Below are 109791 nucleotides of genomic sequence, written 5' to 3'. Positions count from 1 at the left end.
CCGACGTGGTCCGGCCGACTCCGGCCGGCAGCCCCTCCCGACCGCCCTATCGGTGCCCGCCGGCTCCTCCTGCCGCTCGGGTGACACCGGCGACGCCAGCCGGCACCCGGAGCCCGGGGCCGATGCCGGACATCTCCCTGGGCGCCACCACCCGACCTCCGACCGAGCAGGAACTGGCCGAGCAGTTCCACCGCAACGAGCAGGCCAACGAGGGGTTCCGGACCCGTGGCCGGCTCGGCGACGCGGCGGCCGCCGACGCGGCCGGCTGCGCGATCCGGGTACGCGCCGAACTGGACCGGCTACGCCGGCTGGGGCGGTACGACACGACTTCGCTCACCGAGGCGCTCGAGCGGACGCGCCTGAGCCAGGTCGAGGTCCGCCCACCCGGCCGACTCGACCCCGCGGGCGGGGCCGGGCTGCTCTTTGCCGGCTGGACCGGGCACGCCTGCGTCTTCGGCACCCACGGCCGACCGGCGTCCACGGTCGAGATCGGCACCCCGATCCAGGACGGCGGCTGCCTGCCCGCCCCGGACTGAGCCCACCGGCCGACCCGATACGGTTGCCCAGCTACCCCCGGGGGGTATATTCGTCCCGAGGGGGTGATCGGTCGTGCGTCACGACCACCAGCACCACGAGGAACAGCCCGGGCACGGCGGGCACGACAAACATGCCGGGCACGATCCGGAGGCGTTCCGCCGGAAGTTCTGGCTGAGCCTGGCGCTGACCGTGCCGATCGTGCTGACCAGCCACATGGTGATGGACTGGTTCGGCTACTCGCTCGACTTCCCCGGCATCTCGCTGGTCGGACCGGTACTCGGCTCGGTGGTCTTCCTCTACGGCGGCTGGCCGTTCCTGGCCGGCGGGCTGCACGAGCTGCGCGACCGTACGCCGGGAATGATGCTGCTGATCTCGATGGCGATCACCGTCGCGTACGTCGCCTCGCTCGCCACCAGCCTCGGCACCTTCGACCTCGACTTCTGGTGGGAACTGGCCGCCCTGGTCACCATCATGCTGCTCGGGCACTGGCAGGAGATGAAAGCCATCGGCCAGGCCCGGGGTGCGCTCGCCGCGCTCGCCGCACTGCTGCCGGACGAGGCCGAACGGGTGGCGGCCGACGGCGACGTACACCGGGTGTCCCTGGCCGAGCTGCGCGTCGGCGACGTGGTGCTGGTCCGCCCCGGCGCCCGGGTACCGGCCGACGGCCGGATCGCCGACGGCACCGCCGAGCTGGACGAGTCGATGATCACCGGCGAGTCCCGCCCGGTCTCCCGTACCGTCGACGACCGGGTGGTGGCCGGCACCGTGGCGACCGACTCCGCGATCCGGGTCCGGATCGACGCCGTCGGCGACGACACCGCGCTCGCCGGCATCCAGCGGCTGGTGGCCCAGGCCCAGCGGTCCAGCGGTCGCGCCCAGGTGCTCGCCGACCGCTTCGCCGCCTGGCTGTTCTACGTCGCCACCGCCACCGCGGTGATCACCTTCGTGGTGTGGTCCGCGCTGGGCGACGTCGACGAGGCGGTGGTGCGTACCGTGACGGTGTTGGTGATCGCCTGCCCGCACGCGCTCGGCCTGGCGATCCCGCTGGTGATCGCGCTCTCCACCGCCGTGGCCGCCAAGGCCGGCATCCTGGTCAAGGACCGGTTGGCGCTGGAGCGGATGCGCACCGTCGACACCGTGCTGTTCGACAAGACCGGCACCCTCACCCGAGGCGCCCACACCGTCACCGCCGTCGCCGCCGACCCGACCCTCGCCGCCGACCGTCGTCCTGGGGGCCACCTCGACCCGATCGGCGACGGGACGGCCGACCCGGGAACAGCGGGCGCCGAGGACGAGCTGCTCCGGCTGGCAGCCGCGGTCGAGTCGGACAGCGAGCATCCGCTCGCCCGGGCCATCGTCGCGGCCGCCGACGAACGCGGCGGCGCGGCCACCGCCACCGGCTTCCGCTCGCTGCCCGGCCGGGGTGTGCGGGCCACCGTCGAGGGGCGGGACCTCGCGGTCGGCGGGCCGGCGCTGCTGCGCGAGCTGGCCGCCCGGCCCGGCGCCGACCTCGGACGGGTCGCCGCCGGCTGGTCGGCGCGCGGTGCCGCCGTGCTCTACCTGGTACGCCTGGACGACGCCGGGCCGCGTGTGCTCGGCGCGCTGGCGCTGGAGGACGAGGTACGCCCGGAGGCCGCCGAGGCGCTCACCGAGCTGCGGGCCGAGGGGGTACGTCGGATCGCCATGATCACTGGTGACGCCCGGTCGGTCGCCGAGTCGGTCGCCGGGAAGCTCGGCTTCCGACCGGGGGTGGACGAGGTCTTCGCCGAGGTGCTGCCGGCGGAGAAGGACGACAAGGTGACCGACCTCCAGCGCCGGGGCGCGACGGTGGCGATGGTCGGCGACGGGGTCAACGACGCCCCGGCACTGGCCCGGGCCAGCGTCGGGATCGCGATCGGCGCCGGCACCGACGTGGCGATCGAGTCGGCCGGGGTGGTGCTCGCCTCGTCCGACCCGCGCGGCGTCACCGGCGTCATCCGGCTGTCCCGGGCCTCGTACCGGAAGATGATCCAGAACCTGGTCTGGGCCGCCGGCTACAACGTGGTGGCGCTGCCGCTCGCCGCCGGGGTGCTCGCCTGGGCCGGGATCGCGCTGAGTCCGGCGGTCGGCGCCGTACTGATGTCCGGCTCCACCATCGTCGTGGCGCTGAACGCCCAACTCCTCCGCCGGGTACGGCTGGCCCCGCCGGCACGCTGAGTCCCGGTTACGACACCTATATATATGGCGGCCGTACGGCGGGGGCGGGATCAGGCCCAGGCGCGCTCGAAGGCGATCCGTGCCTCCAGTTCGAGCAACTGGCGTTTGCGGGGCAGGCCACCGCCGAAGCCGACCAGTTTGCCGCCGGCACCGACGATCCGGTGGCAGGGCACGATCACCGGGATCGGGTTGCGGTTGCAGGCCACCCCGACCGCCCGGGCCGCCCCGGAGTCGCCGACCGCCGCCGCCACCTCGCCGTAGGTACGCGTCTCGCCGTACGGGATCTTCGACATCTCGGTCCAGACCGCCCGCTCGAACTCCGAGCCCCGGCGTACCGAGAGCGGCACGGCGAACTCCGTCAACGCCCCGGCGAAGTACGCCCGCAGCTCCGTCACCGCCATCGCCAGCCCGGCGGCGTCCGGGTCGGGTGCTCCGGGCAGGGCGGTGGCGGGTAGTGCCCCTTCCACCGGCCCGAAGTGCACGCCACAGACGCCGACGTCGTCGACCCCGACGGAAAGCTCCCCGATCGGGGAGTCGAGTACGGTCCAGCGCATCCCGCCATTCTCCACCCCGCCACCCGGCCCCCGGATTCCGTAATGCGACTCACATTCTGACCGATCGGTTAGTTACTGACCGATCGGTCAATGCACTCTGGGACGCGGAGGTGAGAGCGCATGGCACGCGGCAGGACCCGCGCCGAAATCCTGGCCGTGGCGGCCGAGCAGTTCGCGCACGCCGGATTCAAGGGCACGTCCCTACACGACATCGCGGTCGAGGTCGGCTGCTCGAAGGCCACCCTGCTCTACCACTTCGACAGCAAGGAGGCGATCCTCCTCGCCCTGGTCGCCCCGGCCGCCCGCGAGCTGGTCGAACTCGACGCCCGGCTCGGCGGGCTGGATGCCGACGCCGTGCGGGAAGCCGCCATCGACGGCTTCGTCGACCTGGTGGTGACGTACCGGCGGGAGGTCGCGCTCATCTACCACGACCTGCCGTACCTGCTCGAACATCCGGCCTTCGCCGGTCTGCAACCCGCGACTGCCCGGCTGGTCGCGGCCTTCGCCGGTCGATCGACCGATCCGGCCGACGAGATCGCCGCACAGGTGCTGCTCGCCGGGATCTCCGCGATCGTCATCGACCGGCCCGACGACGACGCGGTCGAACTCCGCTCCGCGCTGGTCCGGGTCGCCCGTCGGGCCCTCCACCCGGCACCGGCCCCGATCTCCACGGACCGCACCTGAGCCCGGACCGCACCTGAACCCCCGTTTGCCGGCCGCCTCGCACGGGCACGGACCGCCAACCCGGCAAGCACAACCGATCCGACGACCAAGGAAGCGAGCAACATGGCGACACTCCTCTACCGACTAGGCCGGGCATCCTTCCGGCGCCGCCGGCTCGTGGTGGTCCTCTGGCTCGTCCTGCTGGCCGCGCTCGGCGGGGCAGCGGTGGCGTTCATGGGCCCGACCTCGAGCAACTTCTCCATCCCCGGCACCGAGTCGCAGCGAGCGATCGACGCGCTGGAGCGGGAGTTCCCGGAGGCGAGCGGCGCGACCGGCACGATCGTGGTCGCCGCGCCCGAGGGCCAGCAACTCGGCACCCCGGACCGCCGGGCGGCAGTGGCCGAGCTGGTACGCGAGGCTGCCACCCTGCCCGGCGCGGTCGGCGCGCTCGACCCGTTCACCACCGGAGCGCTCTCCCAGGACGGCCGGTACGCGCTCGTGCAGGTCCAGTTCGCCGACCAGGCCGACGAGATCACCGAGGCGCAGCGCGAGGCGTACGAGCGCAGCGGCTCCGCCGCGACGGCGGCCGGGCTGCGGGTGGAACACGGCGGCGAGGCGATGTCCAGCGTGCCCGAGGTGGGCAGCACGGAGGCGATCGGCGTACTGGTCGCGCTGGTTGTACTGGTCGTGACGCTGGGCTCGCTGGTCGCGGCCGGGATGACGATGCTCAACGCGCTGATCGGGGTCGCCGCCGGAATGGCCGGCCTGTACGCGCTGAGCAACATCATCGAGCTGACCAGTACCGCTCCGATCCTCGCCCTGATGCTCGGCCTCGCGGTCGGGATCGACTACTCGCTCTTCATCACCTCCCGCTACCGGCAGAACCTGCTGGAGGGGTTGGAGCCGGAGGAGGCGGCGGGGCGGGCGATCGGCACGGCCGGTTCGGCGGTGCTCTTCGCCGGGGTAACCGTCGTCATCGCGCTCGCCGGGCTGGCCGTGGTCAACATTCCGTTCCTGACCATCATGGGGCTCGCCGCCGCCGGGACCGTCGCGGTCGCCGTACTCGTGGCCCTGACGCTGCTGCCCGCGCTGCTCGGCTTCGCCGGCCGCCGCGTGCTGCCGCGCCGGCTGCGTAACAGCACGACCGGTCCGGAGTCGGCCGCCGCAGCCGCCGAGGGATTCGGGTTCCGCTGGGCCCGGCTGGTCATCCGGCTCCGGATACCGCTGATCCTGGTCTCCGTGCTCGGGCTCGGCGCGCTCGCCCTGCCCGCCGCCGACATGCGGGTCGCGCTGCCGGACCACGGCACCAGCCCGCAGGGTACGCCGCAGCGCGAGGCCGCCGACCTGATCACCGAGGGGTTCGGGCCGGGCTTCAACAACCGGCTGGCGCTGGTGGTCTCCAGTGAGTCGCCCGAGCGGACCGCCACGGTCGCCCAGGAGGTGACCGCCGTACTCCAGGGCACCGAGAACCTTCTCGCGGTCAGCCCGCCCAACCTGAGCCAGGACCGGCTGACCGCCCTGCTGGCGGTGATCCCGACGACCGGTCCGACCGACCCGGCGACCGAGACCCTGGTGCACCAGATCCGGGAGAAGGTCGGCCCGATCGACGGGGTAGCCGGCACCGACGTGGCGTTGACCGGCCAGACGGCGGTCGGGATCGACGTCTCGGAGACCCTCGCCGACGCGATGCCCTGGTATCTGCTGCTCGTGGTGGGACTGTCGGTACTGCTGCTGATGCTGGTCTTCCGGTCGCTGCTGGTACCGCTGAAGGCGGCGCTGGGCTTCCTGCTCACCGTCGGGGCCACCTTCGGGCTCACCGTGCTCGTCTTCCAGCAGGGCCACCTCAGCGAGCTGGTCGGGCTGGACACCCCGGGGCCGCTGGTCAGCTTCCTGCCGATCCTGCTGATCGGCATCCTCTTCGGCCTGGCCATGGACTACGAGGTGTTCCTGGTCTCCCGGATGCGGGAGGACTTCGTGCACGGCGACACCCCGACCCAGGCCACCATCAACGGCATGGGGCACGGCGCCCGGGTGGTCACCGCCGCCGCGCTCATCATGACCTCGGTCTTCGCCGGCTTCGTCCTGCTCGACGACCCGGTGATCAAGTCGATGGGCTTCGCGCTGGCCATCGGGGTGGCGATCGACGCCTTCGTGGTCCGGATGACGATCGTGCCGGCGGTGATCTCGCTGCTCGGCCGGAGCGCCTGGTGGCTGCCGGGCTGGCTGTCGAAGCTGCTGCCCAACGTCGACATCGAGGGCGAACGCCTGCGCCGGCACCTCGCCCCGGACGCCGAGCCCGACCGCACCCCCGCCCGGGTCTGAGCACCGCCCGACCGTGGGCTGCCACCACCCCCGCCGGGGCGGTGGCAGCCCACGTTTTGCGAGCCAGGCAAACTTTTCCCCGTCCCCGGCGTCTGAGCAGGCGGGAGGTGTGTCTTGGGTCGGGCGTCCGAGCGGGAATTCACCGCATTCGTGCACGAGCGGGGCGACGTGCTGCTCCGCGTCGCCCAGGCGCTCGCCGGTGACCGCTACGCCGCCGAGGACCTGTTGCAGAACGCGCTGGCGAAGGCGTACGCCCGGTGGCCCCGGATCCGGGGCGACGCGGAGCCGTACGTCCGGCAGATCCTCTACCACGACCAGGTCTCGGCCTGGCGGCGGCGCGGACGGCGGGCCGAGGTACCGCACGCCGAGGTACCTGAACCACCCGCCGCCGACACCCAGCACGACCACGACACGGCGCTCCGGATGATGCTCCGGGACGCGCTGATGATGTTGCCACCCCGGCAGCGGGCGGTACTGGTGCTGCGCTATCTGGAGGACCAGACCGTGGAACAGACCGCCGCCGCGCTCGGCTGCCGCCCCGGCACGGTGGCCAGCCAGGCATCCCGGGCACTGAGCAAGCTCCGCGAACTCGTGCCGGAGTTCGCGGAGCTGACCGAGCGGGCGGAGGCACTGCGATGAGCGAACGCGCGGACCGGCTGCTGCGGGAGGCGGTACACGAGTTGGCCGGCAGCCCGCACCAGCCGCCCGATCTCGCGGCCGTCGCCGTCGCACGGGGACAGCGGATGCGCCGACGCCGGCAGACGATCGCGGCCGCGGCGGCGGTTGTCGCGGTCGCCGCCATCGCGGCACCGTACGTCTGGCTCCGGCCCGACCCGCGGCCACCGGCCCTGGCGGTCGGCGGCCCACCGGCGGCGACCACGCCGGTGGCGGTGCCGACGAGTTCGTCGACTCCCGCGCCGGAGCCGTCGGGCGACTGGCGCGCCGGACCGGTGCAGTTGCCCGGCGGTGCCCTGGTGCTCAGCGCGCGCCCGATCGGGCCGAAGGGCCCGACCTGGGCGTACGACACCGATCGGCGGCGCTACGTCAGCATCCCGGAGACCTACACCTCGGTCCGGGTGTCTCCGCGCCACCCGGTCGCCGCGGTACACAGCTCCAAGCGCCCCAGCGAGATCGGGCTGTACGACCTGGCCACCGGCAAGCCGCAGTGGTTCGAGACCCGCGCCACCGTCGCGGGCGTCGAGTGGTCGCCGGACGGACGACGGCTGCTCGCCACCCTCCAGAACAAGAAGGGGGTCTCGTCGATCGGGCTGTTCACCCTCGTGGAGGGAACGCTTGAGTTCCACCCGGTCAAGACGCGCCCGGTGAGCTGCGCCGGCCTGTGCCGCTTCACCTGGGTGCCGAACGGCCGGGAGGTGGCACTGTCGCAGGCCGACCCGGTCGTGAACCCTCCGGGGGCGGGCGCGACCTCCCGACCCGGCCTACAGCTCTTCGCGGCCGACGACGGCATGCCCACCCGGTCGCTGCCGGTGTACGGCGATGTCTCCAGCTCGGGGGCGTGGTCCCCGGACGGCTCGCTGGTGGTGGTCTCCGCCGGATCCGAACCCCCGGCACGGGGCAACCCGACGCCGTCGGGCGCCGGGAAGGAGACGACCGCAGAACTCGTCTCGGTGCAGACCGGCGAGGTGATAGGTCGGATGCGCAGCGCCGACGTCACCTGGCTCACCCCCGACCGACTGCTCTATCTGGACGGTACTGCCCGGTCCGGTCGGCTCACCGCCGTACTCGTCGACCCGACCGGCATGGAGCACGAACGGGCCGAACTCCCCGCCGAACTCGTCAGGAGCGCCGAGATCACGGTCGCGGTACGATGATCATCGGGTAACGATCCGGTACGTACACCCCGGATCGGGGAAGTTTCACCCCCATCCAGGACTGCGAACGGCTAATGTCGCACGGACGTCCGGCCGGGGTGGGTGCGGTGAACCAGGCCCCGATCCGCTGCCCACCGGCCGGCGTCCGAACCGCCCGCCGGAGGCTTGCCGCAGGCGCTCCGGCCCGCCCTCCGAGCCCGTCCGCTGTGGACTGTGTGCGCCCGGGTCTCGCGCTCAGCCGATTCCCAGGTTGCCTGGACCGGATACCTTGCAGTCGTGGCAGCGGGGACTCTGATCTTCCTCATCATCGGCGGCGCCGGAGTCGCGGTGCTGGTGCTCGCCCTGCTCGGTACGGAGTTGGCGCACATCGGCAACCCGGACATCGACGGCCCGGTCAGCCTGGAGGCGATCGCCGCGTTCGCCGGCGTACTCGGCTTCGGCGGAGCCATCGCCAACGAACTGCTCGGCGGTCGTACCCTCGCTCAGGTCGCCGCCGCGGGCGGCCTGGGCGCGCTGGCGGCGGTGCCGGCCGGTTGGCTCGCGACCCGGATCTCCCGGGCGGCCCGCAACATGCGGACCGACGGCACTCCCACCCGCAACGACCTGGTCGGGTCCCTGGGGGTGGTGGTCACCCCGATCCCCAGCGCCGGCTACGGCGAGGTGCGGGTCCGGGTGGGCGGCCAGCCGGTGAAACTCAACGCCAGGGCCGAGCGGCCGATCGCGCTCGGCGCGCAGATCTTCGTCGTCGAGGCGCTGACCGAGACCAGCGTCCTGGTCGAGACCTACTGAACCCGGGTCGTTCCGCGGGCCGCGTGCCGCTCGGACACCTGCACCACGCACCAGGCACACCCCATCCACCACCCACGAACGTCGGCAGTCAATCGCGCACGCCAACCCCCAATCCGAAATGGACGGTGCCATGCTGATCCTCATCGCCATCGGCGGAGCAGTGCTCCTGGCCCTCATCCTCGTCATGTTCGTGCTCTCCCGGATCAAGGTGGCCGGGCCGAACGAGGCATTCATCGTCACCGGCCGCAAGGGCCGTACGACGCAGAGCGCCGACGGGAGCCGCTCCACCGACATGTCCGGGCAGAAGGTCGTCCTCGGTGCCTCGGTCTTCGTCCTGCCGGTGGTGCAGAAGCTCCAGTCGCTCGACCTGTCCAGCCGGCGGATCGACGTCAGCATCAAGGGCGCGGTCAGCAAGCAGGGCATCCGGGCCGAGCTGCACGGCGTGGCGATCGTCAAGGTCGGCGGCACCGAGGACGCGATCCGCGCGGCGGCGCAGCGGTTCCTGCACCAGCAGGACGAGATCGAGAGCTTCACCCGGGAGGTGCTCGCCGGTGCACTCCGCTCGATCGTCGGCCGGCTCACCGTGGAGGAGGTCATCCGGGACCGGGCGGCGTTCGCCAGCGCGGTCGCCGAGGAGGCCGAGCACTCGATGACCAACCAGGGTCTGGTGCTGGACACCTTCCAGCTCCAGGACATCCTGGCCGAGGGCTCCTACCTCCAGGACCTGGGCCGGCCGGAGGCCGCCCGGGTGCTCAAGGACGCCGCCATCGCCGAGGCGCGGGCCCGGCAGATCGCCGAGACGGAGCGGCTGCTCGCCGAGGAGAAGATCGCCGAGGCGAACCGGAACCTGGCGCTGAAGCAGGCCGGCATCCAGGCCGAGATCGACGCCGCCAAGGCCAAGTCCGCCGCCGCCGGCCCACTGGCCCAGGCCGAGCGGGACCAGGCGATCCTCACCGAACAGCAGAAGGTCGCCGAGCGCAACGCCGAGCTGAAGCAGCGCCAGCTCGACACCGAGGTCCGCAAGCCGGCCGACGCGGCCCGGTACAAGGTGGAGCAGGAGGCCGAGGCGTCCCGCAACGCGGCGGTGCTGGCCGCCGACGCCGAGCGGCAGGCCACCATCGCCGCCGCCCAGGCCGCCGCCGAGCAGGCGCGGCTGACCGGTGAGGGCGAGCGGGCCCGCCGGGCGGCCCTGGCCGAGGCGAACGCCATCGAGGGCGCCAAGGAGGGTGAGGCCGAGCAGCGCCGGCGTACCGCCATCGCCGACGCGGTCGAGCGGGAGGGCCAGGCGGAGGCCGCGGCGATCCTCGCCCGGGGCCAGGCCGAGGCCGAGGCGATGTCGCGCAAGGCCGAGGCCTTCGCGTCGTACGGCGAGGCGGCCGTACTCGACCTGCTGGTCAAGGTGCTGCCGCAGGTGGTCGAGGCCGCGAGCGCCCCGGTCGGCGCGATCGACAAGATCACGGTCATCTCCACCGACGGCGCCTCCTCGCTGACAAAGTCGGTGGCGGCGAACGTGGCGCAGGGGCTCCAGCTCGGCACCGACCTGACCGGGGTCGACCTGGCCGGGATGCTCGCCCGGCTCGGCGCGACCCGGGGCGGTGCCGACCAGGTCGTCGACGGGACGCTGACCAACGGCGGCAAGGCGGTCGAGCCGAAGAGCTGACCCGAGGACGTTCCACCCGCGGCCCGGCCCGGAGTTGCCGCTCCGGTGCCGGGCCGCCTGCCGTCCCCCGACCGGCCCCCGCCGCACAGGCGGTGGCGACCGGACCGGGCGGCCTGGTCCGTCAGCGTGCCGGAACCGCTAACCCGAGCGGGTGTACAGGGTGGTGAAGGCCAGGGACCTCTGGGTCAGCAGGTCACCGGCACAGGTGTAGTCGGCCGGGGCGGTGGAGGCGGTGAAGGGCCGCCAGGCTCCGGGCGTACCGGCACCGACCCGCAGCCGCACCTCGGCGGCGGAGCGTACGTCCCGCAGCTCGATCCGGTTCCCGACCACGGCGTAGCGGTAGTCGACCCGGCCCCGCAGTTCGAGCACGACCTCCTGTCCGGCGTAACTGCCGGCGAAGGAGGTGCCGTCGCCGTAGTCGGCGATCCCGGTGCCCCCGGCGCCGAGCGAGAGCGTCGAGCCGGTGCCGCCGGTGAAGGCCAGCCGGCCCACCCCGGGCACGTCCACCTGCTCGTCGTGAGAGGTCACCCGCCAGATGCCGACCAGGCAGCCGGCCCCGTCGGCGACCGGTCCGCCGCTCGGGGTACTCCCGGCCGGTCGGCTGCCGCCGGTGGCGGGGCCGGGCTCCGTCGGGCCGGCGCCGGCCGCGTCCCGCGACCCGTCGTCGCGGAGTACGAGCACCAGCACGATCGCGACGACGAGGGCCAGCAAGGTCGACCCCAGCGCCACGATCGGCACCAGGAAGGAGCGTTCACCCGGCCGGCCCGAGACGGTCACGGTCACACCTCCCCGCCCGTCGACTGCCGGATAGCACGGTATCGCCAGCGAGCGCGGGGGTGAACCGTCCGTTCCGGCATTGACCAACCACTAACTCCGCGAACTCTCCGGCACGCTCACCGGGCCCGCGACAGCCGCGGCTGGCTCCGACGACCCGCTCGGCGCAGCGTCGACCACGAGGCCGGAGTTCAGTCGACGGCACCCTGTTCCCGGGCCCAGCGCCACAACTCGGCCTCGGCCTCGTCCCGGTCCAGCGGGCCCCGCTCCAGACGCACTTCCTTCAGGTGCCGCCAGGCCCGACCGACGATCGGCCCCGGTGGTATCCCGAGCAGTTCCATGATGGCGTTGCCGTCGAGGTCGGGGCGTACCCGGGCGAGGTCCTCCTCGTCCTGGAGGCGCGCGATCCGCTCCTCCAGCGCGTCGTAGTCGGCGGCGAGCGCGGCGGCCTTGCGGCGGTTCCGGGTGGTGCAGTCGGAGCGGGTCAGCTTGTGCAGCCGGGGCAGCAGGTCACCGGCGTCGGTGACGTACCGGCGCACCGCCGAGTCGGTCCACTCGCCCCGGCCGTACCCGTAGAACCGCAGGTGCAGCCCGACCAGCCCGACCACTTGGCCGATCACGTCCTTGGGGTAGCGCAGCGCCTTCATCCGCTGCTTGGTGAGCCGGGCGCCGACCACCTCGTGGTGATGGAAGCTGACCCGGCCGTCCGGCCCGACCGCCTTGGTGGCCGGCTTGCCGACGTCGTGCATCAGCGCGGCCATCCGGAGTACGAAGTCGCAACCGCCCTCCTCCAGCCGGACGGCGTTGCTGACGACGATCAGGGTGTGCTCGTAGACGTCCTTGTGCTGTGCGTGCTCGTCGATCTCCAGCTTCAGGCCGGACAGCTCCGGCAGGAACCGGTCGGCGAGGCCGGTGTCGACCAGCAGCCGCAGCCCGGTGATCGGGTCGGCACCGCAGAGCAGCTTGGTGAACTCGTCCCGGATCCGCTCGGCGGTGATCCGGTCGAGGTCGGCCGCCATCGCCCGCATCGCCACCCGGACCTCCGGCGAGACGGCGAAGCGTAGCTGCGCGGCGAACCGGGCCGCCCGGAGCATCCGCAGCGGGTCGTCCCCGAACGACTCGGCGGGGGTGCCCGGGGTCCGGATCACCTTGTCGGCGAGGTCGTCGAGCCCGCCGTACGGGTCGGTGAAGTCGTGCCCCGGCAGGCTGACCGCCATGGCGTTGATGGTGAAGTCGCGCCGCCGCAGGTCGTCGCCGAGGTTGGTGCCGTACCGGACGACCGGGTTCCGGCTCACCTGGTCGTAGGACTCGGCCCGGAAGGTGGTGATCTCCAGTCGCAGCCCGTCCCGCTGTGCGCCGATCGTGCCGAACTCGCGCCCGGTCTCCCAGGTCGCCTCGGCCCAGCCCTTCAGCAGCCGCAGCGTCTCGTCCGGGTGCGCGTCGGTGGCGAAGTCGAGATCCTCGCCGAGCCGGCCGAGCAGGGCGTCCCGGACCGAGCCGCCGACTAGGTGCAGCTCGTGACCGGCGCGGGCGAACCGGCGCCCCAGTTCGTCGGCAACCGGCGAGACCCGGAGCAGTTCCGTGACGGCGTTGCGCTGGGCAGCGCTCAGGGCCGACCGGCTGGCGGACGGCGTCGAGGGTGCGCTGTTCGGGGCGGATGTTTCGGACATGGGATCGCCAGCCTACTGAACCGTCCGGCACCGCCAAGCGCCGGGCACACGCCCGGCGTGCAAGGAAGGGCCCCTTCTTATCGCTTTTTGTATAAGAAGGGGCCCTTCCTTGCACGCTCGGCGGTGACGCGGCCGGGCGGGCGGATGACCGGGTTGACTAAGGTTCCAAGGTGCCGGCGGGTGCCCTGCCCGCCGTACCCCTTTGGGAGGCTGACATGGCTGGCGGGCTGTACCGCAGCGCGAACGCCATGCCCGACGGCGTCCCGCCGCCCCAGGACGGCGCCACGCTGATCTCCGCGTCGCCGGCCCTGGAGAGCACCTCGCCGCCGCCGGAGACCGCCGGCAGCGCCGCCGGGAACAGCGCGATCATGGCGATCGGCAGCCTGGTGAGCCGGGGTACGGGCTTCCTGCGCACCCTGATGGTGACGGCCGCGCTGGGCGCCTTCGCGGTCAACGACGCGTACGCGACCGCGCTGATCATCCCGCAGATGGTCTACGAGTTCCTGCTCGGCGGCATCCTGACCAGCGTGCTGGTGCCGGTGCTGGTACGCCGACGCCGGGTCGACCCCGACGGCGGTCAGGCGTACGCCCAGCGCCTGCTCACCCTCGCCGTGCTGGCCCTCGGCGTGGCCGCGCTGCTGGCGATCGCGGCCGCTCCGCTGCTGACCGCGATCTACGCGGGTGGTCGCGGCAGCGACTACCACTCGCTGGTCACCACGCTCTCCCGGCTGCTGCTGCCGATCATCTTCTTCTCCGGGCTGAGCGCGCTGGTCGCCGCGATCCTCAACACCCGTGGCCACTTCGCGGCGCCGATGTGGACACCGATCCTCAACAACCTCGTCATCATCGCCGCCTGCGCCCTCTACATCGCCATCTACGGCACCGAACTCATCGACCCAGCCGAGATGAGTCCGGGTCGGATCCTGCTGCTCGGCGGCGGCACCCTGCTCGGGATAGTCGTCCAGGCCATCGGCCTGCTGCCGGCGCTGCGCAGGGTCGGCTTCCGCTGGCGGTGGCGGTTCGACTTCCGGGCGCTGGGCCTGCGCGAGCTGGGCCGGCTCGGTGGCTGGATGTTCTGCTACGTGGCCGTCAACTCGATCGGCCTGATCGTGCTCTTCAACCTGCTCAACCAGGTCGAGGGCGAGTCGGCCGGACCGGCCATCTACAACAACGTCTTCCTGCTGCTGATGATGGCGCACGGCATCATCGCGGTCTCGATCATCACCGCGCTGATGCCCCGGATGAGCGCCGCCGCCGCCGACGGCCGGTTCGAGGACATGGCGGCCGACCTGTCCCGTACCGTCCGGACCGTCACCGCCGTGCTCGCACCGATCGCGGTCTGCTACGCCGTACTCGCCGATCCGATCGCGGTGAGCCTCTTCGACTACGGCGCGGCCCGGGGCGACGCGGGGGCGATCTCGCCGGTGCTGCTGGTCGCCGCGCTGGCGCTGATTCCGTTCGCGGTCAGCCAGGTCTTCACCTTCGCGTTCTGGGCGCTGCCCGACACCCGGATGCCGGCGCTGATCAACATCCCGGTGGTGCTGGTCCGGATCCTGGTGCAGATCCTCGCCTTCGCCGCCTTCTCCACCTCGGTGCTCGCCTCCGGGATGATGGTCGGCAACGCCGTCTCGTACGTCGCCGCGGCGGTGATCTCCGCCTGGCTGCTGCGACCCCGGATCGGCCGGATCGGTCTCGGCGACATGCTCAACACCTTCGGCCGGGTGCTCGTGGCCGCCCTCGGTGCGGCACTGGTCGGCCTGCTGGTGGTGACCCTGCTGCCCGGCCAGGCGACCGAGAACCGCTGGCTGGGCTTCCTGGAGGTGGCGATCGGCGGGGCGGCGATCGGTGCCACGTACCTCGGACTGGCGCTGCTGCTGCGGATCCGGGAGATAACCACGGTGGTCGGCATGCTCCGGCGCCGGCTCGGTCGGTGAGCCACCGGTAACCGGTCGGGGTAGGGGCTGGGGACGTACCTGTGGAAAACCCGGCGCGTCCCGCTTGGAACTCCACACACACCCTGTGGACGATGCCTGACCGACTGTCACGGTGCGGCGGCGTCGTACTGTCCGCGATGTGATCGACGTGACCGCCGTGGCACGCCGACCCGGATGCTCTCGACCTTGTGCATCCGGCATACTTCCGGCGCACAGGGGAAGGTGCCGGGTGCATGCCGACGTCCCGGACGACAAGGGTGCCGGGCGGGGGCGGCGGGCCGGCACACCGACCCCGTAGCAAACTGTTGAAATTAACCTATAGATTGCTAAATGCACGGGCCATCAAGGTGGCTGACAGCGGACGATCCAGCGCGCTTCCCGACACATCCGCCCAGCAGGTCGGCGCACGGCCGCAAGATGACGTGTCGGGGATCAGTCAGACCCGGGTAAGGTCGCTCTCGACGGGTGCGGCGAGCGCCTAGGCTAGGAGTGCCGGTGGCCGTCCGATTCCTTCGAAGGCGGAGCGGGAAGCCAGATGCCTAGCAGCACGGGTCCATCGATCGACACGATCACCGAGGGAGGACGGGTGACCCAGGTCGGCGAAGGTCAGGAGGCGGACGAGGCAGCTCCGTCCGTGATGACCTTCGGTGCCCCCGCCGTCGGTGAGATCCTGGCCGAGCGGTACGAGCTTGCCGAACACATCAACGACGACAGCGCGGGCCGGCAGGTCTGGCGCGGTGTCGACGTGGTGCTGCGCCGACCGGTCGCCGTGGTGCTGCGCTATCCCGGTGGCGACTCCGCGAAGGAGATGCTCCAGGCCGCGGTGGCGGCCAGCCGGGTGATCCACCCCAACCTGGTCGGCGTCTACGACGCGATCGACGAGGAGGACCGGGCGTACGTCGTCCGCGAGTGGGTGGACGGACACTCCCTGCGTGAACTCGTCGCCGAGGGGGTGCTCGACCCCGCCCGGGCCACCAGCATCGCGCACGCGGTCTCCGGAGCGATCTCCGCCATTCACGCCACCGGGATGGTGCACGGCAACCTGCACCCCGGCACCGTGATGGTCGGCGACGACGGCCGGGTGGTGCTGGCCGACGCGCGTACCGACGGCGCGGACACCCCCGAGACCGACGTACGGGCGGTCGGCGGCATCCTCTACTACGCGCTGACCGGCCACTGGCCGCACGCCGAGGCGTCCCTCACGGCCGGATCGACCCGGCGGTCCCGCTCTCCGCTGCCGGACGCGGTACGGGACGCGAGCGGCACCATCGCGGCCCCCCGGCAGGTCCGGGCCGGCGTACCCGCCTACCTCGACGACCTCACCATGGACCTGCTCGACTCGCAGCTCGCGGTGCCGTCCTCGGACGTCCTCGCCGCCGAGCTGGGCCGGCTCGACGCCGCCGCCGAGGAGCACTATCTCGACAGCGGGCCGCTCCGCTTCACCTCCGGTGACGACGGCGGCCCCGACCTGCCGACGCCGAGCAACCGCAGGATGCTGATCGGCATCGCCGCCCTGCTGGTGATCGCGCTGGTCGGGCTCTCGCTCGGCATCAACGCGCTGGTCGGCGACCGGGACCCGTCCGACGGCCAGGCCGGGCCGGCCCCGAGCACGGGGACCAGCACCGAGCCGGCGGTCGCCGGAGACCCGGAGCCACCCGCTGCCCCGCCGCGCAAGGTCAACCTCAAGGGCGACCAGGTGCGGGTGATCGACCCGGACGGCACCCGGAGTGAACTCGACGACGTGGAGAAGGCGGTCGACGGCGACCTCAACGAGGGTTGGGAGACCGAGACCTATCGGAACGGGTCGAAGTTCGGCAACAAGAAGGACGGGATGGGCATCCTGATCAACCTGGGCGAGCCCAGGGAGGTCACCAGCGTGCAGGTGGACTTCTCGGAGAGCGGTGTCGCCGCCGAGCTGCGCTCGGGCGCCAAGGACTTCCCGGCAACCGCCAGCGGCGACCGGGCTCTCGTCGAGGCGTACAGCACCCGGATCGGCAACGCGTACGAGAGGACCGACAGCACCAAGGTCCTGTTCAGCAACTTCGTACCGGGCCAGAAATACCAGTACCTGATGCTGTGGATCACCGACCTGCCGGAGACCGAGCCGGGTGCCGCCCGGTGGAAGATCGGCGTTCAGGAGATCACGGTCCAGAGCCGGTGAGTTGCCGGTCGTCCGCGCACGTGCGCGATTCGGCTATCGTGCGGCCATGACCGGCGGGTTGGGATCCGACGCTGCCGGCCGCGCCGGCTCGTCCCCCGTCCACCCCTGGGCGCCGACCGACCCGGCCCGGCCAGCGAGCCCGGCCGTGGGCGACGTCGAGCCCTCCGGGCCGCAGGTGGCGGGCCGGACCGACGGTACGGTGACCCGGCCGCCCGGCTCCGTCCGGCTCGACCCAACCGCCGAACTGTCCGGCGGTGACCTGTCCGGCGATCCGGAGCGCAGTGACGCCGAACTGCTCCGGGCACATGTCGACGGCGACCGGGACGCCTTCGCCACCCTCTTCCACCGGCACCGGGACCGGCTCTGGGCGGTGGCGCTGCGTACGGTCTCCGACCGGGAGGAGGCGGCGGACGCCCTCCAGGACGCCCTGCTCTCGGCGCACCGCTCGGCGGCCCGGTTCCGGGGCGAGGCCGCCGTCACCACCTGGCTGCACCGGATCGTGGTGAACGCCTGCCTCGACCGGATCCGCCGTCGCCAGGCCCACCCGACCGTGCCGCTGCCGGACAGCAGCCGCCCGCTCGACACCGCCCGCTGGCAGGGCGGCGTCGAGCCGGCCGCACCCCCCACCGACCACGACACCCGGCTCGTCGTACGCCAGGCGCTCGCGGAACTACCGGTCGAGCAGCGGGCCGCGCTCGTGCTGGTCGACCTACAGGGCTATTCGGTCGCCGAGGTGGCCGAGATGCTCGGTGTCGCCGAGGGCACCGTGAAGAGCCGGTGCTCCCGGGGACGGGCCCGGCTCGCCCTCCTGCTCGGCCACCTCCGACCGGCGGGTACCGGCCGCGACCCCGCGCCGAGTCCCAGGGTGCCGTCGGTCACCAGCGGGAACCTCGGCTCCGGCGGCGGCGTCCGATCGGAGTCGATCCGGCAGGGGCCGGAGAAGCAGGTGGCACCGGGCCGGCGTGGTGGCCGGACGGACCAGGACCAGGAGGAATCGTGACCGGGGGCCAGTTCCGGGAGGTCGATCTCGACCTGCTGGCCGACTATGTCGGTGGCGCGCTGCACGGCACCCCGGACGAGACCGAGATCGCCCGGCTGGTCGACCAGGACCCGGCCTGGGCCGAGGCGTACGCCGCCCTCACGGCCGGGCTCGACGCGGTACGCCTCGACCTCGCGGCCTGGGCCGCCGAACCGACCCCGATGCCGTCCCCGGTGCTCGACCGGCTCGTCACGGCACTGGCCGGCGCGGCCGCGCCCGACAGCACCGGACCGTCCACCGGGACGAGCCCGACCGAGACTGCCGGGGCACCGGCGAAGCCGGCCACGGAGCCGGGCCAGGATTCCACGGAGCCGGTGGAGGCTCTCGGAGTGCCGGCGACGCTGGCCGAGGCTCCGGCGCCGGGTGCCGCCAGCCGGCCCGGCGTCACCGCGGATTCCGGGTCCGGCCCGGCGAGCGGTTCCGCACCGGGCGGGCCGAGGCGGCCGGCCGGCCGGCCCCGTCGCCAGCAGTCAGCCGAGCCGACCCGGGCCGGCGGCACGCAGCGCCCCGGCACAACCGGCCGGCGACGGCGCTGGGCGCGGCGGATGGCCGCCCCTCTCCTGCTCGCCACCGTGATCGCCGGGTTCGCCGGGTTCGCCCTCAGCGGGCTGGTGAACGGCGGAGACAGCGCCGGTGACCAGTCCGCCGGTACGGCGTTGAACTCCGGCGAGGACTCCGCCGCGCCGCAGATCCTCGGCTCCGGCCCGCCCCGGACGGTGGTCGAACCCTCCGCCGAGCGGGTGCTCTCCACCGGTACCGACTACACCCCCGACTCGCTGCCGGACACCGTCTCCGACCTGGCCAGGCAGGCCGTCCCGACCACCGCGCCCCCCCGGTCGTCACCGCGGGTCCGCAGCTCCGGCCCGGTACGCGAGGACGCCGGCCCGGGAGCGCCGAGCAGCAGCCCGGACCGGGCGACGGCCACCTCGCCGTGCTGCCTGCCGCTGAAGGCCGACAAGTCCCTGCAACGGCTGACCGACCGGTCCGTACTCGCCGCCTGCTTCGACGCGATCGCTGCGGAGCACGCCCAGGGCCCGGTCGCGGTCGAGCTGGTGGACTACGCCACCTTCCAGGGCAAGGCCGCGCTCGTCGTCGTCTTCACCGATCCGTCGGGCGCCCGCTGGGCCTGGGTGACCGGTCCGAACTGCGGTTCACCGGCCGCCGGTGCCGACGTCACCTATCAGAGCCGGGTAGGGTGAAACAACGCCTCGTCGGCTGTTTCGCCGGCGCAGTGACATGACCCACCGGATGACCGGCTCGGGAATCCCCGGTTCGTACGATGACGTTCTGGCTTGCAGGTGCCGGTGCCGTACGTGGCCGGCGCTCGGACCGCCGTCGGCGCATGGCGTCGGTGGCGCAGAGACACACATCGGGAGACGGCAGTGGACGAGGTCCGCAACCTGATCATCATCGGCTCTGGGCCGGCCGGTTACACCGCGGCGGTCTACGCCGCGCGCGCCAATCTCAAACCGCTGGTCATCGAGGGTGTGCAGTCCGGTGGTGCGCTGATGACCACCACCGAGGTGGAGAACTTCCCCGGCTTCGCGGACGGCATCATGGGTCCGGAGCTGATGGACGCCATGCGCAAGCAGGCCGAGCGGTTCGGGGCCGAGTTCGTCACCGACGACGTGACCCGGGTGGAACTGGCCGACACCGGCGTGCCGGGCTCCGGCGCGGTCAGCACCGCGTACGTCGGCGAGACGGCGTACCGGGCGAAGGCGGTCATCCTGAGCACCGGTTCGGCCTGGCGGCCGCTGGGCGTGCCGGGCGAGCAGGAGTACCTCGGGCACGGTGTGTCGTCCTGTGCCACCTGTGACGGCTTCTTCTTCCGCGGCCAGGAGATCGTGGTGGTCGGCGGCGGCGACTCGGCGATGGAGGAGGCGACCTTCCTCACCAAGTTCGCCAGCAAGGTGACGATCGTGCACCGCCGGGACGAGTTCCGGGCCAGCAAGATCATGGCGGACCGGGCGCTGGCGAACGAGAAGATCCAGGTCGAGTGGAACAGCGTGGTCGAGGAGGTGCTCGGCGACGACGGCAAGGTCTCCGGGGTACGCCTGCGCAACACGCACACCGGCGAGGCCAAGACGCTCGACGTCAGCGGCGTCTTCGTCGCGATCGGCCACGATCCGCGCAGCGAGCTGTTCCGGGGTCAGGTGGAGCTGGACGAGAGCGGCTACGTCAAGGTCCAGGCGCCGACCACCCGGACCAACATCCCCGGCGTCTTCGCCGCCGGTGACCTGGTCGACCACACCTACCGGCAGGCGATCACCGCGGCCGGCACCGGCTGCGCCGCCGCCCTCGACGCCGAGCGGTTCCTCTCGACCCTCGAAGAAGACTGAATTCCAACGCACGAAGCAACCCCCCGAGGAGGACTAGTGGGAGCAACAAGCGCCGTCACGGACGCCAACTTCGCCAGTGACGTGCTGCAGTCCGATACGCCGGTACTGGTGGACTTCTGGGCCGAGTGGTGCGGGCCGTGCCGCAAGGTCGACACCCTGCTGGAGGAGATCGCCGGCGAACTGGGGGACAAGGTCCGGATCGTCAAGCTCAACATCGACGACAACCCGGAGACCGCTCGTGCCTACCGGGTGCTCTCGGTGCCGACCCTCACGATGTTCAAGGGCGGCGAGCCGGTCCAGTCCATCGCCGGGGCCCGTCCCAAGAGCGATCTGATCAAGCTCATCGAGACCGCGCTGTAGCGCGAGCCGCAGCCAGGCCGACGCGCCCGTCTCCGGAGACCCCGGAAGCGGGCGCGTCGGCGTTTCCGGCCGCGCCGGGGCCGGCCGCGACGACAGGCCGGAACCGGAGACCGCCATCCGTGGCGGATCTGACACCAGCGGTACGGCCGGCTCGCGTCTGGCGTACCGACCGAACGGGTATATCCGCAGCTGGGCGCCGGGGTTGGCCGGATGCCGTACGGTCAACGACGGGCGGGGGCGGGAGCGCCACGGTACGCTCCGGAAGCGTTCCTCCTCGCGAAGGTGGGTCGACGCCACCGGGTCGGACCCCGTCGAGTGGTCCGCCGGGCCCGGCGGAGGAACCGAACCGTCCACCGCCGGAGCGGTCACAGGGCCGATCCGGCACCGCCGGAGAGCCCGGCAGACAGCCGCAGGCACGCAGAGGGAGGTCGTCCGTGCGTCCGATCCGACCTGGTGACCGGGGACGCGCGGTCACCGAGATCCGAGCCGTCCTGGTCGGGTTGAGCCTGCTGCCCGCCGGTGGGCCGCCCGGCGCCGACGAGTTCGACGCGGAGACCGAGCGCGCGGTACGCGCCTTCCAGCAGGACCGGGGGCTCAACGTCGACGGTCAGGTCGGCCCGGAGACCTGGCGGGCGCTGGACGCGGCCCGCTGGCGCCTCGGCGCCCGTACCCTCTACCAGGCGATTCCCGACCCGCTGATCGGCGAGGACGTGCGTACCCTCCAGGAACGCCTGCTGGAGATGGGCTACGACGTCGGCCGCGCCGACGGCGTCTACGGCGCCCGGACGGCCCGCGCGGTCGCCCAGTTCCAGCGCGAGGTCGGGCTGCCCCCGGACGGCGCCTGCGGCCCACAGACCATGAACGCGCTGCGCCGGCTCGGCCGGAAGGTGGTCGGCGGCCGTCCGACCCTGCTCCGCGAGTCCGACGCGTTCCGCCAGTCCGGCCCGAACCTGGTCGGCAAGGTCATCGTCGTCGACCCCGGTCACGACCCGTTCGATCCCGGGTTCGTGGTGCAGGACGGCACGATGCGGTGGACCGAGGCCGACCTCGCCTACGACCTCGCCGCCCGGCTGGAGGGCCGGCTCGCCGCCGCCGGCATGCGGGTGCACCTCACCCGCGGCCCGGCACCGGCGGCGCCGCTGGCCGACCTCACCCGGGCCGACCTGGCCAACGAACTCGGCGGCGACCTGCTCATCTCGCTGCACGTCGACGGGCACGCGAACCCGGAGGCGGACGGGGTCGCCACCTACCACTACGGCACCTCGAACGGGGTGACGTCGAGCGTCGGCGAGCGGCTGGCCGGGCTCGTACAGCGCGAGATCGTGGCCCGGACCGGGCTGCGCAACTGCCAGACCCACGCGAAGACCTGGGAGCTGCTCCGGCTGACCCGGATGCCGGCGGTACGCGTCGACGTCGGCTACCTCACCTCACCCACCGACCGGGCGCGGCTGATCGACCCCCGGTTCCGGGACCGGGTCGTGGACGCCATCGTCGCCGCCGTGCAGCGGATGTACTTCCCGGTCGAGGAGGATGTGCCGACCGGCTCGATCGACGTCAGCGAGCTGCGCGCGATGGTGGCGGCCGGCGCCGCCGCCCGGGACTGACCGACCGGACGCCGCGCGGGTGCGGGGATGCCGTTCGGCGCCGTCAGCCGGCGGCCGAGCGGGTGGCCGGGCGTACCGGGCGGAGCAGCCCTTCCGGGCTCATCGAGCCGAGCAGCTTCTCCAGCGCGTACTCGACGTCGGACTTCCAGGACAGCGCTGTACGCAGTTCCAGCCGGAGGCGCGGAAAACGCGGGTGTGGCCGTACCGTCTTGAAACCGACGGAGAGGAAGTAGTCGGCCGGGGCGACACAGCCACCGGCACCGTCACCCGCGTCGCCGAACTTCGCGTCGCCGAACGCCTCGATCGCCTTGATGCCCCGCTTCGTCAGGTCCCGCGCGACCCCCTGGACGAGCATCCGGCCCAGTCCGCCACCGGCGAAGGTGGTGATGACGTGTGCCGTGGTGAGCAGTGCGGCGTCGGCCGAGACCGGCGAGGTGGGGAACGCCATCGACCGGGGAACGTAGGCCGGCGGGGCGTACATCACGAAACCGGCGGGCATGCCGTCGACGTATGCCAGCTTCCCGCAGGAGCCCCATTCGAGCAGCGTCTGCGAGACCCAGGCCTCCTTCTCCAGGCCGGGATCACCCGCCTCGCGGGCACGTTCGGCGGCCACCGGATCCAGCTCCCAGTAGACGCACCGCCGGCAGGGCCGGGGCAGGTCTTCGAGAGTGTCGAGGGTCAGACTGACCAGACGTCGCGACATCGGCGCATCCCCACAAATCATCCCGGAGGTATAAAGGCCGCAAACATCGCCATCTCCGGTCCCTACCCCCAACGAGCGATCGTACGCCGGAACCTCGCGGCCCGGGAGAGGACGGGTCGACTACGGACCGTTGCACCCGGTCGGCGGGCGACCGGGCAGGTCAGCCGGTCCGACATGTGGACGGGCCGCTGGGCGGAGGGCAATACCGGGTGATCCGGATTACCATCGAGCGACGAGCGCCGACCGGCGGTGTTGCCGGCCAGCCCCACCGACCCGCCCGTCAGGCGGGGTTCGAACGGACCGGGACGGAGCGCGGGCGCGGCGTTCGAGGTGCCGAGGGCACCCGGGCGGGATCAAGCGACCTGTTTCCGGGAATGCGGTTCGGTGACCGTCCCGGCCACCATCACGGAGGCACGACGAGCGGGCGGGGAGGCGGGATGAGCGGGCGCGAAGCGGGCATCCGGCGACCCGGCCGTGGACGTCGTGACGAGGAAGAGCACAGCGAGGAGGCGGCATGACCGGCACGACGCTGGACGACTACACGGACCGCTATGCCCGACGGGTACGCGGGATGACGGCATCGGAGATCCGAGCTCTCTTCGCCGTCGCCAGCCGTCCGGAGGTCGTCTCGTTGGCCGGTGGCGCACCCTACATCGCCGCGTTGCCGCTGGACGCGGTCGGCGAGATGCTGAACAAGCTCGCCGCCGACCAGGGCGCGACGACGCTCCAGTACGGCATCGGTCAGGGCACCCTGGAGCTGCGGGAACGGATCTGCGAGGTGATGGCGCTCTCGGGCATCGACGTCGGCTGCGGCGCCTCCCCGGAGGACGTGGTGGTGACGGTCGGCGGGCAGCAGGCGCTGGACCTGATCGCCCGGCTCTTCCTCGACCCCGGCGACGTGGTGCTCGCCGAGGGGCCCACCTACGTCGGCGCGCTCGGTGTCTTCCAGAGCGCACAGGCGCAGGTGGTGCACGTTCCGATGGACGCCGACGGCCTGATCCCGGAGGCGCTGGAACTGGCCATCGCCGAGGTCGCCCGCTCGGGTCGCCGGGCGAAGTTCCTCTACACGATCCCGACCTTCCAGAACCCGGCCGGTGTGACGCTGACCGAGGAGCGCCGGGAGCGGGTGCTCGACATCTGCGAGCGGGCCGGCCTGCTGGTGGTCGAGGACGACCCGTACGGTCAGCTCGGCTTCGACTGCGAGGCACCGCTGCCGCTGCGGGCCCGCCGCCGGGACGGCGTCTTCTACCTGAGCACCTTCTCCAAGACCTTCGCGCCGGGCCTGCGGGTGGGCTGGATCCTGGCCCCGCACGCCGTACGCGACAAGCTGGTGATCGCCAGCGAGGCGCAGATCCTCTGCCCCAGCGCCTTCGCCCAGTCCGCCGTCACCACCTACCTGTCGACGATGCCGTGGCGGCAGCAGCTCAAGATCTACCGTGAGGTCTACCGGGAGCGCCGGGACGCCCTGCTCGACGCGCTGGCCGACTACATGCCGGCCGGCACGAGCTGGACCGAGCCCGGCGGCGGCCTCTTCGTCTGGGCGACCCTGCCGGACGGCCTGGACGCCAAGGCGATGATGCCGCGAGCCATCGCCGCCCGGGTCGCCTACGTCCCCGGCACCGGCTTCTTCGCCGACGGCACCGGCGCGGGTCACATGCGGCTCAACTTCTCCTTCCCGCCGCCGGAGCGGATCCGCGAGGGGGTGCGCCGGCTGGCGAGCGTGATGGAGCAGGAGACCGCGATGCGCGAGGTCTTCGGCACCGTGGCTGCGCCGTCCCGCCGTCGTGGGCAGGCCGGCGCGGACGTGCCAGGTCCCGACTTGGCATGATCTCCGGCATGGGTACCCACTCTGCCGACGATCCGCTGCTCGCCGCCGAATGGCCGGACCTCGTACCACGGGAGGCCACGGCGGAGCTGCGGGTACTGGTGCTTGCCGGCGGTCTCTCCTACGAGCGGGACGTGTCACTGAAGTCCGGTCGACGGGTACTCGACGCGCTCCGCTCGGTGGGTGTGGAGGCGGAACTGCGGGACGCCGACGTCTCGCTGCTGCCGCTGCTCCGGGACGATCCCCCGGACGCGGTGGTGATCGCCCTGCACGGGTCGACCGGCGAGGACGGCTCGCTGCGCGGCGTACTCGACATCTGCGACGTGCCGTACGTCGGCTGTGACGCCCGCTCGTCCCGACTCGCCTGGGACAAGCCGTCGGCGAAGGCGGTACTCCGCGAGGACGGCATCCCCACCCCGGACTGGGTGGCGCTGCCGCACGACCGGTTCTCCGAACTCGGTGCGGTGGCGGTGCTGGACCGGATCGTCGACCGGCTCGGACTGCCGCTCATGATCAAGCCGGCTCAGGGCGGCTCGGGTCTCGGCGCCGCCGTGGTCCGGGACCCTGCCGCACTCCCGGCGGCGATGGTCGGCTGCTTCGCGTACGACTCGACGGCGCTCGTGGAGCGCTTCGTACCCGGAATGGACGTGGCGGTCTCGGTGGTCGACCTGGGCGACGGCCCGCGCGCACTGCCCGCCGTCGAGATCGTGCCCCGCAACGGCGTCTACGACTACGCCGCCCGCTACACCGCCGGGCTCACCACCTGGCACGCCCCGGCCCGGTTGTCGGCCACCGCGGCGGCGCGGGTCGCGGAGACCGCCCTCGCGGCGCACGCCGCGCTCGGACTCCGCGACCTGTCCCGGGTCGACCTGATCGTCGACGAGGACGACCGGCCACACGTACTGGAGGTCAACGTCTCGCCCGGGATGACCGAGACCTCGCTGCTCCCGCTCGCCGTGGGCGCTGCCGGCCTCGACTTCGGCGAGCTGCTCCGGACGCTGGTCGCCCGCGCCGCCCAACGCCGCACCCCCGGCCGCCCCTGACCTGCTCGCAGGTCCTCAGGCGATCAGCAGGTCGTCACGGGGCGGATCGCCGGCCACCACACCGTTCCCGATGGCCGTGCTGCGCCGACCCACCCGGACGAGATGCGCGGGCCGCTCCCTCGGCTTGCGGGCGGGCCCGCCCGGTCAGTACGCCCGGGTGGCCGGATCGCCGTGGGATTCACGGCGAGCGGTCGAATCGGAAGTCTCCGCCGGCTCCGTAGCCCGCGCTCCTGCCGCCGGCTCCGCTCCTCCCGGCTCCGGCACGGTCGTCGCAGTCGGGGTCGGGGAGGAGGCGGGCGACTCGGTCGACGCCGCCGGGCCGTCCGGCGTCGGCACGGTAGCGGACGACTCCGCAGCAGCACCCTGTTGAGCCAGGCTCGACGGCGCCTGCCACTGGATGCGGGGCGGCTCGGCCAGCGGACGTCCGCCGAACTCGGCGAGCCAGGCGGCCACGAGCGCGAGATTCTCCCGCCACTGCGGTTCCGGGATCGGGGGCAGGATGTCGTCCCACAGCGAGAGGAAGGTACCGCGCAGCTGGAGCCGCCCGTACGGCCGCGCCAGGAACCACAGGTGCAGGTGTGCGGCGCCGTCACCCCAGCGGTTGACGTGCACCCGGGCGACTCCGTCCAGGGACCGTACGGCCCGCTCTAGCCGTACCGTCATCACCCCGAGTTCGGCAGCGAGCAGGTTGGGCAGATCTCCCAGGTCCAGATGCGAACGTGATTCGAGGATCAGCACCATCGGCAGTCCGGTCGGCCGGTCCATGGCGCGTACCCGCCAGCGTTCACTGACCCAGATGTAGGCGTCGTCGGGGGCGTTGCAGGAGTGGCATTCGCCGGAGCCCTCGCCCTTGCGCGGCGGCTCGACCGCTACGGGGTCGTCGAGTTGCTTGACCCGGAACTCGCCTTCGAAGGGGAACGAAGGCCACCGGGTGAAGTCTGGTACAGCGGGAGGGGTGTGGGGCACGACGCTGACCCTAACCGAGTTCCGGACCGCTGTCCCTACCCTGTTTTGGCTGCCGATCATCGGGAGGTCGACCCGCCGTCGGAGCCACGACGGCCGCCCCCGGACAGCCGGACGGGTTGGCTCGGATTGCTCGGTCCGGAGGCGTTGAGCCGGTTCGCGCGGGACACCGATTCCCTCCCCGGATGGCTGCGGTCGTCGGCTTGGACGCGCCCGCTGACGGCCCGGCTCAGCCTTCCCGCCATGAGGTCTCGTCCGCAGGTTCGTGAGACCGCTCGACGCCCGCCACTCCTGGGCTTCCCATCGAGTCGCCCTTTGAAGTCCGGACGCGATCCGGCCACCACGGGCGGTTCATCGGCGTCCCCGCCGTCCGCCGTTCGGAGTTCCCCACAGGTCCACCGATCCGTTTCCAAGACCGCAATGGCCCCGTCCGGAAGCTGCGGCGAGCGGATTTCACCGCCGTCATCCACAGGCTGATACCGCGTTCCACGCGCTGTTTCACGTGAAACGAGGGGTGCCTGTGGACAACCCCTGTGGATTACTTTCGCCATCCCCAGGCGCCGCAGCGCACCCTCGATGGCCGAGGAATCGATATCGAAGTGGGGCGACGCACTGCACGGTGCGGAGGTGCCTCCGGGGAGGGACCGTGACGCCGTGACGCCGCCGTGTCGGCCACCCCGGAGTGGGGGCTCCCGAGACGGTATGCCTACCGCAAGCGTCCCCTCGGAAGCCTCTCAGGACCGCTGAGATCGCCGCTGGAGCGACGACGCCTTGGACCGCTCCGTCGGGGCGTGCGGAGTGGTCCGGGAGCGGGAGCTCTCGTGTCAGACGCTCTGGGCAGCCACCATCCAGGGTGCTGGTTTCACGTGAAACCAGCCGACCGCCTCCCGCAGCAACGGGAATGGCCACGCCCCCGGTCATTCGGGGTCGTGGCCATTCGCGCGCTGTCGAGGTCCGCCGGTCTGCCTGTCGCACCGGGCAGACCGGCCCGGGGATCAGGCTGTTTCGTCCGGCTCGGCGTCCGAGCCCGTCATCCCGATCAGACCGACGATCCGTTCGAGGTCGTCCACGGTCGCGAACTCGATGGTGATCTTCCCCTTGTTACGCCCGATGTCGACCTTCACGCGGGTGTCGAACCGGTCCGACAGCCGGTCCGCGAGATCGGTGAGTCCGGGGGCGTGCACCTTGGCCCGCCGCTTCGCCGGGCTGGGGCGGCTCGGGGAGGTCTCGGCCAGCTTCACGACCTCCTCGGTGGCCCGTACCGACAGCCCTTCGGCCACGATCCGGCGGGCGAGCTCCTCCTGTGCGGTCGAGCTCTCCAGGCTGAGCAACGCCCGGGCATGTCCGGCCGAGAGCACTCCGGCGGCCACTCGCTTCTGTACCTCGGCGGGCAGGTTCAACAGCCGGATGGTGTTCGAGATCTGCGGGCGGCTGCGGCCGATCCGGCGAGCCAGTTCCTCGTGCGTCGCGCCGAACTCCTCCAGCAGTTGCTGGTACGCCGCCGCCTCTTCCAGTGGGTTGAGGTTGGCCCGGTGGATATTCTCCAGCAACGCGTCCCGGAGCATCGCGTCGTCCCGGGTGTCCCGGACGATCGCCGGGATCGAGTCCCGGCCGACCGCCTGCGCCGCCCGCCAACGCCGTTCGCCCATGACGAGCTCGAACCGGTCGTCGGGAAGCTGGCGCACCACGATCGGCTGGAGGAAGCCGACCTCCTGGATCGAGAGCTTGAGTTCCTCCAGAGCCTCCTCGTCGAAGATCTGCCGTGGCTGCTTCGGGTTGGGCACGATGGCGTCGAGCGGGATCTCGGCGAACCGAGCCCCTGGAACGGGTGCCAGCTCCGGCCCGGTCGGCTGGGTCGGCGCGGGAGGCACCGGCGTGGACCAGGAGGATTCGCCGGACAGGGATGGCGCCGCCTCCGGTCGACCGGCCGGAGGCTCCGCCGTCACCACCCCGGCAGCCGGTTCCGGTGCGGTGGTGGGGATCAGCGCGCCCAGTCCTCGACCCAGCCCGCCCCGCGGACGGTTCTTCATGCCACGCCTCCCGACGCATCAACCGAGCTATGCATTGCGGCCAACAGACTCTTTGACCCCGCGCATCGCAATCTCCTGGGCCGCCTCGAAGTAGCTCGTGGCACCCCGCGAACCGGGATCGTAGGTCATCACCGACTGGCCGTAGCTCGGAGCCTCCGATACCCGCACGTTGCGCGGGATCACGGCCTGGAGCACCTTGTCACCGAAATGGTTCCGGACGTCCTGCTCGACCGCGTCCGCCAGCCGGGTCCGCCGGTCGTACATGGTGAGCAGGATCGTCGAGACCTCAAGGGTCGGGTTCAGGTGCTGGCGTACCAGGTTGATGTTGTTGATCAGTTGGTTCAGGCCCTCCAGCGCGTAGTACTCGCACTGGATCGGGATCAGCACTTCCTGGGCGGCGCAGAGCGCGTTGACCGTGAGCAGACCGAGCGATGGCGGGCAGTCGATGAAGACGTAGTCGAACTCCGCTGGGTGGCCGGCAATGGCGCGGGCGAGACGGGACTCCCGAGCTACCACCGAAACCAGCTCGATCTCGGCACCGGCCAGGTCGATGGTGGCCGGTACGCACCACAGGTCGGGGATCCCCTCGACGCCCTGGGCAACCTCCGCGAGCGGCACGTTGTCGATCAGGCAGTCGTAGACGTCCGGGACGCCAGCGTGGTGTGGCACGTTCAACCCGGTGGAGGCGTTCCCCTGCGGGTCGAGGTCCACGACCAGAACACGGTTGCCGTGCAACGCCAGGGCCACCGCCAGGTTGACCGTGGTGGTGGTCTTGCCGACGCCTCCCTTCTGGTTCGCGACACACATGATCCGTGGCCGGTCCGGACGCGGCATCGTCACCTCGCCGCTCGGATTCAGGATTTGCACAGCGCGCATTGCCTCCATTGCCAACGGGGGATCGTCCTCTTCGCGCGACGGGGTTTCACGTGAAACGTACGCGTCGGATGCGGCGTCCTCAGGGATGGTCTCCGGTACCGCAGACGGCGTGTCGGCCGGAGCTTCGGGCTCGGTGACGACCGGGCGGATCTCCGGACCCGCCCCGTCCGCCCGCACCCGTGCCGCCGGACGGCTCGACGCCGGTTCCTCAGCGCCGACCGGCGACGCGACCGGCGGCACGACCGGTGGTACGACCGGTGGCGCGACCGGCGACGTGGCCGAGGGCTGAACGCCGGCATGCGGTGCCGCCGGCCGCGGCGGTACGTCCGGCGGCGCCGAGAACGTCGGCGCCGTCGCCCGCCCGGCCGGCCTCGGATGTTCCGCAGTGTGCCCGGACGGGTCCTGTCCCGGCCCGTGCACCGGCTGGCGGGGCAACTCCGGCGCCGCTCCCGGGCCGGTCGGTTCCGCCACGAACGGCGAACTCACCGGGGCGTACCCGGACCCGCCGCGCTCGGTCGCCCCGGACGGCGGCGTGACCCGGGCGGTACCGCGACTCGAACCGTGGGATGGTGTGCCGGGGTACCCGGTGGGTTGGCCGTCGGAGTCGTCACCCCGCCCCGGTGGCCGGGTCCGGCCGCTCGCGGACCAGCCCTCGTACTCGGTTTCACGTGAAACATCGGCGCCGCCGGAGTGGTATCCCCCGGAGTCCGTCATCTCTGGATCGTCATACCTACCGTTGTCATGCACCGTGTCATCCCTGCCAGCTTCGGATGGTGTCGGCCCGGTCAGCGCCCATGCCCTGCCTCGGGCGTAGCGTGCGGTCCGGCAAGAAGCAGCGAAGGCCTGAGGCGCCACCCGCTGCCCGGTCTACACTATCGACGCGCGGTCAGCCTACGGCCGCTGGGCAAATAGGGCCACGGCTGTCCGTAGGATGAAAACCGGCCGTTCCGGAGCTCCGTCCTCGCAGAGCGGTCTGATCAGCGGATACGACGCCCCGGCTCAGCTCGTCGATCATCCCGCCGCTTCAGGCACCAGACCCGACCCCGGACGGCTGGCGGAACGCGACTCCCCTGTCGCGGTGATCCGGCCCGGGGAAGGTGCCGTCAGTGCGCCGTCGACGCCTCACCCAGACGGTCCCGCTGGCGGCCGACCGCCCGGCGCTGCCACGGCATCGGCACGCGTACCGACGCCATGCCCGCCGCTGTGGCCGCCTGGATGCCCAACTCGGTGTCCTCGAACACCAGACAGGACTCCGGCGGTACGTCGAGTAGGCGGGCGGCGAGTAGAAAGCCCTCCGGATCCGGCTTGGCTGTCGTGTAGTCCTCGGCACAGACCAGTACGTCGAACTTCGCCAGCAGATCGAGCGTCTCCAGGGACGCGGTGACCGATTCCCTGGTGCTGCCGGAGACGACGGCGAGTGGAAGCCGCAGGTGGGCCTGGTCGATGTGCTGCCGCACCTCTGGTACGGCAGTCAACTGTGGCAACAGCTCACGATAGAACTCCTCCCTGCGCCGGGCGACCGCTTCCGGCGGCATGGTGAGGCCCTGCCGTTCGTTGAGCGTGACGATGATGTCGATCACCGTCCGGCCGCCCCAGGTGTAGAAGAGGTCCTCCGGCAGGACGCAGTTCCACTCCGCGAGCGCTCGCTGCCAGGCGAGGTAGTGCAGCGGCATGGAGTCGGCGATGGTGCCGTCGCAGTCGAAGAGGTAGGCACGGAATTCACCGGCCGGGAGGGGCAGCATCACCGGCACAGGGTATAGCCGGAGCCGGCTCCACCGAGGCACGGGCCAGGACGAGAGCGGCAAGCCGGGCACGCCAGAAGAAAGCACCGCAGAGCCAGCGAGTCGGACAGGGAACGATAAAGGCCAGCGGGCCAGGCAGAAGGCGATGAACCCGGCAGAGCCCGCCGGCCGCTATCGGGCTGTTCCGCCGCGCCGGCCGCCCGACGTACCCCGGGCCGGCGCGCGGCCGGCGCGCTCCCGGACCACCTCCACGACGGTCGTCGGCGGGTCGACCACGCCGAGACCGGCCAGCCGGACCATCGGCGACGACCCGCCGAGCCGGCGTACCGCTTCGGCGTGCTCGGCCACCTCCTCGGCGGCGCTGGATCCCTTCATCGCCAGCAGGCGCCCGCCGGGCACCGCGAGCGGAAGACACCAGCCGGCCAGCCGGTCGAGCGGGGCGACGGCGCGGGCCGTCACGACGTCGGCCGGTACCCGCAGCTCGTCCGGGAGGTTGGCCAGGTCGACCGGTGCACCGGACTCGACCGGAAGCGGCCCGGTGGACCGCCCGCTCCTGCCGGCCCGGCGGCGACGGCCACCGGCACCCTCCCGCCGGCTCGCGGCGAGTTCCTCCGCCCGGGCCCGGACCACGGTGACCGCGTCCCCGAGGTCGAGCGCGGTTACCACCTCGGCCAGGAAGACGGCCCGGCGGGCCAGCGGCTCGACCAGCGTGACCGTCAGGTCCGGCCGGGCGATGGCGAGGACGATTCCGGGAAGTCCGGCCCCGGAGCCCACGTCCACCACGGAGGCACCGACCGGGAGAAGCTCCACCATCGCGGCGCAGTTGAGCAGGTGCCGGTCCCAGATCCGGGGCGTCTCACGGGGGCCGATCAGCCCGCGCAGCACGCCGGGGCCGGCCAGCAGTTCCGCGTACGAGGCCGCGAGCGGGAGCCGCTCCGCGAAGAGGGTACGGGCCGACTCGGCCAGGTCGGCGGGAAGCGGTACGTCCGGCGGGGTGGCGTCGCCGGCCCGGACAGGGAGCGGCCCGGGCGGCGGTTCACCACCCGGGCCGGATACGGATCGGTGCGTCATCGACCGCTCAGTCGACCGGCCGTACGACGATCCGACGGTTCGGCTCGACGCCCTCGGACTCGCTCTCCACCCCGGCGATGGCGTTGACCACATCGTGTACGCACTTGCGCTCGAAGGCGGACATCGGCTCCAGCCGGACGGCCTCGCCGTGCTGCTTGACCTTCTCGACCGCGTTCTTGGCGACCGCGGAAAGCTCCTTGCGGCGGGTCGCCCGGTAGCCACCGACGTCCAGCAGCAGCCGGCTGGGCGTTCCGGTCTGCCGGAACACCGCGAGCCGGGTCAGTTCCTGGAGCGCCTCCAGGGTGGCGCCGCGCTGTCCGACCAGCGCCTGTAGGCGCCCGCCAACCACCTCGACGACCGGGCGTCCGGCGGAGACCAGCTCGTCGATGTCGCCGTCGTAGTCGAGGATGTCGAGCAGTCCCTCGACGTAGTCAGCGGCGATCTCACTCTGCCGGAACAGGTCGGCGTCGCTGGTCGCCGCGGCCGGCCGTCCACCGTTGCTGGCCTTCTCGACCTGGTCGCCGTCCTCCTCGCCGTCCACGTCGTCGTCCTCTTCGTCCTGCTCCGGACCGGCGTCCGCACTCTCTCCGTCAACCGCGACGGCCTCGGTGGTTTCGGCGTCCGCGGGCGGGCCCGCCGGCAGGACCGGCTCGGTGTCACCGATGGGCTGCTCGGCGCGCGGAATACTGGTGTCGGTCACCGTCTCATCTCCGTACTCTCTCGGCCGGACCGTACGGTCCCGCTGGTTTCCCGGGGCCCGGCGGGAGATCGCCGAGTGCCACGGGCACGTCTGCACGGGCAACGGTGCCCGTCGTCACGGGGCGCGGCGGATTCCGGCCGGCGCCAGCACTGGTGGCAGCACGGCCCGAAGTCCTACCGGGCCACCGACCGACAGTTGCGGCCGGTGGCCGGTCCGCGTCAACCCTGACGCTTCGCCGGACGCCCCTTCTTGGGGTTGACCGGCTTGGCGCCCGGCTTGGGAGCGAGCGCCTTGGTGTCGACGGCCGGCTTCTCCGGCTGCGCACCGTTGGCCTTGGCCCGGCCGAACCGGCCGGCGGGCTTGGCCGGCTTGCCGGGCTGCACCGGGTTGCGGGAGTCGGTGCCCCGCCGGGCACCGCCGCCGGCCCCGCTGGTACGCCGAGGAGCCGACTCGCCGGGCTTCGGCAGCCGGGGCGCGGTCTGCGGCGGCGGGTACTTGCGGAGCACCCACTGCTGCTGGCCGAGGGTGAAGAGGTTGTTGGTGACCCAGTAGATGACCACACCGATCGGGAAGATCGCGCCGGAGACGAGCAGCGAGGCGGGAATGCCGTAGAGCATCAGCCGCTGGATCATGCGCTGCTGCGGGTCCTCGGCCCAGCCGGTCTTGAGGATCATCTGCCGGCTGGTCAGGTAGGTGGTGGCGATCATGATGGCCACCAGTACGCCGGCCAGGATCTTGACCGAGGTGCCGCTGGCGTTCAGCCGGGCCAGCTCCGCCGCGGTGGAACCGAACTTGCCGGCGATCGGCACGTCGAAGAGGCGGGCGTGGGTGGCGCTCTCGAACTGACCCTCGGTCCAGCCGTACCGGGTCTTGCCCTGGTTGGCCGGGTCGAGCCGGCGGAGCACGTGGAAGAGGCCGATGAAGACCGGAGCCTGGAGGAAGATCGGAAGGCAGCCCATCAGCGGGTTGGCCTTCTCCTTCCGGTAGAGCTCCATCATTTCCTTCTGGAGCGTCTCCCGGTCACCCTTGTGCTTCTCCTGCAGCGCCTTGAGCTGAGGCTGGATCGCCTGCATCGCCCGCTGCGACTTGATCTGCTTGACGAAGATCGGGAAGAGGATCACCCGCAGGGTGACCACCAGGAAGACGATCGCCAGGATCCAGGACCAGTTCGTGCCCAGGACCGCCCCCGCGGACACCCCGATGGCGTCCCAGGCGGAGTGCCACAGCAGCAGGATCCACGAGATCGCCCAGTAGATCCAGTCGAGACTCAATTCGGGGCTCCAGTCACATCGGCATGGCGGCGTGCGCCCGGCTCCGGCACCGGGTCATATCCACCGGGGTGGAAGGGGTGGCAGCGCAACAGCCGCCGGACCGCCAGGACGGCTCCCCGGAGCGCACCATGTCCCGCGACCGCCTCCAGGGCGTACGCGCTGCACGACGGGTAGAACCGACAGCGGGCCGGCAGCGCCGGGCTTACCCAACGACGGTACGCGACGATGGCTCCCGCCAGCACTCGGGCGCCGACCGTCATCCCGGGCGTACCGCCGGTCGAGTCCGTCATCGGGGCCGCCGGGGGGACCTGCGGGGGGCGAGTGCCGCCGCAAGCGCGGCGTCGAGGTCGGTGCCGAGCCGGGCGTACGAGGCGTCGGCGGCGCCGGGCAGCGCGCGTACCACCAGGGTGACGCCGGGCGGCAGGCCCGGCAGCCGGTCACGGACCAGGTGCCGCAGCCGACGCCGGACCTTGTTCCGGACCACCGCGCCGCCCACGGCCTTGGAGACGACGAAGCCGGCCCGGGCGGGCGCGGGCTCGTGTCCCGCACCGGCGCTCCGAACCGGCTGCGACGCCGTCGTGGTCGTCAGGGAAGAAGGTGGACCCGGGGTACCGGCAGAATCGAGATGTACCACCACTGATCCTCGACCGGCGCGGCGCCCACCCCGGATCGCCGCGGCGAAGTCACTGCTGCGCCGCAGTCGCTGTGCGGCCGCCAGCACGACTGCCTACATCCCCGGACCGGCCTTGCCAGCCGTCAGGCCGACAGGCGGGTGCGACCCTTGCCACGGCGGGCCGCGATGATGGCGCGACCAGCCCGGGTGCGCATGCGCAGCCGGAAGCCGTGGGTCTTCGCGCGCCGGCGGTTGTTCGGCTGGAAGGTGCGCTTGCTCACGTCAGGCTCTCCGTCGTCGTACGCCCCGGTCGTGCGACAGCGGGGTCGTGTGATTGTCTGGCGTCGACCGCCGGGACGGCCGGGTGTCGATGCCGTCCCAGGCATCAGCCACGGCCCGTGCCGAGCCGCGGTCAACAGTCTTCCATCACCCTAGCAGAGGGCGACAGAGCAACCGTTGGAGCCTACGCAGCCCGACAACCGCCGTCAAACATCATGATCGCCCGTCCGGTCGGCCCGGTGGATGGGATCGGCGACGGGCGGTTCGGCGGGGTTTTTCGCTGATGTCGACAAGGTCCGGGCGGATCCGACGGTTGAAGGGTTGTGGACAACGCTGTTAGCGTGCCCGATTGCACGTCAGCGTCAGGGGGTGGGGATGCCGCTGACGGGCAAAACCGGACAAGCTCGTCGATCGTTCGACAGATGAACCCGCGTCAACGCCGGTCGGGCCGGGGGCAGGCGACACGGACGCCCGGCCGGGCGACACAATTCGGTCGATACACAGGCTGTGGATAACCTGTGGACGGCGCCGGCGACCGCCGAGCGCCGCGTCGTGCCTGTTCGAGCACGTCAGCAAGCCTGGAACGGTCGACCGGGACGGCAACGGCGGCCGGAGACGCAGAGGCGATGGGGGTGGCGCGACGGTGGCCGACACGATCGACCTTGGCGCGGTGTGGGCGGCGACGACCGAGGAACTGGCCGACGAGATCATTTCGGCTCAGCAGCGCGCCTATCTCCGGCTGACCCGTCTGCACACGATCATCGAGGACACCGCGCTGCTCTCCGTGCCGGACGCCTTCACCCGGGACGTGATCGAGTCGCGGCTCCGCCCGGCGATCACCGAGGCGCTCTCCCGCCGGCTGGGCCGGGCGGTCCAGGTGGCGGTCACCGTACGGCCGCCGGAGGACGGGCAGCCGCGCCCGGCCGGTGGCGGCTACCCGGCCGGACCCGAACCGGCCGGACTCGGCGTACCCCCGGGTTATCCGGTCTCCGGCGGCGCGCCCGGCTATCCCGGCGGCGCGGCTCCGGCCGGCGGCTACGGCGAGGCCGACCCGCCGGGTGGCTACCCCGGCCCCGACCAGGCCGGGTACGCCGACCGGGAGCCCGCCGGATACGCCGCCCCCGACCCTGCTCCGGGTTACCGGGCAGAGCCGCTCCGCTTTCCCGGCGAGGCCGAGCGCGAATATCCGGTACGACCGGAGCAGGAGTTCCCGGCCGGCGCCGGACCCGACGTACCCGAACACCGCAGCCCGGTCCCGGACCAGGCCGGCAGCCGCAAGCCACCGCCGTTCACCGGTTCGGCACAGGTGCCCTCCGCCGGTGCCGGACGGCCGCCCGGGCGACCCGACACCGCTCGCGGCAACCTCATCCCGAGCAGCCGGGACGGCCAGGAGACGCTCTTCAGTGCGCCCTACCCCGAGTCGTACCGGCCGACGCCGCCGCAGCAGGAACGGCGCGGCTTCGACGAGCGGGGCGCCGACACCGGCAATCTCGGCCAGTTCGGCGACCACCGGCCGGCCGACCGCCGCTACCACGACAGCCGGGACGGGGGCGCCGGACGGCTCGGACCGGGTCGGGACGGCGGCCCGGACAACGGACCGGGTCGGGGCGGCGCCTACCCCGAGCATCGGCCCGGCGGACGTGACGACCGGCGACCGGGCGGGGTCGGCGGGGCCGGAGACGTCAGCGGCAACCGGCTGAACCCGAAATACATGTTCGAGACCTTCGTCATCGGCTCGTCCAACCGGTTCGCCCACGCGGCCTCGGTCGCGGTCGCCGAGTCGCCGGCGAAGGCGTACAACCCGCTGTTCATCTACGGCAGCTCCGGGCTGGGCAAGACCCACCTGCTGCACGCCATCGGGCACTACGCGACGACGCTGGGCAACGCCCGCTCGGTCCGGTACGTCTCGACCGAGGAGTTCACCAACGACTTCATCAACTCGCTCCGGGACGACAAGACGAGTGCGTTCCAGCGCCGCTACCGCGACGTCGACATCCTGCTGATCGACGACATCCAGTTCCTGGAGAACCGCGAGCGGACCCAGGAGGAGTTCTTCCACACCTTCAACACGCTGCACAACGCCAACAAGCAGATCGTGATCACCTCGGACCGGAAGCCGAAGGACCTGGCGACGCTGGAGGACCGGCTGCGTACCCGGTTCGAGTGGGGCCTGCTCGCCGACATCCAGCCGCCGGACCTGGAGACCCGGATCGCGATCCTGCAGAAGAAGGCGGCCCAGGAGCGGCTCTTCGCCCCGCCGGACGTACTGGAGTTCATCGCCTCGCGGATCGCCAACTCGATCCGGGAACTCGAGGGCGCGCTGATCCGGGTGACCGCGTTCGCCTCGCTGACCCGGTCCCCGGTCGAACTCTCGCTCGCCGAGGAGGTGCTCCGGGACTTCATCCCGGACGGCTCCGGGCCGGAGATCACCGCCGACCAGATCATGATCTCCACGGCCGACTACTTCGGGGTGAGCCTGGAGGACCTGCGCGGGCAGTCCCGGTCCCGGGTACTCGTCAACGCCCGGCAGGTGGCGATGTACCTGTGCCGGGAGCTGACCGACCTGTCGCTGCCCCGGATCGGCCAGGCCTTCGGCGGGCGGGACCACACGACGGTGATGCACGCCGACCGGAAGATCCGGCAGCAGATGGCGGAACGCCGGTCGCTCTACAACCAGATCGCCGAGCTGACCAACCGGATTAAGCAGAACACCTGACCCACCGACCGGCCGACGAGGGCCGGGTACGGGCCGATCGGCGTCCGTACCCGGCCCTCGGTCATGTCCGCAGAAGGCGTGTCGAAGGTCATCCCGCCCTCGGTCGTGCCTGCGGCCGCTCGTTGTACCCAAGCTGTCCACAGCCCGTTGTCCACCGCCGGTGGATAACCTCCGGGTCGGCTCGCACCCGGAACCCACAACCTGTGGACAGAGGCTGGGGAAACGTGTGTGGACAGTTACCGAACGTGACGAAGTTTTCCACCGGAAGCGGCGAGCTGTGCACGGACTGTTGAAGGTTCTGGGGACGGTGTTCGTCGATCTTCCGACGGCTGTGCCCACAGATGGGGAAAAGCCGGTGGGTAACCCGGTGGACGGCCGGTGGACAAGCGTGGATAACCCCGCCGCCGGCGGAGGCTGTGGATCGCGAGCCCGGTTCCGACCCCGGTTGTCCACACCTCGCACACCGGTGGACAAGCCGCTGACCAGCGCAGAGGCTGCTTCTCCACAGTTTGCACAGCACCGATGAAGACGATTGAGTTATCTCTTCAAGAGAACAAAAACCAATCATCGGCGTTGGGCATCCTGTGGACTCTTTTGATCCGTCGTACCCATGGGTCAGGATCTGTCGAAGTACCGGGGTCGGGCGCACAGCCGATGCGGCCGGGTCCTAAGGTGCGATGCAGACCCGCACGGTTGGCGGGGCCGGAAGGCGGCCGCCGGCATGAGACAGTTGTCGCTGACGTCGATCCGGAGGCATGGCATGAAGTTCCGCGTGGAGCGTGACGCGCTCGCCGACGCCGTGGCGTGGACCGCGAAGAGTCTGCCCAACCGTCCCTCGGTGCCGGTGCTGGCCGGCGTACTGCTCCGGGTCGGCGAGGGTGGGCTGCACGTCTCGGGCTTCGACTACGAGGTGTCCAGCCAGGTGACCGTCGACGTGCAGAGCGAGGCGGAGGGCGCCGCGCTGGTCTCCGGCCGGCTGCTGGCGGAGATCACCAAGGCGCTGCCGGCCAAGCCGGTCGACATCGCCGCCGCCGGAGCGCATCTGGAGCTGGTCTGCGGCAGCGCCCGGTTCACCCTGCCGACGATGCCGGTCGAGGACTACCCGACCCTGCCGGAGATGCCGGGCAGCGCCGGGACCATCGACGCGGCCACCTTCGCCGCCGCGGTCGGCCAGGTCGCGATCGCCGCCGGCCGGGACGAGACGCTGCCGATGATGACCGGGGTGCGCATCGAGCTGAACGGCTCGACCCTGGCGATGCTGGCCACCGACCGCTACCGGCTGGCGCTGCGCGAGATCGAGTGGCGGCCGGACGACCCGGAGGTCAGCATCAACGCGCTGGTGCCGGCCCGGACCCTGCACGACACCGCCAAGGCCCTCGGCCCGCTCGGCGGTGACGTCACGATGGCGCTCTCCCAGGGCGCCGCCGGCGAGGGGCTGATCGGGTTCGCCGGGGGCACCCGCCGGACCACCAGCCGGCTGCTGGACGGCGCCAACTACCCGCCGGTGCGCTCGCTCTTCCCGGCCAGCTCCAACGCGGAGGCCCGGGTCTCGGTCGCCGCGCTGGTCGAGGTCGTCAAGCGGGTGTCGCTGGTCGGCGGCCGGACCACGCCGGTGCTGCTCAACTTCAGCTCGGACGGCCTGGTGGTCGAGGCCGGCAGCACCGAGGAGGCCCGGGCGAGCGAGGCGATGGACGCCACGTTCACCGGCGAGCCGCTGACCATCGGCTTCAACCCGCAGTATTTGATCGACGGACTCCAGAACCTTGGCTCGGCACTGGCGGTCTTCTCCTTCGTCGACGCCTTCAAGCCCGCGGTGATCTCGCCCTCCGGCGAGGACGGGGAGATCATCCCCGGCTACCGCTATCTGATCATGCCGATCCGGGTCACCCGCTGATCGCACGGTTCTGGAAGGAAAGTTCATGCAACTCGGCCTGGTGGGGCTCGGCCGGATGGGCGGCAACATGCGCGAGCGACTGCGCGCCGCCGGACACGAGGTGATCGGCTACGACCAGAACCCGGCGCTCTCCGACGTGGCCAGCCTGGCCGAGCTGGCCGAGAAGCTGGCCGCGCCCCGGGCGGTCTGGTTGATGGTGCCGGCGCAGTACACCGAGCCGACCGTCGACGGGCTGATCGAGGTGCTCTCCGCCGGAGACATCGTGATCGACGGCGGGAACTCCCGCTTCAGCGACGACCTGCCCCGGGCGGAGAAGCTCGACCGGCACGGCATCGGCTACCTCGACGTCGGCGTCTCCGGCGGCGTCTGGGGGCGGGAGAACGGCTACGGCCTGATGGTCGGCGGCGACGAGCAGCACGTCGGGCGGTTGATGCCCATCTTCGACGCGCTCAAGCCGGAGGGCGAGTTCGGCTTCGTGCACGCCGGGCCGGTCGGCGCCGGGCACTACGCCAAGATGGTGCACAACGGCATCGAGTACGGCCTGATGCACGCCTACGCCGAGGGCTACGAGCTGCTCACCGCCTCCGAGCTGGTGACCAACGTGCCGGGGGTCTTCAAGTCCTGGCGGGAAGGCACCGTGGTCCGCTCCTGGCTGCTCGACCTGCTCGACCGGGCCCTCGACGAGGACCCGCAGCTCTCCCAGCTCAGCGACTACACCGAGGACACCGGCGAGGGCCGTTGGACGGTGGACGAGGCGGTCCGGCTCGCCGTACCGCTGAACGTCATCGCCGCCTCGCTCTTCGCCCGGTTCGCCTCCCGCCAGGACGACTCGCCCGCGCTGAAGGCCGTCTCCGCACTGCGCCAGCAGTTCGGCGGGCACGCCGTACGCAAGCACTGACCGGTGTACGTCCGCCGGCTCGAACTGGTCGACTTCCGCTCGTACGAGCGGGTCGGCGTCGACCTGGAGCCGGGTGGAAACGTGCTCGTCGGCCCGAACGGGGTGGGCAAGACCAACCTCGTCGAGGCACTCGGCTACGTGGCGACGCTCGACAGCCACCGGGTCGCCACCGACGCCCCGCTGGTCCGGGCCGGTGCCGCGACGGCGGTGCTCCGGTGCGCGATCGTGCACGACGGCCGGGAGCTGCTGGTCGAGTTGGAGATCGCCCCGGGCCGGGCCAACCGGGCCCGGTTGAACCGCTCACCGGCCCGGCGGGCCCGGGACGTGCTCGGTGCGCTGCGGCTGGTGCTCTTCGCCCCCGAGGACCTGGAACTGGTCCGGGGTGACCCGGCCGAGCGCCGCCGCTACCTCGACGACCTGCTGGTCACCCGGATGCCCCGGTACGCCGCCGTCCGCGCCGACTACGAACGGGTGGTGAAGCAGCGCAACGCGTTGCTGCGCACCTCCTACCTGGCCCGGAAGACGGCCGGCGGGCGGGGGCGGGCCGCCCGGTCCGACGCGGAGCGCCCGGCCGAGGGTGGGGACGACCTGTCGACCCTCGCGGTCTGGGACACGCACCTGGCCCGGCACGGGGCGGAGCTGCTGGCCGGCCGGCTGGAGCTGGTCGCCGCGCTCGGCCCGCACGTGACCAAGGCGTACGACGCGGTGGCCGCGGGGCGGGGTGCGGCCTCGATCGCGTACCGGCCGTCGGTGGAACTCGCCGACCCGGTGCCGGACCGGTCGACCCTGGAGGCGGCCCTGTCGGCCGCGCTCGCCGAGGCCCGGCCGGCCGAGATCGACCGCGGCATGACACTGGTCGGGCCGCACCGCGACGAGCTGACCCTGACCCTGGGCACCCTGCCGGCGCGGGGCTACGCGAGCCACGGCGAATCCTGGTCGTACGCGCTGGCGCTCCGGCTCGCCGCCTACGACCTGCTCCGCGCCGACGGCGTCGAACCGGTGCTGGTGCTGGACGACGTCTTCGCCGAACTGGACAGCGGCCGCCGGGAGCGCCTCGCCGAGCTGGTCGCCGGGGCCAGTCAGCTCCTGGTCACCTGCGCGGTCGCCGACGACGTGCCGCAGGCGCTGCGGGGCGCCCGCTACGAGGTCTCCGACGGGCAGGTGCGCCGTGCCGACTGATCCCGAGACACCCCGCCCGAAGGGGGCGCCGGCCACCGGCGGGCAACCCCGGCGCGGTGCACCCGGCCCGGCCGAGTCGGCGGCGGCGAAGACCGGTTCGGCCGAGCCGGCGGAGGCGCAGACCGGTTCGGCACCGGCGGCCGGAGAGGGTGACCTCGCCGGTCCGGCGCTGGCGCGGGCGGTTCTCGACGCCGCGCTCGCCAAACGGAAGGGGCCCGGCCCGCGTCGGCGTACCCCTGGCGGAGCCGACCTGGACGCGGAGCCGGCGGCCGACGGCGCGGCGGGCGGTGCCGGCTCGACGGCCGGCCGGGCTGGCGGGCAGCGGCGCCGGCCGCGCGGCTACTCCGGCCCGGGGCCGGATCCCCGGGATCCGCAACTGCTCGGTACGGTGCTGGCCCGGCTGGTGAAGGCACGTGGCTGGCAGCAGCCGGCCGCCGAGGCGACCGTCTTCGGTGCCTGGGAGCGGGTGGTCGGCCCGGACGTGGCCGAGCACAGCCGGCCGGTGAAGCTGGAGAACGGCGAACTCACGGTCGAGGCGGAGTCGACGGCGTGGGCGACGCAGCTCCGGCTGCTCGCCGGCTCGCTGCTGCGGCGGATCGCCGCCGAGGTCGGGCACGGCGTGGTTCGTCGGCTGCACGTGCACGGCCCGACGGCACCGTCCTGGTCGCGGGGTCCACGGCGGGTACGAGGACGTGGCCCTCGGGATACCTACGGCTGAGCCGGACCGACGGCAGGCGCCGGGCGAACCGGCCGACGGCGATCCGGCGCCGGGCGGCGCCGGATCGGGCGGCTGGCAGCGCGAGCCGGCGCGGTGCGGGCCGCGCGGTCGCCGGCTGCCGGCGGGAGAGCGCCGCGCCGGCCCAGACCGAGGCGAGCAGGCCGAGGCACCCGGCGAGGACCAGGGTCTGCCGGGGACCGGCGTGCTCGGAGAGCCAGCCGAGGACCGGGGCGCCGACGGCGGCGGCGACCGACCCGGTCACCGCGATGGCGGCCAGCACCCGCCCCCGCATGGCGCCGTCGGTGTCGAGCTGGGCCCGGGTGCCGACGGTGGTGTCGATGATCACCGCGGCGGCGGCGATCGGCAGGATCGCGACGGCGAAGGTCCAGATTCCGGGGGCCAGCCCGGCGACGGCCTGCAACGCGCTGGCGGCCACCCCGGCCCCGACCAGCAGCCGGTAGCTGAGGTCGCGGCTGCGGGCGGCGGCCACCGCGCCGAGTACGGTACCGACCGCGAAGACCGTGGAGAGCAGCCCGTAGCCGCCGGCCCCGCCGCGCAGTGGCCCGGCGCTCATCGCCGCCATGGTCACCTGGTAGTTGCGGCCCAGGCTGCCGAGGACGAAGGCGAGCGCCAGGGCGGTCAGCACGACCGGCTGCCGGCAGAGGTAGCGCAACCCGGCCCGTACGCCGTGCCGGTCGTCGCCCCGTTCCGGCGTGCCGGCCTCCGGCTGGTACAGCTCCCGGTGGCGTACGGCGAGGAGCGCGGCAACCACGGCGGTGAAGCTGACAGCGTTGATCGCGAACAGCGGTGCCGGCCCGGTGGCGGCGACCACCACGGCACCGACGCTCATCCCGAGGATCCGCCCGGCGGAGTTGCCGAGCGAGCCCAGCGCCAGGGCGTTGCCGAGGGTCTCCCGGTGCACCATGGTCGAGCCGTACCGGCCCATCACCGGTCCCTCGACCGCCGAGAGCACGCCGCTGACCAGCGAGATGAGATAGATGCTCGACATCTGCGGCGTCTCCGACCAGGCCACCGCGGCCAGCCCGGCGGCGAGCCCGGCGTGTCCGACCTGGGTGGCGACCAGCAGCGGCCGGGCGGGCAGTCGGTCGGCGAGCGCGCCACCCCAGCCGCTGAGCAGCAGGGTGGGCAGCGCCTGGAGCAGCACCGCCAGCCCCATCGAGGTGGCCGAGCCGGTCTGCTGGAGGACATACCAGTTGACGCCGAGCACCTGCATCCAGGTGCCGATCACCGAGACCAGGCCGGCGCCGGCCCAGATCCGGAAGTTCCGGTGGCGCAGCGCCCCGAAGGTCGTACGCAAAGCCGCGAACCCTCCCCGTTTGGTGGCGGCGAACGCGGAGCGTACGTCCCGACGCCGTGACTGTCAGTCATCGGATCGTTACCTTCCGAGTGACGGTCAAGTCTGGCTTCTACTCCGCGCCGCCGTTCAGGGGGCGATGAGCTGCGTCACGGGGTACTGGTGCGTAACTGGCAATTCGGGCCAGCCATGACATAGCTGATCGGCGGAGGGGTGGTCGAACGGGTGGCGGCCGCCGCCCGTACGGCAGCGGCCTTCGGCGCGTCGCGGCCGGGCGGCGGCAGTTCGACGGTCAGGAGTCCGCGTAGACGGCGAAGCCGCGTTCGGCGCACCTGCGGTAGAAGCCGGCCAGCACGGCCAGCTCAGAGCGGGGGAAGCTCCACTGCGGCGGAGCGCCGGACTCGTCGCGCAGCGCGTCGAGGCGGCTGTCCAGCCAGCGCAGCTGCTGCTCGGCCAGGCGGCCGTCCGCCAGCGCGGCCCGGAGCACGGCGCTGACCGTGTCGAAGGTCACCGACTCGCCGTACGCCCGGTGCCCGTCCACGAACCGCTCCAGGCCGCCGGCGATCCAGGCGCAGCCGTCCGGGTCGATCACCGGGTCCTCGTCCTCGGCCGCGGCCTCGGTGGCGTAGAGCACGCCGTCCAGCCCGAGCAGCAGGTCGACCAGTTCGGTGTAGGCGGTCGCCCGGACCGAACCGTTCTTGGCGATGTATCCGGCGAGCGCCGCGGTCGGCGCGGCCACCTCGGGCACGTCGGCCAGCTCGCCGAAGTCGACGAACTCGGCCGGGGCGACCGGGTCGTAGAAGCGGCCGGTCCGCGGCCAGCGCACCGCGACGTTGTCCAGCCCCATCGGGCGTCACCTCTCCATGCACCTGACGAAACCGGTCGGTTGGACCGTCCGATGCGCTTACCGGGCATCCTGGCCACGGAGCTTACTTCCGGCGTCGCCAAGTTACGGCACCGCTCGCCCTCCGCGCGACCCCCGGGCGGGGAGGGCGCCCGGGACGTCCGTCCGGGCTCGCCCCGGCTGGGCGGGAACGACCAGGCTGGGCGGTGTCGGCAGGTGAGGACGGGACGATGCCGGAAACGGCCCCCGATTCGATCTCAACCGTGTGGGGGGAGTCGTGGGCGAGGGGGTACGGCCGTCTACGTGGGTCTGAGGGCGCCGCGCAGGGGTGCCGCATACCCAATGTGTCATCCGGGCACAGTAGGATTGACGGCGAGACGACGACACGGTGTGGAGCGGGACCCGGGCCCGGAACGGTCCGGCCGGCGCCGCACCGAGTCCGAGCCGATCGCGATCCGTGGGTAGCCGCGGCGACCGGCGCGTTCGACCGTACCCCGGAGTTCCTCGTGGTGCCGGCCCGCGCGCACGGTCGCAGGCCGCCCACCAAACCCGCGCTCCCGCGCCGCACGGTGCGGGAGACGCGAGAAAGTGGCCAAGGTGGCAGCGCAGAAGAAGCAGGAGTACGGCGCCGAGTCGATCACCGTTCTGGAGGGCCTGGAGGCCGTCCGCAAGCGGCCCGGTATGTACATCGGATCGACTGGTGAGCGCGGTCTGCACCACCTGGTCTGGGAGGTCGTGGACAACGCGGTGGACGAGGCGCTTGCCGGCTACTGCGACACCATCGAGGTGGTGCTGCTCGCCGACGGCGGCGTCCGGGTCACCGACAACGGCCGGGGTTTTCCGGTCGACCTGCATCCGAAGCTGAAGAAGCCGGGTGTCGAGGTGGCGCTGACCGTCCTGCACGCGGGCGGCAAGTTCGACGGCAAGGCGTACGCGGTCTCCGGCGGCCTGCACGGCGTCGGCGTCTCGGTGGTCAACGCGCTCTCCACCCGGATGTTCGTGGAGATCCACAAGGACGGTTACGTCTGGCGCCAGAGCTACACCAACTCCAAGCCCTCGCCGCTGGAGAAGGGTGAGACCACCAACACCACCGGCTCGTCGGTCTCCTTCTGGCCGGACCCGACGGTCTTCGAGAGCGTCGACTTCACCTTCGAGACGATCTACCGGCGCATCCAGGAGTACGCCTTCCTCAACCGCGGGCTGACCATCCAGCTCCGCGACGAGCGGGTGCAGGAGGAGGACGGCAAGCCGCGCGAGGTGACCTTCTGCTACAAAAACGGCATCTCAGACTTCGTCCGCCACCTCAACGCCTCGAAGAACCCGATCCACAAGACCGTGGTCGAGTTCGGGGCCGAGGAGGAGAGCGAGGGCATGTCGGTCGAGATCGCCATGCAGTGGAACGAGTCGTACGGCGAGTCGGTCTACACCTTCGCCAACACCATCAACACGCACGAGGGCGGCACGCACGAGGAGGGCTTCCGGGCCGCGCTGACCAGCGTGGTCAACCGGTACGGCGCGGACAAGAAGCTGCTCAAGAGCGACGAGAAGCTCTCCGGCGAGGACATCCGGGAAGGGCTCGCCGCGATCATCTCGGTCAAGCTGACGAACCCGCAGTTCGAGGGGCAGACCAAGACCAAGCTCGGCAACACGCCGGTGAAGAGCTTCGTGCAGCGGGTCTGCAACGAGTGGTTGGTCGACTGGTTCGACCGCAACCCGGCCGAGGCCAAGCTGATCATCACCAAGGCGACCCAGGCGGCCCGGGCCCGGATCGCCGCGCAGCAGGCCCGCAAGCTGGCCCGGCGCAAGTCGCTGCTGGAGTCCGGCTCGATGCCGGGCAAGCTGGCCGACTGCCAGTCCACCGACCCGCGCGAGTCCGAGGTCTTCATCGTCGAGGGTGACTCGGCGGGTGGTTCGGCGAAGCAGGGCCGGGACCCGCGTACCCAGGCGATCCTGCCGATCCGAGGCAAGATCCTCAACGTCGAGAAGGCCCGGATCGACCGGGTACTGAAGAACAACGAGGTCCAGGCGCTGATCACCGCGCTCGGCACCGGCATCCACGACGACTTCGACATCGAGAAGTTGCGCTATCACAAGATCGTGCTGATGGCCGACGCCGACGTCGACGGCCAGCACATCCAGACCCTGCTGCTGACCCTGCTGTTCCGGTTCATGCGGCCGCTGGTCGAGCTGGGGCACGTCTACCTGGCAGCGCCGCCGCTCTACAAGATCAAGTGGAACCGGAAGGGCGACGACGCCCAGTACGCCTACTCCGACCGGGAGCGGGACGGGCTGATCGCGCTGCGCCAGCAGAAGAAGCCGAACGCCAAGCCGGACGACATCCAGCGGTTCAAGGGTCTCGGCGAGATGAACTACCCGGAGTTGTGGGAGACCACGATGAACCCGGCGACGCGTACCCTCCGCCAGGTCACCCTGGACGACGCGGCGACCGCCGACGAGCTGTTCAGCGTCCTGATGGGCGAGGACGTGGAGGCGCGCCGCTCGTTCATCCAGCGCAACGCCAAGGACGTGCGGTTCCTCGACATCTAGTGGCGGTACGGCGGCTCCCGCCTCGGCCGAACGGTCAGCCGGGACCGCCGTTCCACACAGTTATCCACAGCTTCCACGGTTTCCACAGCCGTTATCCACAGCGGAATGCGGCTTTGAGTCTGATAAGGGTTGACAGTGACGGATACTCCCGAGTCCTCCGCTAACGAGCCGGAGCAGGAAGCGGCCGCGAGCGCGGTGGCCCAGCACGACCGGATCGAGCCGGTCGGGCTCGAGGTGGAGATGCAGCGCTCCTACCTCGACTACGCGATGAGCGTGATCGTCGGGCGGGCGCTGCCGGACGTACGGGACGGGCTCAAGCCCGTACACCGGAAGATCCTCTACGCGATGTTCGACTCCGGCTACCGCCCGGACCGGGGGTACGTGAAGTGCTCCCGGGTGGTCGGCGACGTGATGGGTCAGTTCCACCCGCACGGCGACTCGGCGATCTACGACGCGCTGGTCCGGATGGCCCAGACCTGGTCGCTGCGCTACCCGCTGGTCGACGGCAACGGCAACTTCGGTTCGCCGGGTAACGATCCGGCTGCGGCCATGAGGTATACAGAATGCAAGCTTGACCCGCTTGCCATGGAGATGTTGAGGGACATCGACGAGGACACCGTCGACTTCCAGGACAACTACGACGGCCGGGCCAAGGAGCCGACGATCCTGCCGTCCCGGATTCCCAACCTGCTGGTGAACGGCTCGGAGGGCATCGCGGTCGGCATGGCCACCAAGATCCCGCCGCACAACCTGCGGGAGATCGCCGCCGCGGTGCAGTGGTGCCTGGAGAACCCGGAGGCCGACGAGGCCACCACGCTCGACGAGCTGATCGGGATCGTCAAGGGACCGGACTTCCCGACCCACGGGCTGATCGTGGGGACCACCCCGATCCAGGACGCGTACCGGACCGGGCGCGGTTCGATCCGGATGCGCGCGGTGGTGGAGGTCGAGGAGGACAAGAAGGGCCGGACCAGCCTCGTCGTCACCGAGCTGCCGTACCAGGTCAACCCCGACAACCTCGCCGAGCGGATCGCCGAGCTGATCAAGGAGGGGAAGCTCGCCGGGATCGCCGACATCCGGGACGAGTCCTCCGGGCGTACCGGTATGCGGATCGTGCTGGTGCTCAAGCGCGACGCGGTCGCCAAGGTGGTGCTGAACAACCTCTACAAGCACACCCAGCTCCAGGAGACCTTCGGCGCCAACATGCTGGCCCTGGTCGACGGGGTGCCGCGCACGCTCAACCTGGCCCAGTTCATCCGGCACTACGTCGACCACCAGATCGACGTGATCCGGCGGCGGACGGCGTACCGGTTGCGCAAGGCCGAGGAACGGGCGCACATCCTGCGGGGTCTGGTCAAGGCGCTGGACGCGCTCGACGAGGTCATCGCGCTGATCCGGCGCTCGCCCACGGTGGAGGAGGCCCGGCAGGGCCTGATCCAGCTGCTGGACATCGACGAGGTGCAGGCCACCGCGATCCTGGACATGCAGCTCCGCCGGCTCGCCGCGCTGGAGCGTCAGAAGATCATCGACGAGCTGGCCAAGATCGAGCTGGAGATCGCCGACCTCAAGGACATCCTGGCCAAGCCGGAGCGGCAGCGGAAGATCGTCTCCGAGGAACTCGGCGAGATCGTGGCCAAGTGGGGCGACGAGCGCCGGACCAAGATCGTGCCCTTCGAGGGCGAGGTCTCGATGGAGGACCTGATCGCCCGCGAGGACGTGGTCGTCACGATCACCCGGACCGGGTACGCCAAGCGGACCAAGGTCGACCTCTACCGTTCGCAGCGCCGGGGCGGCAAGGGGGTCAGTGGCGCGACGCTGCGTCAGGACGATATCGTCAGCAACTTCTTCGTCTGCTCCACGCATGACTGGATGCTCTTCTTCACCAATAAGGGGAGGGTCTACCGGGCCAAGGCGTACGAGTTGCCGGAGGCCAGTAGGGTGGCGAGAGGCCAGCACGTGGCCAATCTGCTCGCCTTCCAGCCCGACGAGCAGATCGCCCAGGTGATCGAGATTCCGGACTACCAGGTTGCGCCGTACCTGGTACTGGCCACCAGGAACGGGCTGGTGAAGAAGACGAGGTTGGAGGAGTTCGATTCCAACCGCTCCGGCGGCATCATCGCGATCAACCTCCGCGACGAGGACGAGCTGGTCGGAGCGGCGCTGGCGGGGCCCGGGGACGACCTCCTGCTGGTCTCCAAGAAGGCGCAGGCGATCCGGTTCAACGCCACCGACGAGGCGCTCCGGCCGATGGGCCGGGCCACCTCGGGCGTGATCGGGATGCGGTTCACCGACGACGACGTGCTGTTGGCGATGGAGGTGGTCCGCGAGGGCATGGACCTGGATGTCCTCGTGGCGACGAACGGGGGTTACGCGAAACGTACCCCGATCGAGGAATACCCCGTGCAGGGTAGGGGAGGTAAAGGGGTGCTGACCGCGAAGATCACAGAACGCCGCGGCGGTCTGGTCGGCGCGGTCGTCATCAGCCCGGACGACGAGCTGTTCGCCATCACCAGCAACGGCGGTGTGATCCGGACTCCAGTGAAGCCTGTACGCCGGACGCGTGACCGGAACACAATGGGGGTCAAACTGATGGACCTACCAGACGGCGTAACTATTGTGGCGATTGCTCGCAATGCCGACGAGCCTGACGAACAGGACTAGTTGATGACGGAGACACAGGCGAAGTCGGGGGCTGCGGGGACCTCGACCAACCCGGTCGACGAGGAGGCCGCCGCAGGCGGCGCATCCGCGACCGGCCGCGCGGCCGTCGGCCGGGCGATGGTCAGCGCCGACACGCCGTCCCCCAAGTTCACCCGGGCGCCGGGCATGCCGCCGCCACCCGACCAGCTGCCCGAGGGGTCGACCACGCCGTCGACCGAGGCAGCCGAGGCCGGCAAGCCGGCGCCTGCCACGGCGGAAGCCGCGACCACCGCGACGTCTCCGGCGGCGACCGCCGCGGCTTCCCGAGGCAGCTCCGGGGTGAACCGCTCCGATCAGGCGGGCAACAGTCAGGCGGGCAAGAGCGATTCGACCGTGACGAGCCGGCTGGAGCCGTCCGGCGAGGCGAACCGTACCGAGCGGATTCCCGGCCGGTCCGACCGGCCGGGTTCCACCGGTGCCACGACCGGTGCCGAAGCGACCCAACCGATCTCCAGCGGTGCGTCGCAGAGCGCGTTCCGGCCGGGGCGGGCCGGTGGGAGTGCCCAGACATCGGGTACGAACCGGTTCGGTCTCGGCGGCGCGGCGGCGCGTACCGCGACCGGTGCTCCCGGAGCCGCCGGCGCGGGTGTCGGTGCTGCCGGTCCGGGCGCGGCCGCCGGTGCGGCCGGTGCCGGCGCGGTCGGTGCGGCCCGGGTGACCGAGGCGGTCCGCGCCGCCCGGAGTACGGTCAGCTCCGCCGCCTCGCGCGGTCCCCGGCGGGCCCGGCTGAACCTCAAGCGGATCGACCCCTGGTCTGTGATGAAGTTCTCCTTCGCCGTCTCGCTGGTGCTGTTCATCGTGGTGATCGTCGCGACCTCCGTGCTCTACCTGGCGCTCGACGCCATGGGGGTCTTCGACAGCGTGAACGGCACCCTGACCGACATGATCAGCGCGAGCGGCGGCCAGGGCGGCAACACCTTCCAGATCACCGCCAAGGGCGTCATCCTCACCTCCGGTCTGATCGGGCTGGTGAACGTGGTGCTGTTCACCGCGCTCGCCACCCTCGGTGCGTTCATCTACAACGTCTGCGCCGACCTGGTCGGCGGCGTCGAGCTGACCCTCGCCGAGCGCGACTGAACGACCCACAGCAACCTCGCCGACGCCGGGGCGCCGCGCCGCAAAGCGGTGGCCCCGGCGTTCGCCGTTCGGGTACGGTCGGCGTCATAGCTGGTACGACGGCTCGGGTCGGCGAACCGCCGCCCCCGAGTTGGGTTCGGCGCCGGAGGTACGGTAACCTTGCTCGTCGCAACGGGGGGCTATAGCTCAGTCGGTTAGAGCGCAGAGCTGATAACTCTGAGGTCGATGGTTCGATTCCATCTAGCCCCACTTCATACCGTCCGACGGCTCGTCGAGCGTGAGGATACGTCCATGTTGAAGAAGATCCTGCTCGTTGTCGGCGTGGTGGGCGTCGCGGCCCTGGTCTACAAGAAGGTCAGGGAATCCAACGACGAGCGCGCCCTCTGGCACGAGGCCACCACCGCTCCCGACCTGCGGTAGGACGTCGACCGGACTGCCATCCCCGGGGCGGCATCGTCCCGCCCGGGGCCGTAGCTCAACTGGCAGAGCACTGCCTTTGCAAGGCAGGGGTTAGGGGTTCGAGTCCCCTCGGCTCCACCAGCACCAATTTCTCTCGACCTCGACCGAGCCGTCGGGTCATCGCGCCGGGCCGCCTCGTTCACACGTCATCCCGTGAACCCCGCGTCCAGGCGTACCGGATAGTCGGCGGCGAAGCCTCCGGGAGGCTGGTTCCGGGTACGCCACTGATGGTGTGCAGGGGACCAGACCGCAGGGTCCTCGTCGACGAGGGCGTCGAGCCGCGCCGTGCCGATGCACCAGCGCGTCGACGAGCGGGTCCAGCGGCCCGGAGCCGGGGGATCGTCGGCGGGAGGCGGCGTTGGACCGGAACTGGGTGACGAGTTCGGCGGGACCGAACCGGGCGGCCCGGTCCCGGGACATCCTGGCCTCCATCCGGCTGAAGTCGCCACCGGAGCGGATCAACCCGACCAGAAGGTCGCGGACGGTGGTCCGGGTGCCGAGCGTCAGATGCGCCAGCACGTCGTGCACCGTCCAATGGGGACAGAGCGAGGGTATCCGCCACTCGTGCTCGTCGAGGCCGCCGAGGGGGTCGGCGAGGCTGAGCGCCGTTCCGCGACCGTCCACTCGAAGATTTTCTCCGGATCCATCTGCGGTCTCCTCCCTGGCCGTACGCCCTCTGCCGGAGATCGGAGCGCGCCCCGCCGTCTCGACATGCCGGCCGTTCACCACCCGGAACCTCCGGTGGGACTACCGGTCGCGCGAGGTCAGCCGGGCGGCCCGGTTCTGTAGGTACTCCTGTTCCGGCAGGCTGGTGGTCAGCCGGGCAGCGGTCAGATAGCTCTCCCGGGCACCCTCGTGCCCGCCGGCCATCTCCAGCAGGTGGGCCCGCACCGCGTGCAGGCGGTGGTGCCCCGCGACCCGCTCGTCGGCGTCGAGCGGTGCCAGCAGCGCCAGCCCGACCTGCGGACCCCGGACCATCGCCGCCGCCACGGCGTGGTTGAGCGTCACCATCGGGTTCGGCGCCAGGCGTTCGAGGAGCTGGTAGAGCGCGAGTATCTGCCGCCAGTCGGTCTCCTCGGCACGCTCCGCCTCCGCGTGTACGGCGGCGATCGCGGCCTGGACCTGGTACGGCCCGAGTGGCGCGCGGGAGAGCGTACGCGTGACGAGAGCGATCCCCTCGTCGACGTACTCCCGGTTCCACCGGCTCCGGTCCTGCTCGGCCAGCGGCACCAGGCTGCCGCCCGGGCCGGTACGCGCCGGACGCCGCGCATCGGTCAGCAGCATCAGCGCGAGAAGTCCGGCGGCCTCGCCGTCGTCGGGCAGGATCGGGGTGACCGTGCGGGCCAGCCGGATCGCCTCGGCGGCGAGGTCGGCACGGTGCACGTCGGGGCCGGCGGTGGCGGTGTAGCCCTCGTTGAAGATCAGGTACAGCACGTGCAGTACGGCCCGGAACCGCTCCGCCCGCTCCTCCTGCGGCGGCAGGTGGAACCGGGCCCCGGCCGCCCTGATCCGTTGCTTGGCGCGACTGATCCGCTGCGCCATCGTCGCCTCGGGGACGAAGAACGCCCTGGCGATCTCGGCCGTGGTCAGTCCGCCCATCGCCCGCAGCGTCAGCGCGATCTGGGCGGAGGGGGTGAGGCTCGGATGGCAGCAGAGCACCAGCAGGGTCAGAGTGTCGTCCGAATCCTGCGGGACGGCGACGTCGGCGGCGGGTGCGGCGAGCTGGCCCGGCACGGTGTGGGCCAGCACCGTCGCCTCCCGGCGCCGCCGGGCCAGGTCGCTGCGCAGTTCGTCGGTCAACCGGCGGGAGGCGACCCGGATCAGCCAACCCAGCGGGCTCTCCGGTATCCCACTGCCGGGCCACTGTGTCGCGGCGGCGAGCAGCGCCTCCTGGACGGCGTCCTCGGCGGCCTCGAAGTTCCCGTAGTGCCGGACGAGCGCGGCGAGGACCCGCGGCGCCAGCCGGCGCAGCAGCTCCGCTGTGGCCTCTTCAGGTTGCACGGCAGCGTCCGGTCCTCACATCTCCTGGCCGGACCGTTCCATGATCGGACGTACCTCCACCGCGCCGCCGAGCCGGACGTCCGGGAACCGTGCGGCGATCTCCGTCGCCCGTTCCGGGCTCTCGCAGTCGACGATGAAGTATCCGGCGAACTGCTCCTTGGCCTCGACGAACGGTCCGTCGGTGACCGCCGGTACACCGTCGCGGGCCCGGACGGTCCGGGTCCGGGCCGGATCCGGCAGCGCCTCCGCGGTCACCAGTTCACCGGACTCGACGATCTCCGTGAGCAGCGTCTCGAACTGCCGGGACAGCTCGGCCCGCTCCTCGGGCGACATCTCCTGCGCTTCCGCCGTATGCAGGAAGGTCGGATGGCCCCAGTTCTGCGGGTTGCTGTGGATCAGCAGCATGTACTTCATCCTCGGCTCCTCATCTCTCTCGGTCGCGACGTTCGGTGCGTCGACGCGACCACCTGCCGGGCCGACCCGGTCGCCCGCGCCGGCCCGGTCGATCGCCGCCCGACCGGACCGGACCGCCGAGCCCGGCGTCGGCCACCCGCGCGACTGGCAGAGATCGGAGCAGAGCACCCGGCCTCGACAATTCTGGCCGACCTGGCTCGCAACCCGGCGGTTGACCGGCCTGCGACCTGCGGTGCCGAGCATCGGGTGCGCAAGACCCGAGCCGGGCGGGTACGGGATGCCGGGGCTCAGCCGCAGTGCTCGAAGGAGCTGTTGTAGCTGGCTCCGCCGGCCGACCCGCCCCACCTGACGCAGACCCCGGCGGCCTTGGCCCGTACCGGACCCGCGTAGTACTCGTACGCCCCGCTGTCGGTGCGCCGGCTCGCGCCCTGCACCTCCAGGTACGCCGACACCTGGCTCGCGACGCCGACGGAGCTGGTCTTGAGGGCTACCGTGCAGTTGTTGCCGTTGTTGTCGTTGTAGAGCAGGTACACCCGGGCCAGTTGGGCGCCGTTCGGGCCGGTCAGGGTCGCCGAGTCGACCACCCGGTAGCCGCCGCCGCAGACCTTGCCCGGGGTGTGCGGGTTCTTCTCCGGCGCGGGACGGGTCGTGCTCGGTCCCGGAGCCGGCCTTCCGCCGCCGCCCGGCTCGGCGGGCTGGGTCTCGGTCGCGCGGCCCGGCCCGGCTGCCGGGTCCGCCGGCCGGTTCGGTCCGACGCTCGCGCTCGCCTCGGCCGCCGGTACGGTCTCGTCGACCCCGCTCTCCGGGGTCTCGCCGCTGGACGCGGCGACCCGTGCCCGGTTCTGCGGCTCCGCCCCCGTCTGCTCCGGCCCTGGGCGCAGGACCAGCAGCGCGACCAGGCCGACCATCGCGACGACGACGGTGGCCGCCACCCCGGCCAGCACCGCCGCGCGGCGCCGCCTGCCGCCGCCGGCCGGCGGACCGGCCGGGACGGCGGTGGGCAGGGTCGGCCCGGTGTGACCGGGCCCGGCCGGCCAGCCCGGCGACCCGGCCGGCGATCGGGCACCGACGGACGGCAGCGGGCCGGGGGACGGCAGCGGCACGGTGGAGGAGGACGAGATGGCGTACTCGGCCGCCCGGGCGGCCTCGGCGAACGCCGCCGCACTCGGGTACCGGTCGGCCGGTTCCTTCGCCAGGGCCCGGTTGACCAGCATCGCCACCGGGGCCGGTACGTCCGGCGGCAGCGCGGGCGGCGCCTCCTGGAGGTGCTGGGTCACGATGTGCAGCGGGTTGCCGCCGGTGAACGGCGGCCGGCCGGTGAGGCAGCAGTACGCGACCGCGCCGAGCGCGTACACGTCGGTGGCCGCCGAGACGGGACGGCCGGCGATCTGCTCCGGAGCCATGTAGTGCGCGGAACCCAGCACGATGTTGCTGGCGGTGATGCTGGTCACGTTCGCCGACCGGGCCACCCCGAAGTCGACCAGCACGACGGAACCGTTCGGCTGGACCAGCAGGTTGCTCGGCTTGACGTCCCGGTGCACGATGCTGGCCCGGTGCGCGACGTGCAGCGCCTGCGCGGCCTGGGTCAGCACGGAGAGGGTCTCGGCGACGCCGAGCCGGCCCACCTCCCTGATCCGCTTCGACAGGGACATCCCGTCGATGAACTCCATCACCAGGTAGTCCACCCGGTGACCGTCGACCACGGCGTCCTCGCCGTAGTCGTAGACGCCGACGATGCCGGGGTGGCGCAGCGCGGCCATCAGCCGGGCCTCGGTGCGGAACCGGGTGATGAACTCGGTGTCCGAGACCAGCGCCGGCAGCAGCACCTTCACCGCGACCCGCCGCTTCAGCAGGGTGTCGGTGGCCGACCAGACGTCCCCCATGCCACCGGTCGCGATCCGGCTCCCGAGCAGGTAGCGGTCGTTGAGCACGACTCCCGGAGAGAGCATTCGATCACCGTACCGGGCGCCGGGCCGGTCGGGTCGACGGTGCCGACCGCGGCCCGGCGTCCGGTGGAAGGGTCAGAAGCCCTCCGAGGCGTGCGGTACGTAGTGCTCGCCGAGCCGGCGCAACTCGTCCTCGCCGAGCGCCAGTTCGACCGCGGCGACCGCGTCGGTGATGTGCTCGGGCTTCGTCGCCCCGACGATCGGGGCGGTCACCGCCGGCTGGTGCAGCAGCCAGGCGAGCGCGACCTGGGCCCGGGGAACGCCGAGTTCACCGGCCACCTCGGCGACCGCGCCGACGACCCGACGGTCGGCCTCCTCGGCCTGCTTGTAGAGGGTGCCGCCGAAGTTGTCCGTCTCGCTGCGCGCGGTGCTGACGTCCCAGTCCCGGGTCAGTCGACCCCGGGCGAGCGGACTCCACGGCAGCACCCCGACGCCCTGGTCGAGGCAGAACGGCAGCATCTCCCGCTCCTCCTCCCGCATGATCAGGTTGTACTGGTCCTGCATGGACACGAACCGGGTCCAGCCGTGCAGGTCGGCGGTGTACTGCGCCTGCGCGAACTGCCAGGTCCACATCGAGGACGCGCCGAGATAGCGCACCTTGCCGGCCCGTACGAGGTCGTGCAGCGCCTCCATCGTCTCCTCGATCGGCACCTCCGGGTCGTACCGGTGGATCTGGTAGAGGTCGATGTAGTCGGTGCCGAGCCGGCGCAGGCTCTCGTCGACCTGGGTGAGGATCGCCCCCCGGGACAGCCCGCCGCCCTTCGGACCCGGGCCCATCCGGCCGTGCACCTTGGTGGCGATGACCACCTCGTCCCGCCGGGCGAACTCGCCGAGCAGCCTGCCGGTGATCTCCTCGCTGGTGCCGAGCGAGTAGACGTTGGCGGTGTCGAAGGTGGTGATCCCGGCCTCGACGGCCTGCCGGAAGAACGGACGCGCCTCGTCCAGCCCGACCGACCAGGAGTGCGTGCCGCGCTGCGGGTCGCCGAAGCTCATGCAACCGAGGACGATGCTCGACACTTCCAGCCCCGAGCCGCCCAGCCGTACGTACCGCATCCGTACTCCTCGCCTCGTCCGTCGTCTGCCCGGTGCGTGCACCGTGCTTCGGCAACGTACCGGCGGGTGGGACCACCGGGGAACCCGGACGTGACCGCGCTAACCCGCGGCCGGGGCGGGCGCGGCCCGGCTGCGCAGCCGGCGCAGCATCCGGGCGTCGCCGAAGCCGACCGCCCGGGCGGCGGCCTCGACGGTGGCACCGTGCCCGATCAGGTGCTCGGCGCGTTCGAGGCGGAGCAGCTGCTGGTAGCGCAGCGGCGTCACCCCGACGGCCCGGACGAAGACCCGGGTGAGGGTCCGTTCGCTGACCCCGACGGCGGCGGCCAGGTCGGCCAGGGCCAGCCGGTCCGCGAAGCGGGCGTCGATGACGTCCTGCACCCGGTGCACCACGTCGCTGATGTGCCCCCGGTGCCGCAGCATCGCGCTGGCCTGCCGCTCGTCGCCGTTGCGGCGGGCGTAGACGACCATCTCCCGGGCCACCCGGGCGGCGAACCCGGGACCGTGCCGCACGGCGAGCAGGTGCAGGGCCAGGTCGATCCCGCTGGCGATGCCGGCCGAGGTGACCACGCGGTCGTCCACGACGTAGAGCACGTCCCGGACCACGACGGCCCGGGGATGCCGGCGGGCCAGCTCCGCGGAGAGGTCGTGGTGGGTGGTGCAGCGCCGGCCGTCCAGCAGCCCGGCGCCGGCCAGCGCGAACGCCCCGGCGCAGACGCTGGCCACCGTGCCGCCCCGGCGGTGGTGCTGGACAAGCCGATCCAGGGTCGCGGCGGTGAACCCGGCCCGACCGGCCCAACCGGCCCAACCGGCCCGGCCGGGCCGGCCGGCGGGGCGCCAACCGGGCACCACGATCAGGTCGTCGGGCCCCAGCGCCGGCCAGTCGGTCCGGGCCCGCAGGGGCACCCCCTGGGTGGTGCCGACCTCCTCCTGCTCGCCGACGTAGTGCAGGGCGTAGCCGCCGCCGAGGTCGGCGGCGGTGGAGAACGCCTGCGCCGGGCCGGCCAGGTCGAGCAGGTGCAGCCGGGCGGCGAGCAGGAAGAGGACCTTCGTCACCCTGCGGCCGGCTCCGGCACGGCGGCCCGGTCGACGACCACCGGGCCGGTTCCGGTACGCCCGGCGGTCAGCTCCGCCACCGTACGGACGGTGGCGAAGCGGCCGGCCAGCGCGTACTCGGTACGCGCGACGATCTCGTCGACACCGAGCGTGCGCGGGTCGGCGAGGATCTCGGCGAGGATACGGCCGGGCGGGGCGTCGGGATGTTCGATCGGGTTCGTCGCGGTCGCGTCGGTCACGAACGTCACCTGATAGCCGAGATCGCTGGCGAGTCGGGCGGTGGTCTCGACGCACTGCTCGGTACGGATCCCGCAGACCGCCACCTCCGTCACCCCCGCGCCGGTCAGCAGTTGCTGGAGGTTGGTGGTGGTGAACGCGTTGTGCGAGGTCTTGTGCAGCACCGGCTCACCGGGCTCGGGTTCCAGGCCGGCGATCAGCCGGACGTGACCGAGCGCCGGGTCGAAGACGGTGCCGGTGCCGGGCTCGGTGTGCAGCACCCAGACCACGAGATCACCGGAGGCCCGGAACGCTTCGGTCAGCCGGCGTACCCGGTCGACGAGATCGGGGTTCGAGGTGGCCGCCCAGATCGGCCGTTGCCGGAACGACTCCTGTACGTCGATGACGACGAGTGCACGGGATGACATGCCACCGATCCTCTCCGTTCGACGTCGACGACGGCAGACACCATCCTGCCCGGCTCCGGAACGATCCGGTCAGCCGAGCCCGCTCCGGGGTACCCCCGGACAGCCGGCGGCCCCTCCCGGTCGAGGTGCACCGGAAGGGGCCGCCGTGGACGTTCGAGCGTGCTAGTTGACGGTCAGCGGGTGACGCCGAAGACGATCCGGCTGAGGGTGTCCTCGGTACCGGTGAAGCCCTCGCCCGGGTTGAAGGTGTCCTCGCCGAAGTCGACGTCGGGGTCGTCGGCGGTGCCGCCGACGCCGTCCGGGCCGACCGCGAACATCAGCGGGAAGTTCCCGCCCTGGTCCATGATGTTCGCCTGCTCGTTGAACTGGTCGACGTGCCAGTTGCCGAAGAAGTGTCCGGCCTCGTGCGCGGTCACGTTGCCCACCGCCCGGCCGACGAACTCGACCCGGTTGCTGGCCTCGGTGATGTACGTGTTCAGCGACGGCTCCTCACCGGCCGGGTCGCTCAGCACGTCCAGGAGTACCAGCGCGGAGTCCTGGGTGCCGAAGTTGCCCGGGTCGATGTACTGCGCCACACCGATGGTCGGTACGCCCGACTCCTCGATGCTGCCGCCGATGATGATCCGGCTGACGTTCGCCTGCCCGAACGGGTCGGCGTGGTCCCGGCTGTTCAGGATCCGGATGTCGAAGCGCGGGTTGAGCCCACTTTCGATCATGTCGTGGCGGAGGTTCTCCCGTACCCCGGCGATGATCCCGTCGATCACCGCGTCCTCGTCGGCGGCGGTCAGCCCCCACCGGCCGAGGAAGGCCCGCATCGGGCTCAGGGTGCGCACGCCCGGGCCGCCGAAGATGGCGGTGTTGATCCGGGCGCCGTCGAAGTCGAGGAAGAGCGTCTGCCGCGGCTGCTGCCCCGACCGGTACGCCTCGACCGTGATGTCGTACATGCCGTCGCCGAGGCTCACCCCGACGTAGTGCCAACCGGCCTTGTCGGCCACGTGCTCGGTGACCGCGTTGCCGCCGCCCGGCAGCGGGCTGTTCGGCGGGTAGAGGGAGGAACCGTCCTGGTCGGACCCGTGCACCTCGCGGCCGTCCGGGTCGTAAACCGTGATCTTGGCGGCCGAGCCCTCGACCGAGGCGCCGACCACGTCACCCGGCCGCAGCCGTACGGCGAAGAAGTCGGTGTCCTGTTCCGCGGTCCCGATGGTGACCTGGTACGGCCCCTCGCTGCCGGCTCCGCCACCGCTGGCCGAGTCGAACGGGTCGGCCGGGATGGTCGGGAAGCCGATCACCGCCACGTAGTAGGTGCCGTCGGCGGCGAACTGGTGCACCAGCAGGCTGTCCAGCCCCTCCGGGCTGTCGTCGTTGAGCGCGATCAACTCGCCCTCGGCGTTGTAGAGCAGGACGACCGAGTCGAGTTCACCGGCCGGCGTGTCGACGTCGACCGTCAGGGTCCGGCCGGCGACGCCGGTGACCTCGTAGAAGTCGAAGTCGCCGCTGCCGCTGGCCGCGCTGCCGTGCGGGCCGTCCCCGATCGCGGCCGTGGTGGTGACGGCCTGCTCGGTCGTGCCGACCCCGGTCTCGCCGGCCAGCGGGATGGCGCCGTCGTCCTCCGGGTTCGGCGCGATCTCCGTCGCGTCCACCTGCTCCGGAGAGAGGGTGCCGAGGATCCGCAGCCGGGGATTGTCCTTGGCGCCGGTACCGAATCCGGTGATCTGTTGTGCGTTCGCCGGGGTGTCGTTGCCACCCCGGATGCCGGCCGGTTCCTCCTCGTCGGCCACGACCGGTGCGGCGGCCGCCGCCCGCTGCTGCGCCCGCAGCCCGGCCCGCTGGTCGCCCTGCTTGGCCAGCCAGTTCTTCCAGCCGACGTAGTCGGCCTTGGCCGGGTCCGGCAACAGCGCGAGGAACGGGTTCGGTCCGGCTGGCTGCTTGGCGGCGCTCGGCTTCACCTTGGCGAGGCCGATGGCCGGGGCACTGGTGGCAACGCTCGTGTTGCGCTCGTCCGTACTCGGCCGAGCCTGGGCGCCGGTCGCTGTCAACCCTGTGGCCGCCAATGTTCCGGCGGCCAGGATGGCGATCGTTCGACGCATGTATCCCCCTCCGTCATGCCATCACTCCGGTGGCCCCCGCCACCGATGGCTAACGTGACGCTACTGATCTCGAAGGGAAATTAATAGAAGCAGCGACATATCTGAGTACGCCTGTCGGCTGTTTTCCAGAGTCGGTTCCAACCTGTCGCGCCTGGCCGGCACGTATCCGGCAGAGCGAGTTGTCGTGGGAGGAATCGCGGCGGACGAGGTTGGCTTTCGGGAGTTTCGTCGAGGCACGGCTGGTGCGAGCGTCCCGGGACTGGTGGACGGAGCCGCTCGGCTACCTGCCGGAGGTGGTGTTGCTACGGCTGCGTACCGCCGACGGGCAGGGTGACGCGCGCCAGGTGCTCGATCCGACGACCGGTGCCGTGAACACGGGCACCGAGCTGCCGGCGCGGGCCCGGGCGGCGGAGTTCGTCTGGCCCCGGGGCTCCTGACCCAGCCGGCGGAGAACGGCCGGCTCAGCCGCCGGGTTGCCGGGAGGCGGTGGTCCCGTCGGTCCCGTCGGGGTTGTCGTCGGCGGCGGGTGGGGTGATCAGGCGGTCGACGGCGGTGTTGGTGAGGGTGGCGCTCAGCGCGCTGCCGGCGGCGATCCCCCAGCCGACCGGCCCGAGCGGGGTGCAGCCGAAGAACTGGCTCAGCCCCGGCGTCTGGATCACCCCGGCGAGCACCGCCACCGAGACGGCGGTCGAGGCCAGCACACCGGGGCTCGTCCCGCCGTCCAGCAGGGTCTGGCCGAGCTGGGTACCGACCAGCGAGGCCAGCGCGACCGTCCCGGCCCGACGCCGGGTACCGGTGTAGCGGGCCAGCGTCCAGCCGGTGGTCGCACCGAGGGTCGTGGCGGCGGCCCGCAGTGCGATCTCCCGGGTGAGGGAGGCACCGAGCGAGGTCTCCGGTCCCTCGGTGAGCAGGCCGTCCATGCTCTCCGCCCGGGGCGCCCGGACCGCGATCGCCATCGCCGGAGCCAGGTCGGTGAGGAGGTTGACCAGCAGCATCTGCCGGCCGTTCAACGCCGACCGGCCGGTCAGCGCGGCGGTGAGCACACTGAACGCGATCTCGCCGAGGTTGCCGCCGACCAGGATGCTCAGCGCGTGCCGCACCGAGGACCACATGGCGCGTCCCTCGACCAGGGTGGCGATGATCGTTTCGAGCCGGTCGTCGGTGACCACCAGGTCGGCGGCGGCCCGGGCGGCCGGGGTACCCCGCTGGCCGAGCGCGATCCCGACGTCGGCGAGCCGGATCGCGGGCGCGTCGTTGGCACCGTCCCCGGTCATCGCGACCGTACGGCCGCACTTCTGCAACGCCCGGATGATCCGTACCTTGTGCGTCGGCGTACACCGGGCGACCACGTCGGTCCGGGCCAGCCGATCGGCGAGGGCGTCGTCGTCGAGCCGGTCGAGTTCGGTGGCGGTGACCACCCGCTGGTCGGTGCCGTCGGTACTGATGATCGCGGCGATCGCCTCGGCGGTGGCCGGATGGTCACCGGTGATCATGATGGTGTGTACCCCGGCCTGCCGGATCCGCCTCACCGCCGGGGCGGCGCTCTCGCGTACCCCGTCGGAGAGGGCCAGGAAGCCGACGAAGGTCAACTCCCGGACGTCGTCCTCGGTGACCGTGTCGCCGGTCAGTTCCCGTTCGGCGACCGCGAGGACCCGCTGACCGGCCCCGGCGTGCCGGTCCAGCGTCTCCTGGAGGGCGTGCCGGCCCGCCTCGTCCAGGACCCGGTCGCCGTGCCGGCCGCACCGGGGCAGGATCGTCTCCGGGGCGCCCTTCACGCTGAGCAGGTGGTGGCCCCGGTGCCGGCCGACCGTGGCGTGGTAGCCCCGGGACGGCTCGAACGGCAGGGCGTGCTCCTGCTGCCAGGGGTGCGTCCGGCTGCCGGTGCCGACGCCGGCCCGACGGGCCCCGGTCAGCACCGCCCGGTCGGTCTGCTGGCTGACCTCCTCCGGACGGTCGGCCGCCGGGGTGGCCCGCAGCGCCGCCGCGAGTACGCCACGCAGTGGCTTGTCCAGCCCATCGAGGTCGGCGTACCGCACGCCGTCGCCGACCCCGGCCAACATCAGCTGGCCCTCGGTCAGCGTGCCGGTCTTGTCGAAGCAGAGCACGTCGACCCGGCCCAGCGCCTCGATGGTGCGCGGGTTGCGGACCAGCGCGCCGTGTTCGGCCAGCCGGCGCGCTGCCGCCAACTGCGCGGCGCTGACCAGGAACGGCAACCCCTCCGGTACGGAGGCCACGGCGAGGTTGGCGGCGGTGCCGGCCGACTCCACCAGCGGTACGCCCCGGAGCAGCCCGGCCCCGGCCACCGCCACCGCCGAACTGGCGGCGAGCGGGATCGACAGCTTGGTCAGCCGGCCGAGTCGGGCCTCGACCCCGCTGGTCGGTGCGGCCTCGCCGGCCAGCGCCATGCCCCGGCCGACCTCGGTGTCCGCCCCGGTCGCCACCACCACGGCGAGACCCCGCCCGGCGGCGACCGTGGTCCCCTCGTAGAGCATCGACCGGCGCTCCGCCACTGCGGCGGCCACCACCGACTGGCTGCACTTCGCCACCGGCAGCGACTCCCCGGTCAGCGACGACTCGTCGGCCTCCAGGCCGACCGCCTCGACCACCCGGCAGTCCGCCGGGACGGCGTCGCCCGGATCCAGCGCCACGATGTCACCCGGGACCAGTTCGCCGGCGGCGACCACCCGCTCGGTGCCGTCCCGGCGAACCCGGGCGGTCACCGCCGACCGGGAGAGCAGTTCGGCCAGCGACCGTTCGGTGGAGACCCGGTGCGCGGCGCCGATCAGCGCGGTCAGCCCGATCACGCCGCCGACCAGCGCGGCGTCCGCCATCGAACCGACCGCGGCGGAGAGCCCGGCACCGCCGGCCAGCACCGGGGTGAGCGGGTTCGCCAGCTCCTCGACGAACGCCCGGGGCAGGTCGAGGCTCTCCGTCGACCCGGTCGAGGTGGGCCGGCAGCGCCGACCCACCTCTTCGGTGGCGAGGCCCGCCCGGTCGGTGCCGAGCCTCTCCAGCACCGTCCGGACCGGCATCAGGTGCCACGGGGTCGGCGGGGCGGCGGCCGAGGTACGCCGGGGCGGCAGCCGGCCCGCCCGCCAGACGCCGTGCCCGATCGCCAGTCCGGCGGCGGCGTTGACCGCCGTCATGGACCGTGCCGGCAGTTGCGCCGGTGCCGCGGTGAACGACGCCAGCGCGCCGAGCGCACTGCCGCCGGCGGCCAGCGCGATGCTCTGCCGGGCGACGGTACGGGCGATGCCGACGGCCTCCACCACCAGTGCCGCCACCGTCAGGTCGGAGCCGACCAGCAGGTGGGCACCCCACGGTGGCCTTCCGTCGGGGCGCCACACCCCGAGGCCGCAGTCGGCGGCGGCCAGCGCGCGCGGATCGCTGGACACCACGGCGACCATCGCCCCGTCGGCCTGCAACGACCGGATCGACCCGGCGAGTCGTGGACCGCCGGGCAGGTATCCGTCGGCGAAGTCGTGCTCCCCGCCGCCACTACCGGCACTGCTGCCGCTGCTGGCGTCGCTTCCGCCGCTGCTGCCGGCGTCGTCGTCGGGGCGGTCGTCGGCGACCAGCAGGCGTAGCCTGGCCCGCCGGGCCGCCGCCGGCAACGCGTCGATGCCCGGGGCGGGCTCGGCGGCCACCCGTACCACCGCCGCGAGCCGGCTGCCGGTGGTCAGGCCGAGCAGGGTGCCGCCGTCCGTACCGAGCCGGTCGATCTGCTCGGCACCCACCCCGGCGGGCAGGCGCAGCGAGTCGAGCGGTCCGAGCCTCCACCCGTCGGCGTCGCGTACCCGGTCCGGGGCCTCCGGGTCGAAGAGGTCGAACGCCCGGGCCGCCACCTCCTCGGCATCCGCGCCGGGCAGCGGTGCCAGGTCGGCGAGGACGCCCCGGGTCGAGCGCAGCGCGGCGGCGTCCAGCACCAGTACGTCCAGGCGCTCCAGTTCACGCAGCACCGTACGGTCCATCGCGATCACGCCCCGGCGGGCGAGCAGCCAGCCGAGCCGGGCCGCGTACGCCTCCCGGCCGGCGACGGCCGCGCTCGGGATGCTGGACAGGGCCAGCGCGGCAGCCCGCTTGCGCCCGGCCAGGGAGAGCGCGGCGGCACCGGCGACGGTGCCGGACTCGAGTACCCGGGCCAGATACCGTTCGACCGGGCCGTCCGGCTTGGCGCGCGGTCGCTCGTCCGGCGGTGGTGCCGCCCGGGCCCGTTCCGGAGTACCGGCGAGCAGCGGCTCGGCCTGCTCCCAGGCGGCCAACTGGGCCCGAGCCTCGCCCCATTGCAGGATCCGGTGGGCGCTGTCGAGCATGATCCCGGCCCAGCCGCCGGTCAGGCCCTGGGCAAGTACGGTCGCGAGTGGCAGCAGGGAGTCGGCCCGGTGGTCGCCGCGCAGCCCTCGCCCGGCGAGCGCGTGCAGCCTCGGGTGCAGGTCCACCGCCCGCAGCAGGCCGGCGAGTTCGCCGGGCGCCCGGGTGAACGGCAGAATCCGGACCGCGGCCGACAGGCCGAGCCCGAACGCGTCGGTCGCGATCCTGGTCATCGCCCGTCGGGTCCGCGGGCCCTCCTCCGGGGGATGCGGTTCCACGCAGTCCGGGTCGAGCTCCCGTCCGTCGGCACGCTCGACGGCGGCGATCACCGCGATCAGTGCCCGGAGTCGGGGTGCGGGCGTGCCGACCGCCACCACCACCCGCCCGGAGGGGGCGTTGACCCGGGCCCACTCGACCCCGGACAGCCCTTCCAGTGCCTGTTCGATCTGCGCGGCCAGCCGTTCGCCGCCGGGCTGGGCAATCCCGTGCACCTCGATGTGGTGTCGGCCGGGCCGGGACCAGACGGCGCGGCGCTTGAGCCCGGCGGCCCGGGCCGCCCGGCCCACCATCGACTCGGCGTTCTGCGCGACCCCGGCGACGAGCTGCGGCACGCTGCGCGGCGACAGCGTCTCGGGCAGGGCGGGCAGGTGGAGGCGGCGGAGATCCACGCCGGGGATCCTCAGCCCGAGTGGCGTCATCGAGCGGAGCCGCCGGCAGGCCGGCCGGTCCGCCGTGCGGCGGGGCGGCTGTCGCTGGCCGCGCTCGGGTAACGCATCTGACCCTCCCAGAGCCGTGGATCGGCCCTGCCTTCCCGGTCGGCGCGGCCTTATGCACCTTTCCGGGCGAGATCTCCGGCCCGCCGCTGACCGTCGTGTCGGGTCAGACCCGGGCCATGGCCGAATCGGCGGAGCCGTCCGGGGCGCAGACGTCCGGCGCAGCACAGCTCGCGCCCCCGTCGGCCGGGGCCTCCGACCTGGCTGAGCCATTCGGCGCGGCCGAGGCCCTCGGCACGGCTCGGTCCTCCGGCGCTGCCGGGCTCTCCGGCGCCGCCGGGGCCTCCGTCGAGGTCGGGCCGGTGAGGCCGGCGAGCAGGTGGCGCGGTCCCGGGCCGGTGCCGGCCATCACGTCACCGGGGTTGGAGAGCGCGCACCGGTCCAGTGACAGGCAGCCGCAGCCGATGCAGTCGGAGAGGTCGTCGCGGAGTCGTTGCAGGGCGAGAATCCGCTCGTCGAGCTGGCCGCGCCAGCCGGCCGAGAGCCGGGCCCAGTCCGCCCGGGTGGGTGTGCGTTCCTCGGGGAGGCTGGCCAGCGCCTCCCGGATCTGCGCCAGTGGCACACCGACCCGCTGGGCGAACCGGATGAAGGCGACCCGGCGCAGGATGTCGCGGCCGTAGCGGCGCTGGTTGCCGCTGGTCCGGGTACTGGTGATCAGCCCTTTGGCCTCGTAGAAGTGCAGGGCCGAGACGGCGACACCACTGCGCTCGGCGAGCTGTCCGACGGTGAGGGTGTGTGCGGGTTCGGTCACCGGTCGAGGATATCTCCGATACCTCAACTAATGTTCAGGTGTGTGGCGTGTCCCGCACTGGCCGGGTATGGCGGCGGAATTGACTGGACCGGGTCGGCCCGCCACCGCAAGCTGATCCCGTGGCTGATCTTCCCGAGCTGTACGTCGCGGTCGACGTCGAGGCGGACGGTCCGATCCCCGGGCCGTACAGCATGATCTCGCTGGGCATGGCGGTGGCCGGGCGGCCCGAGCTGACCTTCTACACCGAGCTGCGCCCGATCTCCGACGAGTTCGTGCCCCAGGCGCTCGCCGTCTCCGGACTCGACCGGGAGCGGCTGCTCCGGGAGGCGCCGCCGGCCGAGGTGGCGATGGCCGCCGCGGCGAGGTGGGTGAACGGGCTGCGCAAGCAGGGTCGGCCCGTCTTCCTGGCCGCTCCCGCCGTCTGGGACGGGATGTTCGTGCACTGGTACTTCGTCCGGTTCACCGGCCGGAGCCCGTTCGGGGCCACCGGTTCCGGGGTGGACCTGCGCAGCTACTGGATGGGCCGGACCGGTGCCGAGTGGGCCGGTACGCACAAGGGCAGGATCAAGCACGCGCTCGGGCTGACCGGCATCCCGCACACCCACCACGCGGGCGAGGACGCGGCGGAGCTGGCCCAGGTCTTCGACGCCGTACTGCGGCATCCGGCGCCGGAACCACCCGCCGGGTCCGACTGACCGGCGTACCCGCCACCCGACCGGGCGACCGCGGCCAGAACGCGAAAAATCCCCGGATCGGCTGCCTACGCTCGAACGCATGATCTACATGGCTCTGGCCGCGATGATGTACGTCTGCGGCTTCGTCTTCCTCTACGGCGTGATCCGGTTCGCCGTCCGGCACGGTATCGAGGATGTCCAGTTGCGGCGTGAGCGGGCCGCCGAGGCGCCGGAACGGGACCGGCTCCGGGAGCGCACCCTCGTGCCGGACAACGCCTTCCTCGCCGGTAGCTGACCCGCCCCTCCCCGCCGAATCGACACCCCCGTGGTGCGGTCGGTGTGTCCGGCCGGCACGGACGGTGCGAGGATCACGGGCGTGATGGGAACCCTGAAGACGGAGCCGGCCCGGACCCGTCAGGATCTGCTCGCACCGCCGGTGACCGAGGCTCTGCACCGCTGGCCCGCCGACTCCCCGGTCGGCGTCGACGACATCCTGGTCGCACCGATCGACGCCACCCTGGCCGACACCGCCGCCTTCTGCGCCGCCTACGACGTCGGACTGGACGTGTCGGCGAACTGCGTGGTGGTGGCCGGCAAGCGGGAGGGGAGCGTCCGGTACGCGGCCTGCGTGGTACTGGCCACCACCCGGGCCGACGTGAACGGGGTGGTACGCCGCCACCTCGACGTACGCAAGGCGAGCTTCGCGCCGATGGCCGAGGCGGTCGAGCTGACCGGCATGGAGTACGGCGGCATCACCCCGATCGGGCTGCCCGGTTCGTGGCCGGTCCTGGTCGACTCGCGGGTGCTCGACACCCCGTACGTGATTATCGGGTCGGGGGTCCGGCACAGCAAGATCGCGCTACCCGGTGCCGCTCTCGGGCTCCTGCCGAACGCCGAGGTCGTCGAGGGGCTCGCCCGAGAGGTCGGCTGACGACTCCGCCGACCGGTCGGCCGACCGCCGCGACTGCTCCGGCGACCGTGGTGACTGCTCCGGCGACTGCGGTGACTGCTCCGGCGACTGCTGTGCCGGCTGCCGCGTTGGCTGCTCGTCGGAGCGTTCCGGCCAGCAGATCCGGCATTCGCAGAGCACGACCCGGAGCTGGCCGGTGCCGGTGACCAGGCGTACCTGCCCGGGACAGTGGTGCGGCGGCTCGGTCACCGGTGGGCGCAGGGCGAGCGCGCACGGCAGGCACAGCGTCGTCTCGCTCATCCGGGACACTCCCCTTCGCCCCCGTCGACCGGCTCGACGCTGGTCGTCCCCTCCGGTGGGGTGGCACGGCTGTCGATGTCTACCACATCGGCGAGCGGATCCGCGGGTACGAATGGATCGTTCACCATTTCTAAATAAGCGCGTGCCGTCGCCAGTGCCCGACAGGACGGCAGTTTGCAAATAGGGCAACGACCGTCGTCGCGCGGCCAGTGGTCGATCACGATGAGTCGGGCGGAGAGCGTCATCCGATTCCGCGTCCGGCGCGCGGCGGCTCCGGTCATCTCCGCCCGCCGCGCCTCCGGCCCCCGCCGGGGGTGCGCACCGCCGCACTCGCACGCACGAGTCGCCTCCTGAGCTGCCCGGGAGGTGCGGCGGCCGCCGGCACGGCCGCCGCACCCGGCAGGGCGCCGCCCGCTTCCCAGGGGAAGACAGCGGGTACGCACCCCGGTCCCGCGCGGACCGATCACGAGTCGACCTGGAGGCCGATGAGGTCGAGCCGTGTCATACCCGCGGGCCGTGGAACTCCTGTCCGGGCACCGATCCCGAGGTCACCCCAGGCTTACGATCTGCGCCCGGAAGCGGTAAACATTGATCGGTGCCACATCGAACTGAAGCGATCCACATCCCCACATTCCCGTAACCAGAGAACTACCGATAGTAGGCGCGGTTTTCAGGTGTTTTCCGGAGCGCACAGGCGGTAGACGGATGGATCACGTCGGCGCAAGGCTGAGGGTGGCGCGTACGGACGCCCAGGTCACCCTGACCCAGATGGCGGCCCGGACCAACTACAGCAAGAGTCATCTGTGCAACGTCGAGCTCGGTAAACGGCCGGCCACCCCGGACCTGGTCCTCGCCTACGAGCGGGTGTTGGGAGACAGCGTGAATCGCAGAGGTGCCCTGGCGATCGCCGCGACCGTCGTCGTCTCGTCCGCCGTGGCCGAGCTGGTGCAGCACGGGTTCGCCGCTGCCATCGGGCCACGTCGGGACGTCGACGAGTGGGTCGCCCGCGCCGAGGGGTACGGGCAGGACTACATGTCGCTCGGCGCCGCCGAGTTGCAGGGCCGACTCGCCGCCGACCTGGTGGTACTGCAACAGGAGCTGGACAGTCCGCACCTGTGGGGCGTCGCCGCCCGGCTGATGACGGTGCACGGCAAGACCCTGCCCGGCAACGACGGCGGTCGGGGGGCGATCCGGTCGTACGAGATGGCCGCGATCGCGGCGGACCGCTCCGGCGACCTGGAGACCCGGGTCTGGGTACGCGGCCGGGCCGCCCTGGCGCTGGCGTACGAGGGTGCGCACCTGCCGGTGGCCGCCCGGTTCGCCGAGCAGGCCGCCGGACTCTCCGACCGGCCGACCCTGGGCCGGTTGACCGCGCTGACCGCGCAGGCGCACGTCGCCGCCTGCCGGGGCGAGACCGGCACCGCTCTGACCAGATTGGACGATGCCCGCCGGGTGTTCGACACGGCCGGCAGCGCCGAGCAGATCTCCGACTTCGCGGTGCCGCTGTGGCGGTTCCACACCTTCGAGTCGATGCTGCTGTCCCGGCTCGGCCACCCCGGAGCGGTGGCCGCGCAGGACGCCGCGGACCGGACCCGGCCGGCCAGCCTGCCCCGGTTCGCCACGCACATCGAACTGCACCGGGGCCTGATGATGGCCTCCGCCGGGGACGCGGCCGGTGGTCTCGGCTATGCCCGGCGGGCGCTGGACCGGTTGCCGCCGGAGCGGCACAGCCTGTCGCTGCGGCTGATGCTGGCCGAGGTGGAACGGGCGGCCGGCGCGACGCTCTGAGAGACGACCGTCGATACCGTTGCACGTGAAACGTCCCCCCGGGCGCCGGGGTGCGCCGCCGCGCTCAGTCGAGCTGCTCCCGGACCTGCCGCTTGAGCCGGGCCAGGATGGCGTTGCCGCCGCGTACCCGCAACGGGCTGATCGCCTGGGCCAGCCCCATCCGCTGGTAGAGGTCGTCCGGCACGGCCAACACCTCGTCGGCGCTCGCCCCGGCCAGCCCCTCGGCGAGGATCCCGGCGAACGCCCGGGTGGTGGGCGCCTCCGGCGGACAGTCGAACCAGGTCGTCACGGTGCGGTCGGCGGCCACCTCGGCGCGCAGGAAGAACGCCGTCTGGCACTCCGGGACCTGCTCCATCCCGGCATGGCCGGCGAACGCCGCCGGCAGCGGCGGCACCGCGTCGGAGAACTCCAGCAGCATTTCGAGGACCATGTCCCGGGGAGCGTCGGCGAACTCCGCGACGATCTCGGCGAGCTTCGGTGGCATCGACTGCGGCATGGCCCCAGGCTACCGAGGTGCCTCACGGGCGCGGGCCGGCCTCACTGATCTCGCTCAGCGCGAAGGAGGGGTCCAGGCGTACGGCCAGGTCGCCGAGGGAGACGATGCCGACCAGTTGCCGGTCGCTGTCACAGACCAGGATCCGGCGTACGGCGCGCTCCCGCATCAGGACAGCTGCCTCGGCGACGGTCGAGTTCTGCTCGATCATCACGATTTCCCGGGAGGTCACCGAGCCGATCGTGGTCTGCCGGGCGTCACTGCCCTCGGCGACGGCCCGGACCACGATGTCCCGGTCGGTCACCATGCCGAACAGGCTCGGCCCGTCGGTCACCACCACGTCGCCGATGTCGGCGTCCCGCATGGCGCGGGCGGCCTCGTCCAGAGTGGTGGCCGCGGGCAGATAGACGATCGTCCTGGTCATGACGTCACGGACTCTGACCTCAGTCACGGTGTGCCTCCGAACCCCCGAATTCCCGATACCACCTGCTACCCCCTGGCCGGCACGCTAACACCATGTCGGGTTTCCGATCGGCCACTCTGGGTTGTTGGACGGTATCGTGCGGTTGGCCCCGATAAGCCGGAGAGATCCGAGCGACGCTGTGAGGTGCGAGTGAAGGCCACCGAGCTGTCCATTCCCGGCGCCTGGGAGTTCCTCCCGCAGCAGTTCAGCGACGACCGGGGCCGGCTCCTCGTCTGGTACGACGCGGAGGTCTTCGCCGACGCGCTCGGCTTCGAACTCTCCGTCGCGCAGGCCAACCAGAGCGTCTCCCGGCGGGGCGTCATCCGGGGCGTGCACTGGGCCGACGTGCCGGTCGGCCAGGCCAAGTACGTCTACTGCCCACGCGGCGCCGTACTCGACATGGTGGTCGACCTGCGGGTCGGTTCACCGACCTTCGGCCGGCACGAGGTGACCCGGCTGGACACCATCGACAACCGCGCCGTCTATCTGCCCGAGGGGCTCGGCCACGCCTTCGTCGCGCTGGAGCAGGACAGCATCGTCAGCTACCTCTGCTCCGCCCGGTACGCCCCGGCCCGGGAACGGGTCGTGCACGTCCGCGACCCGGAGCTGGCACTGCCCTGGCCGGCCGACCTCGACCCGATCCTCTCCGAACGTGACGCCGAGGCACCCGGCCTGGCCGAGCTGCGCGCCGCCGACCTGCTGCCGAGCTACGCCGAGTGCCAGCGCTTCTACCAGGCACAGCGCGCCGGTCGGGCCAGCCGGCCGACGGAGTAGACGCCGCCCGGGAGCGCCACGGCCGGCCAGCCGACCCCCGGGCAGCCGCTAGCTCGGCGTACCGACCGAGCCGGGAGCGGTCAGCCGGGCCAGCAGCTCCGCCGCCGCCAGTTCGGTGCGCTCTCCGGTGGCGCGGTCGCGCAGTTCGACGTACCCGTCGGACCAGCGGCGGCCGACCACGACGGCGCGCGGGATGCCGATCAGCTCGGCGTCGGCGAACTTGACCCCGGCCGAGACGTGCGTCCGGTCGTCGACCAGCACCCGCAGGCCGTGCCCGGCGAGCTGCCCGCCGAGTTCCAGCGCCGCCTCCGACTGCGGCCCCTTGCCGGCCGCCACCAGGTGTACGTCGCACGGCGCCACCGCCGCCGGCCAGACCAGCCCCCGCTCGTCGTGGTGCTGTTCGGCGATCGCCGCCACCGCCCGGGACACCCCGATGCCGTAGCAGCCCATCGTCAGCCGGACCGGCTTGCCGTCCTGGCCCAGCACGTCGACCCGGAACGCGTCGGTGTAGCGCCGGCCGAGCTGGAACACGTGCCCGATCTCCACACCTCGGCGGATCGTCAACACCCCGGGTCGGCAGGCCGGACACCGGTCACCGGCCCGGACCTCGGCCGCCTCGATCGTCCCGTCCGGGGTGAAGTCCCGCCCGCAGACCACGTCGGTGGCGTGCCGGCCCGGCTCGTTGGCGCCGGTCAGCCAGGCGGTGCCCGGCGCCACCCGGGGGTCGACCAGATAGCGGATGCCGAACTTGGCCAGCAGTTGCGGGCCGAGGTAGCCGCGGACCAGTTCGGGCCGGTCGGCGAAGTCGTCGAACATCGACACGGTGGCCGGGCTCAGCACCGCGCCGAGCCGCTTGAGGTCGACCTCGCGATCCCCCGGAATGCCGATGACCAGCAACTCCGGCTCGTCCGAACCGGGCCGGCGCAGCTCGACGACGACGTTCTTCAGGGTGTCGCCGGCCGTCCAGTCGGTCCGGCCGCCGAGCCGCCGGTCGTTGGCGAGCGCGACCAGGCTCTCGATGGTCGGCGTCTCCGGGGTGTCGTACACCTGCGCCGGAGGGTGGGCGTGCACGTCGCCGGGCGGGGCCGGTGGGGTGGTCACCGCCTCCGTGTTGGCCGCGTAGTCGCAGGCGGTACAGCCGACGAAGGTGTCCTCACCGACCGGGGTCGAGGCGAGGAACTCCTCCGAGGCGGAGCCGCCCATCGCGCCGGAGGTTGCGGCGACGATCGTGTACGCCAGGCCGAGCCGGTCGAAGATCCGCTGGTACGCCGCCCGGTGCCGGTCGTACGCCGCCGCCAGCCCCGCCCGGTCCAGGTCGAAGGAGTAGGAGTCCTTCATCAGGAACTCCCGCCCGCGCAGCAGCCCGGCCCGGGGCCGCGCCTCGTCGCGGTACTTCGTCTGCACCTGGAAGATCGAGACCGGGAAGTCCCGGTACGAGGTGAAGGTGTCCCGGACCAGCAGCGCGGCCATCTCCTCGTGGGTCGGCCCGAGCAGGTACTCCGCGCCGCGCCGGTCGGTGAGGGTGAAGATGTCGTCGCCGTACTCGGTCCACCGGCCGGTCGTCTCGTAGGGCTCCCGGGGCAGCAGGGCCGGGAAGAGCACCTCCTGGCCGCCGATCGCGACCATCTCCTCCCGGACCACCTCGGTGACCCGGTCCAGCACCAGCCGGCCGAGCGGGAGCCAGGTGTAGCCGCCCGGAGCGGCGCGACGGACGTAACCGGCCCGGAGCAGCAGCCGATGGCTCGGCACCTCCGCGTCGGCCGGGTCCTCGCGCAGCGTACGCAGAAACAGCGTGGACATCCGTAGCAGCATCCGGGCAGCGTAGACCCGCAGGCGGGAGCGGAGCACCGGAATTGTCCGCCGGCGGCCGTGCGGTCCCGGTCACCTTCCCGCGCCGGGCGTACCCGGGCCGGCGCCGGGCTGACAGACTGGCCCCCGGTCGATCGGGTGGGGAGAGCAGTGCAGGGGAGGCGCGACGTGCGCTGGCGCAACTTCGTGGCGGTCGGGGACAGTTTCACCGAGGGTCTGGACGACCCGTATCCGGACGGCAGCTTCCGGGGCTGGGCCGACCTGGTGGCCGCGACGCTGGCCGCCGAGGCCGGGCCGGATTTCGGGTACGCCAACCTGGCGATCCGGGGTCGGCTCTTCGGCAACATCGTGGCCGAGCAGGTGCCCGCCGCCCTCGCCATGCGCCCCGAGCTGGTCAGTTTCGCCGCCGGTGGCAACGACGTACTGCGTCGCAACTTCGATCCGGACGCCCTGATCGAGCGCTTCGACCGGGTCGTCGCCGATTTCCGGGCCACCGGGGCGGACGTGCTGCTGTTCCGGTTCGCCGACGTGATGGCCCGGCTGCCCGGGCAGCGGCTGGTCGCTCCCCGGGTGGCGATGCTCAACCGGGCGGTCGGCGAGACGGCGCAGCGGCACGGGGCGAAGCTGGTCGACCTCTTCGCCGACGAGGTCTTCGGCAACCCGGTGCTGTGGAGTTCCGACCGGCTGCACCTGTCGGCCGCCGGTCACCGCCGGGTCGCCGCCCGGGTGTTGGCCGCGCTCGACGTCGTACCGGACGACGGCTGGCTGGTGGTGCCGCCCCGGCCGGCGCCGACACCGTGGCTGGCGGCCCGGGGCGCGGACCTGCGCTGGGTGGGGCAGCACTTCGCGCCCTGGATCAGGCGCCGGATCACCGGCCGGTCGTCCGGAGACACGATCACGGCCAAGCGGCCGGTGCTGGAGCCGTACCCGCAACGCCGGCCCTTCGTGGACTGACCGTCGGGAACGGGCCGCTCAACCGACCTGGAAGCCGAGCGCCTGGGCGAGCACGATCGTCTGGCTCTGGTCGACGATCGCGCCGGAGCGTTCGACGGTGGTCGGGTCGAGCGTGCTGAGGTCGCTGCCGCGCAGGTCGCACCGGACGAACCGGGCCGTGCGCAGCTGCGCGCCGGAGAGGTCGACGTTGGTCAGGATCGCGTCGGTGCAGTTGGCGCCGGTCAGGTCCGCCTCGCGCATCCGTACGCCCTGGAAGGTGACGCCGCGCAGGTCGGCGCCGGGCAGGCCGACGAACGACCAGTCCCCGCCGAGCACGGTGAGGGGCCGGACCGACGACTCGACGAAGGTGCTGCCGACCAGTTTGCAGCCGGCGAACTCGGCCTCGAAGAAGTTGCACCGGGTGAAGGTGCAGCGCAGGAACGCCGAGTCGGTGTGCCGGGAGGCGTTGAACCTGACGTTGCCGAAGGCGCAGTTGGTGAAGCTGGTCCGTTCCAGGGTCGCCTCGGTCAGGTCGATGTCGAAGAACTCGCAGTCGACGTACTCGTGCTCGACGAACTCGTCGCCGTACCAGTCCTCGCGTCGGAAGGTCCGACCCTCGTGTCGTACGCCTGTCCGGGTCGGCTCCACCATGTGATGACGGTAACCGAGGAGAGCCGGCCCCCTCCACCGACGGCCCGGCGTACGGTGGGGATCATGCCGATGCCGAGCGATCCCGCACCGAGCCTCCAGGCTTACGCCGACCCGCAGCGCCTGGTCACCACCGAGTGGCTGGCCGAACACCTGGGCCAGCCGGGCCTGGTGGTGATCGAGTCGGACGAGGACGTGCTGCTCTACGAGACCGGTCACATCCCGGGCGCGGTCAAGGTCGACTGGCACCTGGAGCTGAACGACCAGGTGACCCGGGACTACCTCGACGCCGACGCGTTCGCCAAGCTCTGTTCGGCGAAGGGGATCGGCCGGGACGACACGGTCGTCTTCTACGGCGACAACTTCAACTGGTGGGCGGCGTACGCGCTCTGGGTCTTCACCCTCTTCGGGCACCCCGACGTGCGGCTGCTCGACGGCGGCCGGCAGAAGTGGGTCGCCGAGGGGCGGGAGCTGACCCGGGAGAAGACCGAGCGGCCTCCGGCGGACTATCCGACGCCGCAGCGGGACGACGCGCCGATCCGGGCGTACCGGGACCAGGTGCTGGCGCACATCGCGGCGGCCCGACCGCTGGTCGACGTCCGCTCGCCGAAGGAGTACACGGGCGAGCTGACCCACATGCCGGAGTACCCGCAGGAGGGCGCGCTGCGCGGCGGGCACATCCCGGGCGCGCTGAGCAAGCCGTGGAAGTCGGCGGCGAACGACGACGGCACCTTCAAGGGTCCCGACGAGCTGCGGGCGATCTACGCCGACCAGCTCGGGCTCTCGCCGGACGACGACGTGATCGCGTACTGCCGGATCGGCGAGCGGTCCAGCCACACCTGGTTCGTGCTGCGGCACCTGCTCGGCTATCCCCGGGTGCGCAACTACGACGGCTCGTGGACCGAGTGGGGCAACCTGGTCCGGGCACCCGTGGTCCAGGGCGACCAGCCGGGCGGCCTCACCCCGGACCGGGACCGCTAACCGGCGGGGATCACCTGACGCAGGGCCACCAGCCCGGGTACGTCGATACGCTGCCGTACCGTCCCGCTGCCGGGGTCGACCCGGAGTACGGCGTCGGGCTGGCCGACGTAGAGCCGGGAGCCGTCGGGCGGGCCGGCGAGGCCGCGTACCTCGGCCGGAGCCGACCAGCGCGGCACCGCGCCCCCGCCAGCGGTGGCCGGCATCCCGACCACCTCGCGGCCGGCCCCGACCAGCAGCGTCCCGGCGCCGTCGAAGGCCGCGGCGGCCGGCGCGGTGGCGGTCGAGCCGGCGGTGCCGGCCGGTGCGTCGAACCGGGCGCTTTCCATCACGGTCAGCCCGTCGGGGTCGATCGTGGCCAACGCACCGGTGCCGGTGTCCGCCACGTAGAGCCGGCTGCCGTCCCGGTTCAGCGCGATCGTGTGCCCGGTCGCCGCGCGCTCGCCGAACGGTGCCGGCAGGTCGACGCAGAACGCCCAGCGTTCGGTCAGGTCGAGGGTGTGCACGAAGGCGTGCACGTGCGGGGCGTCGTCGCGCGCCCCGGCACCGTTCGGGTCCGCCGTCGCGGCGATCCGATCCCGGGTGTGTACGTGGTCCGGCTGGTGCGTGTAGAGGGTGAACAGCCGGTTGCGCTGCCGGTCGTACACCGCCTGCCGACCCTCGCCGCGCATCTCCTCCTCGGCACCCCCCGGCACCACCGCCTTGACCCGGGTCAGCAACGGCTCCACCCGTCCGGAGGCGAGGTCGACGACCCGCACCCGGTACCGCTCCGGCGCGGTCGGCGGTAGGTAGTCGAGGACGAAGAGTGCCCGGTTGCTCGTGTCGAACGCCTCGGGTTCGAGGTTGCCGGGCAACTCCAGCCGGCGGCGCTGGCCGGCACCGTCGGCGACCACGATCGTCGTCCGCTCCCGGGGCCCCGGCCGGTACGGCGTGTGCCCCGGCCCGGCGTCGTCGGCGAGCGCCACCAGGCCACCGTCGGACGAGGTGGTCCGGACCGCGAGCGCGCCGGTCAGGGTACCGGCGCTGACGGCCGCGCCGTCCGGCAGTTGGTGACTGGTCAACCTGGTACCGCCGTCCGGACGCTCGACCCGGACCAGCCGGCGGCCGTCGCCGCTGAGCACCGCCGGGGCGGGCTGGACCAGCATCCGGCCGGTCGCCGCGTCGACCACCGCCAGCTTGCCGTCGGCCAGCTCCACCACCAGCGCGTCAGCCGGAGCCAGCTTGCGGCGGGCGTCCGCCTCGTCGGCCCGGTCGCCGGACCGGAACTGGCAGCCGGCGCTGGCCGTGACCGCGCCGACCCCGGCGGTACCGGCCAGCAGCGCGCCGGTCATCCGCAACACGTCCCGCCTCGTCGTCGTCATGCCGGGTAGAGCCCCGGCGTCCCCGACCGGTTCCGCCGCCCTCACCGGTTCGGCCAGTGCAGGATTCGGGTGGCGAGTTCGTGGGGGTCGGCGTGGGGCAGATCCTGTAGCGCGTGGACGAGTTGGCTGGCGAGGTAGACCAGCAGCCCGATCCGATCGTCGCGGTAGGTGCGCAGCAGGCTGAGCCGGGCCGGTTGACAGGGCCAGGGCGCGCCGCAGGTCCGGCACCGGAACGACGGGCGTGCGGGTGTGTGCGGACGGAACCGCGCGTGTGGGCCGTACATCGGGGTTGGCCGGTCATCGGTACTCGACCTGCCGGGTCCGCCCGCTCCGGTCGCGGTGTTCGGTCCGGACGGGCGTCCCCCAGGCCGGCCGGGTGTTGCGGTGTCGGGGCCGGACCGGTGGTGGCGGCGGCGGCGGGTCCGGCGGGACCCGGACCAGCGCCGGACGAGGAGCCGGCGGTGGCCCCGGCCGGTGTGGTGCCGGAAGGGTACGCGGGCAGCGCCAGCGGCGACCGCAGGAACAGAAGATCCAGAGGAAGTACCAGGCACGGTAATGCCGAATGGCTGGGCGATGACGTCTGGACATCGGCCTTCCCTCTCTTTCGTTCTCCGGGCGCGAATTGGATGCGGTCCCGCTGTCTTCCACTCTGGACGGGCGCCCCCTAACCTCGATAGGCGTGCATCGCACCCGTCATGACCTGCATGAACGTCCCGACGATCGGGTGGCGAACCGAGGCGAACCGTGGAGTCGATCCATTGACCTGTGGAGGGATGTATGACAGAGGCGCGGCAATCGATGATCGAATTCATCGTCGACGAGATTCGCCGGGCGAGGGTGACCGCCGGAATGACCCAGGACAGGTTCGGCCGGGGCGCCAGCTTCTCGGCATCCCAGGTGAGTGCCGTCGAGACCGGCACCCGCGCGCTGACCCGGGAGTACGTCCGAGGCGCCGACAAGGCGTTGAAGACCGGCGGCCTCTTCGAACGCATGGTGATCAAGCTCAAGCTCGACGGCGAACCGTCCTGGCTGCGCGAATGGTTCGAGATTGAACGCAAGGCCGAGTCCCTGCGCTGGTTCGAAAATGCTGTACTGCCGGGCCTGTTGCAGACGGAGGCGTATGCCACGGCAGTCTTCGCCAGCATGGGGGTGCTGACCGAGGACGAGGTTGCCGACCGGGTCGCCGCGCGGATGGCACGACAGGACCTGCTCACCCGGGAAAAGCCCCCGCAGGTGACTTGCGTGCTTGACGAAGCGCTCCTCCACCGGCCGGTAGGCGGGCCGGAGGTGATGCGCGCACAGTTGCGTCATTTAGCGAGGATCGCGTCCGAACTGCCGCACCTTCGGGTGCAGGTCGTGCCGACCCTCGTCGGCGCCTACGGTGGGTTGGCCGGCCCGTTCGTCGTTGCCGCACTACCCGGCAACGAGAACCTCGCCTTTCTCGATAACCACCTGCGCGGCCAGATCGTGCAGGACGCGGCAGACGTAATGTGGATAGCCAAGGTGTGGGAGTTCATCCGGAGCGAGGCGCTGCCGCACCACCAGTCCACCCAGTTGATATCGGAAGCGGCGGAGACATGGAACTGATCGGGGCGACCTGGCGCAAGAGCAGTCGCAGCAACGGAGCCAGCGGCAACTGTGTCGAGGTGGCGGACAACCTGTCAGGGGTGGTCGGGGTTCGGGACAGTAAGGACCCGACGGGTCCGGCTCTGGTCTTCGCCCCGCAGGCGTGGCGTTCGTTCGTCCGGCAGGTACGGGCGCGCTGACTGTCGGCGTCAGGAGTGCATCCGCTGTAGTTTCGCGCAGAAGCGGGTGAAGTGCGGGTCGAAGCGGGCGGGATCGGCGTCGCGCATCTCCGCCGGTGACCACCAGCGGGCTTCCCGGAACTCCCCGCTGTCCAGCCTGAGCGGGTGTTGCCGGTCGAGCCGGAGCACGAACCACAGACTCACGTCGGTGTGCCCGGCGTCGATCCCGACGGTACGGGTCACGGTGACGAAGATCGGTTCCTCCTCGACGAGGCCGCCTCCGACCGGGATACCCAGCTCTTCCCACGCCTCCCGGCGGGCCGTCTCGGCGGGGTGCTCGTCCGGGTCGACGTGCCCGCCCGGCGGCAGCCACAGCCCGGCGTTGACGTGATCGACCAGCAGTACGCCGCCGTCGGCCGGATCGACCGGGACGACGTACGAGACGAGGTGCCGGGGTGGGGTCGCCGGCTTCATCCGCCTGAACACGTCGTCGGTGCTGCGCAGCCAGTGCAGCGTCTCCGTCTGGTGGCGTTCCTCCACCTCGTCAACCGGGACGATTTCGGAGACGAGGTCGTGCACCGCCGCGACCGACTTCCGCATCTCAGTGATCATGCCAGGTCGGAGGGCATCAACCACGGGCGCGGCAGTTCGCGCGAAGCCGGCGGAGGATGTCGTCGAGGATCGGCCGGCCGGTGGCGAAGTTGAGCCGGGCGAACCCTTCGCCACCGGGCCCGAACTGCGGGCCGTGGCTGAGCATGACCCCGGCTCGGTCGAGGAAGTGTGCGGCCGGATCGGACCCGAGGCCGAGCGGGCGGAAGTCCAGCCACGCCAGGTAGGTCGCCTCCGGAAGGTGGTAGCCGACCGCGTCCGGCAGCCCGTCGGCGACCAACCGGCGGTTGCGGTCCAGCACCGCCCGTACCTCGGCGAGCCAGGGGTCGCCGTGCTGCCAGGCGGCCTGGGTACCGAGTACACCGAGGTTGCTTGGCTGACCCAGCAGGAGAGGCGGGAGCGCATCCAAGGCTGCCCGTACCCGGGCATCGCCGACGTGCGCGACGCAGCAGCGCAGCCCGGCCAGGTTGAATGCCTTGCTGGCCGAATGCAGGGTGACCGTCCGCGCGGCCAGCTCCGGTGCCAGCGCGGCGAACGAGGTGTGCCGGTGCGGTTCGTAGGTGAGATCGGCGTGGATCTCGTCGGTGACGACCAGCAGGTCGTGCCGCATCGCGATCTCCGCCACCGCGGAGAGTTCCGCCCGGGTGAACACCCGGCCGGTGGGGCCGTGCGGGTTGACCAGGACCAGTGCCACGCATCCGGTCCGGGCGACGTCGGCGGCCAGCCGGTCCGGGTCGAAGGCCCAGCCGTGACCGCTGTCCACAATGGGGACGGGTACCAGCCGGCGGCGCATACCCGCGAGCGTCTCCAGGAACGGTGGATAGGTGGGCGTGTGCATCGCCACCGCGTCACCCGGGGCGGTGCCGACGTGGAGTACCGCCTGCACCGCCTGGATCAGTTCGGTGAAGACCCGGACGTGCGCCGGTGCCGGCGCGAACCCGTACCGGTCGGACATCCGCGCGGCGAACACCTCGGCGAGCGGGTTCCGGTCGGGACGGTCGTCCCAGGCCGGATAGCCGAGATCGGTCTCGACGGCCTGCACCAACGCCGCCCTGACCGGCTCGGCCACCGGGAAATCCATGTCGGCGATCCACGCGGGTACGGCACCGGCCGCGGTGGCCTGCGCCCACTTCACCCCGGGACGGCGGCGCAGCGACTCCAGGTCAAGGTCGTCCAGCATGGTGACGAGGCTAGGTAACCGGCGGGTGATGACGATTGACGATTCTGCTCCCGATGCGCAAGGTTCTTGCGTGCCTCCCACCTTCCCGACGCTGGACCGGACCGACCGTCGACTGCTGGACCTGCTCCGGGTCGACGCCGCCAAACCGCTGTACGAACTCGGTGAGCTGGTCGGTCTGTCACCGAGCGCCGTGCAGCGCCGGCTGACCCGGTTACGGGTCTCCGGCGTGATCCGGGCACAGGTTGCGGTGCTCGACCCCCGGGCGCTCGGACTCGCGATGACCACACTGGTGCTGGTGGAACTGGAGGCCGACACCGGTCCGCACTACACCGCCTTCCGGGAGTGCCTCCGCGACGAGCCCGCGGTGCGGCAGTGCTATCACGTCGCCGGACAGTGGGACTTCGTGGTGGTGCTCCTGACCGCCGACTTCGACACCTACCGGCAGGTGGCCGAGCGGCTCTTCCTCGCCAACCCGGCCGTACGCAGATATGAGACCCTGCCCGCCTACGGCACGGAGGCCGCGCCGGAGGCGGTGTGACGCGTCAGCCACGAGGCGGCGGTGGCCAGGGCGAAGACGGCGGTGGCGGCGTACAGCACCGGGGGTAGGCCGGCGGCGGAACCGAGCGCTCCGGCCAGGATCGCGCCGACCGGGGCGGCGAGCAGTGCGACCGTACGCTGGGCGCTGCCGACCCGGCCGAGCAGTTCGGCGGGGACGTTGCGCTGACCGTACGCCGACCAGAGCGCGTTCCAGGTCGCGGTGCCGGCGGAGAAGACGGCGAGTGCGATGGCACCCGGCACCGGGTGCCGGGCGACGGCCAACGCGGCGACCGCGAGCGTCTCGGCGACCAGCACCCAGCGCAGCCCGGGCAGGGTGCCGAGCCGGTTGGCGATCCGGCCGGCGCAGAGTCCCCCGGCCAGCGCACCGAGTATCGCCGCCGCCATGAAGAGTCCGTAGCCGGCGGCGGGCACGGCCAGTACCTCCAGCGCGTAGAGCACGATGATCGCGATCAGGCCGCTGGTGGCGAGGTTGGTGACCATGGTCAGCCCGGTGATCCGGCGCAGGGTGGCGTCCCGCCAGATCCAGCGCAGCCCGTCCCCGGCCGCCCGCCAGGTCGCACGCGGCCCGACCGGGCGCGGCGCGGACCCCAGCGGCGGGGTCGGAGTCGGGTTCGGCGCCCGGGTCGGCGCCCGGGTCGGCACCGGGGTCGGTCGGAGGGTCAGCGCCAGCAGGGCGGCGACCGCGAACGTGACCGCGTCGACGGCGAACGGCAGGGCGGCGGCGACCGCGAAGAGCACCCCGGCCAGCGGTGCGCCGACGAAGCCGCCGGCCACCGCCGTACCCGCCTGGAGCCGGCCGTTCGCCACCGCCAGCCGGTCGGCGGACACGATCCCGGGCAGTACGGCGAACGCCGCCGCGTCGAAGAGGACGCCGAGGGTGCCGAGCAGGAAGGCACAGCCGACCAGCGCGGCGATCCCGACCTCACCGGTGACGACCAGCAGCGCGAAGCCGGCGACCAGGACGGCACGTAGTCCGTCCACTGTGGCCATCATCCGGCGCCGGTCCCAGCGGTCGGCGTAGACGCCGCCGAGCAGGCCGAAGAGCAGCGGCGGGAGCTGGCCGGCGACCACCACCGCCGCGACGATCCGGGGATCGCGGCTGACCGAAGCGGCGAGCAGCGCCAGGGCCGGGGTACGCAGCGCGTCACCGAGCCGCGACACCACGGTCGCCGTCCACAGTGACCAGAACCCGCCGATTCGGGTACGCCGGACGGAGTGCGCAGCCGACCTCGCCGTCGCTCCGACCATCGGGCTGACCACCTCTCCTCGGCTCGCCTCCTACCGGCGATGACCGGGCGAGCCTGCGGTCTCGATCGGGTCGAGAGTCAACCCGGACGCCCGCCGTACGCCCGGAAAAGTCGGCGGAAAAGCCGGAAGCGACGTGTCGCCCGGGGCCGGTACCGTGAGCGCCGTCACCGGACGGGAGTGAGTGGGCAGATCGTGGACCGGACCTTCCAGGTCGACCTCCGTGGTGTGGTCGACCTGCTCAGCCATCACCTCTACGGCAGTCCCCGGGTCTACCTGCGGGAGCTGTTGCAGAACGCGGTGGACGCCATCACCGCCCGCCGGGCCACCGAGCCGGGCGCCCCGGCCGTGGTCCGGATCGAGCCGCCGGAGCTGACCGGGGACGGCACGCTGCGGGTGCACGACACCGGGATCGGGCTGACCGAGGCCCAGGTGCACGAACTGCTCGCCACCATCGGCCGCAGTTCGAAGCGGGACGAGCTGGGTTTCGCCCGCCACGAGTTCCTCGGCCAGTTCGGCATCGGGCTGCTCTCCTGCTTCCTGGTCGCCGACGAGGTCCGGGTGCGCACCCGGCACGGTGACGAGCCGACCGTGCTCTGGACCGGTTACGCCGACGGCCGCTACCGGGTCGAGCCGGCCGCCGCCGACAACCAGCGCGCCGAACCGGGTACCACGGTCACGCTGGTCCCGCGCCGGGACGCCGACCAGTGGCTGACCCGGCCGACCGTGATCGAGCTGGCCCGGCTCTTCGGCTCGCTGCTGCCGATCCGGGTGCTGGTCGGCGACGTCGAGACCACCACCGGGCCGCCGCCGTGGTCGGCCCCCGCCGGCACCTCGCCGTCCGTCCGCCGGGACAACCTCGTCCGGTACGCCCGCGAGGTGCTCGGCTTCACCCCGTTCGACGTCGTACCGCTGTCGGTGCCGGAGGCGGGACTGACCGGCGCGGCCTTCGTGTTGCCCAGCCCGGTCAACCCGGCGGGCCGGGCCGGTCACCGGGTCTACCTGAAGCGGATGCTGCTCACCGAGGGCGCCGAGGGGCTGCTGCCGGACTGGGCGTTCTTCGCCCGCTGCGTGGTCGACTCCACCGAGCTGCGCCCGACCGCCAGCCGGGAGGCGCTCTACGAGGACAGCCTGCTGGAGGCGACCCGGGAGGCGCTCGGCGACCAGCTCCGGGGCTGGCTGGTCCGGCTGGCCGGCAGCGCGCCGCGCCGGCTCGCCGAGTTCCTCCAGGTGCACCACCTTGGAGTCAAGGCGCTGGCCCTGCACGACGACGAGATGCTCCGGCTGGTCGAGCGCTGGTGGCCGATGGAGACCAACACCGGGCAGACCACCCTGGCCGAGTTCCGAGAGCGGCACGGCCTGATCCGCTACGCGGCCAGCATCGACGAGTTCCGCCAGCTCGCCGGGGTGGCGGCGGCACAGGATCTGGCGGTGGTCAACGCCGGTTACACGTACGACACCGAGATCATCGAGCGGTTGCCGACGGTGGACCGGTCGGTGCTGGTCGAACGGCTGGAACCGAACGACCTGACCACCCGCTTCGACGCCCTCGACCCGGCGACGGAGCTGGCGCTGCGGCCGTTCGTCGTCGCCGCGCAGCGTGCCCTGGACCGGCTCGGAGTCGAGGTGGTGCTCCGGTCGTACGCCCCGGCGTCGCTGCCGGCGCTCTATCTGGTGAGCCGGTCGGCGGCCTTCGAGGAGCAACTGCGGTCGACCCGGGAGCGGGCCGACGAGACCTGGGCCGGGGTGCTCGACGCGCTCGCCGCCTCCGGCCCGGCCGAGCGCCCGCAGTTGGTGCTCAACCACCGCAACCCGCTGGTCCGCCGGGTCAGCGCGCTCGGCGACCCGGCGCTGGTCGGGCTCGCCGTCGAAGCCCTGTACGGCCAGGCGCTGCTGCTCGGCTACCACCCGATCCGCCCCGCCGACGCCGCCCTGTTGAACAGCTCGTTCCTCGGCCTGCTCGGCCGGGCCGTACCAGGACAGGAGTGACGATGGCCCGGGACACCGACGACCTCTGGCGGACGATCGACCGGATCGGCGAGATGCCGTACGGCAGCGGACAGGTCGCCGCCGCCGAAGCGCTGCTCCGGCAGGTGGACGCCACCGGCGACGAGCAGCTCGCGTTCGCGGCCCGGATGCTCGCCACCGCCGCCTACTACTACGGCGGCGAGCCGGCCCGCTCGTTCGTCACCTTCTCCTGGTGCCTGGCCGAGTTCGACCGCAACCCGAGGCCCTACCAGCAGCGGCATCAGCACACCCTGCTCTGGTATTTCAAGCACATGGTCAGCGGCCTGCTCGAGTTTCCCGAGATCCCGCTGGACCGCACCATGGCGGTACTCGACGACATGGAACGCCGCTACCGGGCCGGCGGCCACAGCCTCCAGATGGTCTACAAGTACCGGCACCAGGTGGCGGTGCACGTCGGCGCGGCGGACGAGGCCGCGCAGTGGTACCGCCGGTGGACCACCGCACCCCGGGACGAACTCTCCGACTGTGCCGGCTGCGACCCGACGGACCAGGTCGAATACCTCGCCTCGCTCGGCCGGCACGAGGAGGCGGTGGCGCTGGCCGAGCCGGTGCTCGCGGGGCGGCTGGGCTGTGTCGAGCAGCCGCAGTGCGTACTCACCGCGCTGCTGCTGCCGTACCTGCACACCGGCCGGCGGGAACAGGCACGGGACGCGCACCTGCGGGCGTACCGCCGGCACCGGACGAACATCGCGAACATGTCGCTGGTCGGTGACCACCTGACCTTCTGCGCGTTGACCGGCAACGAGGCGCGCGGGCTGGAACTGCTGGAACGGCATCTCGGGTGGCTGGACGAGCCGCCGTCACCGGCCGACGCGATGATTTTCGCCGCCAGCGGGGCGCTGCTGCTGCACCGGCTGGCCGCCGACGGCCACGGGGAGTTGCCGGTGCAGCGGCCGGGGCACCTGGACCGGCCGGCGGCCGAGGTGCCGGTGGCGGCGCTGGCGGACGAGTTGGCCGGTACGGCCCGGGAACTGGCGCTCCGGTTCGACGCCCGCAACGGCACCGGGGCGCAGTCGGCCGCCGTCGCCGAGCTGCTCGGCCGGCAGCCGATCGGCGGCTACCTGCCGCTGTCGCCGACCGCCCGCCGCCGGCCCACCCCTGCCGGGGGTACCGGCACCGTCGAGGCGGCCCCGGCCGGATCGGGCGGGCCGGGTCCGACCACCGAACCCGAAGGGGCCGCCGGGGGATCGGAGCCGGCGTCCGTGCCAACGGTGTCGGCCGGGCAGCCGCCGGCTCCGCTCCACGTACCGCCGGACGCCGGCCCGGAGCAGTTGCTCGACCTGGCCGAGGCGGCCTGGCGTACCGAGCGCGACGACGACCTCTTCGCCGTACTGGCGGTCTTCGACGAGCGGTTCGCCGGACAGCCGCAGGAGCGGTCCGCCGTCGCCCGCCGGGGCGAGTTCCGGGCGGTCGAGCGGCAGGTGGCCGGCGACCTGGCCGGGGCGGTGGCGGCGAACCGGGAGGCGCTGGCGCTGTACCAGCAGCTCCCGGATCCGCTTCGCGCCCAGGTGGTGGCGGGTCGGCTTGGCGTACTGCTGGTGATGTCGGGCGAGCCGGACGAGGGGATGCCGCTGGTCGAGGAGTCCGCCGACTACCTGATGGCGCACGGTGACCCCTGGCATCGGGCCGCCGCGCAGGACCGGCTGGCGGTGGCGTACGCCGAGCGGGGGCGGGGTGCGGAGGCGCTGGCGGCGGTGGAGCGGGCGTCGACCGAGGCGGACGGTGCCGACGACCGCCATCTGGTGGCGCGGATCGCGTTGACCCGGGTCCGGGTCCTGGAGTCGCTGGACCGGGGTGCCGAGGTCGCCGAGGCGGCGCTGCGGGCCCGGGACCTCTACGACGAACTCGGCCTGCCCGTACACCGGGCGGTCGCCAGCCTCGGCTACGCCAACTCGCTCGACGACCCGGAGCGGGCGGTTGCGGCGTACGACGAGGCGGTGCGGCTGGCCACCGACAAGCTCGCGCTGCCGGCCCGGACGGGGCGGGCCCGGGCGCTGGTCGCCGCCGGCCGGCCCGGCGAGGCGGTCGACGACCTGGTGGAGGCGGTCGCCCTCTGCGCGGAGCGGGGCATCGTGGACGGGGCCGCCTACCTGCGCTGGGAGCTGGCCGACGCCTACCGGCGGGCGGACCGGGCGGTGGAGGCGGCCGAGGCGGCGGAGGAGGCGATCGGCGAGCTGGACCGGCTCGGCCGGCAGGCCGACGCGGACCAGTGCCGGCACCTGCTCGCCACCGTCTACCGGTCGCTCGGCGAGGACGGCCTGGCGCTGACGCTGCTGGACGAACTCGCCGACAACCTCGACGGCCCGGACAACCTGCCCGCCCGGGCCGGGGTGCTGGAGGAGGCCGGCGAGCTGCTCTACGCCCAGGACCGGGACAACCTCGCGGCGCAGCGGTTCGCCGCCGCCGCGACCGCGTTCCGGCTCGCCGGGCTGCCGCTGGACGAGCTGCGGGTCCGGCGCCGCGAGGTGGCCGCCCACCACTGGGCCGGCGACCCGGCGGCGGCGCTGGCCGCACTGGAGGTGGCCGACCGGGTGGCGGCGGCCCTGCCCGGCGGGTCCGGCCGGCCGGAGTCGGACGACGCCGAGGTGGAGCCGGCGGTGCGGTGGGAGCGGGCGATGCTGGCCGACGTCGCCGCTCGGGCACTGCTCGGCGCGGACCGGCCGGAGGAGGCACTGACCAGGTTGGCGGGCGCCGCCGACGCGCTGCGGTCGATCCAGGCCTTCGGCGAGGCGCTCTTCGTGGAGTTGCTCACCGGGGAGTTGCTGCTCCGGCTGGACCGGCCGGCCGAGGCCGAACCGCTGCTCCGGGCGACCCTGAACAGTCTGCCCGAGCACTCGGACGCGGTACTGCGGGCGGCCTGGCTGCTCAGTGCCGCGCTCGCCGCCCTTGGCCGTACGGCGGAGGCCGACGCCCTGCGCGCCAGGTACTCCCTCGACCCCGACGACGAGTAGCCGGTCCACCCCGGCCGGACGGGGATCTGTCCGCCCAGTGGCGGCCGACACGCGGCGGGGGGTCGGCGATTGACAGCTGACTAGGCTGGTCGGGTGACGGTGAAGGAGCAGGTGATGGCGACGGAGGCCGGCGCGCCCGCCAGCGGCGTGCGGCGACGGCGGTCCCGGCGCGAGGAGATTCTGGAGATCGCGGTCGGCCTCTTCGCGGCCCGCGGATATCACGGGGTCTCGATGGACGACATCGGGTCGGCCGCCGGGGTGACCGGCCCGGCCCTTTACCACCACTTCGCCGGTAAGGAGGCGATGCTGATCGCCGCGTTGATGCCGGTGAGTGACGGGCTGCTGGCCGGCGGCCGGCAGCGGGTCGCGGAGCATCCGGAGAACTTCCGGGCGGCTCTCGAGTCCCTGATCGACTTCCACGTCGACTTCGCCCTGGCCAATCCGGCGGTCATCGCGTTGCACCTGCACGAGCTGGACCGGCTGCCGGAGGAGCCCCGGCGGCAGATCCGGCGGCTCCAGCGGCTCTACGTCGAGGAGTGGGTGGGGGTGCTGACCGCGCTGCACCCGAAACTGTCGGCGGGCGAGGCGCGGGTGCTGGCCCATGCCGCGTTCGGTCTGATGAATTCCACGCCGTTCCTCGGTGGCGAGGTGGACCGCCAGCGTCGGGCCGCGCTGCTCCGGGCCGCCACCCTGGCTGCGCTGCTCGCCGACCCCGACGACTGAACCGTCGTTCCCGGACGACTGAACGTTCGTTAACCTAAGCCACGTGGCGCTCAGACGCCGCGTCCGACCCTCCGGTCCGCCCGGCCGACGGGGGAGGTTGGCAGCGGTTCACTGAGCGGGGTCGCGGACGGCCGTACGACGAGGTACGGCCGGGTCGAGTACTGGGAGGTAGCGCATGATCGAGTCTCTGCTCGTCGCGAACCGAGGTGAGATCGCCCGCCGCATCATCCGGACCGCCCGCCGACTCGGTGTACGGACGGTCGCGGTCCACTCCGAGGCGGACGCCGACCTGCCGTTCGTCCGCGAGGCCGACGAGGCGGTCTGCGTCGGGCCGGCGAACCCGGCGCAGAGTTACCGGAACGCCGAGGCGATCCTCGCCGCCGCCAAGTCGACCGGTGCCCGGGCGATCCACCCCGGCTACGGCTTCCTGTCGGAGAACGCGGACTTCGCCCGTACCGTCGAGGCGAACGGCCTGGTCTGGGTCGGTCCCGGCGCCGACGCGATCAGCGCGATGGGCGACAAGATCAACGCTCGTAACCTGATGGCCGCCGCGGGCGTGCCGGTGGCGCCCGGCACCACCGAGCCGGCCGACACGGTCGAGGCGGCGCTCGCCGCCGCCGAGGAGATCGGCTTCCCGGTCATGGTCAAGGCCGCCGCCGGTGGCGGCGGGATGGGCATGGCGGTCGCCGCCGACCCCGCCGGGCTGCGCGGCGAGTACGACAAGGTGCGCGCCTTCGCCGAGCGGATGTTCGGGGACGGTTCGGTGCTGATCGAGCGGTACTTCCCCCGGGTGCGGCACGTCGAGGTGCAGATCCTCGGCCTGGCCGACGGCCGGGTGGTGGCGCTCGGCGAGCGGGAGTGCTCGGTGCAGCGGCGCAACCAGAAGCTGGTCGAGGAGTCGCCGTCCCCGGCGGTTTCGCCCGAGCTGCGGGAGCGGCTGCTGGCCGCCGCCGTCCGGGCCGGCGAGGCGGTGAACTACCGCAACGCGGGCACCGTCGAGTGCCTGCTCGATCCGACGACCGGGGAGTTCTTCTTCCTGGAGATGAACACCCGGCTCCAGGTGGAGCACCCGGTGACCGAGCTGGTCTACGGCGTCGACCTGGTCGAGGAGCAGTTGCGGGTGGCGGCCGGGCTGACCCCGAACTTCGACCCGGACGCGCTCGCACCGCGCGGGCACGCGATCGAGCTGCGGGTCAACGCCGAGGACCCGAAACGGTTCCTGCCCGGTCCGGGCGCGGTGACCGCGTGGACCGAGCCGACCGGCGCGGGGGTACGGGTCGACTCCGGATACGCCCTCGGCACCACCGTCACCCCGTTCTACGACTCCCTGCTGGCGAAGCTGATCGTGTACGGCGCCGACCGGGCCGAGGCGATCGACCGGGCCCGTGCCGCGGTGGCCGGATTCGAGATCGCCGGACCCAAGTGCAACCTGCCGTTCTTCGCCGAGCTGTTCGACAACCCCGAGTTCCTCGGCGGCGACTACGACACCGGCATCGTCGGCCGGATGCGGGCGAAGAAGTGAGCGGCGGGACGGCGACGGAAACGAGTGGATGGAACGAGGGGACGGCATGACCAACGACCTGCCGGCCGCGGTCTCGATCCGGGAGGTCGGGCCGCGCGACGGGCTACAGAACGAGGAGCCGGTCTCGACCGAGGGGAAGGTACGCCTGCTGGAGCTGCTCGGCAGCACCGGCGTACGCCGGATCGAGGCGGTCTCCTTCGTGCATCCGAAGGCGATTCCGCAGATGGCGGACGCCGACGAGGTGTGGGCGCGGGCGGCGAAGGCACCGGAGGTGCGCTATTCGGCGCTGGTGCCGAACTCCAGGGGCGCACAGCGGGCCCTGGCCGCCGGGTTCACCGAGATCGAGGTGGTGGTCTCGGCCAGCGACACCCACAACCGGCGCAACGTCAACCGGTCCACCGCCGAGTCGCTGGACGACATCGCCGGGCTGATCTCGCTGCTGCACGAGGCGGGGGCGACCGCCGAGGTGATCGTGGCGACCAGCTTCGGCTGCCCGTACGAGGGGGACGTCGACCCCGCCCGGGTGGCCGGCATCGTCGACCGGGTGGTGGCCGACGGGGCGGACCGGGTCGCCTTCGGTGACACCACCGGGATGGCGACACCGCGCCGGGTCCGGGAACTCGTCACCGAGGTCCGGGACCGGCAGCCGGAGATCCCGGTGCTGCTGCACTTCCACAACACCCGGGGTACCGCACTGGCGAACCTGCTGACCGCGCTCGAACTCGGGATCACCGAGTACGACGCCAGCGTCGGCGGGCTCGGCGGCTGCCCGTACGCCCCGGGTGCGAGCGGGAACGTGGCCACCGAGGAGGTGGTGCACATGCTGCACGACATGGGGATCGAGACCGGTGTCGACCTGGAGGCGCTGCTGGAGGCGGCGGCCTACGCCGAGCGGCTCGTCGGCCGGGAGCTGCCCTCCGGGGTGCTCCGGGCCGGCCCGCGTACCCGGCTGGTCTGAGCCGGGCGGGTAACCGCCGCGGTCGGCACGGCGGGCGGAGGTGGCGAACCCCCGGACGGAGACATCCCCCAGATCCGAGTTGCATTGCTAGATTCACATCTGTCACGCAACTCGCCTCGTCGACGGGGCCTCGCGGAGACGCGGACGGTCAGGCCGCGTCGGTCGCCGCGACGGTTGGAGGATTCGTGCGGACCGCAACGTTCCTGTTCAGCACCGTGCTGGTCGTCACCACACTCGCGTTGCCCGTCGCCGTCGCGGACGTCGCGGCGGCAACCCCGGCCACCGATCGGCCGGGCACGATCGACTGGTCGCCGTGTCCGGAGGACGAGACCGCCCAGTGCGGCACGCTCAGGGTGCCCCTCGACTGGTCGCATCCGTTGGGACCGACGATCGAACTGGCGTTGGCCCGGCGCCCGGCCACCGATCCGGGCCGCCGGATCGGCTCGATGCAGGTCAACCCGGGCGGGCCCGGTGGTTCCGGCAGGCTGATGGCCATCTTCGGGGCGGACCGGTTCGGCGAGGAAATCCGCAGCCGCTTCGACATCGTCGGCATCGATCCCCGTGGCGTCGGACTCAGCACCCCGATCCGCTGCTCCCAGGACCTGCTCGACCAGGAGCCGTCGTTCGTGATGCGCAGCCAGGCGGACTTCGACGCCCGGCTGGCCTTCAACGCCCGGTTGCGGGCGGACTGCCGGGCGCGCAGCGGCCTGATCGTCGACCATGCCGACATGCTCAGCGTGGTCCGCGACATGGATCACGTCCGGGCGGTGCTCGGCGACCGGCAACTCACCTACTACGGCCTCTCCTACGGCTCGTTGAACGCCCAGCAGTATGCCGAGCTCTTTCCCGACCGGGTACGCGCGATCGTCTCGGACAGCAATCTCGACCACAGCCTGCGCACCAGCGGTTTCCTCTACGCCCAGGCGGCCAGCGCCCAGGACTCCTTCGACGAGTTCGTGCGGTGGAATGACCGGACGCCGGCCAGCCCGCTGCACGGGCAGGATGTCCGGGCCTTCTGGCACCGGCTGCTCGACCGGGTCGACCGGGGCGAGATCCCGTCCCCCTTCGTCCCGGACGTCGCACTGCGGCCGGAGATACTGATCTGGTTCGTCTTCCGCGCCTTCTACGGGCCGGACTGGTCCTTTCTGGCGGACTTCCTCGTCGACCTCGATTCCGGGGACACGCAGCCGTGGGAGCCGGGCCCGGAACTGCCCGAGGAGACCGAGTACCCGCAGGTCGCGATCTTCTGCAACGACTGGAGCCTGCCGGTGCGCGACTACCGGGAATGGGCCGGGCACCTGCGCCGGACCGAACGGATCGCGCCGGACCTGCGCTACTCGCCGGCCGCTGCCGCCCTGACCGCGGCCTGCCTCGGCTCGCCCGCCCGGATCGCCAACCCGCAACACCCGCTCCGGGTCCGTAACAGCGCCACCCCGTTGCTGGTCACGAACGCGCTGCACGACCCGGCGACCGGATACAACCAGGCGCTCGGGGTGACCCGGCAGCTTGGTCGCGACGGGGTTCTGCTCAGCTACCAGGGGTGGGGACATGGCGTGTACGGCCGCAGCGAATGCACCGATGACGCCATCGAGCGGTATCTGGTCGACCGTGTGCTCCCGGCGCGCGGGGCGGCCTGCCCGGCTGTCGAGCCACCCGCCGAGCCGTGGGCAACCCGAGAGTCGGTCGGCCCGCCGACGGCCGTGAACCGTCCCTTCCCGTACCGGACCATGCCCTGGTCGACCAGGTAGCCATCGAAAGAGGGCCGCGCGGCAGACTGGCGGCGTAACGGAGGTGGGCGCGGACGAACAGGGATAGGCTCGGCGAATGCGGCTGATCAAGTACACCCACGCCTGTGTACGCCTGGAGGCGGACGGACGGTCGCTGGTGATCGATCCGGGCATGTGGACCGAGGCCGAGGCGCTGGACTCGGTCGACCACGTGCTGGTCACGCACGAGCACCCCGACCACCTGGACACCGAGCGGATCAGCGCGGCGGTGGCCACCAACCCGGCGCTGCGGATCTACACCCACGCGGACGTGGCCGGGCAACTGGCCGACCTCGGTCCGGCGGTGGTTCCGGTCGCCTCCGGTGACGAGTTCGACGCGGGCGGCTTCCGGGTGCGGGCGGTCGGCCGGGACCACGCCGAGATCTACCAGGGGCTGCCCGGAATCCCGAATCTCGGCTTCGTGGTCGACGTCGGTACGGCGGGCGGCGGGCTCTACCACCCGGGTGACGCGTTCTTCGTCCCGGACCTGCCGGTGGCGACGTTGCTGGTGCCGACCAGCGCGCCGTGGCTGAAGGTCTCCGAGTCGCTCGACTTCGTCCGGGCGGTCAAGCCCCGCCGGGCGTACTCGATCCACGACGCGGTGGTCAGCGAGCGCGGGGCGCCGATCGTGGACCGCTGGTTCGAGCAGAAGGCCGAGACCGAGTACGCCCGGATTCCGCCCGGCCAGTCGGTGACCTTCGACTGACCGGGCCGGGCGGGCGTCGCGGTGGGGCCGGCTGGACGGCGGGAGGGGCCGGCGTCCACCGGCCCCTCTGTCGCGCGTCGCCGCCCGGTCGGCGACTCAGCCGATCGGCGCGAGCATCGTCGTCGCCGGCCAGCTGTCCCGGAAGATCTGGCTGTCGACGTCGGCGGTCCGCGCCGGCCCGACCCGGGTACCGGCGAAGAGCTGGGTGACCCGGTTGGCCTCGGCCGTGCTCGGGTACGGGTTGGTGCAGCTCGTGCCGGCGCTGCCGCCGGACATCAGCAGCGCGCAGTTGCCGTTGTAGTTGTCGGGCAGCCCGAGGATGTGCCCGATCTCGTGCGTCATGATCCGCAGCGGGCTGTACTGCGCCGCCTGCCGGGTGTCGATGTACACCCGGCCGTTGCCCAGGCTGGTCCGTACGGCGTACGAGCCGCCGCCGGTGATCTGGTAGATCCGCAGGTTGGTGCCGCAGTTGGCCGAGAGCGTCAGGTTCGACGTGGCGTTGTTCCAGATCGAGGCGGCCTGGTTCGCGATGCTGGCGTAGCTGGGCGCCTGGCTGGTGTTGTAGCAGATGGTCATGGCGGCCGACGCGGGCGTGGGGTTGGCCAGCGTGATGCCGAGGGTGGCACCCGTCGTCGCGACGAACGCGACCAGTAGCCGGCTGATGCGTGAGGTCATGGCTCACTTCTCCGATCCGGTGGTCCGTTGGGGGGTGCCAGCAGCGTAGTTATAGACAAATGTCTATAACAACATCCTGTCCGGATACGTGGTCGTTCGGTATGACAGGTGGTCGGCTGGCCCGGGACGGGTCGGATGCAGTAGCCTAACGATCGTTCAGGTCGGTTGGCGCGGGGCTGCGGAGTCCCGCCGCAGGGCCAGGGGGTCGGCGTGACACTCGACGATGCGGCGCTGGAGCAACTCGGCAAGCGGGTCCGGGCCGGCGGAGCGGAGAAATACCACGCCGCCAACGCGGCCAAGGGCAAACTCTTCGCCCGGGAACGGATCGCGCTGCTGGTCGACGAGGGATCGTTCGTCGAGGACGGGCTCTACGCCAACGCGCTCGCCGACGGGCTCCCCGCCGACGGCGTGGTCACCGGCCAGGCCAGCATCGACGGCCGACCCGTCTGCCTGATGGCCAACGACTCGACGGTCAAGGCCGGGAGCTGGGGCGCCCGTACGGTCGAGAAGATCATCCGGATCATCGAGCGGGCGTACGCGAACGGCCAGCCGATGGTCTACCTCGTCGACTCGGCCGGCGCCCGGATCACCGACCAGGTGGACCTCTTCCCCGGCCGGCGCGGCGCCGGAAAGATCTTCTGGAACCAGGTACGCGCCTCCGGCTCGATCCCGCAGGTCTGCGCGCTGTTCGGGCCGAGCGCGGCCGGCGGGGCGTACATCCCGGCGTTCTGCGACGTGGTGGCGATGGTGGACGGCAACGCCAGCATGTACCTCGGCTCCGACCGGATGGTCGAGATGGTCACCGGGGAGAAGACCACGTTGGAGGAGATGGGCGGGGCCCGGGTGCACTGCGCCGAGTCCGGCGTCGGGCACTTCCTCTGCAAGACCGAGGCGGACGCGCTCGACGTGGTCCGCCGCTACCTGTCGTACCTGCCGGCGAACTGGACCCAACAGCCGCCGGCCGCCCCCGCCGTCGCCGCCTCCGACAAGGTCGACCTGGCCGCGCTGGTGCCGGCGAGCGAGCGGCAGGCGTTCGACATGCGCCGGTACGTCAAGGGCCTGCTCGACGCCGACTCCTTCCTGGAGATCCAGGCGCTCTGGGCCAGGGAGCTGACGATCGGCTTCGGTCGGCTCGACGGTCAGGTCGTCGGCGTGGTGGCGAACAACTCGATGTTCAAGGGCGGGGTGCTCTTCGTCGACTCGGCCGACAAGGCGACCCGGTTCGTCCAGCTCTGCGACGCGTTCAACGTGCCGCTGCTCTTCCTCTCCGACGTGCCCGGGTTCATGGTCGGTACGGCGGTCGAGAAGCAGGGCATCATCCGGCACGGCGCCAAGATGATCACGGCGATCAGCGAGGCGACCGTACCGAAGATCTGCGTGGTGGTCCGCAAGGCGTACGGTGCCGGTCTCTACGCGATGGCCGGGCCCGGCTTCGAGCCGGACGCCACGATCGCGCTGCCCACCGCGAAGATCGCGGTGATGGGCGCCGAGGCGGCGGTGAACGCCGTCTACGCCAACAAGATCGCCGCGATCGAGGACCCGGACGAGCGGGCGGCCTTCGTCGCGGAGCGTCGCACCGCCTACGAGCAGGACATCGACATCGTCCGGCTGGCCAGCGAGCTGGTCGTGGACGCGATCGTCGAGCCGGCCGACCTGCGAACCGAACTGGTCCGGCGGTTCGCCGCCGCCCAGCACAAGGACCGCAGTTTCTCCCGGCGCCGGCACGGCGTCACCCCCGTCTAGCAGCCCGTCCGCAGCCCCGCCCCGCCCGGCGCGTCACGAGCGTTCCCGGCGTACCGACCCGATGGAGGAACCTATGGACTTCCGGCTCAGCGAGGAGTACGAGGCGCTGCGATCGAGCGTGCGGTCCTTCGCCCGCGAGGTCGTCGCGCCGGCCATCGCCGAACACTACGAACGGCACACCTTCCCGTACGAGATCGTCGCGCAGATGGGCAAGATGGGCCTGTTCGGCCTGCCGTTCCCGGAGGAGCACGGCGGGATGGGTGGCGACTACTTCGCGCTCTGCCTCGTCCTTGAGGAACTCGCCCGGGTCGACTCCAGTGTGGCGATCACCCTGGAGGCGGCGGTCTCGCTCGGCGCGATGCCGATCTACCGGTTCGGCACCGACGAGCAGCGCGCCCGCTGGCTGCCGAAGCTGGTCACCGGCGAGGCGCTGGCCGGGTTCGGGCTCACCGAGCCGGGCTTCGGCTCCGACGCGGGCGGCACGGCGACCCGGGCGGTACTGGACGGCGACGAGTGGGTGATCAACGGCTCGAAGGCGTTCATCACCAACTCCGGTACCGAGATCACCGCCCTGGTCACGGTCACCGCGGTCACCGGTACCAACCCGGACGGCTCCAAGGAACTCTCCACCATCATCGTGCCGTCCGGTACGCCGGGCTTCACCGTCGCACCCGGCTATTCCAAGGTGGGCTGGTGCGCCTCGGACACCCACGAGCTGACCTTCGACGACTGCCGGGTGCCGGCGGAGAACCTGCTCGGCCAGCGCGGTCGGGGCTTCGCCCAGTTCCTGCGGATCCTCGACGAGGGACGGATCGCCATCGCGGCGCTGGCGGTCGGCCTCGCCCAGGGCTGCGTCGACGAGTCCGTCCGGTACGCCAAGGACCGGCACGCCTTCGGGCAGCCGATCGGCAACTTCCAGGCCATCCAGTTCAAGATCGCCGACATGGAGCGGCGGGCGCACACCTCCCGGCTGGCCTACTACGACGCGGCCGCCCGGATGCTGGCCGGCGAGGACTTCAAGCGGCATGCGGCGATCGCCAAGCTGCACGCCAGCGAGTGCGCGGTGGACAACGCCCGGGAGGCGACCCAGATCCACGGCGGGTACGGCTTCATGAACGAGTTCGCGGTGGCCCGGTTCTGGCGGGACTCGAAGATCCTGGAGATCGGCGAGGGCACCTCCGAGGTGCAGCGGATGATCATCGCCCGCGACCTGGGGCTCTAGCCCGGAACGCCCCGGCCGGCCGACGCACGGCTCGTCGGCCGGCCGGTCAGTTCCGCGATGCCCGCCGACTCGGCCGGCAGTGGCCGACTCAACCGGTGGCGGTCAGCCCGGCCAGGGCGCGGACGGTCTTCCAGTTCCGGCTGGTCGAGGCGACGGCGAGCCGCTTCTCCAGGTAGGCGTTGCTGAACCTGCTCCGGCCGTACCCGTCCGGGTAGTGCAGGTAGAGGTCCCGGCCCGTGTCGGCGACGGTGAACTCGGCGGTCTCGCCCGCCGGCACGGACAACTCGGCCACCCGGTCGGCCCCGGGCGGTTCGGCCAGGAACGCCACCAGCAGCCTCACCTCGTCCGGCTGCCCGGACGCGTACGGGTTGGCGCCGGCCAGCGCCGCCAACTCCGATCCGGTCCGGACCATCACCGCCACGTCCAGGCTCAACTGGTCGGCGAGGGCTCGCCGGATCTCGGCGCCCAGCCGCTCCGGCCCGGCGTCGTCGCCGGCCCCGAAGACGACGTTCCCGCTCTGTAGGTAGGTCCTGACGTCGTCGTACCCGAGTTCGGTGACGATCCGGCGCAGGTCGGCCATGCCGATCCGGTTGTGGGAGCCGAGATTGACGCCCCGCAGGAGTGCGGCGTACCGACCCATCCCGCCTCCCGGTCGACCCTGCCCGACGGTCAGCAGCGTATCTCGCACAGGAAGACCCCGGGCGGACCGTACGCGAGCAGGCCGGAGTCGGGCAGCCAGACCGTCCCGGACAGCCGGTCGTACCGGTCGGCGGCGAGCCGCAGCATCGGGCCCGGCCGGTCCCGGAGCAGGTCCTGCAACCGCAGCTCGTTGTCGTGCACGGTGGCCCGCCACCGGCCGTCCGGGCTGGTGGTCGCGGTCCGGTCCGGCTGGGGGCGGGTGCCGCCGCCCGGAAGGCTCGGCAGGAGCTGCCCGGTGACGGCGTCCCAGGCGCGGTCGCCGTCCTCGGCCGAGGTGAACAGCCAACTGCTGTCGGCGCCGGCGGCGAGGGAGAGGATCTGGTGGCGGTACCAGCCGGTGAGCCGGAACCGGAGCTCTCCGGTCGCCGTGTCGACGACGTGCACGTAGGTGGCCGAGGGTGGGTCCTCGGGACCGGCCGACACCAGCCCGTCGGAGGTCCAGACGGCGAGCCAACTCCCGTCCGGGCTGAGGCACACCCGCCGGGCGACCTCCCGGCGGCCGAAGTGCGACGACCGCCAGCCCGGGTCGGCGAGGCGCAGCCAGGACGCGACGGGCTGCCCGCCCGCGACGGCCAGCAGAGCGCCGTCGGCGCTGAGGTCGACGTCCCAGGCACCGCTGGAGCCGGCGAGGGCGCGGACCAGGGCGTCACCCGCGGAGCGCTTGACCAGTACCGGCCGGCCCAGGCCCGCCTGCACGGCCTCGGCCTGGTCACCCCAGCCCGGATGGTGCTGGAGGTGGTAGAGCAGGACGTCCCGTACCGCCTCGGGCGGATCGGTCGGGCCGAGCAACGGCGCGATCTTCGTCAACCCCTGGCGCAGGCTGCCGATGCCGGGCGCGGTGTCGCCGGTCCCGGCCTCGACCGGCACCGGCCGCCGGGCGGTACGCTGCGCCACCCCGGTCAGGTCCGCGACCGGTCCGACCGGCCCCTCCCGGAGCAGCCGCTCCCCGACCCAGCGGAGGTCTCCGGCCAGCAGCCGGGCCTCGGCCAGCGCTCCGGCGTCGAGCAGGTGACCGACCAGGTGCGGCCACAGGTACCCCTCGGTACCGTCCAGACACCACCAGGCCGGGTCCGGAGCAGTGCCGGCCAGCGCTTCGGCCCGGGGTAGCCGGCCGGCGAGTGCGGCCACCAGCCCGGTGTTCGCCTCGGCCAGCCGCTGCTCGCCGAGGTCGAGCCGGCCGATCGCCCGGACCACCGGGTCCACAACCAGCCGTCCGAACCCGTACCCGGCATCGGGCGACCGGGCCGGCGAGGCGACCCGGTCCGGAGCCGGCCGGATCAGCGACAGCTCCACGAGCCGCCGGCACAGTGCCGCCGTCTCCGCCGGGCTCATGCCGGCGGTCGTCCGCCACACCGTCTCGACCAGCGGCAGCGGGATCTCCGCCGCCTCCGCGAAGACCCCGAGTTCGGCCAACCGCTCCGCCCCGCCGGGAGGCAGCAGGCCGGTGCGGGTACGCAGCGCCGCCCGGACCGACCGCTCGACCGCCGCCGCGTCCGCCGGGACGACCCGGACCCATCCCGACAGGGTGTTCCGGTCCGGCATCGTCACCAGGCTGGTCCGCGCCCGCCCCCGGACGAGCAGCCGGCTGGCATCGTCGGCACCGGCGGGGACGCCGTCGACGACCACCAGCAACCGCCGGTACATGTCGAGGATGCGGTCCTCCTCCGCGGACCATTCCCCGTCGGCGTACGGCACCGGTGCTCCGGCCAGCCCGACGTTGCGCCGGTGCCGGCGGACCGCCGTACCCGGCTTGTCCCGGGCACCGGGGCCGGCCGTGAGCCACCAGGTACGGCCGGCGAAGCGGCGCCGGATCCGGCGATCGGCGCAAACCAGTCGGGCCAGCACGCTCAGCCCGTAGCCGGCCACCTCGGTTGGCCCGTCCGGTACCAGCGCCACGCCCCGGGTCTCCCGCCGGGTCGTGCGGCTCAGCAGCAGGCGTACGGCCTCGCGTACCGCCTCCGGCGGGGCGAGGTCCAGCCACTCCGGCAGTGGTGGTGGCCCCGGCAGGACCTGGCGACGGTATCCGCGCTCCCGGCGCAGCTTGCGGTCCAGCCGGTCCATGATGCCTCCCCGGCACCCCGTGATGAACTGCTCGTGTGCAAAGTGTTCCAGGCAGTGACACTCGTCGAAAGGCGGCGTCGAAAACGGGACGCCTTGCCGGGCACGGTTGCGGATACTGCCCGGATGACGACGGAACCTGATGCGCCGCTCGCGGTCGCGGTCGGCGGGGAGGACCCGGAGCTGTCGGGGCGGCTCAGCGCGGAGCTGACTGCCTTCAACAACGCGGCGACCGGCGCCGACGACGAGGCCGACCTCTCGGTCCGGGTGACCGACGGGGTGGGCGAACTGGTCGGCGGCCTGACCGGCTGGACCTGGGGCGGCTGTGGCGGCGTCAACATGCTCTGGGTCCGGGAGGACCACCGGCGGCGCGGCGTGGGCGGCCGGCTGCTGCGGGCCGCCGAGGAGGAGGCCCGGCGGCGCGGCTGCGACCGGATGATCGTCTCGTCGTTCGAGTTCCAGGCGCCGCCGTTCTACCGCAGGCACGGCTACGTCGAGGTCGGTCGCAGCGAGGGCTTCCCCGGCGGGTACGCCGACCTGCACTTCATCAAGCGGTTGGACGGCTCGGAACCCCGGTCCCGGATCCGGGTCGTCGCGGTGCTCGACGTCCCCGAGGAACACCTGGCCGCCTTCGCCCGCTACGAGGAGCGGGTGCTGGCACTGCTGGCCGGACACGGCGGCCGGCTGGAGCAGCGGCTGCGTACCGGCGACGGCCGGACCGAGGTGCACCTGCTGTCGTTCACCGGGCGGGACGGGTACGACTCCTACCTGGCCGATCCGCGCCGGGCGGCGTACCGGGCCGAGGAACTGCCCGGCGTCGAGCTGGCCGCCCGGGACCTGGAGGTCTCCGAGGTCGATCCACCGCCTCCGGCGGGTTAGCCGGCTCCCGGGTCGCCGCCGTCCTGTCGGCGGGCGGCCCGGCGCCGCTGCCGGACCAGGAGCACGAGCAGGGTACCGACCAGGATCACCGGGGCGGCCGTGCCGAGCAGCCAGTCGGTGCGGGAACCCCGCTCGGGGCGTACCCGGGTGGCCCCGGCCGCCGGCGACGAGATCTGGTTGCGGGATTCCTGACCCGCCGCGACGAGCTGGCCGACCGTCGCGTCGGCGGGCAGACCGAATCCCCAGTCGAGCAGTGCGGCCCCCTGCTCCCAGCCGCGCCGCGGCTGCGACTCCGCACCGAGCAGGGTGACCAGCAGGGTACGCCCGTCCCGCTCGGCCGCCCCGACGAAGCTGTGCCGGGCCAGGTCGGTGTAGCCGGTCTTGCCGCCGAGCGCGCCGGGATAGCGGTGCAGGAGCTGGTTGTCGTTCCAGATCGGATAGCCCTTGGTGTTGTTCGCCGCCTGCGCCGGCACCTGCGCCATCTTCGTGCCGGCGTACCGCCGGAAGTCGGGGTGCCCGAAGCAGGCGCGGGCGATCAGCGCCAGGTCGTAGGCGCTGGTGTACTGCCCGGGACCGTCCAGCCCGGACGGTGTGGCGGCGTGCGTCTGGTGCGCGCCGAGCCGGGCCGCCTCGGCGTTCATCGCCGCGACCCCGCCGGCCTGGCCACCGGTACCCCCGCCGAGCCGGGCCAGCACGTTCGCCGCGTCGTTGCCGGAGTTGAGGATCAGGCCGAGCCAGAGCGTCTCCACGGAGTACCGGCCGCCCCGGACCAGCCCGACCGCCGAGCTGCCCGGCTCGAAGTCGAGGTCCGACTCGGTCACCTCGACGACCTGGTGCGGGTCGAGGTGCGGCAACACCGCCGCCACCAGCAGCAGCTTCTGCACGCTGGCCGGTACGCCGTACTCGTGCGGGCCACAGCCGCCGAGCACGGCACCGCTGGTCAGGTCGGCGACCAGCCACGAGGTGGCGGTGACCCGGGGCGGTTCGGCGACGCCGGACGGGGTGACCAGACCGGCGGTGGCCAGCGCCGGTCCGCCGACCGCCGCCTGCGCCGGGTCGAGCGGGGGTGGGGCGGGCCGGGTGGGGCGGGGCACCGGCGGGCTCGGCGTCGGGCAGGGCCGGGCCGGCGTACCCGCTCGGGCCTGGGCCGGAGTCCTCGCCATCGCGGCTCCGGGTGCGCCGCCCATCGTCACCCACGGCAGCACCAGGAGGGCGCTGGCTACTCTGAGTACGAGCAACCCTCGGGTCATACTCCGGAGAGTAGTCTTCGTCATCCGTACGGGTGGCAGGTTCGGATATCGGGCGTCAGGCCGGGCGCTCCGGCATATCCGTCGCTCCGGTCCCTACGACGTGCCGGCGGTCCCGGGTGAGCAGCAGCGCGAGGCAGGCGATCGTGACGCAGACGGTCATGCCCAGGAACAGCGCGACGGCGTTGTCCCGGCCACCGAGCCCCATCAGCGGGGCCGTCACCGCGGCGAGTACGCCCTGGAGGGTGCCGAGCACCGCCGACCCGCTGCCGGCCGCCTTCGGTACCCGTTGGATCGCCAGCGCTGTCGCGTTCCCCATGATCATGCCGAGCCCGACGAAGAAGAGCAGCAGCACGACCGCGACCGCCCGGTCGAGGCGCCCGGCCAGGGTGACCGCGAGCAGGCCGCCGGTGGTGGCCAGCATGACGGCCAGGCCGATCCGGAGCAGGAGCGCCGGGGAGGCGCCCCGGCCGACGACCCGGGCGTTGACCGCACTGCTCAGGGTGGCGACCAGCGCACCGGCGGCGAAGGCGACGGCGGCCTGCCGGACGGAGAGCTGAAGGACGTACTGGAGGAAGAAGGGTGAGGCGGCGATGTAGCAGAACAGGGCCGCGAAACCGAAACCGAACGCGAAGATGTAGCCGAGATAGATCCGGTCGGTCAGCAACGACCGCGCGGTGGCCAGGGTGGCACGCAGCCCGCCGGCGTGCCGGCGGTCCGGCGGCAGGCTTTCGGGTACCCCGACCAGCGCGACCAGCAGGGTGAGCAGCAGCCCGACCGCGAGGGTGAGCCAGACGGCGCGCCAGCCGGCGGCGCTGGTCACCACGCCGCCGATCAGCGGTGCGGTGATCGGGGCGATGCCGCTGAGCGCCATCAGGATGCCGAACATCCGGGCGGCGGCCGGCCCCTGGGCGGTGTCGGAGATGACGGCCCGCCCGACCACCACCCCGGCGGCCGCGCTGAATCCCATCACGAACCGGAGCGCGGTCAGGGTCTCCAGGCTGGGCGCGAACGCGCAGGCGGCGGCGGAGGTGGCGCAGAGCGCCGTACCGGCGAGGATGAGCAGCCGACGGCCGTACCGGTCGGAGAGCGGGCCGAGCACGAGTTGCCCGAGGGCCAGCCCGATCACGAACGCGGTGAGGGTGAGCTGGATTCCGGCGGGGTCGGTGCGGAACTCGTCGGCCATCCGGGGGAAGGCCGGCAGGTACATGTCGATGCCCATCGGCGGCACGAAGGCCAGCAGCACCAGAGCGGGGAGCAGCAGCCGGCGTGACCTGCCGGGTGGCTCGCCGGTTGTCTCTGGCGGTGGGGATGGGCTGGACTCGTCGGTCCGGGAGGGGGCGGAAGTCACGACCGCAAATTACTATACCTATATAACTATGTCTAGCGTTATTCTCGTGAAGTGAAACGAGTGACCATGGCGGACGAGACGGTTCTCCGGCAGGCGAGGACACTCGTACCAGTTCTGTACCAACTGAGCCGGGTGATGCGGCTGCACGGCGTCGACGCGGCCGGGCTGGGCCAACTGCCCCCCTCCGAGCTGGAGGTGCTGCGGTACGTCGCCGACAGCCCCGGAGTCTCCGTGAGCACCCTCGCCCGTGACCTCGGCCTGCACGCCAGCAACGTCAGCGCGACCGTCCGCGCCCTGGTGGCCCGCAACCTGCTCCGCCGCGAACCCGACCCGAACGACCGGCGGGCCGTACGGCTGCACGCCACCGTCGACGCGGCGCACGGCTCGGCCCGGATCGAGGACGCCTGGGCCAGGATCTTCGCCGACGCCATGGCGGAGATCAGCGACGAGCAGCGGGCCGAGCTGGCCGACGCCGCCCCGGCCCTCGGCGCACTCGCCGAACGCCTCCGGGCCCGCCGCGCCACCGAACGCGGCTGACCCGGAGCCCCGAGCCCGGCCTCGACCCGGCACACCGGACAGTCGATTCTGACCGGATAGCGGCTGACGGCCGACTGCTCAGGGTGTTTGCATGTGCGCCGAGGGCGACGAGCGGGCGTCGCCTCAGGGGAGGTTCGGGGCATGTTCGCTGGGTTCGGACGCTTGCTGTGGCGCTGGCGCTGGGCGGTACTGGTCGGCTGGCTGGGGCTCGTACTCGCCGGGGCGACCCTCGGCGGACAGGTCTTCGACCGGCTGGTCGACACCGACAACCTCCGCCCGGACGCCGAGTCGCAACGGGCCGACCGCCGGATCGCCGAACTCCTGCCGGAGGGGGCGACCGTGGTGGCGATCGTCCGGGACCGGGACCCGTACGACCCGGCGCTGGTGGCCAGCGTCAACCGGGTACGCGCCGAGATCCAGGCCGTACCGGGGGTCAGGGAGGTCGAGGACCTCTACAACGCGGCGGGCGGCCGGATCGGCGCCGACAACCGCAGCACCCTGGTCCGGGTCGAACTGGCCGACGGGTTGCCCACCGCCGAACGGGAGGCGGCCGAGGACCGGGTGGCCGCCCTGCTGCGCGGCATCGACGCCCCACAGGTGCTGGTCGGCGGCGAGGAGCTGGCCGAGCGGGCCTTCGCCGAGCAGGCGATCGACGACGCGGCCGTCGGGGAGTCGATCGCGCTCGGCGTACTCCTGGTGGCGCTGGTGGTGATCCTCGGCGGCCTGCTGGCCGGGGTGCTGCCGCTGCTCGCCGCGCTCGCCGCGGTCGCGGTGACCCTGCTCGGCCTCTACGGCCTGACCGCGGTCACCGGGGTCGGCGAGTTCACCGTCAACGTGGTGACGCTGCTCGGCATCGGCCTGACCGTGGACTACGTGCTGCTGCTGATCGCCCGGTTCCGCGAGGAGCGTGGCGACGGACCGGGTGGCGGCGACGGGCCGGGCGGCGGCGATCCCGCCGAGGCGCTGGCCCGGACGATGGCGACCGCCGGCCGTACCGTGCTGATCTCCGGCCTGGCGGTCGCGGCCGCGATGGTCGGCCTCTACGCCTTCGCGGAGCCGCTGCTCGCCGCGATGGCGCTCGGCGGCGCGCTGGCGGTGGCCCTGGCCACGCTGGCCGGGCTGACCCTGCTGCCGGCGCTGGTCGCCGTCGCCCACCGGCACATCCCGGCGCCCGGCGCCCGGACCTGGGTACGCCGGGCCCTGGCCGCCGCCGCCCGCCCGGCCCGCCGCATCCTCCCGGCCCTCCCCCGGTCGGGTACGCCCGCCGCCCACCCCGGCCTGCTCGGCCGGCTCGCCGGGTACGCACAGCGCAGGCCCGGACCGGTGGCGTTCGGTGTCTCCGCCGGCCTGCTGCTGCTGGCCCTGCCCTTCCTGGCCGGCGCCAACCTGGCCAACTCCGACGCCCGGGCGCTGCCCCGGTCGATGGAGGCGCGGCAGGTGCACGACGTGCTGCTGCGCGACTTCGAGGCGGGCCGGGCCGCCCCGGTCACCGTCGTCGTCGAGGCGGATCCGGCCAGCGCCGAGGTGCGGGACCTGATGAACCAGCTCAACACCCTGCCCCAGGTGATCCGGATGCAGCCCCGCCCCGACGTACCGGGCCCGGCGGTGGTGATCGACCTGACCCCGCGTGGCGCGACCGGCGGCCCCGAGTCCCGCGAACTCGTCCGCGCGGTGCGCGCCCTCGACCAGCCACTGCCGCTGCTGGTCGGCGGGTCCGCCGCCGAGCTGGTCGACTACCGGTCGTCGGTCGCGCAACGGCTGCCGTACGCGGTAATCGTGCTGTTGCTGGTCACCACCGTCCTGCTCTTCGTACTCACCGGTTCGCTGGTCATCCCGGTCAAGGCGCTGGTGATGAACGTACTGACCCTGCTCGCCACCCTCGGGGTACTGGTCGTGGTCTTCCAGTGGGGTGTCGGGGCGGCCCTGCTCGGGGTGGAGTCCTGGGGGGCGATCGACCTCACCACCCCGGTACTGCTCTTCGTCTTCGTCTTCGGGCTGTCGATGGACTACGAGGTGTTCCTGCTGGCCCGGATCAGGGAGGAGTGGCGCCGCTGGTCGGGACTGCGTACCCCGGAGGCCCGCACCCGGGCCGGGGAGCGGGCGGTACTGGCCGGGATCACCCGGACCGGTCCGGTGGTGACCTCGGCGGCGGTCTGCATCACCATCGTCTTCCTGGGTTTCCTGCTCGGTGACCTGACGGCGGTCAAGGAGATCGGCTTCGGCATGGCGGTGGCGGTACTGCTCGACGTCACGGTCGTACGCGGGCTGCTGATGCCGGCGCTGATGAGCCTGCTCGGCGAGTGGAACTGGTGGGCGCCGGCTCCGCTGCGCCGGCTGCACCGGCGGTTCTCCGGTGACGTTGCGCAACCGTCCGCCGCCGGACCGCCGGCCGCTCCGATCCCGGTTTCCGCCGAACGGTGAGGGTTCGGTTACCGGCCGGATCGGGCATCAGTGATCTGTCGGATATCTATGTCCTCTTCCGTCGGTAGCGCGACGTATCTCTGCCGGCGCCGTACCGGGCTGCGTAGTCTTCCTGCCCATGACTCCGGATCATGGCGCTGACCGGGTTCCGGGTGGCTTCGCCGAGTTGCTCCGTCGGCGCCGGCTGGCGGCCGGGCTGACCCAGGCCGAACTCGCCGAACGGGCCGCCGTCGGGATCCGTACAGTCCGTGACCTCGAACGGGGCCGGGCGTCCCGTCCACAGCGGACGACGGTCGAGTTGCTCGCGGCCGCGCTCGGTCTGGCCGGTCAGGACCGGGCCGACTTCGTCGCGCTGTCCCGGGGCCAGGCCGGCCCGGCGGTGGAGGCGGGCGGCGACGTACCGGTCCCGCCGTCCCGGCGCCGGCCACCGCGCGGCTTCGGGCTGCCCGAGCCGGGTGAGCTGATCGGACGGGACCGGGACGTCGCCGACCTGGCCGCGATGCTGACCGAGCAGCCGCCGGGGGCGCGCGGAGTGGTCAGCCTGGTCGGTCTCGCCGGGGTCGGCAAGACCGGGCTGGCCCTCAAGGTGGCCCGGGAGGTGGCCGACGACTTTCCCGGCGGCACCAGCGGGATCGTGATGATCGAGGGCTCCACCGAGGGCGACGTCCTTTCGGTCGTCGCCACCGTCTTCGGCGTCGGCCGGGCCAGCGACCTCGCCGGCCGGTTCTCGGACGCGCCGTCGCTGCTGCTGGTGGACGCCGTCGAGCGGGCTCCCGGTGCGGCCGCCGAGGCGCTCAACCGGCTCGCCGAGATCGCGCCGACGCTGCGGGTACTGACCACCGGACGGCACCCGGTGGGGCTCTCCGGCGAGCGGGTCCGGCCGGTCACCCCGCTGGAGGTGCCGCCCGCCGACGTCCCGGCCGACCTCGCGGTGGCGGCCGACTATCCGGCCGTCGCGCTGCTGCTCGCCCGGCTGCGCCAGATCGGCCGCGAGCCGCCGCAACCCGACGAGGTCGTCGCGCTGGTCGAGCTGGTACGCCGGTTGGGCGGGCTGCCCCTCGCCATCGAACTCGCCGCGGCGCACGGCCGGGTGCTCAACCTGAACGAGCTGCTCGACCGGTACGGCAACCGCCTGCTCGACCTCGGCAGGCCGCCGGTGGGTCGGGAGGCGGTGGTGACCCTGCGGGACACGGTGGCCGCGAGCTACCGGCTGCTCGACGCCGACGAGCGTGCCGCGCTGCGCCGGCTCTCGGTGCTGCGCAACCGCTGGTCCGTGGAGCTGGCCGAGGCGATGCTCGCCCCCGACCCGGTACCCGCCGACGGTGCGACCCCGGCCGGTGGCCCGGGGTTCGCCGAGGGCGACGGTCCGTCCGGGGGTACCGGCGGCGAGCGGAGCGGCCCGGTCGACCCGGTACGACTGTTGGACCGGCTGCTGGCGCACGGACTGATCAACTCGCGGGGTACCGGACCGCTGCGGTTCCGGGTACTGGACGTGGTGCGGGACTTCGCCGCCGAACGGGCCACCGCCAACGGTGAACTCGCCGCGATCCGTCGACGGCACGCGTCGGTCTTCGCCGCGTTGGCCGCCCGGGTCGCGCCGGACCTGGCCGGTGCCCAGCTCGTCGAGGCGGTCGGCCGGCTCGACGAGGTTGCCGGTGACCTCTGGACCGCACTGGCGTACTCGGCGAACGACGACCCGCACACCGCGCTGCGGCTGGCCGGGAACCTCGCCCGCTGGTGGCGTTACCGGGGACGGGACGTTGCCGGCCGGCAGTGGCTGCGCCGGCTGCTGGACGATCCGCGCACCGGTGACGCCGATCCGGCGGACCGGGCGTGGGCGGAGGTCGGTGTGGCGCAACTCGCCCAGGAGCACGGCGCCGGGCCGCAGGAGCTGCCGGCCGCCGAGTCGGCGGTGGCGGCGTTCCAGCGGTTGTCCGACGTATCCGGTGAACTGGCGGCCCGGAACGTGCTCTGTGGACTCTGGACCGCGATCGGCGGCCACGACGAGGCGCGCCGGCACGGCGAGGCGGCTCTGGAACTGGCCACCCGTGCCGGACGGATCCGGGACATGGCGGTGGCGCAGAACAACCTGACCTGGCACGAGATCCGGGTCGGCGATCTCGCCGCCGCCCGACGCCGGCTGGCGGCGGTGGACCGGCTCGCCGGGGAGTGCGGCGAGGAGCGGCTCCGGGTGCTCGCCCGGGCCAACCTGGCCGAGGCGGCCCGACTGGAGGGCCGGTACGCGGACGCGGTCCGGCACGGCCGGCAGGTGGTGGCCGCGCTGGCCGACCTCGGCGACCCCGGACACCGTCGGCGGGCGCTCGGCACGGTCGGCCTCGCGCTCGCCCAGGACGGGCGGATCGACGAGGCGACGGCGGTACTCGCCGAGTTGCGGGCCCGGAAGTCGGTCGACGGTGCCGGTCCGGCCGAGCTGGAGCCCGGACGTTCCCGGACGGACGAGATCGCTCCCCGGGACGACGGGATCTGCGCGCTGATCGAGGCCAGCCTGGCGATGTGCCGGGGCGACCGGGAGTGGGCGGCCGAGTGGTACGCGGCGGCCGTACGGGCCTGCGAGGGCTCGCGTGATCTGCGGGACGTGGCCGAGGCGCTGGTCGGGCTGGTGGCGAGCACCGACGAGCCGGCGGCCCGGGCGGCGGCGGTGCGGCGTCTCGACCAGGTCTGCCGGGAGGGCGCCATCGTGCTGCTGCCCCGGGAGCGGGCGCTGGTCGACGCGGCGGTCACGGACCGGACGGAGACGGGCGTCGACCAGGCTGAGAGCTGACGGGTGGCTTCGGGTTGTCCGTCACCTTGGGGCCGTGGGGGGCGGGGGGGCGCCCCCCCCCCCCCCCCCCCCAGACCCCCCCCCCCCCCCCCCGCCCCCCCGCCCCCCCCCCCCCGCCCGCCGTT

The 109791-nt window shown here is 72.4% G+C and carries 89 protein-coding genes, 2 tRNA genes and 2 pseudogenes; 52 read left to right on the top strand and 41 right to left on the bottom strand.

Annotated elements, in window-relative coordinates; all coding sequences use genetic code 11:
• Positions 1 to 122 precede the first annotated feature (122 nt).
• Positions 123 to 536: a hypothetical protein gene (locus tag V1634_RS30855; protein ID WP_331211235.1), complete on the top strand. Its 414-nt coding sequence runs from the start codon at positions 123 to 125 to the stop codon at positions 534 to 536.
• Positions 537 to 609: 73 nt separating this feature from the next.
• A complete protein-coding gene (locus V1634_RS30850) occupies positions 610 to 2733 on the top strand; it encodes a heavy metal translocating P-type ATPase (protein ID WP_331211234.1) in 2124 nt (707 codons plus the stop codon).
• A 50-nt stretch (positions 2734 to 2783) separates the two neighbouring features.
• Here the strand turns inward: V1634_RS30850 and V1634_RS30845 are convergent, their stop codons facing one another.
• The gene (locus tag V1634_RS30845; protein WP_331211233.1) at positions 2784 to 3287 is read right to left on the bottom strand and encodes a methylated-DNA--[protein]-cysteine S-methyltransferase; all 504 of its coding nucleotides are present in this window, start codon (positions 3285 to 3287) and stop codon (positions 2784 to 2786) included.
• A gap of 120 nt (positions 3288 to 3407) precedes the next feature.
• Between V1634_RS30845 and V1634_RS30840 the strand changes: the two genes are divergently transcribed.
• From V1634_RS30840 to V1634_RS30815, 6 genes are all read left to right on the top strand, one after another.
• Entirely contained in the window at positions 3408 to 3971 is a 564-nt protein-coding gene (locus tag V1634_RS30840; RefSeq protein WP_331211232.1) for a TetR/AcrR family transcriptional regulator, read from the top strand.
• Positions 3972 to 4073: 102 nt separating this feature from the next.
• A complete protein-coding gene (locus V1634_RS30835; RefSeq protein WP_331211231.1) occupies positions 4074 to 6272 on the top strand; it encodes an MMPL family transporter in 2199 nt (732 codons plus the stop codon).
• A 114-nt stretch (positions 6273 to 6386) separates the two neighbouring features.
• The gene (locus V1634_RS30830; RefSeq protein ID WP_331211230.1) at positions 6387 to 6911 is read left to right on the top strand and encodes a SigE family RNA polymerase sigma factor; all 525 of its coding nucleotides are present in this window, start codon (positions 6387 to 6389) and stop codon (positions 6909 to 6911) included.
• Positions 6908 to 8104 (top strand): WD40 repeat domain-containing protein, encoded by a 1197-nt coding sequence (locus V1634_RS30825; protein WP_331211229.1) that lies wholly within the window; start codon positions 6908 to 6910, stop codon positions 8102 to 8104. Before V1634_RS30830 ends, V1634_RS30825 begins: the two co-directional genes overlap by 4 nt.
• A 276-nt stretch (positions 8105 to 8380) precedes the next feature.
• Positions 8381 to 8893, top strand: coding sequence for a hypothetical protein (locus tag V1634_RS30820; RefSeq protein WP_331211228.1), 513 nt, complete (start codon positions 8381 to 8383; stop codon positions 8891 to 8893).
• 130 nt (positions 8894 to 9023) lie between these two features.
• Positions 9024 to 10553: a flotillin family protein gene (locus V1634_RS30815; protein ID WP_331211227.1), complete on the top strand. Its 1530-nt coding sequence runs from the start codon at positions 9024 to 9026 to the stop codon at positions 10551 to 10553.
• A 138-nt stretch (positions 10554 to 10691) separates the two neighbouring features.
• Here the strand turns inward: V1634_RS30815 and V1634_RS30810 are convergent, their stop codons facing one another.
• Both V1634_RS30810 and V1634_RS30805 read right to left on the bottom strand, forming a co-directional pair.
• On the bottom strand, positions 10692 to 11330 hold the full coding sequence (locus V1634_RS30810) for a hypothetical protein (RefSeq protein WP_331211226.1): 639 nt from the start codon (positions 11328 to 11330) through the stop codon (positions 10692 to 10694).
• A 188-nt stretch (positions 11331 to 11518) separates the two neighbouring features.
• Positions 11519 to 12997: a CCA tRNA nucleotidyltransferase gene (locus V1634_RS30805; RefSeq protein ID WP_331211225.1), complete on the bottom strand. Its 1479-nt coding sequence runs from the start codon at positions 12995 to 12997 to the stop codon at positions 11519 to 11521.
• A gap of 215 nt (positions 12998 to 13212) precedes the next feature.
• Here V1634_RS30805 and murJ point away from each other — a divergent pair, with 215 nt between their 5' ends.
• From murJ to V1634_RS30770, 7 genes are all read left to right on the top strand, one after another.
• Positions 13213 to 14931, top strand: coding sequence for a murein biosynthesis integral membrane protein MurJ (gene murJ, locus V1634_RS30800; protein WP_331211224.1), 1719 nt, complete (start codon positions 13213 to 13215; stop codon positions 14929 to 14931).
• 535 nt (positions 14932 to 15466) lie between these two features.
• The gene (locus V1634_RS30795; protein WP_331211223.1) at positions 15467 to 17092 is read left to right on the top strand and encodes a protein kinase family protein; all 1626 of its coding nucleotides are present in this window, start codon (positions 15467 to 15469) and stop codon (positions 17090 to 17092) included.
• Positions 17093 to 17336: 244 nt separating this feature from the next.
• Positions 17337 to 18092, top strand: a complete 756-nt coding sequence (gene sigM, locus V1634_RS30790) for an RNA polymerase sigma factor SigM (protein WP_331211243.1) — start codon at positions 17337 to 17339, stop codon at positions 18090 to 18092.
• A complete protein-coding gene (locus V1634_RS30785) occupies positions 18089 to 19330 on the top strand; it encodes a hypothetical protein (protein ID WP_331211222.1) in 1242 nt (413 codons plus the stop codon). Before sigM ends, V1634_RS30785 begins: the two co-directional genes overlap by 4 nt.
• 183 nt (positions 19331 to 19513) lie before the next feature.
• Complete coding sequence (gene trxB, locus V1634_RS30780) at positions 19514 to 20470, top strand: thioredoxin-disulfide reductase (protein ID WP_331211221.1); 957 nt, start codon at positions 19514 to 19516, stop codon at positions 20468 to 20470.
• A gap of 36 nt (positions 20471 to 20506) precedes the next feature.
• A complete protein-coding gene (gene trxA / locus V1634_RS30775) occupies positions 20507 to 20830 on the top strand; it encodes a thioredoxin (protein ID WP_130461256.1) in 324 nt (107 codons plus the stop codon).
• Between the two features lie 434 nt (positions 20831 to 21264).
• Entirely contained in the window at positions 21265 to 22434 is a 1170-nt protein-coding gene (locus tag V1634_RS30770) for an N-acetylmuramoyl-L-alanine amidase (protein ID WP_331211219.1), read from the top strand.
• 43 nt (positions 22435 to 22477) lie between these two features.
• Here V1634_RS30770 and V1634_RS30765 read toward each other — a convergent pair whose 3' ends face one another.
• Entirely contained in the window at positions 22478 to 23137 is a 660-nt protein-coding gene (locus V1634_RS30765) for a GNAT family N-acetyltransferase (protein WP_331211218.1), read from the bottom strand.
• A 514-nt stretch (positions 23138 to 23651) separates the two neighbouring features.
• Between V1634_RS30765 and V1634_RS30760 the strand changes: the two genes are divergently transcribed.
• A complete protein-coding gene (locus tag V1634_RS30760; protein ID WP_331211217.1) occupies positions 23652 to 24965 on the top strand; it encodes an aminotransferase-like domain-containing protein in 1314 nt (437 codons plus the stop codon).
• A gap of 8 nt (positions 24966 to 24973) precedes the next feature.
• Positions 24974 to 26005: a D-alanine--D-alanine ligase family protein gene (locus V1634_RS30755; protein ID WP_331211216.1), complete on the top strand. Its 1032-nt coding sequence runs from the start codon at positions 24974 to 24976 to the stop codon at positions 26003 to 26005.
• Positions 26006 to 26149: 144 nt separating this feature from the next.
• Here the strand turns inward: V1634_RS30755 and V1634_RS30750 are convergent, their stop codons facing one another.
• From V1634_RS30750 to rpmH, 10 genes are all read right to left on the bottom strand, one after another.
• The gene (locus tag V1634_RS30750) at positions 26150 to 26971 is read right to left on the bottom strand and encodes a hypothetical protein (protein ID WP_331211215.1); all 822 of its coding nucleotides are present in this window, start codon (positions 26969 to 26971) and stop codon (positions 26150 to 26152) included.
• A 992-nt stretch (positions 26972 to 27963) separates the two neighbouring features.
• Positions 27964 to 28998: a ParB/RepB/Spo0J family partition protein gene (locus tag V1634_RS30745; RefSeq protein ID WP_331211214.1), complete on the bottom strand. Its 1035-nt coding sequence runs from the start codon at positions 28996 to 28998 to the stop codon at positions 27964 to 27966.
• A gap of 27 nt (positions 28999 to 29025) precedes the next feature.
• A complete protein-coding gene (locus tag V1634_RS30740) occupies positions 29026 to 30345 on the bottom strand; it encodes a ParA family protein (RefSeq protein ID WP_407951879.1) in 1320 nt (439 codons plus the stop codon).
• A gap of 632 nt (positions 30346 to 30977) precedes the next feature.
• Positions 30978 to 31616, bottom strand: coding sequence for an HAD family hydrolase (locus tag V1634_RS30735; RefSeq protein ID WP_331211241.1), 639 nt, complete (start codon positions 31614 to 31616; stop codon positions 30978 to 30980).
• Positions 31617 to 31787: 171 nt separating this feature from the next.
• Entirely contained in the window at positions 31788 to 32687 is a 900-nt protein-coding gene (locus V1634_RS30730; RefSeq protein ID WP_331211213.1) for a 16S rRNA (guanine(527)-N(7))-methyltransferase RsmG, read from the bottom strand.
• Between the two features lie 7 nt (positions 32688 to 32694).
• Positions 32695 to 33387, bottom strand: a complete 693-nt coding sequence (locus V1634_RS30725) for a Jag family protein (protein WP_331211212.1) — start codon at positions 33385 to 33387, stop codon at positions 32695 to 32697.
• 218 nt (positions 33388 to 33605) lie between these two features.
• Complete coding sequence (gene yidC, locus V1634_RS30720) at positions 33606 to 34658, bottom strand: membrane protein insertase YidC (protein WP_331211211.1); 1053 nt, start codon at positions 34656 to 34658, stop codon at positions 33606 to 33608.
• On the bottom strand, positions 34655 to 34918 hold the full coding sequence (yidD, locus tag V1634_RS30715) for a membrane protein insertion efficiency factor YidD (RefSeq protein ID WP_331211240.1): 264 nt from the start codon (positions 34916 to 34918) through the stop codon (positions 34655 to 34657). Before yidD ends, yidC begins: the two co-directional genes overlap by 4 nt.
• Before the next feature lie 26 nt (positions 34919 to 34944).
• Complete coding sequence (gene rnpA / locus V1634_RS30710; RefSeq protein WP_331211210.1) at positions 34945 to 35379, bottom strand: ribonuclease P protein component; 435 nt, start codon at positions 35377 to 35379, stop codon at positions 34945 to 34947.
• A 35-nt stretch (positions 35380 to 35414) separates the two neighbouring features.
• Positions 35415 to 35552, bottom strand: a complete 138-nt coding sequence (gene rpmH, locus V1634_RS30705) for a 50S ribosomal protein L34 (RefSeq protein WP_101368834.1) — start codon at positions 35550 to 35552, stop codon at positions 35415 to 35417.
• Positions 35553 to 36193: 641 nt separating this feature from the next.
• On the opposite strand from rpmH, the gene dnaA reads away from it, so the two are divergent.
• The 5 genes from dnaA to V1634_RS30680 all read left to right on the top strand — a co-directional run bounded on the left by dnaA (position 36194) and on the right by V1634_RS30680 (position 42955).
• Entirely contained in the window at positions 36194 to 38266 is a 2073-nt protein-coding gene (dnaA, locus tag V1634_RS30700; RefSeq protein ID WP_331211209.1) for a chromosomal replication initiator protein DnaA, read from the top strand.
• A gap of 760 nt (positions 38267 to 39026) precedes the next feature.
• Positions 39027 to 40160, top strand: a complete 1134-nt coding sequence (dnaN, locus tag V1634_RS30695; RefSeq protein ID WP_107262484.1) for a DNA polymerase III subunit beta — start codon at positions 39027 to 39029, stop codon at positions 40158 to 40160.
• Between the two features lie 25 nt (positions 40161 to 40185).
• On the top strand, positions 40186 to 41058 hold the full coding sequence (gene gnd, locus V1634_RS30690) for a phosphogluconate dehydrogenase (NAD(+)-dependent, decarboxylating) (RefSeq protein ID WP_331211208.1): 873 nt from the start codon (positions 40186 to 40188) through the stop codon (positions 41056 to 41058).
• A 3-nt stretch (positions 41059 to 41061) separates the two neighbouring features.
• The gene (recF, locus tag V1634_RS30685; protein WP_331211207.1) at positions 41062 to 42237 is read left to right on the top strand and encodes a DNA replication/repair protein RecF; all 1176 of its coding nucleotides are present in this window, start codon (positions 41062 to 41064) and stop codon (positions 42235 to 42237) included.
• The gene (locus V1634_RS30680) at positions 42227 to 42955 is read left to right on the top strand and encodes a DUF721 domain-containing protein (RefSeq protein ID WP_331211206.1); all 729 of its coding nucleotides are present in this window, start codon (positions 42227 to 42229) and stop codon (positions 42953 to 42955) included. Before recF ends, V1634_RS30680 begins: the two co-directional genes overlap by 11 nt.
• Before the next feature lie 133 nt (positions 42956 to 43088).
• Here the strand turns inward: V1634_RS30680 and V1634_RS30675 are convergent.
• Together V1634_RS30675 and V1634_RS30670 are read right to left on the bottom strand one after the other, a co-directional pair.
• Positions 43089 to 44273: pseudogene (locus tag V1634_RS30675) on the bottom strand (MFS transporter); the annotation flags it as partial.
• Between the two features lie 289 nt (positions 44274 to 44562).
• On the bottom strand, positions 44563 to 45117 hold the full coding sequence (locus tag V1634_RS30670; RefSeq protein WP_331211205.1) for a hypothetical protein: 555 nt from the start codon (positions 45115 to 45117) through the stop codon (positions 44563 to 44565).
• Between the two features lie 594 nt (positions 45118 to 45711).
• Here V1634_RS30670 and gyrB point away from each other — a divergent pair.
• The 6 genes from gyrB (at position 45712) to V1634_RS30640 (ending at position 51978) form a co-directional block, all read left to right on the top strand.
• On the top strand, positions 45712 to 47661 hold the full coding sequence (gene gyrB, locus V1634_RS30665) for a DNA topoisomerase (ATP-hydrolyzing) subunit B (protein ID WP_331211204.1): 1950 nt from the start codon (positions 45712 to 45714) through the stop codon (positions 47659 to 47661).
• A gap of 135 nt (positions 47662 to 47796) precedes the next feature.
• On the top strand, positions 47797 to 50322 hold the full coding sequence (gene gyrA / locus V1634_RS30660) for a DNA gyrase subunit A (RefSeq protein ID WP_331211203.1): 2526 nt from the start codon (positions 47797 to 47799) through the stop codon (positions 50320 to 50322).
• 3 nt (positions 50323 to 50325) lie between these two features.
• Positions 50326 to 51438, top strand: a complete 1113-nt coding sequence (locus tag V1634_RS30655; protein ID WP_331211202.1) for a DUF3566 domain-containing protein — start codon at positions 50326 to 50328, stop codon at positions 51436 to 51438.
• 175 nt (positions 51439 to 51613) lie between these two features.
• A tRNA-Ile gene (locus V1634_RS30650) sits at positions 51614 to 51687 on the top strand.
• Positions 51688 to 51729: 42 nt separating this feature from the next.
• Complete coding sequence (locus V1634_RS30645; RefSeq protein ID WP_234359542.1) at positions 51730 to 51858, top strand: DLW-39 family protein; 129 nt, start codon at positions 51730 to 51732, stop codon at positions 51856 to 51858.
• Between the two features lie 44 nt (positions 51859 to 51902).
• Positions 51903 to 51978, top strand: a tRNA-Ala gene (locus V1634_RS30640).
• A 36-nt stretch (positions 51979 to 52014) separates the two neighbouring features.
• Here the strand turns inward: V1634_RS30640 and V1634_RS30635 are convergent.
• The 8 genes from V1634_RS30635 to V1634_RS30600 form a co-directional block, all read right to left on the bottom strand.
• Positions 52015 to 52521 (bottom strand): maleylpyruvate isomerase N-terminal domain-containing protein, encoded by a 507-nt coding sequence (locus V1634_RS30635; protein ID WP_331211201.1) that lies wholly within the window; start codon positions 52519 to 52521, stop codon positions 52015 to 52017.
• 123 nt (positions 52522 to 52644) lie between these two features.
• The gene (locus V1634_RS30630) at positions 52645 to 53898 is read right to left on the bottom strand and encodes an RNA polymerase sigma factor (protein WP_331211200.1); all 1254 of its coding nucleotides are present in this window, start codon (positions 53896 to 53898) and stop codon (positions 52645 to 52647) included.
• Positions 53899 to 53913: 15 nt separating this feature from the next.
• Positions 53914 to 54312, bottom strand: coding sequence for a YciI family protein (locus tag V1634_RS30625; protein WP_331211199.1), 399 nt, complete (start codon positions 54310 to 54312; stop codon positions 53914 to 53916).
• 287 nt (positions 54313 to 54599) lie between these two features.
• Complete coding sequence (locus V1634_RS35570) at positions 54600 to 56261, bottom strand: serine/threonine-protein kinase (protein ID WP_407951878.1); 1662 nt, start codon at positions 56259 to 56261, stop codon at positions 54600 to 54602.
• A 72-nt stretch (positions 56262 to 56333) separates the two neighbouring features.
• On the bottom strand, positions 56334 to 57311 hold the full coding sequence (locus tag V1634_RS30615; RefSeq protein WP_331211198.1) for an aldo/keto reductase: 978 nt from the start codon (positions 57309 to 57311) through the stop codon (positions 56334 to 56336).
• Positions 57312 to 57410: 99 nt separating this feature from the next.
• The gene (locus V1634_RS30610) at positions 57411 to 58364 is read right to left on the bottom strand and encodes a GlxA family transcriptional regulator (protein WP_331211197.1); all 954 of its coding nucleotides are present in this window, start codon (positions 58362 to 58364) and stop codon (positions 57411 to 57413) included.
• Complete coding sequence (locus V1634_RS30605; RefSeq protein WP_331211196.1) at positions 58361 to 59008, bottom strand: cysteine hydrolase family protein; 648 nt, start codon at positions 59006 to 59008, stop codon at positions 58361 to 58363. Before V1634_RS30605 ends, V1634_RS30610 begins: the two co-directional genes overlap by 4 nt.
• 173 nt (positions 59009 to 59181) lie before the next feature.
• Positions 59182 to 61095: a PPC domain-containing protein gene (locus V1634_RS30600; RefSeq protein WP_331211195.1), complete on the bottom strand. Its 1914-nt coding sequence runs from the start codon at positions 61093 to 61095 to the stop codon at positions 59182 to 59184.
• Between the two features lie 242 nt (positions 61096 to 61337).
• On the opposite strand from V1634_RS30600, the gene V1634_RS30595 reads away from it, so the two are divergent.
• Entirely contained in the window at positions 61338 to 61532 is a 195-nt protein-coding gene (locus tag V1634_RS30595; RefSeq protein WP_331211194.1) for a hypothetical protein, read from the top strand.
• A gap of 24 nt (positions 61533 to 61556) precedes the next feature.
• Here V1634_RS30595 and V1634_RS30590 read toward each other — a convergent pair whose 3' ends face one another.
• A complete protein-coding gene (locus V1634_RS30590; protein ID WP_331211193.1) occupies positions 61557 to 66104 on the bottom strand; it encodes a cation-translocating P-type ATPase in 4548 nt (1515 codons plus the stop codon).
• A gap of 388 nt (positions 66105 to 66492) precedes the next feature.
• Positions 66493 to 66930: pseudogene (gene soxR / locus V1634_RS30585) on the bottom strand (redox-sensitive transcriptional activator SoxR); the annotation flags it as partial.
• A gap of 119 nt (positions 66931 to 67049) precedes the next feature.
• Here soxR and V1634_RS30580 point away from each other — a divergent pair.
• From V1634_RS30580 to V1634_RS30570, 3 genes are all read left to right on the top strand, one after another.
• Positions 67050 to 67625, top strand: coding sequence for an exonuclease (locus V1634_RS30580; protein ID WP_331211192.1), 576 nt, complete (start codon positions 67050 to 67052; stop codon positions 67623 to 67625).
• A 79-nt stretch (positions 67626 to 67704) separates the two neighbouring features.
• Positions 67705 to 67899, top strand: a complete 195-nt coding sequence (locus V1634_RS30575) for a hypothetical protein (protein WP_101368853.1) — start codon at positions 67705 to 67707, stop codon at positions 67897 to 67899.
• Positions 67900 to 67983: 84 nt separating this feature from the next.
• Positions 67984 to 68535: a YbaK/EbsC family protein gene (locus V1634_RS30570; RefSeq protein WP_331211239.1), complete on the top strand. Its 552-nt coding sequence runs from the start codon at positions 67984 to 67986 to the stop codon at positions 68533 to 68535.
• Here the strand turns inward: V1634_RS30570 and V1634_RS30565 are convergent.
• Entirely contained in the window at positions 68464 to 68814 is a 351-nt protein-coding gene (locus tag V1634_RS30565) for a hypothetical protein (protein WP_331211191.1), read from the bottom strand. The genes V1634_RS30570 and V1634_RS30565 overlap by 72 nt on opposite strands.
• Positions 68815 to 69519: 705 nt before the next feature.
• On the opposite strand from V1634_RS30565, the gene V1634_RS30560 reads away from it, so the two are divergent.
• On the top strand, positions 69520 to 70602 hold the full coding sequence (locus tag V1634_RS30560) for a helix-turn-helix domain-containing protein (protein ID WP_331211190.1): 1083 nt from the start codon (positions 69520 to 69522) through the stop codon (positions 70600 to 70602).
• A gap of 64 nt (positions 70603 to 70666) precedes the next feature.
• Here V1634_RS30560 and V1634_RS30555 read toward each other — a convergent pair whose 3' ends face one another.
• Together V1634_RS30555 and V1634_RS30550 are read right to left on the bottom strand one after the other, a co-directional pair.
• Positions 70667 to 71098 carry a SufE family protein gene (locus tag V1634_RS30555; RefSeq protein ID WP_331211189.1) on the bottom strand — a complete coding sequence of 144 codons (432 nt, stop codon included), beginning with the start codon at positions 71096 to 71098 and terminating at the stop codon, positions 70667 to 70669.
• Positions 71099 to 71120: 22 nt separating this feature from the next.
• A complete protein-coding gene (locus tag V1634_RS30550; protein ID WP_331211188.1) occupies positions 71121 to 71546 on the bottom strand; it encodes a CBS domain-containing protein in 426 nt (141 codons plus the stop codon).
• Positions 71547 to 71708: 162 nt separating this feature from the next.
• Here V1634_RS30550 and V1634_RS30545 point away from each other — a divergent pair, with 162 nt between their 5' ends.
• Positions 71709 to 72332: a dTDP-4-dehydrorhamnose 3,5-epimerase family protein gene (locus V1634_RS30545; RefSeq protein WP_331211187.1), complete on the top strand. Its 624-nt coding sequence runs from the start codon at positions 71709 to 71711 to the stop codon at positions 72330 to 72332.
• Between the two features lie 48 nt (positions 72333 to 72380).
• On the opposite strand, the gene V1634_RS30540 is transcribed toward V1634_RS30545, so the two are convergent.
• On the bottom strand, positions 72381 to 74144 hold the full coding sequence (locus V1634_RS30540; RefSeq protein ID WP_331211186.1) for a proline--tRNA ligase: 1764 nt from the start codon (positions 74142 to 74144) through the stop codon (positions 72381 to 72383).
• Between the two features lie 165 nt (positions 74145 to 74309).
• On the opposite strand from V1634_RS30540, the gene V1634_RS30535 reads away from it, so the two are divergent.
• Positions 74310 to 75095: an SGNH/GDSL hydrolase family protein gene (locus V1634_RS30535; RefSeq protein WP_331211185.1), complete on the top strand. Its 786-nt coding sequence runs from the start codon at positions 74310 to 74312 to the stop codon at positions 75093 to 75095.
• An 18-nt stretch (positions 75096 to 75113) separates the two neighbouring features.
• Here V1634_RS30535 and V1634_RS30530 read toward each other — a convergent pair whose 3' ends face one another.
• The gene (locus V1634_RS30530) at positions 75114 to 75725 is read right to left on the bottom strand and encodes a pentapeptide repeat-containing protein (protein WP_331211184.1); all 612 of its coding nucleotides are present in this window, start codon (positions 75723 to 75725) and stop codon (positions 75114 to 75116) included.
• Between the two features lie 63 nt (positions 75726 to 75788).
• Here V1634_RS30530 and V1634_RS30525 point away from each other — a divergent pair, with 63 nt between their 5' ends.
• Positions 75789 to 76703: a sulfurtransferase gene (locus V1634_RS30525; RefSeq protein ID WP_331211183.1), complete on the top strand. Its 915-nt coding sequence runs from the start codon at positions 75789 to 75791 to the stop codon at positions 76701 to 76703.
• On the opposite strand, the gene V1634_RS30520 is transcribed toward V1634_RS30525, so the two are convergent.
• On the bottom strand, positions 76700 to 78061 hold the full coding sequence (locus V1634_RS30520; protein WP_331211182.1) for a hypothetical protein: 1362 nt from the start codon (positions 78059 to 78061) through the stop codon (positions 76700 to 76702). The two genes, V1634_RS30525 and V1634_RS30520, sit on opposite strands and share 4 nt — an antisense overlap.
• A 41-nt stretch (positions 78062 to 78102) precedes the next feature.
• On the bottom strand, positions 78103 to 78345 hold the full coding sequence (locus tag V1634_RS30515; protein WP_331211181.1) for a flavin reductase: 243 nt from the start codon (positions 78343 to 78345) through the stop codon (positions 78103 to 78105).
• A gap of 493 nt (positions 78346 to 78838) precedes the next feature.
• On the opposite strand from V1634_RS30515, the gene V1634_RS30510 reads away from it, so the two are divergent.
• Together V1634_RS30510 and V1634_RS30505 are read left to right on the top strand one after the other, a co-directional pair.
• Positions 78839 to 79648 (top strand): helix-turn-helix domain-containing protein, encoded by an 810-nt coding sequence (locus V1634_RS30510; RefSeq protein WP_331211180.1) that lies wholly within the window; start codon positions 78839 to 78841, stop codon positions 79646 to 79648.
• On the top strand, positions 79639 to 79827 hold the full coding sequence (locus V1634_RS30505; protein WP_331211179.1) for a DUF397 domain-containing protein: 189 nt from the start codon (positions 79639 to 79641) through the stop codon (positions 79825 to 79827). The genes V1634_RS30510 and V1634_RS30505 overlap by 10 nt, the downstream gene beginning before the upstream one ends.
• Before the next feature lie 9 nt (positions 79828 to 79836).
• Here the strand turns inward: V1634_RS30505 and V1634_RS30500 are convergent, their stop codons facing one another.
• Both V1634_RS30500 and V1634_RS30495 read right to left on the bottom strand, forming a co-directional pair.
• Positions 79837 to 80406, bottom strand: a complete 570-nt coding sequence (locus V1634_RS30500) for an NUDIX hydrolase (protein ID WP_331211178.1) — start codon at positions 80404 to 80406, stop codon at positions 79837 to 79839.
• 28 nt (positions 80407 to 80434) lie between these two features.
• Positions 80435 to 81595 carry a MalY/PatB family protein gene (locus V1634_RS30495; protein ID WP_331211177.1) on the bottom strand — a complete coding sequence of 387 codons (1161 nt, stop codon included), beginning with the start codon at positions 81593 to 81595 and terminating at the stop codon, positions 80435 to 80437.
• Positions 81596 to 81665: 70 nt separating this feature from the next.
• On the opposite strand from V1634_RS30495, the gene V1634_RS30490 reads away from it, so the two are divergent.
• Complete coding sequence (locus tag V1634_RS30490) at positions 81666 to 82133, top strand: Lrp/AsnC family transcriptional regulator (RefSeq protein ID WP_331211176.1); 468 nt, start codon at positions 81666 to 81668, stop codon at positions 82131 to 82133.
• Here V1634_RS30490 and V1634_RS30485 read toward each other — a convergent pair.
• On the bottom strand, positions 82100 to 83401 hold the full coding sequence (locus V1634_RS30485; RefSeq protein ID WP_331211175.1) for an MFS transporter: 1302 nt from the start codon (positions 83399 to 83401) through the stop codon (positions 82100 to 82102). The two genes, V1634_RS30490 and V1634_RS30485, sit on opposite strands and share 34 nt — an antisense overlap.
• Positions 83402 to 83593: 192 nt before the next feature.
• Here V1634_RS30485 and V1634_RS30480 point away from each other — a divergent pair, with 192 nt between their 5' ends.
• The 7 genes from V1634_RS30480 to V1634_RS30450 all read left to right on the top strand — a co-directional run bounded on the left by V1634_RS30480 (position 83594) and on the right by V1634_RS30450 (position 94052).
• Positions 83594 to 85387 carry an HSP90 family protein gene (locus V1634_RS30480; protein WP_331211238.1) on the top strand — a complete coding sequence of 598 codons (1794 nt, stop codon included), beginning with the start codon at positions 83594 to 83596 and terminating at the stop codon, positions 85385 to 85387.
• A gap of 2 nt (positions 85388 to 85389) precedes the next feature.
• Positions 85390 to 88377 carry a hypothetical protein gene (locus V1634_RS30475; protein WP_331211174.1) on the top strand — a complete coding sequence of 996 codons (2988 nt, stop codon included), beginning with the start codon at positions 85390 to 85392 and terminating at the stop codon, positions 88375 to 88377.
• Between the two features lie 114 nt (positions 88378 to 88491).
• A complete protein-coding gene (locus V1634_RS30470; protein WP_331211237.1) occupies positions 88492 to 89100 on the top strand; it encodes a TetR/AcrR family transcriptional regulator in 609 nt (202 codons plus the stop codon).
• 175 nt (positions 89101 to 89275) lie between these two features.
• Positions 89276 to 90622, top strand: coding sequence for an acetyl-CoA carboxylase biotin carboxylase subunit (locus V1634_RS30465; protein ID WP_331211173.1), 1347 nt, complete (start codon positions 89276 to 89278; stop codon positions 90620 to 90622).
• 58 nt (positions 90623 to 90680) lie between these two features.
• On the top strand, positions 90681 to 91580 hold the full coding sequence (locus V1634_RS30460) for a hydroxymethylglutaryl-CoA lyase (RefSeq protein WP_331211236.1): 900 nt from the start codon (positions 90681 to 90683) through the stop codon (positions 91578 to 91580).
• A gap of 185 nt (positions 91581 to 91765) precedes the next feature.
• A complete protein-coding gene (locus tag V1634_RS30455) occupies positions 91766 to 93328 on the top strand; it encodes an alpha/beta fold hydrolase (protein WP_331211172.1) in 1563 nt (520 codons plus the stop codon).
• A 76-nt stretch (positions 93329 to 93404) separates the two neighbouring features.
• Positions 93405 to 94052 (top strand): MBL fold metallo-hydrolase, encoded by a 648-nt coding sequence (locus V1634_RS30450; RefSeq protein WP_331211171.1) that lies wholly within the window; start codon positions 93405 to 93407, stop codon positions 94050 to 94052.
• Positions 94053 to 94148: 96 nt separating this feature from the next.
• Here the strand turns inward: V1634_RS30450 and V1634_RS30445 are convergent, their stop codons facing one another.
• A complete protein-coding gene (locus V1634_RS30445) occupies positions 94149 to 94727 on the bottom strand; it encodes a snapalysin family zinc-dependent metalloprotease (protein ID WP_331211170.1) in 579 nt (192 codons plus the stop codon).
• A 210-nt stretch (positions 94728 to 94937) separates the two neighbouring features.
• Here V1634_RS30445 and V1634_RS30440 point away from each other — a divergent pair, with 210 nt between their 5' ends.
• Both V1634_RS30440 and V1634_RS30435 read left to right on the top strand, forming a co-directional pair.
• Positions 94938 to 96470: an acyl-CoA carboxylase subunit beta gene (locus tag V1634_RS30440; protein WP_331211169.1), complete on the top strand. Its 1533-nt coding sequence runs from the start codon at positions 94938 to 94940 to the stop codon at positions 96468 to 96470.
• A gap of 73 nt (positions 96471 to 96543) precedes the next feature.
• Positions 96544 to 97692 carry an acyl-CoA dehydrogenase family protein gene (locus V1634_RS30435; protein ID WP_331211168.1) on the top strand — a complete coding sequence of 383 codons (1149 nt, stop codon included), beginning with the start codon at positions 96544 to 96546 and terminating at the stop codon, positions 97690 to 97692.
• A gap of 88 nt (positions 97693 to 97780) precedes the next feature.
• Here the strand turns inward: V1634_RS30435 and V1634_RS30430 are convergent, their stop codons facing one another.
• A complete protein-coding gene (locus V1634_RS30430; protein ID WP_331211167.1) occupies positions 97781 to 98332 on the bottom strand; it encodes a DUF1697 domain-containing protein in 552 nt (183 codons plus the stop codon).
• A 29-nt stretch (positions 98333 to 98361) separates the two neighbouring features.
• Positions 98362 to 100452, bottom strand: coding sequence for a hypothetical protein (locus V1634_RS30425; protein WP_331211166.1), 2091 nt, complete (start codon positions 100450 to 100452; stop codon positions 98362 to 98364).
• A 123-nt stretch (positions 100453 to 100575) separates the two neighbouring features.
• Here V1634_RS30425 and V1634_RS30420 point away from each other — a divergent pair, with 123 nt between their 5' ends.
• Entirely contained in the window at positions 100576 to 101328 is a 753-nt protein-coding gene (locus V1634_RS30420) for a GNAT family N-acetyltransferase (protein ID WP_331211165.1), read from the top strand.
• Here the strand turns inward: V1634_RS30420 and V1634_RS30415 are convergent.
• Positions 101325 to 102578 (bottom strand): D-alanyl-D-alanine carboxypeptidase family protein, encoded by a 1254-nt coding sequence (locus V1634_RS30415; RefSeq protein ID WP_331211164.1) that lies wholly within the window; start codon positions 102576 to 102578, stop codon positions 101325 to 101327. The genes V1634_RS30420 and V1634_RS30415 overlap by 4 nt on opposite strands.
• Positions 102579 to 102633: 55 nt before the next feature.
• On the bottom strand, positions 102634 to 103926 hold the full coding sequence (locus V1634_RS30410; protein WP_331211163.1) for a multidrug effflux MFS transporter: 1293 nt from the start codon (positions 103924 to 103926) through the stop codon (positions 102634 to 102636).
• 51 nt (positions 103927 to 103977) lie between these two features.
• Here V1634_RS30410 and V1634_RS30405 point away from each other — a divergent pair, with 51 nt between their 5' ends.
• The 3 genes from V1634_RS30405 to V1634_RS30395 all read left to right on the top strand — a co-directional run bounded on the left by V1634_RS30405 (position 103978) and on the right by V1634_RS30395 (position 109666).
• Positions 103978 to 104463: a MarR family winged helix-turn-helix transcriptional regulator gene (locus V1634_RS30405; RefSeq protein WP_331211162.1), complete on the top strand. Its 486-nt coding sequence runs from the start codon at positions 103978 to 103980 to the stop codon at positions 104461 to 104463.
• Between the two features lie 141 nt (positions 104464 to 104604).
• Positions 104605 to 106884 carry an MMPL family transporter gene (locus V1634_RS30400; protein WP_331211161.1) on the top strand — a complete coding sequence of 760 codons (2280 nt, stop codon included), beginning with the start codon at positions 104605 to 104607 and terminating at the stop codon, positions 106882 to 106884.
• 118 nt (positions 106885 to 107002) lie between these two features.
• Positions 107003 to 109666: an ATP-binding protein gene (locus V1634_RS30395; protein WP_331211160.1), complete on the top strand. Its 2664-nt coding sequence runs from the start codon at positions 107003 to 107005 to the stop codon at positions 109664 to 109666.
• The last annotated feature ends 125 nt before the right edge of the window (positions 109667 to 109791 follow it).

Source organism: Plantactinospora veratri, from assembly GCF_036421995.1.
In the GTDB taxonomy this organism is placed as follows: Bacteria; Actinomycetota; Actinomycetes; order Mycobacteriales; family Micromonosporaceae; genus Plantactinospora; species Plantactinospora veratri.
This window is presented reverse-complemented; position numbering and strand designations above follow the sequence as displayed.

Bases quoted from the DNA above. Each gene is read 5' to 3' on its own strand.
- V1634_RS30855 (WP_331211235.1), top strand. From the start codon at position 123: ATGCCGGACATCTCCCTGGGCGCCACCACCCGACCTCCGACCGAGCAG.
- V1634_RS30845 (WP_331211233.1), bottom strand. From the start codon at position 3,287: ATGCGCTGGACCGTACTCGACTCCCCGATCGGGGAGCTTTCCGTCGGG.
- V1634_RS30840 (WP_331211232.1), top strand. From the start codon at position 3,408: ATGGCACGCGGCAGGACCCGCGCCGAAATCCTGGCCGTGGCGGCCGAG.
- V1634_RS30835 (WP_331211231.1), top strand. From the start codon at position 4,074: ATGGCGACACTCCTCTACCGACTAGGCCGGGCATCCTTCCGGCGCCGC.
- V1634_RS30825 (WP_331211229.1), top strand. From the start codon at position 6,908: ATGAGCGAACGCGCGGACCGGCTGCTGCGGGAGGCGGTACACGAGTTG.
- V1634_RS30815 (WP_331211227.1), top strand. From the start codon at position 9,024: ATGCTGATCCTCATCGCCATCGGCGGAGCAGTGCTCCTGGCCCTCATC.
- V1634_RS30805 (WP_331211225.1), bottom strand. From the start codon at position 12,997: ATGTCCGAAACATCCGCCCCGAACAGCGCACCCTCGACGCCGTCCGCC.
- murJ (WP_331211224.1), top strand. From the start codon at position 13,213: ATGGCTGGCGGGCTGTACCGCAGCGCGAACGCCATGCCCGACGGCGTC.
- V1634_RS30795 (WP_331211223.1), top strand. From the start codon at position 15,467: ATGCCTAGCAGCACGGGTCCATCGATCGACACGATCACCGAGGGAGGA.
- V1634_RS30765 (WP_331211218.1), bottom strand. From the start codon at position 23,137: ATGTCGCGACGTCTGGTCAGTCTGACCCTCGACACTCTCGAAGACCTG.
- V1634_RS30760 (WP_331211217.1), top strand. From the start codon at position 23,652: ATGACCGGCACGACGCTGGACGACTACACGGACCGCTATGCCCGACGG.
- V1634_RS30755 (WP_331211216.1), top strand. From the start codon at position 24,974: ATGGGTACCCACTCTGCCGACGATCCGCTGCTCGCCGCCGAATGGCCG.
- V1634_RS30745 (WP_331211214.1), bottom strand. From the start codon at position 28,998: ATGAAGAACCGTCCGCGGGGCGGGCTGGGTCGAGGACTGGGCGCGCTG.
- V1634_RS30735 (WP_331211241.1), bottom strand. From the start codon at position 31,616: ATGCTGCCCCTCCCGGCCGGTGAATTCCGTGCCTACCTCTTCGACTGC.
- V1634_RS30730 (WP_331211213.1), bottom strand. From the start codon at position 32,687: ATGACGCACCGATCCGTATCCGGCCCGGGTGGTGAACCGCCGCCCGGG.
- yidD (WP_331211240.1), bottom strand. From the start codon at position 34,918: ATGACGGTCGGCGCCCGAGTGCTGGCGGGAGCCATCGTCGCGTACCGT.
- dnaN (WP_107262484.1), top strand. From the start codon at position 39,027: ATGAAGTTCCGCGTGGAGCGTGACGCGCTCGCCGACGCCGTGGCGTGG.
- gnd (WP_331211208.1), top strand. From the start codon at position 40,186: ATGCAACTCGGCCTGGTGGGGCTCGGCCGGATGGGCGGCAACATGCGC.
- V1634_RS30670 (WP_331211205.1), bottom strand. From the start codon at position 45,117: ATGGGGCTGGACAACGTCGCGGTGCGCTGGCCGCGGACCGGCCGCTTC.
- V1634_RS30655 (WP_331211202.1), top strand. From the start codon at position 50,326: ATGACGGAGACACAGGCGAAGTCGGGGGCTGCGGGGACCTCGACCAAC.
- V1634_RS30645 (WP_234359542.1), top strand. From the start codon at position 51,730: ATGTTGAAGAAGATCCTGCTCGTTGTCGGCGTGGTGGGCGTCGCGGCC.
- V1634_RS30625 (WP_331211199.1), bottom strand. From the start codon at position 54,312: ATGAAGTACATGCTGCTGATCCACAGCAACCCGCAGAACTGGGGCCAT.
- V1634_RS35570 (WP_407951878.1), bottom strand. From the start codon at position 56,261: ATGCTCTCTCCGGGAGTCGTGCTCAACGACCGCTACCTGCTCGGGAGC.
- V1634_RS30615 (WP_331211198.1), bottom strand. From the start codon at position 57,311: ATGCGGTACGTACGGCTGGGCGGCTCGGGGCTGGAAGTGTCGAGCATC.
- V1634_RS30605 (WP_331211196.1), bottom strand. From the start codon at position 59,008: ATGTCATCCCGTGCACTCGTCGTCATCGACGTACAGGAGTCGTTCCGG.
- V1634_RS30600 (WP_331211195.1), bottom strand. From the start codon at position 61,095: ATGCGTCGAACGATCGCCATCCTGGCCGCCGGAACATTGGCGGCCACA.
- V1634_RS30590 (WP_331211193.1), bottom strand. From the start codon at position 66,104: ATGACGCCACTCGGGCTGAGGATCCCCGGCGTGGATCTCCGCCGCCTC.
- V1634_RS30575 (WP_101368853.1), top strand. From the start codon at position 67,705: ATGATCTACATGGCTCTGGCCGCGATGATGTACGTCTGCGGCTTCGTC.
- V1634_RS30570 (WP_331211239.1), top strand. From the start codon at position 67,984: ATGGGAACCCTGAAGACGGAGCCGGCCCGGACCCGTCAGGATCTGCTC.
- V1634_RS30565 (WP_331211191.1), bottom strand. From the start codon at position 68,814: ATGAGCGAGACGACGCTGTGCCTGCCGTGCGCGCTCGCCCTGCGCCCA.
- V1634_RS30560 (WP_331211190.1), top strand. From the start codon at position 69,520: ATGGATCACGTCGGCGCAAGGCTGAGGGTGGCGCGTACGGACGCCCAG.
- V1634_RS30555 (WP_331211189.1), bottom strand. From the start codon at position 71,098: ATGCCGCAGTCGATGCCACCGAAGCTCGCCGAGATCGTCGCGGAGTTC.
- V1634_RS30540 (WP_331211186.1), bottom strand. From the start codon at position 74,144: ATGCTGCTACGGATGTCCACGCTGTTTCTGCGTACGCTGCGCGAGGAC.
- V1634_RS30530 (WP_331211184.1), bottom strand. From the start codon at position 75,725: ATGGTGGAGCCGACCCGGACAGGCGTACGACACGAGGGTCGGACCTTC.
- V1634_RS30525 (WP_331211183.1), top strand. From the start codon at position 75,789: ATGCCGATGCCGAGCGATCCCGCACCGAGCCTCCAGGCTTACGCCGAC.
- V1634_RS30520 (WP_331211182.1), bottom strand. From the start codon at position 78,061: ATGACGACGACGAGGCGGGACGTGTTGCGGATGACCGGCGCGCTGCTG.
- V1634_RS30515 (WP_331211181.1), bottom strand. From the start codon at position 78,345: ATGTACGGCCCACACGCGCGGTTCCGTCCGCACACACCCGCACGCCCG.
- V1634_RS30510 (WP_331211180.1), top strand. From the start codon at position 78,839: ATGACAGAGGCGCGGCAATCGATGATCGAATTCATCGTCGACGAGATT.
- V1634_RS30505 (WP_331211179.1), top strand. From the start codon at position 79,639: ATGGAACTGATCGGGGCGACCTGGCGCAAGAGCAGTCGCAGCAACGGA.
- V1634_RS30500 (WP_331211178.1), bottom strand. From the start codon at position 80,406: ATGCGGAAGTCGGTCGCGGCGGTGCACGACCTCGTCTCCGAAATCGTC.
- V1634_RS30495 (WP_331211177.1), bottom strand. From the start codon at position 81,595: ATGCTGGACGACCTTGACCTGGAGTCGCTGCGCCGCCGTCCCGGGGTG.
- V1634_RS30485 (WP_331211175.1), bottom strand. From the start codon at position 83,401: ATGGTCGGAGCGACGGCGAGGTCGGCTGCGCACTCCGTCCGGCGTACC.
- V1634_RS30475 (WP_331211174.1), top strand. From the start codon at position 85,390: ATGGCCCGGGACACCGACGACCTCTGGCGGACGATCGACCGGATCGGC.
- V1634_RS30470 (WP_331211237.1), top strand. From the start codon at position 88,492: ATGGCGACGGAGGCCGGCGCGCCCGCCAGCGGCGTGCGGCGACGGCGG.
- V1634_RS30465 (WP_331211173.1), top strand. From the start codon at position 89,276: ATGATCGAGTCTCTGCTCGTCGCGAACCGAGGTGAGATCGCCCGCCGC.
- V1634_RS30450 (WP_331211171.1), top strand. From the start codon at position 93,405: ATGCGGCTGATCAAGTACACCCACGCCTGTGTACGCCTGGAGGCGGAC.
- V1634_RS30445 (WP_331211170.1), bottom strand. From the start codon at position 94,727: ATGACCTCACGCATCAGCCGGCTACTGGTCGCGTTCGTCGCGACGACG.
- V1634_RS30435 (WP_331211168.1), top strand. From the start codon at position 96,544: ATGGACTTCCGGCTCAGCGAGGAGTACGAGGCGCTGCGATCGAGCGTG.
- V1634_RS30430 (WP_331211167.1), bottom strand. From the start codon at position 98,332: ATGGGTCGGTACGCCGCACTCCTGCGGGGCGTCAATCTCGGCTCCCAC.
- V1634_RS30425 (WP_331211166.1), bottom strand. From the start codon at position 100,452: ATGGACCGGCTGGACCGCAAGCTGCGCCGGGAGCGCGGATACCGTCGC.
- V1634_RS30420 (WP_331211165.1), top strand. From the start codon at position 100,576: ATGACGACGGAACCTGATGCGCCGCTCGCGGTCGCGGTCGGCGGGGAG.
- V1634_RS30415 (WP_331211164.1), bottom strand. From the start codon at position 102,578: ATGACCCGAGGGTTGCTCGTACTCAGAGTAGCCAGCGCCCTCCTGGTG.
- V1634_RS30400 (WP_331211161.1), top strand. From the start codon at position 104,605: ATGTTCGCTGGGTTCGGACGCTTGCTGTGGCGCTGGCGCTGGGCGGTA.
- V1634_RS30395 (WP_331211160.1), top strand. From the start codon at position 107,003: ATGACTCCGGATCATGGCGCTGACCGGGTTCCGGGTGGCTTCGCCGAG.